107 protein-coding genes, 2 tRNA genes and 14 pseudogenes (1 of these 123 running past the window's edge) are annotated in these 113,021 nt (G+C 61.9%); 71 read left to right on the forward strand and 52 right to left on the reverse strand.

The features are described 5' to 3' along the window. The 6 genes and pseudogenes from V5B44_RS24025 to nifB form a co-directional block, all read right to left on the reverse strand. The coding region (locus V5B44_RS24025) for an ADP-ribosylglycohydrolase family protein (protein ID WP_332361605.1) at window positions 1–897 on the reverse strand (897 nt) is incomplete at its 3' end. 16 nt (window positions 898–913) lie between these two features. Continuing rightward, the gene (locus V5B44_RS24030) at window positions 914–1,288 is read right to left on the reverse strand and encodes a 2Fe-2S iron-sulfur cluster-binding protein (RefSeq protein WP_332361785.1); all 375 of its coding nucleotides are present in this window, start codon (window positions 1,286–1,288) and stop codon (window positions 914–916) included. A 38-nt stretch (window positions 1,289–1,326) separates the two neighbouring features. After that, window positions 1,327–1,614: pseudogene (locus V5B44_RS24035) on the reverse strand (2Fe-2S iron-sulfur cluster-binding protein). A 22-nt stretch (window positions 1,615–1,636) separates the two neighbouring features. Continuing rightward, window positions 1,637–2,910: pseudogene (locus V5B44_RS24040) on the reverse strand (FprA family A-type flavoprotein). Between the two features lie 43 nt (window positions 2,911–2,953). Next, on the reverse strand, window positions 2,954–3,232 hold the full coding sequence (locus tag V5B44_RS24045; RefSeq protein WP_332334521.1) for a ferredoxin: 279 nt from the start codon (window positions 3,230–3,232) through the stop codon (window positions 2,954–2,956). Between the two features lie 11 nt (window positions 3,233–3,243). Beyond that, the gene (gene nifB, locus V5B44_RS24050) at window positions 3,244–4,764 is read right to left on the reverse strand and encodes a nitrogenase cofactor biosynthesis protein NifB (RefSeq protein ID WP_332339237.1); all 1,521 of its coding nucleotides are present in this window, start codon (window positions 4,762–4,764) and stop codon (window positions 3,244–3,246) included. Window positions 4,765–5,030: 266 nt separating this feature from the next. Here nifB and V5B44_RS24055 point away from each other — a divergent pair, with 266 nt between their 5' ends. Continuing rightward, entirely contained in the window at window positions 5,031–6,395 is a 1,365-nt protein-coding gene (locus V5B44_RS24055; RefSeq protein ID WP_332361607.1) for a caspase family protein, read from the forward strand. A 134-nt stretch (window positions 6,396–6,529) separates the two neighbouring features. Here V5B44_RS24055 and V5B44_RS24060 read toward each other — a convergent pair whose 3' ends face one another. The 4 genes and pseudogenes from V5B44_RS24060 to V5B44_RS24080 all read right to left on the reverse strand — a co-directional run bounded on the left by V5B44_RS24060 (window position 6,530) and on the right by V5B44_RS24080 (window position 9,427). After that, the gene (locus tag V5B44_RS24060) at window positions 6,530–7,324 is read right to left on the reverse strand and encodes a hypothetical protein (RefSeq protein WP_332361609.1); all 795 of its coding nucleotides are present in this window, start codon (window positions 7,322–7,324) and stop codon (window positions 6,530–6,532) included. Window position 7,325: 1 nt separating this feature from the next. Beyond that, entirely contained in the window at window positions 7,326–7,757 is a 432-nt protein-coding gene (locus V5B44_RS24065; protein WP_332361611.1) for a hypothetical protein, read from the reverse strand. Next, a pseudogene (locus V5B44_RS24070) lies at window positions 7,751–8,838 on the reverse strand (sigma-54 interaction domain-containing protein). The gene V5B44_RS24065 and the pseudogene V5B44_RS24070 overlap by 7 nt, the downstream one beginning before the upstream one ends. 73 nt (window positions 8,839–8,911) lie before the next feature. After that, window positions 8,912–9,427, reverse strand: a complete 516-nt coding sequence (locus tag V5B44_RS24080; RefSeq protein WP_332361615.1) for a hypothetical protein — start codon at window positions 9,425–9,427, stop codon at window positions 8,912–8,914. A gap of 13 nt (window positions 9,428–9,440) precedes the next feature. Here V5B44_RS24080 and V5B44_RS24085 point away from each other — a divergent pair, with 13 nt between their 5' ends. After that, window positions 9,441–9,788, forward strand: a complete 348-nt coding sequence (locus V5B44_RS24085) for a hypothetical protein (RefSeq protein ID WP_332361617.1) — start codon at window positions 9,441–9,443, stop codon at window positions 9,786–9,788. Window positions 9,789–10,084: 296 nt separating this feature from the next. On the opposite strand, the gene V5B44_RS24090 is transcribed toward V5B44_RS24085, so the two are convergent. Beyond that, complete coding sequence (locus tag V5B44_RS24090) at window positions 10,085–10,948, reverse strand: PAS domain S-box protein (protein ID WP_332361619.1); 864 nt, start codon at window positions 10,946–10,948, stop codon at window positions 10,085–10,087. Window positions 10,949–11,212: 264 nt separating this feature from the next. On the opposite strand from V5B44_RS24090, the gene rsxA reads away from it, so the two are divergent. From rsxA to V5B44_RS24125, 7 genes and pseudogenes are all read left to right on the forward strand, one after another. Beyond that, complete coding sequence (gene rsxA / locus V5B44_RS24095; protein WP_332361621.1) at window positions 11,213–11,794, forward strand: electron transport complex subunit RsxA; 582 nt, start codon at window positions 11,213–11,215, stop codon at window positions 11,792–11,794. Between the two features lie 18 nt (window positions 11,795–11,812). Then, window positions 11,813–12,353: pseudogene (locus tag V5B44_RS24100) on the forward strand (RnfABCDGE type electron transport complex subunit B). 29 nt (window positions 12,354–12,382) lie between these two features. Further along, window positions 12,383–13,909: an electron transport complex subunit RsxC gene (rsxC, locus tag V5B44_RS24105; RefSeq protein ID WP_332361623.1), complete on the forward strand. Its 1,527-nt coding sequence runs from the start codon at window positions 12,383–12,385 to the stop codon at window positions 13,907–13,909. Further along, window positions 13,906–14,988, forward strand: coding sequence for an RnfABCDGE type electron transport complex subunit D (locus V5B44_RS24110; RefSeq protein ID WP_332361625.1), 1,083 nt, complete (start codon window positions 13,906–13,908; stop codon window positions 14,986–14,988). The genes rsxC and V5B44_RS24110 overlap by 4 nt, the downstream gene beginning before the upstream one ends. Then, on the forward strand, window positions 14,985–15,614 hold the full coding sequence (gene rsxG / locus V5B44_RS24115) for an electron transport complex subunit RsxG (RefSeq protein WP_332361627.1): 630 nt from the start codon (window positions 14,985–14,987) through the stop codon (window positions 15,612–15,614). Before V5B44_RS24110 ends, rsxG begins: the two co-directional genes overlap by 4 nt. Further along, complete coding sequence (locus tag V5B44_RS24120) at window positions 15,611–16,285, forward strand: electron transport complex subunit E (protein WP_332361629.1); 675 nt, start codon at window positions 15,611–15,613, stop codon at window positions 16,283–16,285. The genes rsxG and V5B44_RS24120 overlap by 4 nt, the downstream gene beginning before the upstream one ends. 31 nt (window positions 16,286–16,316) lie before the next feature. Beyond that, window positions 16,317–16,595, forward strand: a complete 279-nt coding sequence (locus V5B44_RS24125) for an RnfH family protein (RefSeq protein WP_332361631.1) — start codon at window positions 16,317–16,319, stop codon at window positions 16,593–16,595. 100 nt (window positions 16,596–16,695) lie between these two features. On the opposite strand, the pseudogene V5B44_RS24130 reads toward V5B44_RS24125, so the two are convergent. Both V5B44_RS24130 and V5B44_RS24140 read right to left on the reverse strand, forming a co-directional pair. Then, window positions 16,696–17,026: pseudogene (locus V5B44_RS24130) on the reverse strand (DNA-binding protein). A gap of 375 nt (window positions 17,027–17,401) precedes the next feature. Then, window positions 17,402–18,028: a transposase gene (locus tag V5B44_RS24140; RefSeq protein WP_332361633.1), complete on the reverse strand. Its 627-nt coding sequence runs from the start codon at window positions 18,026–18,028 to the stop codon at window positions 17,402–17,404. Here V5B44_RS24140 and V5B44_RS24145 point away from each other — a divergent pair. The 5 genes and pseudogenes from V5B44_RS24145 to V5B44_RS24165 form a co-directional block, all read left to right on the forward strand. Continuing rightward, a pseudogene (locus tag V5B44_RS24145) lies at window positions 18,022–18,480 on the forward strand (IS630 family transposase); the annotation flags it as partial. The gene V5B44_RS24140 and the pseudogene V5B44_RS24145 overlap by 7 nt on opposite strands. Window positions 18,481–19,370: 890 nt before the next feature. Then, the gene (gene ubiU / locus V5B44_RS24150; protein ID WP_332361636.1) at window positions 19,371–20,384 is read left to right on the forward strand and encodes a ubiquinone anaerobic biosynthesis protein UbiU; all 1,014 of its coding nucleotides are present in this window, start codon (window positions 19,371–19,373) and stop codon (window positions 20,382–20,384) included. Between the two features lie 13 nt (window positions 20,385–20,397). Continuing rightward, window positions 20,398–21,330: a U32 family peptidase gene (locus tag V5B44_RS24155; RefSeq protein ID WP_332361638.1), complete on the forward strand. Its 933-nt coding sequence runs from the start codon at window positions 20,398–20,400 to the stop codon at window positions 21,328–21,330. Next, a complete protein-coding gene (gene ubiT, locus V5B44_RS24160) occupies window positions 21,327–21,779 on the forward strand; it encodes a ubiquinone anaerobic biosynthesis accessory factor UbiT (protein ID WP_332361640.1) in 453 nt (150 codons plus the stop codon). Before V5B44_RS24155 ends, ubiT begins: the two co-directional genes overlap by 4 nt. A gap of 41 nt (window positions 21,780–21,820) precedes the next feature. After that, window positions 21,821–22,774 carry a DMT family transporter gene (locus tag V5B44_RS24165; RefSeq protein WP_332361642.1) on the forward strand — a complete coding sequence of 318 codons (954 nt, stop codon included), beginning with the start codon at window positions 21,821–21,823 and terminating at the stop codon, window positions 22,772–22,774. Window positions 22,775–22,792: 18 nt separating this feature from the next. On the opposite strand, the gene V5B44_RS24170 is transcribed toward V5B44_RS24165, so the two are convergent. Next, window positions 22,793–22,942: a hypothetical protein gene (locus V5B44_RS24170; protein ID WP_332361645.1), complete on the reverse strand. Its 150-nt coding sequence runs from the start codon at window positions 22,940–22,942 to the stop codon at window positions 22,793–22,795. 167 nt (window positions 22,943–23,109) lie between these two features. Here V5B44_RS24170 and V5B44_RS24175 point away from each other — a divergent pair, with 167 nt between their 5' ends. Beyond that, on the forward strand, window positions 23,110–24,102 hold the full coding sequence (locus V5B44_RS24175) for a zinc-dependent alcohol dehydrogenase family protein (RefSeq protein ID WP_332361647.1): 993 nt from the start codon (window positions 23,110–23,112) through the stop codon (window positions 24,100–24,102). A 12-nt stretch (window positions 24,103–24,114) separates the two neighbouring features. On the opposite strand, the gene V5B44_RS24180 is transcribed toward V5B44_RS24175, so the two are convergent. Both V5B44_RS24180 and V5B44_RS24185 read right to left on the reverse strand, forming a co-directional pair. Then, entirely contained in the window at window positions 24,115–25,698 is a 1,584-nt protein-coding gene (locus tag V5B44_RS24180; protein WP_332361650.1) for a DUF1302 family protein, read from the reverse strand. Next, a complete protein-coding gene (locus tag V5B44_RS24185) occupies window positions 25,682–26,494 on the reverse strand; it encodes an ABC transporter ATP-binding protein (RefSeq protein ID WP_332361652.1) in 813 nt (270 codons plus the stop codon). Before V5B44_RS24185 ends, V5B44_RS24180 begins: the two co-directional genes overlap by 17 nt. Before the next feature lie 54 nt (window positions 26,495–26,548). Here V5B44_RS24185 and V5B44_RS24190 point away from each other — a divergent pair, with 54 nt between their 5' ends. The 12 genes from V5B44_RS24190 (at window position 26,549) to V5B44_RS24250 (ending at window position 40,511) form a co-directional block, all read left to right on the forward strand. Beyond that, window positions 26,549–27,346, forward strand: a complete 798-nt coding sequence (locus V5B44_RS24190; RefSeq protein WP_332361654.1) for an outer membrane lipoprotein-sorting protein — start codon at window positions 26,549–26,551, stop codon at window positions 27,344–27,346. Window positions 27,347–27,811: 465 nt separating this feature from the next. Then, window positions 27,812–30,025, forward strand: coding sequence for an HDOD domain-containing protein (locus V5B44_RS24195; RefSeq protein WP_332361656.1), 2,214 nt, complete (start codon window positions 27,812–27,814; stop codon window positions 30,023–30,025). A 2-nt stretch (window positions 30,026–30,027) separates the two neighbouring features. Then, window positions 30,028–32,229: a putative bifunctional diguanylate cyclase/phosphodiesterase gene (locus V5B44_RS24200; protein ID WP_332361658.1), complete on the forward strand. Its 2,202-nt coding sequence runs from the start codon at window positions 30,028–30,030 to the stop codon at window positions 32,227–32,229. A 195-nt stretch (window positions 32,230–32,424) separates the two neighbouring features. Continuing rightward, the gene (tpx, locus tag V5B44_RS24205; RefSeq protein WP_332361660.1) at window positions 32,425–32,928 is read left to right on the forward strand and encodes a thiol peroxidase; all 504 of its coding nucleotides are present in this window, start codon (window positions 32,425–32,427) and stop codon (window positions 32,926–32,928) included. A gap of 17 nt (window positions 32,929–32,945) precedes the next feature. Further along, complete coding sequence (locus V5B44_RS24210; RefSeq protein ID WP_332361662.1) at window positions 32,946–33,827, forward strand: IclR family transcriptional regulator; 882 nt, start codon at window positions 32,946–32,948, stop codon at window positions 33,825–33,827. A gap of 291 nt (window positions 33,828–34,118) precedes the next feature. After that, on the forward strand, window positions 34,119–34,943 hold the full coding sequence (locus tag V5B44_RS24220) for an undecaprenyl-diphosphate phosphatase (RefSeq protein ID WP_332361664.1): 825 nt from the start codon (window positions 34,119–34,121) through the stop codon (window positions 34,941–34,943). 1 nt (window position 34,944) lies between these two features. Beyond that, window positions 34,945–35,517 carry a YqiA/YcfP family alpha/beta fold hydrolase gene (locus V5B44_RS24225; RefSeq protein ID WP_332361666.1) on the forward strand — a complete coding sequence of 191 codons (573 nt, stop codon included), beginning with the start codon at window positions 34,945–34,947 and terminating at the stop codon, window positions 35,515–35,517. A gap of 8 nt (window positions 35,518–35,525) precedes the next feature. Beyond that, complete coding sequence (locus V5B44_RS24230) at window positions 35,526–37,442, forward strand: ribonuclease catalytic domain-containing protein (RefSeq protein WP_332361668.1); 1,917 nt, start codon at window positions 35,526–35,528, stop codon at window positions 37,440–37,442. 1 nt (window position 37,443) lies between these two features. Then, window positions 37,444–38,334 carry an energy transducer TonB gene (locus V5B44_RS24235; protein ID WP_332361670.1) on the forward strand — a complete coding sequence of 297 codons (891 nt, stop codon included), beginning with the start codon at window positions 37,444–37,446 and terminating at the stop codon, window positions 38,332–38,334. After that, window positions 38,331–39,170 carry a shikimate dehydrogenase gene (gene aroE, locus V5B44_RS24240; RefSeq protein ID WP_332361672.1) on the forward strand — a complete coding sequence of 280 codons (840 nt, stop codon included), beginning with the start codon at window positions 38,331–38,333 and terminating at the stop codon, window positions 39,168–39,170. The genes V5B44_RS24235 and aroE overlap by 4 nt, the downstream gene beginning before the upstream one ends. Next, entirely contained in the window at window positions 39,167–39,859 is a 693-nt protein-coding gene (gene mtgA, locus V5B44_RS24245; RefSeq protein ID WP_332361673.1) for a monofunctional biosynthetic peptidoglycan transglycosylase, read from the forward strand. Before aroE ends, mtgA begins: the two co-directional genes overlap by 4 nt. Window positions 39,860–39,989: 130 nt before the next feature. Further along, window positions 39,990–40,511, forward strand: coding sequence for a LapA family protein (locus tag V5B44_RS24250; protein WP_332361675.1), 522 nt, complete (start codon window positions 39,990–39,992; stop codon window positions 40,509–40,511). Between the two features lie 159 nt (window positions 40,512–40,670). On the opposite strand, the gene V5B44_RS24255 is transcribed toward V5B44_RS24250, so the two are convergent. After that, window positions 40,671–42,089, reverse strand: coding sequence for a DEAD/DEAH box helicase (locus V5B44_RS24255; RefSeq protein WP_332361677.1), 1,419 nt, complete (start codon window positions 42,087–42,089; stop codon window positions 40,671–40,673). 620 nt (window positions 42,090–42,709) lie between these two features. Between V5B44_RS24255 and V5B44_RS24260 the strand changes: the two genes are divergently transcribed. From V5B44_RS24260 to V5B44_RS24275, 4 genes are all read left to right on the forward strand, one after another. Further along, a complete protein-coding gene (locus V5B44_RS24260) occupies window positions 42,710–44,128 on the forward strand; it encodes a circularly permuted type 2 ATP-grasp protein (protein WP_332361679.1) in 1,419 nt (472 codons plus the stop codon). Window positions 44,129–44,147: 19 nt separating this feature from the next. Further along, on the forward strand, window positions 44,148–45,083 hold the full coding sequence (locus V5B44_RS24265) for an alpha-E domain-containing protein (RefSeq protein ID WP_332361681.1): 936 nt from the start codon (window positions 44,148–44,150) through the stop codon (window positions 45,081–45,083). Window positions 45,084–45,369: 286 nt separating this feature from the next. Further along, a tRNA-Val gene (locus V5B44_RS24270) sits at window positions 45,370–45,444 on the forward strand. Window positions 45,445–45,800: 356 nt separating this feature from the next. After that, window positions 45,801–46,109: a DUF3579 domain-containing protein gene (locus V5B44_RS24275; protein ID WP_332361683.1), complete on the forward strand. Its 309-nt coding sequence runs from the start codon at window positions 45,801–45,803 to the stop codon at window positions 46,107–46,109. 19 nt (window positions 46,110–46,128) lie between these two features. Here the strand turns inward: V5B44_RS24275 and murA are convergent, their stop codons facing one another. From murA to V5B44_RS24325, 10 genes are read right to left on the reverse strand one after another with little or no spacing between them, the layout of a single operon-like run. Beyond that, window positions 46,129–47,388: a UDP-N-acetylglucosamine 1-carboxyvinyltransferase gene (murA, locus tag V5B44_RS24280; RefSeq protein WP_332361685.1), complete on the reverse strand. Its 1,260-nt coding sequence runs from the start codon at window positions 47,386–47,388 to the stop codon at window positions 46,129–46,131. Continuing rightward, window positions 47,381–47,626 (reverse strand): BolA family protein, encoded by a 246-nt coding sequence (locus V5B44_RS24285; RefSeq protein WP_332361687.1) that lies wholly within the window; start codon window positions 47,624–47,626, stop codon window positions 47,381–47,383. The genes murA and V5B44_RS24285 overlap by 8 nt, the downstream gene beginning before the upstream one ends. Before the next feature lie 3 nt (window positions 47,627–47,629). After that, entirely contained in the window at window positions 47,630–48,382 is a 753-nt protein-coding gene (locus V5B44_RS24290; RefSeq protein WP_332361689.1) for an ABC transporter permease, read from the reverse strand. Beyond that, window positions 48,382–49,305, reverse strand: a complete 924-nt coding sequence (locus V5B44_RS24295; RefSeq protein ID WP_332361691.1) for an ABC transporter ATP-binding protein — start codon at window positions 49,303–49,305, stop codon at window positions 48,382–48,384. Before V5B44_RS24295 ends, V5B44_RS24290 begins: the two co-directional genes overlap by 1 nt. 35 nt (window positions 49,306–49,340) lie before the next feature. Continuing rightward, on the reverse strand, window positions 49,341–49,634 hold the full coding sequence (locus V5B44_RS24300) for an STAS domain-containing protein (RefSeq protein WP_332361693.1): 294 nt from the start codon (window positions 49,632–49,634) through the stop codon (window positions 49,341–49,343). Further along, window positions 49,631–50,245 carry an MlaC/ttg2D family ABC transporter substrate-binding protein gene (locus tag V5B44_RS24305; protein WP_332361695.1) on the reverse strand — a complete coding sequence of 205 codons (615 nt, stop codon included), beginning with the start codon at window positions 50,243–50,245 and terminating at the stop codon, window positions 49,631–49,633. Before V5B44_RS24305 ends, V5B44_RS24300 begins: the two co-directional genes overlap by 4 nt. 57 nt (window positions 50,246–50,302) lie before the next feature. Then, entirely contained in the window at window positions 50,303–51,028 is a 726-nt protein-coding gene (locus tag V5B44_RS24310) for an MlaA family lipoprotein (protein WP_332361697.1), read from the reverse strand. A gap of 15 nt (window positions 51,029–51,043) precedes the next feature. Continuing rightward, window positions 51,044–51,514 carry an outer membrane lipid asymmetry maintenance protein MlaD gene (mlaD, locus tag V5B44_RS24315; RefSeq protein ID WP_332361699.1) on the reverse strand — a complete coding sequence of 157 codons (471 nt, stop codon included), beginning with the start codon at window positions 51,512–51,514 and terminating at the stop codon, window positions 51,044–51,046. After that, window positions 51,514–52,326 carry a lipid asymmetry maintenance ABC transporter permease subunit MlaE gene (gene mlaE / locus V5B44_RS24320; protein ID WP_332361701.1) on the reverse strand — a complete coding sequence of 271 codons (813 nt, stop codon included), beginning with the start codon at window positions 52,324–52,326 and terminating at the stop codon, window positions 51,514–51,516. The genes mlaD and mlaE overlap by 1 nt, the downstream gene beginning before the upstream one ends. After that, a complete protein-coding gene (locus V5B44_RS24325) occupies window positions 52,313–53,131 on the reverse strand; it encodes an ABC transporter ATP-binding protein (RefSeq protein ID WP_332361703.1) in 819 nt (272 codons plus the stop codon). The genes mlaE and V5B44_RS24325 overlap by 14 nt, the downstream gene beginning before the upstream one ends. Before the next feature lie 132 nt (window positions 53,132–53,263). On the opposite strand from V5B44_RS24325, the gene V5B44_RS24330 reads away from it, so the two are divergent. From V5B44_RS24330 to V5B44_RS24395, 15 genes and pseudogenes are all read left to right on the forward strand, one after another. Next, window positions 53,264–54,721: a sigma-54-dependent transcriptional regulator gene (locus V5B44_RS24330; RefSeq protein ID WP_332361704.1), complete on the forward strand. Its 1,458-nt coding sequence runs from the start codon at window positions 53,264–53,266 to the stop codon at window positions 54,719–54,721. Beyond that, on the forward strand, window positions 54,718–56,160 hold the full coding sequence (locus V5B44_RS24335; protein WP_332361706.1) for an AAA family ATPase: 1,443 nt from the start codon (window positions 54,718–54,720) through the stop codon (window positions 56,158–56,160). Before V5B44_RS24330 ends, V5B44_RS24335 begins: the two co-directional genes overlap by 4 nt. 79 nt (window positions 56,161–56,239) lie before the next feature. Further along, a complete protein-coding gene (locus V5B44_RS24340; protein ID WP_332361708.1) occupies window positions 56,240–58,051 on the forward strand; it encodes a type II secretion system protein GspD in 1,812 nt (603 codons plus the stop codon). Further along, window positions 58,048–59,355, forward strand: a complete 1,308-nt coding sequence (locus V5B44_RS24345; RefSeq protein ID WP_332361710.1) for a tetratricopeptide repeat protein — start codon at window positions 58,048–58,050, stop codon at window positions 59,353–59,355. Before V5B44_RS24340 ends, V5B44_RS24345 begins: the two co-directional genes overlap by 4 nt. Further along, on the forward strand, window positions 59,352–59,672 hold the full coding sequence (locus V5B44_RS24350) for a hypothetical protein (RefSeq protein WP_332361712.1): 321 nt from the start codon (window positions 59,352–59,354) through the stop codon (window positions 59,670–59,672). The genes V5B44_RS24345 and V5B44_RS24350 overlap by 4 nt, the downstream gene beginning before the upstream one ends. A 2-nt stretch (window positions 59,673–59,674) precedes the next feature. Beyond that, window positions 59,675–60,274 (forward strand): GspE/PulE family protein, encoded by a 600-nt coding sequence (locus tag V5B44_RS24355; RefSeq protein WP_332361714.1) that lies wholly within the window; start codon window positions 59,675–59,677, stop codon window positions 60,272–60,274. A gap of 13 nt (window positions 60,275–60,287) precedes the next feature. Continuing rightward, window positions 60,288–60,701, forward strand: a pseudogene (locus V5B44_RS24360) (GspE/PulE family protein); the annotation flags it as partial. Then, entirely contained in the window at window positions 60,610–61,062 is a 453-nt protein-coding gene (locus V5B44_RS26920; protein ID WP_434735526.1) for an ATPase, T2SS/T4P/T4SS family, read from the forward strand. The pseudogene V5B44_RS24360 and the gene V5B44_RS26920, both read left to right, overlap by 92 nt. 5 nt (window positions 61,063–61,067) lie before the next feature. Continuing rightward, window positions 61,068–62,269: pseudogene (locus tag V5B44_RS24365) on the forward strand (type II secretion system F family protein). A gap of 4 nt (window positions 62,270–62,273) precedes the next feature. Next, window positions 62,274–62,921: a hypothetical protein gene (locus V5B44_RS24370; protein ID WP_332361716.1), complete on the forward strand. Its 648-nt coding sequence runs from the start codon at window positions 62,274–62,276 to the stop codon at window positions 62,919–62,921. Window positions 62,922–63,041: 120 nt separating this feature from the next. Further along, window positions 63,042–63,815, forward strand: coding sequence for a hypothetical protein (locus tag V5B44_RS24375; RefSeq protein ID WP_332361718.1), 774 nt, complete (start codon window positions 63,042–63,044; stop codon window positions 63,813–63,815). Next, window positions 63,812–64,429, forward strand: a complete 618-nt coding sequence (locus V5B44_RS24380; RefSeq protein ID WP_332332381.1) for a hypothetical protein — start codon at window positions 63,812–63,814, stop codon at window positions 64,427–64,429. Before V5B44_RS24375 ends, V5B44_RS24380 begins: the two co-directional genes overlap by 4 nt. Continuing rightward, the gene (locus V5B44_RS24385) at window positions 64,426–64,887 is read left to right on the forward strand and encodes a hypothetical protein (RefSeq protein WP_332332380.1); all 462 of its coding nucleotides are present in this window, start codon (window positions 64,426–64,428) and stop codon (window positions 64,885–64,887) included. Before V5B44_RS24380 ends, V5B44_RS24385 begins: the two co-directional genes overlap by 4 nt. Window positions 64,888–64,910: 23 nt before the next feature. Further along, window positions 64,911–66,245 carry a hypothetical protein gene (locus V5B44_RS24390; protein WP_332332379.1) on the forward strand — a complete coding sequence of 445 codons (1,335 nt, stop codon included), beginning with the start codon at window positions 64,911–64,913 and terminating at the stop codon, window positions 66,243–66,245. Further along, complete coding sequence (locus V5B44_RS24395) at window positions 66,229–67,026, forward strand: prepilin-type N-terminal cleavage/methylation domain-containing protein (RefSeq protein ID WP_332332378.1); 798 nt, start codon at window positions 66,229–66,231, stop codon at window positions 67,024–67,026. The genes V5B44_RS24390 and V5B44_RS24395 overlap by 17 nt, the downstream gene beginning before the upstream one ends. A 277-nt stretch (window positions 67,027–67,303) precedes the next feature. Here V5B44_RS24395 and V5B44_RS24400 read toward each other — a convergent pair whose 3' ends face one another. Further along, on the reverse strand, window positions 67,304–67,444 hold the full coding sequence (locus tag V5B44_RS24400) for a hypothetical protein (protein ID WP_332361720.1): 141 nt from the start codon (window positions 67,442–67,444) through the stop codon (window positions 67,304–67,306). A 108-nt stretch (window positions 67,445–67,552) separates the two neighbouring features. On the opposite strand from V5B44_RS24400, the gene V5B44_RS24405 reads away from it, so the two are divergent. The 4 genes from V5B44_RS24405 to V5B44_RS24420 all read left to right on the forward strand — a co-directional run bounded on the left by V5B44_RS24405 (window position 67,553) and on the right by V5B44_RS24420 (window position 69,144). Beyond that, window positions 67,553–67,759 (forward strand): hypothetical protein, encoded by a 207-nt coding sequence (locus V5B44_RS24405; RefSeq protein WP_332361722.1) that lies wholly within the window; start codon window positions 67,553–67,555, stop codon window positions 67,757–67,759. Window positions 67,760–67,804: 45 nt separating this feature from the next. Further along, complete coding sequence (locus V5B44_RS24410; RefSeq protein ID WP_332361724.1) at window positions 67,805–68,266, forward strand: adenylate/guanylate cyclase domain-containing protein; 462 nt, start codon at window positions 67,805–67,807, stop codon at window positions 68,264–68,266. A 199-nt stretch (window positions 68,267–68,465) separates the two neighbouring features. Further along, on the forward strand, window positions 68,466–68,714 hold the full coding sequence (locus V5B44_RS24415; protein WP_332361726.1) for a hypothetical protein: 249 nt from the start codon (window positions 68,466–68,468) through the stop codon (window positions 68,712–68,714). Between the two features lie 73 nt (window positions 68,715–68,787). Further along, window positions 68,788–69,144 carry a hypothetical protein gene (locus V5B44_RS24420; RefSeq protein ID WP_332361727.1) on the forward strand — a complete coding sequence of 119 codons (357 nt, stop codon included), beginning with the start codon at window positions 68,788–68,790 and terminating at the stop codon, window positions 69,142–69,144. Here V5B44_RS24420 and V5B44_RS24425 read toward each other — a convergent pair. Together V5B44_RS24425 and V5B44_RS24430 are read right to left on the reverse strand one after the other, a co-directional pair. Next, the gene (locus V5B44_RS24425) at window positions 69,133–69,300 is read right to left on the reverse strand and encodes a hypothetical protein (protein WP_332361729.1); all 168 of its coding nucleotides are present in this window, start codon (window positions 69,298–69,300) and stop codon (window positions 69,133–69,135) included. The two genes, V5B44_RS24420 and V5B44_RS24425, sit on opposite strands and share 12 nt — an antisense overlap. Before the next feature lie 284 nt (window positions 69,301–69,584). Further along, entirely contained in the window at window positions 69,585–69,920 is a 336-nt protein-coding gene (locus V5B44_RS24430; RefSeq protein ID WP_332361731.1) for a hypothetical protein, read from the reverse strand. A gap of 371 nt (window positions 69,921–70,291) precedes the next feature. Between V5B44_RS24430 and V5B44_RS24435 the strand changes: the two genes are divergently transcribed. The 9 genes and pseudogenes from V5B44_RS24435 to V5B44_RS24470 all read left to right on the forward strand — a co-directional run bounded on the left by V5B44_RS24435 (window position 70,292) and on the right by V5B44_RS24470 (window position 75,654). Next, a complete protein-coding gene (locus V5B44_RS24435) occupies window positions 70,292–70,849 on the forward strand; it encodes a prepilin-type N-terminal cleavage/methylation domain-containing protein (RefSeq protein WP_332361733.1) in 558 nt (185 codons plus the stop codon). 355 nt (window positions 70,850–71,204) lie between these two features. Beyond that, window positions 71,205–72,185: pseudogene (locus tag V5B44_RS24440) on the forward strand (KpsF/GutQ family sugar-phosphate isomerase). A 54-nt stretch (window positions 72,186–72,239) separates the two neighbouring features. Next, window positions 72,240–72,739: pseudogene (locus tag V5B44_RS24445) on the forward strand (KdsC family phosphatase). Beyond that, entirely contained in the window at window positions 72,736–72,933 is a 198-nt protein-coding gene (locus tag V5B44_RS24450; protein ID WP_332361735.1) for a hypothetical protein, read from the forward strand. The pseudogene V5B44_RS24445 and the gene V5B44_RS24450 overlap by 4 nt, the downstream one beginning before the upstream one ends. A 108-nt stretch (window positions 72,934–73,041) precedes the next feature. After that, a complete protein-coding gene (lptC, locus tag V5B44_RS24455) occupies window positions 73,042–73,326 on the forward strand; it encodes an LPS export ABC transporter periplasmic protein LptC (RefSeq protein WP_332361737.1) in 285 nt (94 codons plus the stop codon). A gap of 154 nt (window positions 73,327–73,480) precedes the next feature. Further along, window positions 73,481–73,750 carry an LptA/OstA family protein gene (locus V5B44_RS24460; RefSeq protein WP_332361739.1) on the forward strand — a complete coding sequence of 90 codons (270 nt, stop codon included), beginning with the start codon at window positions 73,481–73,483 and terminating at the stop codon, window positions 73,748–73,750. A gap of 568 nt (window positions 73,751–74,318) precedes the next feature. Next, window positions 74,319–74,869, forward strand: a pseudogene (locus tag V5B44_RS24465) (phasin family protein). A gap of 283 nt (window positions 74,870–75,152) precedes the next feature. Next, window positions 75,153–75,479, forward strand: a complete 327-nt coding sequence (locus V5B44_RS26925) for a phasin family protein (protein WP_434735527.1) — start codon at window positions 75,153–75,155, stop codon at window positions 75,477–75,479. Beyond that, the gene (locus V5B44_RS24470; RefSeq protein WP_332361741.1) at window positions 75,373–75,654 is read left to right on the forward strand and encodes a hypothetical protein; all 282 of its coding nucleotides are present in this window, start codon (window positions 75,373–75,375) and stop codon (window positions 75,652–75,654) included. The genes V5B44_RS26925 and V5B44_RS24470 overlap by 107 nt, the downstream gene beginning before the upstream one ends. A gap of 63 nt (window positions 75,655–75,717) precedes the next feature. Here the strand turns inward: V5B44_RS24470 and V5B44_RS24475 are convergent. From V5B44_RS24475 to V5B44_RS24485, 3 genes and pseudogenes are all read right to left on the reverse strand, one after another. After that, window positions 75,718–76,444: pseudogene (locus V5B44_RS24475) on the reverse strand (competence/damage-inducible protein A). Continuing rightward, a complete protein-coding gene (locus V5B44_RS24480) occupies window positions 76,441–76,782 on the reverse strand; it encodes a hypothetical protein (RefSeq protein ID WP_332361743.1) in 342 nt (113 codons plus the stop codon). The pseudogene V5B44_RS24475 and the gene V5B44_RS24480 overlap by 4 nt, the downstream one beginning before the upstream one ends. A gap of 408 nt (window positions 76,783–77,190) precedes the next feature. After that, window positions 77,191–78,516: an IS110 family transposase gene (locus V5B44_RS24485; protein WP_332360870.1), complete on the reverse strand. Its 1,326-nt coding sequence runs from the start codon at window positions 78,514–78,516 to the stop codon at window positions 77,191–77,193. A 743-nt stretch (window positions 78,517–79,259) separates the two neighbouring features. On the opposite strand from V5B44_RS24485, the pseudogene V5B44_RS24490 reads away from it, so the two are divergent. The 6 genes and pseudogenes from V5B44_RS24490 to rpoD all read left to right on the forward strand — a co-directional run. Then, window positions 79,260–80,180 (forward strand): annotated as a pseudogene (locus V5B44_RS24490) (ISAs1 family transposase); the annotation flags it as partial. Between the two features lie 556 nt (window positions 80,181–80,736). After that, window positions 80,737–81,987: a group II intron reverse transcriptase/maturase gene (gene ltrA / locus V5B44_RS24495; protein ID WP_332358461.1), complete on the forward strand. Its 1,251-nt coding sequence runs from the start codon at window positions 80,737–80,739 to the stop codon at window positions 81,985–81,987. An 82-nt stretch (window positions 81,988–82,069) separates the two neighbouring features. Further along, a pseudogene (locus tag V5B44_RS24500) lies at window positions 82,070–82,276 on the forward strand (ISAs1 family transposase); the annotation flags it as partial. Window positions 82,277–82,389: 113 nt separating this feature from the next. Beyond that, entirely contained in the window at window positions 82,390–82,602 is a 213-nt protein-coding gene (rpsU, locus tag V5B44_RS24505; protein WP_012807257.1) for a 30S ribosomal protein S21, read from the forward strand. 267 nt (window positions 82,603–82,869) lie between these two features. After that, on the forward strand, window positions 82,870–84,621 hold the full coding sequence (gene dnaG, locus V5B44_RS24510; protein WP_332361745.1) for a DNA primase: 1,752 nt from the start codon (window positions 82,870–82,872) through the stop codon (window positions 84,619–84,621). A gap of 45 nt (window positions 84,622–84,666) precedes the next feature. Further along, the gene (gene rpoD, locus V5B44_RS24515) at window positions 84,667–86,619 is read left to right on the forward strand and encodes an RNA polymerase sigma factor RpoD (protein ID WP_332361747.1); all 1,953 of its coding nucleotides are present in this window, start codon (window positions 84,667–84,669) and stop codon (window positions 86,617–86,619) included. 162 nt (window positions 86,620–86,781) lie between these two features. Here the strand turns inward: rpoD and tpiA are convergent, their stop codons facing one another. The 9 genes from tpiA to alaC form a co-directional block, all read right to left on the reverse strand. Further along, window positions 86,782–87,549 (reverse strand): triose-phosphate isomerase, encoded by a 768-nt coding sequence (tpiA, locus tag V5B44_RS24520; protein WP_332361751.1) that lies wholly within the window; start codon window positions 87,547–87,549, stop codon window positions 86,782–86,784. 75 nt (window positions 87,550–87,624) lie between these two features. Further along, a complete protein-coding gene (gene pgk, locus V5B44_RS24525; RefSeq protein ID WP_332361753.1) occupies window positions 87,625–88,881 on the reverse strand; it encodes a phosphoglycerate kinase in 1,257 nt (418 codons plus the stop codon). Window positions 88,882–89,103: 222 nt separating this feature from the next. Further along, a complete protein-coding gene (locus tag V5B44_RS24530; protein WP_332361755.1) occupies window positions 89,104–90,699 on the reverse strand; it encodes a phospholipase D-like domain-containing protein in 1,596 nt (531 codons plus the stop codon). A gap of 80 nt (window positions 90,700–90,779) precedes the next feature. Further along, complete coding sequence (locus V5B44_RS24535) at window positions 90,780–92,285, reverse strand: endonuclease/exonuclease/phosphatase family protein (RefSeq protein WP_332361757.1); 1,506 nt, start codon at window positions 92,283–92,285, stop codon at window positions 90,780–90,782. 11 nt (window positions 92,286–92,296) lie between these two features. After that, a complete protein-coding gene (locus tag V5B44_RS24540) occupies window positions 92,297–94,081 on the reverse strand; it encodes a carbamoyltransferase family protein (protein WP_332361759.1) in 1,785 nt (594 codons plus the stop codon). Between the two features lie 146 nt (window positions 94,082–94,227). Further along, entirely contained in the window at window positions 94,228–95,100 is an 873-nt protein-coding gene (locus tag V5B44_RS24545; RefSeq protein WP_332361789.1) for a lipid A biosynthesis acyltransferase, read from the reverse strand. A gap of 218 nt (window positions 95,101–95,318) precedes the next feature. Next, window positions 95,319–96,629, reverse strand: coding sequence for a homoserine dehydrogenase (locus V5B44_RS24550; protein WP_332361761.1), 1,311 nt, complete (start codon window positions 96,627–96,629; stop codon window positions 95,319–95,321). Window positions 96,630–96,695: 66 nt separating this feature from the next. After that, window positions 96,696–97,928 (reverse strand): pyridoxal phosphate-dependent aminotransferase, encoded by a 1,233-nt coding sequence (locus tag V5B44_RS24555; protein ID WP_332361763.1) that lies wholly within the window; start codon window positions 97,926–97,928, stop codon window positions 96,696–96,698. Between the two features lie 9 nt (window positions 97,929–97,937). Next, entirely contained in the window at window positions 97,938–99,122 is a 1,185-nt protein-coding gene (alaC, locus tag V5B44_RS24560) for an alanine transaminase (RefSeq protein ID WP_332361765.1), read from the reverse strand. A 168-nt stretch (window positions 99,123–99,290) separates the two neighbouring features. Here alaC and V5B44_RS24565 point away from each other — a divergent pair, with 168 nt between their 5' ends. Both V5B44_RS24565 and V5B44_RS24570 read left to right on the forward strand, forming a co-directional pair. After that, the gene (locus V5B44_RS24565) at window positions 99,291–99,662 is read left to right on the forward strand and encodes an Mth938-like domain-containing protein (RefSeq protein WP_332361767.1); all 372 of its coding nucleotides are present in this window, start codon (window positions 99,291–99,293) and stop codon (window positions 99,660–99,662) included. A 57-nt stretch (window positions 99,663–99,719) separates the two neighbouring features. Then, window positions 99,720–100,601, forward strand: a complete 882-nt coding sequence (locus V5B44_RS24570; protein ID WP_332361769.1) for a polysaccharide deacetylase family protein — start codon at window positions 99,720–99,722, stop codon at window positions 100,599–100,601. Between the two features lie 64 nt (window positions 100,602–100,665). On the opposite strand, the gene V5B44_RS24575 is transcribed toward V5B44_RS24570, so the two are convergent. Next, window positions 100,666–101,358: a Bax inhibitor-1/YccA family protein gene (locus V5B44_RS24575; protein WP_332361771.1), complete on the reverse strand. Its 693-nt coding sequence runs from the start codon at window positions 101,356–101,358 to the stop codon at window positions 100,666–100,668. 216 nt (window positions 101,359–101,574) lie between these two features. On the opposite strand from V5B44_RS24575, the gene V5B44_RS24580 reads away from it, so the two are divergent. Further along, a tRNA-Ser gene (locus V5B44_RS24580) sits at window positions 101,575–101,662 on the forward strand. A gap of 942 nt (window positions 101,663–102,604) precedes the next feature. Beyond that, window positions 102,605–103,027: a hypothetical protein gene (locus tag V5B44_RS24585; protein ID WP_332361773.1), complete on the forward strand. Its 423-nt coding sequence runs from the start codon at window positions 102,605–102,607 to the stop codon at window positions 103,025–103,027. A gap of 338 nt (window positions 103,028–103,365) precedes the next feature. Here V5B44_RS24585 and V5B44_RS24590 read toward each other — a convergent pair whose 3' ends face one another. From V5B44_RS24590 to V5B44_RS24600, 3 genes are all read right to left on the reverse strand, one after another. Continuing rightward, entirely contained in the window at window positions 103,366–104,040 is a 675-nt protein-coding gene (locus tag V5B44_RS24590) for a hypothetical protein (RefSeq protein WP_287666973.1), read from the reverse strand. A gap of 87 nt (window positions 104,041–104,127) precedes the next feature. Then, a complete protein-coding gene (locus V5B44_RS24595; protein ID WP_287666970.1) occupies window positions 104,128–104,949 on the reverse strand; it encodes a hypothetical protein in 822 nt (273 codons plus the stop codon). A gap of 9 nt (window positions 104,950–104,958) precedes the next feature. Further along, the gene (locus V5B44_RS24600; protein ID WP_287666967.1) at window positions 104,959–105,165 is read right to left on the reverse strand and encodes a hypothetical protein; all 207 of its coding nucleotides are present in this window, start codon (window positions 105,163–105,165) and stop codon (window positions 104,959–104,961) included. Between the two features lie 431 nt (window positions 105,166–105,596). On the opposite strand from V5B44_RS24600, the gene V5B44_RS24605 reads away from it, so the two are divergent. Together V5B44_RS24605 and V5B44_RS24610 are read left to right on the forward strand one after the other, a co-directional pair. Next, window positions 105,597–106,070: a hypothetical protein gene (locus V5B44_RS24605; protein WP_287666966.1), complete on the forward strand. Its 474-nt coding sequence runs from the start codon at window positions 105,597–105,599 to the stop codon at window positions 106,068–106,070. A 33-nt stretch (window positions 106,071–106,103) separates the two neighbouring features. Further along, complete coding sequence (locus V5B44_RS24610) at window positions 106,104–106,967, forward strand: hypothetical protein (RefSeq protein WP_287666964.1); 864 nt, start codon at window positions 106,104–106,106, stop codon at window positions 106,965–106,967. A 67-nt stretch (window positions 106,968–107,034) separates the two neighbouring features. Here V5B44_RS24610 and V5B44_RS24615 read toward each other — a convergent pair whose 3' ends face one another. From V5B44_RS24615 to V5B44_RS24640, 6 genes are all read right to left on the reverse strand, one after another. After that, on the reverse strand, window positions 107,035–107,760 hold the full coding sequence (locus V5B44_RS24615; RefSeq protein ID WP_287666962.1) for an HAD-IB family hydrolase: 726 nt from the start codon (window positions 107,758–107,760) through the stop codon (window positions 107,035–107,037). A gap of 107 nt (window positions 107,761–107,867) precedes the next feature. After that, the gene (locus tag V5B44_RS24620; protein ID WP_287666959.1) at window positions 107,868–109,373 is read right to left on the reverse strand and encodes a helix-hairpin-helix domain-containing protein; all 1,506 of its coding nucleotides are present in this window, start codon (window positions 109,371–109,373) and stop codon (window positions 107,868–107,870) included. A gap of 9 nt (window positions 109,374–109,382) precedes the next feature. Then, complete coding sequence (locus V5B44_RS24625; protein ID WP_287666957.1) at window positions 109,383–109,676, reverse strand: hypothetical protein; 294 nt, start codon at window positions 109,674–109,676, stop codon at window positions 109,383–109,385. Next, a complete protein-coding gene (locus V5B44_RS24630; protein WP_332361778.1) occupies window positions 109,645–111,324 on the reverse strand; it encodes a PP2C family serine/threonine-protein phosphatase in 1,680 nt (559 codons plus the stop codon). The genes V5B44_RS24625 and V5B44_RS24630 overlap by 32 nt, the downstream gene beginning before the upstream one ends. 5 nt (window positions 111,325–111,329) lie before the next feature. Further along, a complete protein-coding gene (locus V5B44_RS24635; protein ID WP_287666952.1) occupies window positions 111,330–112,376 on the reverse strand; it encodes a TerY-C metal binding domain-containing protein in 1,047 nt (348 codons plus the stop codon). Between the two features lie 425 nt (window positions 112,377–112,801). Then, window positions 112,802–113,021, reverse strand: partial view of a vWA domain-containing protein gene (locus V5B44_RS24640; RefSeq protein WP_287666949.1) — the 3' end only. The gene runs 422 nt beyond the window's last position; the window shows 220 of its 642 coding nt (coding positions 423–642); its start codon lies beyond the right edge, outside the window — the gene reads right to left on this strand; the stop codon is at window positions 112,802–112,804.

A 113,021-nucleotide genomic window follows, 5' to 3' on the forward strand; every position in this document is an offset into this window, starting at 1 on the left:
CGCGCCTGCGCGCGGCACCGGCTGGCAACGCCGGGATCGAGCGCGTTGAGCCAGCGTTTCGGAATGGTTCTGCGGCCCGTAGAGGGCGCCGGCGAGCATGCCGACGATGGCGCCGGTGGTGTCGGCGTCACCGCCGCGATTGACGACGTCGATCAGACAGGGCTCGAAACCGTCGACGTCGAGCAGGCCCTGCAGCACCGCCTGCAGTGTCTCGAGGACCCAGCCGCTGGGGTTTTCCCGCCGCGGACGGTCGCCAAACGCGAGTTCCGGATGTTTGGCGAGCAGGGGCGTGATGCGCCGGCCGATCATCTCGGACAGGGAGCGGCCGCAAAGAAAGTCCTGCACGGCGAGGGTGAGGAATTCGCAGACCTGATCCGAGAGGGCGTTGTTGTGGGTGACCTGCGCCTGCGCCCGGACGGCGACGCGCACCGTCGCTTCGGCTGCGCCGAGGGTGGCGAGCGCCACCGGCAGCACACGCATCGCGGCGCCATTGCCTGCGTCATGATCGGACGGCGGCGCGACCGGCAGACCGGTCTGCCGGAAGGTCACCAGGTTGCGGCGAACGGTGTTGCCGATGTCGATCGGTCTGCGCCGCATCCAGGCGTCGAAGGCCTGCGCGCAGGCGAGGGGAAGGACGTGGCCGCCGTTGGCCAGGATGGCGTCGCCGAGGGCCAGCGACATCGTGGTGTCGTCGGTCACCTGGCCGGGCTTCAGCTTGAGCCAGCCGCCGCCGACGATTTCCCGATGAACGCCGAAGTGATGGACGATCTCGCGCGGCGTCATGAACTCGACCGTTGCGCCGAGCGCGTCGCCGAGCGCCAGACCGAGATAAGCGGCCTCGGCGCGCGCGAGCAGCGCCTCGGAGACGCTGACCCGGTCAGCGGGCGCGTCCTGCACCGGGGCGCCACGGCGATCACCGGCTCGGGTACTCGACGAGGATGTCCTCGTCGCGCACGATGTACTGACAGGCCAGCCGCCATTCGGTCGGCGGCAGATCGTCGACGTACATCTGCTCGATCTGCGTTTGCTTGATCATGCCCATCTCCTTCAGGACGGCGACCTCGCGCACGTTGAGCGGACCACCCATGTGACCGTACTTGTTGTGGCTGCTCTTGTCGACGCTGCTGACCTTGACCAGGCAGGTGCCGCACTCGCCATCGCCGCAGGAAAAGTCGATCGGCACATGGTTCGCCTTGGCGAGCTGCAGAATGGTCTGGGTGTGGCTGCCGGCGACGGCGTAGATGGTCTTGTCCTTGTGCAGCGGGCTGGAAAAGGTGATGTTGGGCATGGAAGGCTCCTGGTGAGGTGAAAGGGGGTGGAATGGATTCAGGCCGGCATGACGACGATGCTCGCCGCCGAGGACCTGGGCCTGACAGGCCAGCCGGTGTCGGCGGGGCGCCAGGTTGTCCTTGAGCACCTGCTTTTCGAGCACCGACGGGTGCCGAGGTTTTCGTGGCCGGAAACGATGCTGGTCAGGCAGGTGCAGCACTCACCTTCGCGGCAGCCGTAGGTGATGCCGGCGCCGACTTTCTCCGAGACTTCGATCAGGCGCGTTCCCGCCGGGACGGTGACGGTGACGCCGATATCCTGAAAGGTGATGCTGGCTTTGGGCATTTCATTTCTCCTGTGGTTTGAATCAGGCGAGGTTGGCCATGTCGAGAGTCCGTGGCGTCGCGCGACCGAGCAGGTGGAGCGCGATTGGCGGCCGAGGTCGTGGCAGGCGGAATAGTCTTCGGCGGTCGGCGTCAGACGCGCCTTGACGCCCGGCAGCGGCACGCGCAGCTTCAGGCGACGCAGGCGGTCTTCGATCATCGGCACCGCTTCGCCGCTCCAGCCGTAGGAGCCGAAAGGCGGCGCCGAGCTTGCCCTTGACGTCGACCATGGTCAGCGACGAGAGCAGGTCCCAGACCGGCTTCACCGCGTCGCCGTTGATCGTCGGGCTGCCGAAGACGAGCGCGTCGGCTTCCTCGATCAGGTCGACGAAAGGTTGCGCGTCGCCACCTTCGAGGTCGTAGAGCGAGACGCGCACCTCGCCGGCGGCGGTCGACGCCGACTCGGCGCCGGCGGCGACCGCTTCGGCCATGCGGCGCGTGGCGCCGTAGGCCGAGATATAGAAGACCAGCAGCGTCTTCGTGCCGCGCCGTGCAGGCGGGGCGCCGAGAGGGCACGGTAGCGGGCGACGTAGTCGCGCGGATCGCAGGTGGCGCAGGATCGGCCCGTGCCCGGGGCGATGATCTGCAGCGGCAGCGGTTCGATCAGGTCGAGCGCGCGCGCACGTAGGTCGCGGAAGGGCCGCATGATGTGGGCGTAGTAGTAGTCGAAGGAGAAGCGGAAGTCGCCGACCGCGTCGTTGAACAGGCGGCTGGTCGCAATAGTGGCAGCCGAGGAAGTCGGCCGAGAACAGGACGCCTTCGGCGGCGAGCCAGGTGCATTGGGTGTCCGGCCAGTGCAGGTAGGGCGTGTTGAAGAACGCAGCTGGCGGTCGCCGAGGTCGGCATGGTCGCCGGTGCCGACGAAAGCGATGCGTCCGGCGAGCGCCGCCGGATCGAACAGCCCCTGCAGCATCAGGCGCGCCTGCGGCGAGACCAGCAGCGTCGCCCGCGGCGCGCGCCGCAGCAGCTCGGGCAGGGCGCCGGAGTGGTCGGGTTCGAGGTGATTGAGGACGATGGTGGTGATTTCGTCGTAATCGGCGATCGACTCGAGGCGGCGAAAGAAGGTCTCGGAAAAGTTGAACTTGACCGTGTCGATGATCGCTACGCCAGCGCTGCCGCGCACCGCGTAAGCGTTGTAGCTGGTGCCGTTGGCGGTGCGCAGGATGATGTCGAAGCTGCGCAGGTCGGGGTCGAAAGCGCCGATCCAGTGCACCCCGGGGGCGATCGCCCGCGCGCGCTCAGGGTCTGCCGCGGGCATCGGTCGGCTCGTCAAAAAGGACACTCGCCATCGCCATCGCGCTCTAGCGCGCCGCAATCTCGGCCTGCGCCGCCGCCCAGCGCTCGGGGGCGATGCCGGTCAGGGATCCCGGCGGGTTCAGCGGACAGCCGAGTTCATCGATGATCGCCCCTTCGATCGGGCAGATGCTCGCGCACTGCGCTTCGGCAAAGTCGCCGACGCATTCGCTGCAGCGGTCGGCGTCGATCAGGAAGTGAGGGATCGCGGCGTGGATCGCCCGGCTCGGACAGAGCGGTTCGCAGGCGCAGCAATTGACGCAGCTTTCGATGATTTCGAGGGCCATGTCCGGCGGCCTCAGGCGCGCTTGGCCGCGCTCGGCGCGAGCGCCAGTTTGCCGGCAGCGAGCATCTCGTTCCACACCGCGAGCACCGCTTCTTCGATCGGCTGCAGCGCGTGCTCGCCGTTCGGCTGGATGCCGGCCGCTTCGAGTTGCCCCCAGGGCTCATAGCCGATGCGCGAGCAAAGAACGACTTCGCAATCGGCGAGCGCCGCGATCGTTGCCGCCAGCACCGCTTCGGCATCGCCGCAGGTCTCGTCGCCGGCGCAATACGACTGCGCCTTGCGGTGACCGATCAGGCGGGCACCACTGGCCGAGGCTTCGTAGACCAGGAACTCGCGGGCGTGACCGAAATGAACGCCGACCAGCCCGTTTTTGGCCGCCACCGCCATCAGCACCGGCCGTCCGGGGGCGGTTGGCCGTGGTGCGGCGGGCGCCTGGAAATGAATCACCTGCGGGATCACCGGTGGCGTCGCCGGCGAAGCGTGCGCGCGAGCGCGTTTGGCCGCGAGTTCGCTGCTGACCTGGGCGCGAAACTCTGCGCGCCGGACCATCGCCGCCTCGTAGTCGATCTCCATGGCAGCGATCTTGTCGAGCGTGAACTCGGCGCCCCGGTCTTCGCCGAGCAGACCGACGGCGTCGGCACGACACTGGCGGCAATGGCGCATCATGTTCATGTCGCCTTCGCAGGCATCCTGGAGCGCTTTCAGCTCGGCCGCCTGCGGGCTGCGCTGGCCCATGACACCGTAGAAGGTGCCGTGTTCGGCTGCGGCGATCAGCGGCATGACGTTGTGCAGGAAAGCGCCTTTTGCCTTGACCATGCGGGAGACTTCCGGCAGGTGCGCGTCATTGACGCCGGGAATCAGGACCGAGTTCACCTTGACCAGGATTCCCCGCGCGCTGAGCATCTCCAGCCCTTTCTGCTGCTGTTCGATGAGGATCGCCGCCGCCTCGCGGCCGAAAACGCGTCGGTTCTGCCAGAAGATCCACGGATAGATCCGCTCGCCGACTGCCGGGTCCAAGCAGTTGATGGTGATCGTCACGTGGTCGATGTTGTAGCGGGCGAGTTCATCGACATGTTGCGGCAGCATGAGACCGTTGGTGGACACGCAGAGCTTGATGTCGGGCGCTTTCAATGCCAGCTGCCGGAAGGTCTCGAAGGTCCGCTGCGGATTGGCCAGCGGATCGCCGGGGCCGGCAATGCCGAGCACGGTCATCTGCGGGATGGTCGCCGCCACCGCCAGGGTCTTGCGCACCGCCTGATCCGGAGTCAGCACTTCGGAGACGACGCCGGGCCTTGACTCGTTGGCGCAGTCGTACTTGCGATTGCAGTAGTGACACTGGATGTTGCAGGCCGGTGCCACCGCGACGTGCATGCGGGCGAAGTAATGGTGGGCGTCTTCCGAATAGCAGGGATGGTCCTGCACCCGGGCGCGGAGGGCGTCCGACAGTTCGTCCACCTGCGGGGCCGTTGCACCACAACTTCCGGCGCTGCAGCCCGTGGCGGGCGGCGATGATGCGATGACAGGCAGATCCATGGCGAGCGTCCCTTGTCTGGGGGTTGAAGGCACGAGGTATTGAGCAACTGGCGTGCCAGCCCCCGCGCCTGCCCGGCTGTGGGTGCCGATTCCCGGATCGACGCGGGTGCCTTCATCTGCCGCATCGTGACCATGGGGTGCTGGAACAACCCTGGAGATTGACGCTGCCTGGTGGGCGCTCATATACTCAGTCACGGATGACCGTTGCGCTCGGCCAGCCAGGACCAATTGCAGCAGCGACACGACAAGCATCGCATTCAGACACCATGCCTTCCACCTTTTTTCCGGCCTTATCGTCGCACCTGTGGCGGGCGCTCGTCCTGGCGCTGGCTTGCGCCTTGTTGGCTGCCGCCGCCAACGCCCGGGGACAGCGCATAGCCCTGGTGATCGGCAACGGCAATTACCAGCAGCCTGACCTGCCGAAACTGGCCAACCCGACCAACGACGCCGAAGACATAGCCAAGGCGCTGCGCGGTTTCGGCTTTGACGTCATCGAGCGCAAGAACCAGACGCTCGAAGGGATGAACCAGGCTATCGCCGAGTTCGGCAGCAAGATCGGCGGCAGCGAAGCCGCGCTCTTCTACTATGCCGGGCACGGCATCCAGGTCAAGAACCAGAACTACCTGATACCGGTTAATGCCCGGATTGAAAGCGAAGCCTCGGTACCGTACCAGGGCGTCAACCTCAATCTGGTTCTCGACGAGATGGACAACGGCAAGAGCGGTGCCAACATCGTGATGCTCGACGCCTGCCGCAACAATCCGATCACCGGCAAATTCCGCTCCGGCCAGTCGCGCGGGCTGGCCAGCCCAGGCAGCGCGCCCAAGGGCACCGTGATTGTCTATGCGACCGACCCCGGCAACGTCGCCTCCGACGGCACCGGGCGCAACGGCCTATTCACGGCCGGGTTGCTGACCGCCTTCAAGGGCAAGGATCTGACCCTGGACGGCGTTCTGACGACCGCCAGTGCCGAAGTCGAAAAGGCCAGCGGGCAAACCCAGACCCCCTACGTCAACGGCCCGAAGACGCTGCAAAAGAGCTTCCATTTTCAGGTCACGGTCGAACCCGGTCGAGGAGAAATCGAAAAGACCTTCTGGGCCAGCATCGAGCGCAGCAACGATGCCGCGGACTTCGAAGCCTACCTGCAGAAATACCCGAACGGTAGCTACAAGGCGCTGGCCGAAAACCGGCTGAAAAAGCTCAAGGCCGACCAGCAGGCACCCGCTGCCCCTTCATCCACTGCGCCACCCACCGCATCCGCGACCGGGTCATCCACGGCCTTCGACGGGCGCTGGGCGATCACGCTCATCTGCGAGGATGTTGGCGAGGGCGGCAAGGTAGCCAAGGGCTACACCTTCAACTTCTTCAGCGACGTCAAGGAAGGGCGGCTGACTGGGCAAAAAGGGGAACCCGGGACAGCGGGATCCCTCACCCTGGTCGGCGTCATCAAGGCGGACGGAGCGGCCGAGATCAACGCCAACGGCCTCACCTCAAACCCGGACTATGCGGTGGGCCACGCCCGCCCAAGCTCGCCGTACTCGTACCGCATGCGCGGCACCTTCACGCCGACGAACGGCAAGGCAACGCGGATCGAACTCCGGCCCTGCGAAGCCACTTTCTTCAAGAATTGACGCGTTTTCCTCGACGCACGGACGGGGTTTCTGACCCGAGGAAATTCTTGGGGCCTGCCATGCCAACGGCCACAAGTTGCTGGAAGGGTTCGGCGGCAACAAGGAGACCAACGGTCACCGCAATGCCGCCGGCGTCAGCTGCCGATCACACCTTTCAACCCGGTGTAGACCGACAGCACTGTCGTCGCTGCGGCGGTCAAGGCACCGCCGAGTTCGTTGAATTTCTTGACCACCGCCTGGAACTGCTCCGTATGCTCACCGCCGCTTTTCACGAGGCGCGCCAGAGCCACCGCCATGCCTGCCTCGCGAAACGCAGCGGCGCGTTTCCGCTGGCGGGACATGTCCCCAATCAACATGCCGGTCGTGTAGCTGAGTCCGATGCTGGTCGCGTACTCGATGAATTCCCGCCATTCCCGCGCACCGTGTGGCAGCAAGGGCGTCCCGTCCACCCAGGCCGTCACGCCGCTCATACCGAGGACGGCCAGCAGCGCAAGGGAAACCACAGCACAGGCCTGGATGAGCGAGGAGCGACACGCCCCGGCCGTCATCAGCAGTCCGAAAGGCAGCGGAATGAGTAGCGACACAACCCGCAGATACAGGGTATTCAGGTCGTACACAACGGTAATCAGGCCGTGTGCCGCCAGGAGCAGAACCAGCGGCAGCAGCCAGCGGGACAGCCACTCTCGAGTGTTGGGCAGCACCGGAATCTCTTCCTGTACCGGCGGTGGCTCTACGTGGAAAGCCGATCCCGATGCCACTTCCTCCAATTGCTGCCCGCCCTCGGCCAGCAGGGCACCCTGGGCCGCCACCCGCTGCTCAAGGGATTCAATCCGCTCGAGCAAGGACTTGAACAAATAGAGGTCGCGCCGGCACACGGGGCAGACCAGGGCCTGCTCGGAGATTTTGCTGACGCAGTAGGGGCAGTGCAATTTACCTGACCACGTTCAGGTTGAGCAGGACACTGGTCTGGCGCCCCTCGCTATCCTGCACGGTGAGGCGAACTTGGTGCTCCCCTGGGGGCGCTTCGGCGGCCACGAGGTCGATACCCTTCTCGGTCAGGCTACCACGCACCCGGTCCAGGAGATTGATATTCGGTGTCCGCAGATAGGTCATTGTGACCGATGAGAGGTCAATTCTTGAACCACCCCGCGGCTCGAAAACAACGCGCAACGGGAAGGGCGAGGCAACCGCCCCCTCCGGCGAAACCACCTTGATTCCAGGACCGCGCGTGATGGCGCGGGTCGCCGGGGCGGTCACCGGGGCCGGCGGCAGCTTCGCCTCCGACTCCTTGATCAAGATCTCGGCAGCAACGCTTGTCACCATCAAGAGCCCACACAGCAGCGTTAGTCCGGCTTTCAACATGCCTTTTCCCCATTGGCGAAACAGATGCCGGCAAGAGTATAGAACGCTTCAACGCATGCGCGGCGGGGTGTCACATCTGCTTGACCTCGATGTTGAGGATCTGGACGCGGTAGGCGATCTGCCGCGGCGTCATGCCGAGCAGGCGGGCGGCGCGGGCCTGCACCCAGCCGGCCTGTTCGAGCGCGGCGATCACCCGTTCGCGCTCGCTCTGCTCGCCGCCGGGTCGATGCCATCGCCGGCAGGCGGAGCCGGCGCGGCCGGCGCCTGCGTCGGCGTGCCGCCCGGACGCTGCGCATGCGCTCGCGCGGCTTGTCGATACGGATCAGGTCGGCGTCGATCTCGCCGCTCTCCGACATCACCGCCGCCCGTTCGAGGCAGTTTTCCAGTTCGCGCACGTTGCCCGGCCAGTGGTGCTGCGCGAGGCGCCGCTGGGCGCTGCGGTGAGCGTCAGCGGGCGGCGCTGCATGCCGCCGAGACGGTCGAGCAGATGGCGCGGCGATCTTCGGCAGGTCCTCGATGCGCTCGCGCAGCGGCGGCAGCAGGATCGGCATGACGTTGAGGCGGTAGTAGAGGTCCTCGCGGAAGTCGCCGGTATCGACCGCCGCTTCGAGGTCGCGGTGGGTGGCGGCGATCAGGCGCACGTCGACCTTCAGCGTGCGGCCGCCGCCGACCCGCTCGAGTTCGCCTTCCTGCAGCACGCGCAGCAGCTTGGCCTGAAAGGCCGGCGAGATGTCGCCGATTTCGTCGAGGAAGAGGGTGCCGCCGTCGGCCATTTCGAAGCGCCCCTTGCGCGATTCACGGCGCCGGTGAAGGCGCCCTTTTCGTGGCCGAAGAGTTCCGATTCGAGCAGGTTCTCGGGCAGCGACGCGCAGTTGAGGCGCACGTAGGGGCCGCGCGCGCGCGGCGAGTTGTAGTGGATGGCATTGGCGATCAGTTCCTTGCCGGTGCCCGTCTCGCCGCGGATCAGCACGGTCGTCGGCCACTTCGAGACCATGCGGATCTGGTCGAAGATGCGCAGCATGGCGCCGAATGACCGACCAGGTTGTCGAAGCCGGGGCTTCTGGCGCAGCGTGCGGCGCATCGGGTGTCGCGTTCCCGGCGAGGCGACTTCTGTTCCTGCGCGACTTCGAGCGCCAGGCGCACGCTCTGCCCGATCAGGTTGGCCAGCATTTCGACGAAGCGAGCCGTTCTTCGAGCAGGCCGTCGTCGGGTTCGTCGGGCTGCACCGCCAGCACCCCCTGCAGCGCGCCGCCGACCTGGATCGGCACGGCGATGAACGGCAGGTCGCGCGTCGTAGAGGCCGAGCCGGTCGAGAAAGCGCGGCTCGTCGCCGAGGCGGGCGACCGCGCAGCTGCCGCCGCCTTCGAGGATCGTGCCGAGCAGCCTTCGCCGGGCCGGTAGCGGACCGCCGCAAACTCGTCGCTTTCCAGGCCATGCACGGCGTGCACGGTGAGGTCGCCGGCGTCGGGGTCGACCACGCTGACCATGCCGCGGCTCAGGTGGCCGCTGATTTCGAGCGTGCGCAGCACCTCGCGCAGCGTCTGCTGGAAATCGAGCGAGCGCGCAAGCACCTGCGAGACGCGCTGCAGGGTCTCGAACTGGGATTGCAGCAGCAGGCGGGACGGGCTGAATCGCTCATGGTCGCGAGGCACCGGCAGCAGCACGCGCACGCGGCAGCCGCGGGTGATCGTGCGGCTCGATCTCGATGAAGCCGCCGTGTTCGGCGGCGACCTGCTGCGCCGACGAGAGGCCGGTGCCGAGGTGGCCGCCGCCGCGCTTGGTGGTGTGGAAGGGCTCGAAGACCTTGAGCTGCTGGGCGTCTGTCGATGCCCGGCCCGCTGTCGGCGATCAGTCCACCTCGATGCCGCCGAGGCGCGCCTTGCTGGCCACGGTCAGCTCGCGCTCGCGGCAGCCGCGGGTGTTCATCGCCTCGATGGCATTGTCGATCAGCGCCTTGAACAGCGAGCGCAGCTTGTTCGGCGTAGCCCTGCAGCGTCGGCAGCATGGCCTGCGGTTTCCAGCTCACCGTGATGCCGGCGGCGAGCAGGCGGCCGGTCGACAGGTCGAGCACGTCGCGCAGCAGTTCGTTGAGGTTGACCGCGCCGATCGCTTCGCGCGTCTCGGCGGGAATCATCGCGCGCAGATCGGTGAGCGCCTGCTGGCCGGCGGCGATGGCGTCGGCGAGCGCGACCGACATCGGGTCCGTTTCGCCCTGGCGCCGCGCCAGCATGCCGACCACCGAGGCCATCATGTTGAGCGGCCCTTCGAGCCGGAAGGTGGCGGCGGCGAGGCTCTCGCGCAGGCCGAGACGCGATCCTCCTCGGCCATCACCGCCTGCAGCGCGGCGACGCGGACCTTTTCCTGCTGCGCGCAGGCTGGTGATCTCCTTCGCCACCAGCAGCAGGTAGTCGCGCCCCTGTCCGGCGAGGAAGGCATCGGCGCAGGTGTCGTCCTCGCGAACCCGGCTGCCGGAACAGGAGAACCAGCGCGGCGGCGGCCGCCCGGGCAGGATCGAGCCGCACTTCGCGATCGAGAAAGAGATAGCCGGAGGTGCGCCGGCCCCGTCCCGACTCGAGTTCGAGGCTGGCGCGCACCGCCGACATCAGCATCGGCGCCGGCTCGGCCATGCCGAGGTCGGCCTGCAGCTTCTTGTACTCATGGTTGTCGAGCACCACCCGGTCGTCGACGTCGAGCAGCGCGATGACCATCGGCGCCGCGTCGACCACCGATTCGATCAGCGCCTTCTGGTTGCGGACCTGGTATTCGAGGCGATGGACTTCGGTGATGTCGCGGTGCATGCCGAGGTAGTTGAGCACCTCGCCGCTCGCGCGTTGACCACCGGCGAGATGCTCAGCTCGGCGAGGTACTTGCTGCCGTCCTTGCGCCGGTTGATCAGGCGCCCGCTCCAGGGCTCGCCGTGCGAAATGTGTCTGCCACAGCGCCTGGTAGAACTCGCGCGGCATGGTCCGGTTGGAGAGGATCGACTGGTTCTGGCCGACCGCCTCGTCGCTGGTGTAGCCGGTGACGCGGGTAAAGGCGGGATTGACGTAAAGGATGTTGCCCTGCACGTCGGTGATCGAGATCGCCATGTCGGCCTGATTGACCGTGTGCTGGAAGACCTGCGGATGGATGCTCGGCGAGAGCCCCGTCGCTTCGCCGTCGGCCGCCAGCTTGAGTTGTTCGTTGGCCATCTCGATCGGTCCCCATCAAATGCTTGCCTGGTATGAAGCAATTTTCGCGCCGGGGTTGATTCCGCGACGGTTTCGCGCCGCGGATGTCCTGTTTTGTCGGACTTGCGACATGCGCCGGGCTTGTCGCCGGGGGTGCCGGGCGAGGTCGCGAGCGGCGAAAAAAACGCCATGCTGGTGCGGACTTGGAACGCCGGCACGGCTTTGGGGTGCGTGCACGCATGCTTGGCACGTTCGTGCAGAGAGAAGGCGAGGAGTTTGCCGACCATGACCACCTACCTGCTGCTGCTGCTATCGACCGCCCTGGTGAACAACGTGGTGCTGGTCAAGTTTCTCGGGCTGTGCCCCTTCATGGGCGTCTCCCGGAGCATGGACAGTGCGCTCGGCATGGGGCTCGCCACGACCTTCGTCATCACCCTCGCCTGCGCCGCGACCTGGATGCTCGAGCACTGGCTGCTGCGCCCTTTGACTCTCGGCTATCTGCGCATTCTCACCTTCATCCTGGTGATCGCTGCGACCGTGCAGTTCGTCGAGATGGTGATCAAGAAATCGGCGCCGGCGCTGTATCAGGCGCTCGGCATCTATCTGCCGCTGATCACCACCAACTGCGCGGTGCTCGGGCTGGCGCTGCTGACCGCCCAGGAGAAGATGAGCTTTCTCCGGAGCCTCGCCTACGGCTTTGGTTCTGCCCTCGGCTTCACCCTGGTGCTGCTGATCTTTGCCGGCCTGCGCGAGCGCCTGGCGCTGGCGCGCGTGCCGGCGGCCTTTGCCGGCGCGCCGGTGAGTTTCATCCTGGCCAGCCTGCTGTCGCTCGCCTTCATGGGTTTTGCCGGCCTCAACTTCAAGTAGGAGACTTTGCCATGTGGATTGCCATTCTTCTCTCTGACGCTCCTCGGGACGCTGCTCGGCTTGGCGCTCGGCTTCGCGGCGCGAAATTTCAGGTCGAGGCGACCCGATGGTCGCCGAGATCGAAGCCCTGATGCCGGGCTCCAACTGCGGTCAGTGTGGCTTCGCCGGCTGTCCCGCGGGCGGCGGCGGCGATCGCCGACGGCAGCGCACCGGTGACCCTCTGCCCGCCGGGCGGCAAGGGTCCTGGCGCAGGCGCTGGCCGCGAAACTGGGCATCAGCATCGATCTCACCGCCGTCGCCGATGAGGGGCCGCAGATCGCCATCGTCGCCGAAGAGACATCTGCATCGGCTGCTGCCGTTGCAGCAAAGTCTGCCCGACCGATGCCATCTCGGCGCGGCGAAACAGATCCACAACGTGATTCGCGAAGCCTGCACCGGCTGCGGCAACTGCATCGACCGCTGTCCGACCGAGGCTTTGCTGCTGCAGCCGCTGCCGATCACCGTGCAGCACTGGGTCTGGCCGAAACCGGCCACAGCGCCAGTCGCGCTCGCTGTCTAGCAAGCGACCGATCGACAACGAGGCAGAACATGGGCATCTTCGAGAAGATTTTCCGCCACCACCCGCCCTGGGGTGTACACCCGGACGACCGCAAGCTGCCGGCGGCCAACGCGCCACTGCGCTCGCTGCCGCTGCCGGCGTTGCTCTACGTCCCGATGCAGCAGCATGTTGGCAGCCCGGCGCGGCCAGTAGTGCTGGTCGGGCAGCACGTCCTCAAGGGCCAGTTGATCGCTGAAGCGCAGGGCAACGTCTCGGCGCCGGTGCATGCGCCGACTTCGGGGCGAATCAGCGCGATCGGCGAGGTCACTGCGCCGCATCCTTCCGGTCTCGCGCAACTGGCGATCACGATTGCCGTCGACGGCGCCGATACGTGGTGCGAACGGTTGCCGGTGGACGACCCCTTCGCGCTCGCGCCCGAGGAGATCGCCCGGCGAACGGCGGCTGCCGGCGTCGTCGGCCTCGGCGGTGCAACCTTTCCGGCGGCAGTGAAGTTCAATCTTGGCCGGCGCCTGAAGGTCAATACGCTGATCGTCAACGGCGGCGAGTGCGAACCCTACCTGTCATCCGACGATCGGATCATGCGCGATCGCGCCGCCGAAGTGGTCGATGGCCTGCGCATCGTGATGTACGCCATCGGCGCCCGTGAGGCTCTGGTTGGCATTGAAGACAACAAGCCACAGGCAATCGCCGCCATGCGGGTGGCCGCGGCCGCTTTCGGCAACGTGCAGGTGCGACCGGTGCCGGCGCGCTATCCGATGGGATCGGACAAGCAACTGATCCAGACGCTGACCGGCAAGGAAGTGCCGGCCGACGCGCGCGCCGCCGAGGTTGGTGTGCTGGTGCACAATGTGTCCACCTGCGCCGCCGTGCATCGTGCCCTGCGCCGCGGCGAACCGCTGGTCGAGCGCATCGTGACGCTGAATGGTGGCGCCCTGACGCGGCCGGGCAACCTGCTGGCGCCGATCGGCACACCGGTGGTCGACCTGCTGCGCTTTGCCGGCGTCAGCGGCCGACCGGCACGGCTGGTGCTTGGCGGGCCAATGATGGGCATCGTCTTGCCGCACGCCCGGGTGCCCATTGTCAAGGGTGCGTCAGGCATTCTCGCCTTCGACGCTGCCGAGGCACACGTACCGGAAGCCGGCCCGTGCATTCGCTGTGGCAGTTGCACGCGTGCCTGCCCGATGGGGCTCCTGCCTCTGGAAATGGCCAGCCGCATCGGCGCCGATGATCTCGCGGGCGCCGCCGGTTTCGGGCTGTCGGACTGCATCGGCTGTGGCTGCTGTGCGTATGTGTGCCCATCGCACATCCCGTTGGTGCAGTATTTCAGTTACGCCAAGGGCGAACTGTCGGCGCGCGAGCGCAGCAAGCTACGCAACGACGCGACCCGGCGCCTGGCCGAAGAGCGCGTCGCGCGGCTGGAACGTGAAGCGCTCGAAAAGGCGGCTGCCGCAGCCAGACGCAAGGCCGAGCGCGATGCTGCCAAGGCCGCCGCCGCTGCCGCGGCCCGCCCGTTGCCGGTGCGCGTCGTCAAACCCGCCAGCGAGGCGGCCACATGATCCCGCCGCGCCACGCCGGTCCGGTTGCCGCACCACACGCCGCCAGCGCCAGCAATGTCCCAAGGGTCATGCTGTGGGTGTCTGCCGCCCTGGTGCCGGCGACGCTCTTTGGCTTCTGGTTGTATGGCTGGCCAGCCGTTCATCTGTGGTGGATCACCGCCGGTGCGGCAATCCTCGGCGAGGCGTTCTGCCTGCGCCTGCGGCAAGAACCGGTTGCGCCTGTGCTCCGGGATGGGTCAGCCCTGCTCACCGGCTGGTTGCTGGCGCTGTCGCTGCCACCCTGGGCGCCCTGGTGGGCGGGTGTGGTTGGCGGCCTGTTCGCGACCATCATCGGCAAACAGGTCTTTGGTGGCCTGGGGCAGAATCTCTTCAACCCGGCAATGGTGGCACGGGTCATGCTGTTGATTTCCTTCCCGGTGCCGATGACCCTGTGGACAGCACCGCTGCCAATGCTCTCGGCCAACGCGCCAGGATTTGTCGCTGGGCTGCGGATCACCTTTGGCACGCTGCCGGCAACGTTCGACGCGATGAGCAGCGCCACGCTCTTCGGCTACGCGCGCAGCGAACTGTCGCGCGGCGTCGATCTGTTGCAGTCGCTGGCTGCGACGCAGGCACCGACGATCAGTCTACTTGGCGAGCGCGCCGGCAGCCTGGGTGAAACATCGTCGCTGCTGATTGCTGCCGGTGGCCTGTTGTTGCTCGGCTTGCGCATCATTACCTGGCACATTCCGTTCGCCATGCTGGTGACGATTGCCCTGTTCGCCTCGCTGATGCACGGCATCGACCCCGCTCGTTACCTCTCGGTCGGCATCCACCTGCTGTCCGGCGCCGCCATGCTGGGGGCCTTCTTCATTGCCACCGACTATGTCACCTCGCCGAACACCCCGTTCGGCCAACTGGTGTTTGGCGCCGGCGTCGGCTTTCTGACCTACGTCATTCGTACCTGGGGTGGCTATCCCGAAGGCGTCGCCTTCGCGGTGCTGCTGATGAACGCGCTGACACCGGTGATTGATCGCTACACCCGGCCACGCATCTATGGTCGTGACCGGCGCGGCACGCCGCTGGAGATCGACCCGTGAAGCTCGCGATCGCTGCCCTGCGTGACCGCCTGGCTTACCAGGGTGCCTCTCTCGGGGTGATCGCCTTGCTCGCCAGCACCGCCCTGGTTTTCGCCGTCGGTGGCACGCACGACCGCATCGCCGCCGCCGAGGCCCGGGATCTGCAGGCCTCCCTCTCGCAGGTCCTGCCGGATCACTTCGCCGACAACGATTTGCTGGCGGATACGCTGGAGATCGGCAACGGCGACGGGACCAGCAAGCGGGTTTACCTCGCCCGTCGCCAAGGCAAGATCGCTGCGGTCATCTTCCAGACGTCGGCCCGCGGCTACGCCGGCGACGTGCTGGTGCTGGTTGGCATCGACAGCGCCGGCGTGCTGCTCGGCGCGCGCGTTCTCAAGCACGCCGAAACCCCCGGCCTCGGCGACAAGATCGACTTGGCGAAATCGCCATGGATTCTGTCGTTCAATGGCCTGTCGCTGGCAACGCTACCGGCGGCAAAGTGGGCGGTGAAGAAGGACGGCGGCGTCTTCGACCAAATGGCCGGTGCCACCATCACGCCGCGCGCCGTCGTCAAGGCGGTCAAGGATGGACTCGATTTCTTCGCCGCGCACCGCGCGGAAATCCTGCAGGGAGGCAAAGGCCCATGAAGCAACTCGTTCAGACCCTGAAGGACGGTCTCTGGCTGCAGAACGTCGTCTTCGCCCAGATGCTCGCCCTCTGTCCGGCGATGGCTGTCACCACTACCGGCACCAATGGCCTGGGCATGGGGCTGGCGACCACGGCGGTGCTGGTCGCGTCCAATGTTCTGGTGGCGTCGATCCGTTCGCTGGTAAGTCCGCAGGTGCGCATCCCGATCTTCGTCGTCTTGATCGCGACGCTGGTGACGCTCGTCGATCTCGGACTCAATGCCTGGTTGCACGATCTGTACAAGGTGCTCGGCCTGTTCATCGCCCTGATCGTAGTGAACTGCGCCATCCTGGGTCGGGCCGAGGCTTTTGCCTCGAAGAACAGCGTCGCCGCCTCGGCCGCCGACGGCCTGGCCATGGGCCTGGGCTTTACCGGCGCCCTGACGCTGATCGGCCTGATCCGCGAGCTGCTCGGCAGCGGTACCGTGTTCGCGCAGGCGAGCCTGCTGCTGGGACCGGCATTCCGCGCCATCGAGCTGACGGTGATCCCCGACTACGGCGGCTTCCTGCTAATGATTCTGCCGCCGGGCGGTTTTCTCGTCCTCGGGCTGTTGCTGGCTGGCAAGCGGGCGCTCGAGTTGCGCGCGCGGGAAGCGAGCGATGCCGTCGCGCCGGCTCACGCGCTCGCCTGATCCTGTTGCCTGAAGTGAAGGGGATTTTGCCATGCAGGTAGGTGTCGCCTATTCCGAAGCTGGGCAGCAGATCTGGATGACCATCGAGGTGCCTGACGAGGCGACCGTGCGCCACGCGATTGACCGCTCCGGCATCCTCAGATCGTTCCCCACCATCGACCTGCAAACACAGAAGGTGGGCGTTTTCGGCCGCCTGGTGAAACTCGACACAGCCCTCCAGCCGGGCGACCGGGTCGAGATCTACCGTCCGATCACCTGCGATCCGCAAACCGTCCCGCGCCGCGATGGCGAGGGCGATGATGAGGAGTAGGCAGGTTCTCCCGGTTGCGTGAAGGGTTCCCGAACCGGCGAGTTCCGCCGTTCCTGAAGCCTACTGACCGAAAATTTCAATACGACACGTGCTGAAGACTTCATCCAGTGGCGTGTTTTCCTTGCTCAACCAAAAGCTTCATGCCCACAGCCTTCAACACCGCCATCAGAGTTTTCAGCGTTGGATTGCCCTTGGGCGACAAGGTACGATAAAGCGACTCTCTGCATGCCCGCTTCGACAGCCACCGCCGCCAGCCCGCCGTAAGCCTCCTCGAATATTCGTAACGCAAGAAGACCGGCAGCACGGTCATCGGGATCGTCCAGTGACTACATTGCCGCCTTTAGATACGCCACCGCCAGTTCACGGTGCGCTCGAAGCTCGGCTACCTCGCGGTCATGATGCGAAACTGCTGCTGCCACCTTCTTGTTCATGTTTGCCTCCGTTTCCAATCAGCCCAGTAATCCTTGGCCGTCTTGATATCCGTCGCCCGAGTCCTTTTCGACCGACCCGACAGCAAAATGACGATCGACTGGCCTTGCCAGCCCAAATGGACTGATAACCGGCACCGAGGTGTTCCCTCAGTTCCAAGACACCAATCGCCCACAGACTCGCAATCGCCAAGATTGCCGGCTTCGATCTGCTTCAGGCGGATCCGTATCCTGGCTTGTACTTGCTTGTAGCGCAGCGACTGAAGCCACTCGGTGACCAATGCTCCCAAGCTTACACGCCATAGTCATACCCGGTTTTTGTAAGCGTCTGATAAATGGGGTTCTTGGGTAAACTTTCTGGGGCAGGATCGGTTTGGTTTAATCTGGACGAGGTTTTTGATCAGTTCGTTGAAGACGGAGGCGACATTGTCGAGAGCGTCTAGGCCCTGAAGGAGCCAGCGTCCGAGGGTGCGCTTGATGCGGGAGAAGGGGTCGCCCCGGTTCATGAAGCAGCGCGCTAATGTTGGGGTCGAGGAATTCACTGGCAGCATGGACGGCCAGGGCATTGAGGTTGTCGCAGAGGATTCTTGCGCCGAAGTCTTGTTGTGTGGCCAGCCAGGACAGGCCCGACAACTGCTCCAGGGCCAAACGGTGCTTGATCCTCGTCAATGCCTCCTCAATTCTCCACCGGGAGTGATAGAGCGCCCCGAAGTCGCCGGCGGGGTAGGCGTCAAGGTTGAGGAGCGAGGTCACGAGGACACGCACCTTGTGGCCGAACACGTGGCGAATGAGGCGAACTTCGCAAGGCGTCGCGGCAATTTCGTAATCGAGCGCATCCTGTTTACAGGGAGTTGGCAGCGTGACGACTTGCTCGGCGCGGTCGGATCGGCGGAAAGCTTGAATGGCAATGAAATTGAGGCTGTCCGCGCGCATGCAGAAGTGGCGTCCTCTTTGCAACAAGGCGGCGAAGAGCCAGCCCTCTGGGAGAGGAAGACATAACAACATACAAGCGCCATGGCACCGTTAACCTGTTCGCCGCCCTTGAAGTGGCCACCGGCGTCCTCCGCGGGAAGACCACGCAAACCAAGAAGCGCGCCGACTTCCAGGCCTTCATGGAGGAGGTCGTCGCCGACGAACCCGCCGACCGCGAGATCCACGTCATCCTGGACAACCTCAATACACACAAGAAGAATGACGAGTGGCTCGCCGCTCACCCGAACGTTACCTTCCACTTCACACCCACCAGCGCCAGTTGGCTCAACCAAGTGGAGATCTGGTTCGGCATCTTCCCGCGTAAGACGCTGCGAAATGCCAGCTTTTCAAGTGTCGATCAACTCGTGGAGGCCATTCAGAAATTCACCGCCGCTTACAACCAGAACGCCGCTCCCTTTGTTTGGCGGAAGCGGGAAGTCAAGGGCGCGCCGCTACGAAATACTATTGTTAACCTATGCAATTAGACACTAGCACTCGCGGGGTCGTTGCCTGCAAGCCGGGTGAAAAATGCACCAAACCGCTAACCCCCAAAGATTGAGACGAAGTCGCTGCGCGGAGGAAATGCAAGCCAAGTCAATGGTCTGGCTCCAAAGGCAGCATCTCCCCTGAAATACAGCCAAGTGCGAAGGCCATTGCGGCGCGCACTGTCCACTGGGACGACGCCTGACCATGTACTCGCTTCCTCCGTCCTCGACGACCGACCGGAGAGTGGTGTTCGCAAGCCAGCGGAACGGTTTGCCTCAAAGCCAACAAGGGATTCCGACGGCCGCAAGAGCATCGACGAAGGCCCCGGCCGGAAGTTTTCTCCCGTCAGGTTTCTTGACTGGGGATACCCAAAAAAATACAACTGCGATGGCCTGGCCCAGCTCTTCCCCAACCGAGCTCGTCCAACTGGGCCATTCTTCTCCCGAACTCGGCACACTGGAGCACCTTGAAAGACGCCGTCCGGAAGGCTTTGCGTCATGCGACTGGTCCTTCCATACGGTATCCAATAGCCGTGAAAGCAATGTTTCGGGATACAGGGCGGCAGCATACACCGAGAGCACATCACTGCTTCTCGTTTGTTCAGTGACCAAGGATAGCCGGCGGCACCTGTTGAGCACGGCTTCCGCAACGCGGTGGGTACGCGTTTGTCCTGTTCCACAGGCTTTTCGCCATCATCCCACCCAACACGGCGTCGAGTCGGGAAGACTCCTCTCCGGTGGTATCACCTCGCGAGAGATCGCAACATCGCCCCGCCACCAGGCGCCTTCCCCGTTTCTTTTTCCACGGCAATCACTCGCGAATTGACCAGAATCAAGCGCGGCAAGGCAGGCTTGACTATACTCCCCGGCTTCGCTTGACGAGATCCACCATGGCGCGCCGAAAAGTCCCCCACCTGATCTGTCCCGCTGGCAGTTTGCCGGCGCTCAAGGCGGCAATCGACCATGGCGCCGATGCGGTCTATCTTGGCTACCGCAACGACACCAATGCACGCAATTTCGCCGGCCTGAATTTCGACCACAAGGCGATGGTCGAAGGTATTCGCTACGCCCAGTCGCGCCACCGCCAGGTTTTGATGGCGATCAATACCTTCGCCCAGCCGGGAAGAGCGGCCGACTGGCAGCGCGCCGTCGATGGCGCGGCGGAGCTTGGCGTCGATGCGGTGATCCTCGCCGACGTCGGCCTGCTCGACTACGCCAGCAGCCGTCACCCGGACCTGCGTCTGCATCTCTCGGTGCAGGGCTCGGCAACCAGCTACGAAGCGGTCAATTTTGCCCACCGCGAGTTCGGCATCCGACGCGCGGTGTTGCCGCGCGTGCTGACGCTGGCGCAGGTCGAAACGGTGATTCGCAATACGCCGGTCGAGATCGAGGTGTTCGGATTCGGTAGCCTGTGCGTGATGAACGAGGGTCGCTGCTGGCTGTCGTCGTACGCCACCGGCGAATCGCCGAATACGGTCGGCGCCTGTTCGCCGGCGAAGTACGTGCAATGGGAAAAATCGCCCGGACAGATGACGACCCGTCTGAACGGCATCCTGATCGACTGTTTCGGCGACGACCAGCCGGCAGGGTACCCGACACTGTGCAAGGGACGCTTCGAGGTGCAGGGCGAAACCTATTACGCACTCGAAGAGCCGACCAGCCTCAATGTGCTCGAAATCCTGCCCGAGATCGCCCGAATCGGCGTCGCGGCGATCAAGGTCGAGGGGCGCCAGCGCAGCCCGACCTACGTCGCCCAGGTCACCCGCACCTTGCGCGCTGCGCTTGACGAACTGGCCAGCGACGATCAGTGGTTCCACGTCAGGCCGGCATGGCTGGCCGAGCTGGCGCGACTGTCCGAAGGCAGCCAGGTCACTCTCGGCGCCTACAACCGGCCGTGGCGCTAGTGCGGGAGCAGGCATGAAACTGTCTCTTGGACCGCTGCTCTACTTCTGGCCGAAGCACGAGGTCTTCGATTTCTATGCCGAGATGGCGCAGAATCCGGCGATCGACATCCTCTACGTTGGCGAGGTGGTTTGCTCGCGTCGCCAGCAGATTCGCGCGGCCGACTGGCTGGGGCTGGTGCGCGACCTGAGCGCCACCGGCAAGCAGGTCGTCGTTTCGGCCCAGGCGCTGCTCGAGTCGGAAAGTGACCTCAAGTCGCTGCGGCGCCTGGCTGACGAAATCGGCGAAATCCCCGGCTGCCTGCTCGAAGCGAACGACCTCGGTGCGGTGAACATTGCTGCCAGCCGCCCTGACGCAGCCTTCGTTGCCGGACCGCATCTCAACATCTACAACGAGGCGACACTGGCCACCTTTGCCCGCTACGGCATGCGCCGCTGGCTACCGCCACTCGAAGGCGACCGCCGGCTGATCGAAACGCTGCACCGCAGTCGCCCGGCCGGCGTCGAGACTGAGATCTTCGTCTTCGGCAAGCTGCCGCTAGCCTTTTCGGCGCGCTGTTTCACCGCGCGGCACTACAATCTCAACAAGGACGACTGCCAGTTCAAGTGTCTCGATCACCCCGAGGGAATGACGCTGCGCACCCGCGAAGGGCAGCCGTTCCTGACCATCAACGGCATCCAGACGATGTCGGCGCAGACCTGCAACCTGTTGGCGCAGGTTCCGGAACTGCTGGCGATGGGCGTCGAGGTCATCCGTATCAGTCCGCAACCGCGGGCGATGGCTGCGATCATCGCCGCTTTCGACGCCGCACGCCGAGGTCAGCCAAGCGAGCCCGACACTTCCGACTGGGCCAGCGAGGGGCTGGTCGATGGCTACTGGTTCGGCGAGGCCGGCATCGTGAGCCATCAGCGATCCACACTCACACCCATGGGAGGAACCTGTTCATGAGCCAGGGTTTTTTGATTCGCCGTTTCAGACTGCCGAGCCTGGTCTCGGCAGTCGGCGCCTATCTGCCACAATGGCCACACGCGCTGGCCCTGGCGACGGCGCTCAACGCCGCAGCCAAACTCGGACTGCTCCCCGAGGACAGCCTGGCGCTGCTCGAAGGGCGAAGCTTTGTCGTCGAGGTGATCGACGCTGGCGGACAGGCCCGCTTCTGCTATCGGGGCGGCCTCTTCCGGCCGCTGTTCACCGCCCCACAGGCGCCGGACCTCTGCTTCCGGGCCAATCTGTCGGCTTTCCTGCAGCTGCTGGCACGCCAGGAAGATCCGGACACGCTGTTCTTCAACCGTGAATTGTCGATCGTCGGCGACACCGAGCTTGGGCTGGTGATCAAGAACATGCTCGACGCCGTCGAGTGGCCACCATTGCCGACGCTGCCGATCTTTCGCCACTGAAAGCCGACGCAAACCGCGGCCCGGGAATGCCGGTGCGGGCCATGCGGCCCCAACTGCCGGCTGGTCGCGCCCTCGTCGAAGGTGTCGCCTGCGCGCTGGGCGCCGGCCTGCTGTGGGGACTGGTCTTCGTCGTTCCCCTGATGTTGCCCGACTACCCACCGGCGATGCTCTCGTTCGGCCGCTACCTCGGCTTCGGCGTCATCGCGCTGTTGCTGGCCTGGGGCGACCTGCCGCGCCTGCAGCAACTGCGCTGGCCGGACTGGCAAAGGGCTTTCGAACTGGCACTGGTCGGCAACATCCTTTATTACCTCTTCCTCTCGGCGGCGATCCAGCTGGCGGATGCCCCCTTGCCGACGATGCTCATCGGCACACTGCCGATCGTCATTGCCATCGTCTCGAACTTCGGCAGCGAAGCCTTGCCGTGGCGCCGCCTACTGCCATCGCTGGTGGTGATCACGATCGGTATCGCGCTGGTAAACAGCCATGAGATGGCCTTGCTCGGTGAGCAGCGCGAGGCACACGACCACTTCCTGGGGGCTTTGCTGGCACTGGCAGCGGTCGCGGCCTGGACCTGGTACCCGGTACGCAATTCCCGTTGGCTGCGGCAACGGCCAGCACTGGCTTCCGGCACCTGGGCCGTCGCCCAGGGCCTGGCGACGCTGCCGCTGGCGGCTGTCGGCATGGCGGTTGCCGGACTTTTCTTTCGACAGGCCGACAGCTTTGACTATCCGCTCGGGCCGTACCCGCTGCGCTACGTCGGACTGATGCTGACCCTCGGCCTGTGTGCTTCGTGGCTGGGCACGCTGCTCTGGAACCGGGCCAGCAAGCTGTTGCCGACCGCGCTCGCCGGCCAGTTGATCGTCTTTGAAACGCTGGCGGCCTTTGCCTACGCCTTCATCTGGCGAGGCGCGCTGCCCGGCAGTACGGCGCTGCTCGGCATCGCGCTGCTGGTCGGTGGAGTGATCCTCGGCGTGCGCGCGTTCCGGGCGGGCTGAGCGCCTGCCCCAAACATTTCAGCGGACCTTGATCTCGGTCCACATGCAGGACAACAGCCGGCGGGTTTTCGCGTCGAAGCGGCGCAGCATTTCGAGCAGTGGCAAATCGGCAGGCGGTGGAAAGATGCCCGGGTTACCGGCGATTTCGGGAAGAATGTACGGCGTCACGGCGGCATTCGGGTTGCCGGCCCCGATCAGGTTGGAGATATCGGCGGCGTTCGCCTAGAATCTGCCTATGCCTGCTTGCGCGCGCTCTGCTGGGGACAGCAAGGCCCTGGCCCGAATACGTGCAGGAAACGGGTTTCGCCTGTAGGAAGTGACCGCGGGGGATGCACATGAAGGCCATGATTCTGAATGCCCAGGGCGATCCGTTGCGGCTCGCCGACCTGCCCCGACCAAGCCCAGACGCCGAACAGATCCTGCTCGAAGTGCGTGCCTGCGGCGTTTGCCGGACTGATCTGCACGTCATGGATGGCGATCTGAAACAACCCAAGCTGCCGCTCATTCTCGGCCATGAAATCGTTGGCATCGTGGTCGAAAAGGGTGCCAGGGTGGAGCGCTTTGCCCTCGGCCAGCGCGTCGGGGTACCCTGGCTGGGACGCACCTGCGGCTATTGCCGCCACTGCACGAGCGCGGCCGAGAACCTTTGTGACGCGGCCGAGTTCACCGGCTACACGCTGGATGGCGGCTATGCGGAGTTCGCGCTGGCGGATCAGCGTTACTGCTTCTCGCTGCCGGATGAATACTCCGACGCCGAGGCAGCACCGCTGCTTTGCGCCGGACTGATCGGGTATCGCTCGCTCGTCGCCGCCGGCGATGCGCGGTGCCTGGGCATCTACGGTTTCGGCGCCGCCGCGCACATCATCGCGCAGGTCGCTTGCTGGCAGAAACGCCAGGTATTCGCCTTCACCAAGCCCGGCGACATCAATGGGCAGGATTTTGCCCGTCAGCTCGGCGCTGCCTGGGCCGGCGGTGCCGACGCGGCGCCCCCGGAAGAACTTGATGCGGCAATCATCTTCGCACCGGTCGGCGATCTGGTCCCGCTGGCGCTTCGACACACGCGCAAGGGCGGAACGGTCGTCTGTGCCGGCATCCACATGAGCGACATTCCCGCGTTCCCGTATTCCATCCTCTGGGGAGAGCGCTGCCTTCGCTCCATCGCCAACCTGACCCGGCGCGACGGCGAGGAATTTTTCGCTGTCGCCCCACGGGCCGGCGTCAGGACCGAAGTGGAAACGTTTCCCCTGGCATCGGCCAACGAGGCCCTCGAGCGACTGCGCAGCGGTCAGCTGCGGGGTGCCGCGGTTCTGGTCACCGGCAATGGATAGAGGCACGGCGACTCAAAAGCTGTAGCGCAGCTCTGTATAGACGCGGTCCCTGTTGTCGTAGCGACCGAAGTAACCCAATGGCGGTCCATTGAAAAGGTCAACGCCAAACGCCAGACGCCAGTTTTTCTCGAAGTTCCAGCTCACTCTTGGTCTGAGCATCCAGTCGGTGCGATTGAGGCTGGAGACCCACAGAGCCTGCGCCTCGACCTTGTCGCCGAACTTGTGGTTGACCAGCAGACTGTAGCCATTCTCGTTGGCCGACGGGACGATATCCGGGTCGCGGTCAAAGACGTGGCTCTGGAAGATCTGGAAATTGATCCGCGTATCGGCCAACTCGGTATAGTCCAGACCGATGACCCAGGTGAGATTGTTCTGGAAAACGACCCCATCAGGGTCGGTCAGGTTGGTCACCTCATAGCCGCGACCACGCGTATAGACGGCCTCCGCCTTCAGGACCAGCGAACCGAGATCTTTGGCCAGGGTGGTACCGAACTGATCGATCCGGTCATGCCTGGCCTGATAGATCACCGTCGGCTGCAAGCCGGCACGGATCTCGCGGTAGAAGGTCGGCGCAACGCTCATGCTGCTGTAGGCAAAAGCCGCCACATCCCATCCGTCTCGCAGCACCGACAGGCGCAAACCGTAGTTCGTATTGGAAAGACTGCGCGAGGGGAATTTCTCGTTTTCGATGACCTCGCTAAAACCCGGCGGCGGCGGCAGCGTGTATGCATAGAACTCCGAGCCCGGCTTGCCTATGTTGTCGTAGCTGGCAACCGGGATCCAGAGCAACTCAAGGTGGAAATCGTCCTTGAAGTATTCAGCCCTGGCGGCCCATTGCGGAATGCGCAGGATCTCGAATTCCGGCAGGATGAACTGCCGCATGTCTTTGGCGGAAACCACGTCGCCAAAGAGCAGGCCGACCATCTCACCCCAGACGATCTGCTGGCGACCGAAGCGGAAATCCCAGTCGCCGGCGCCAATGTCGAGGTAATTCTCGCGTAGCAGCACATTGAAGCGCTGGTCATCGGCCACGGCCTGCGGATAGAAATCGGTCAGGGTATAAGTTGCGTCGTAGTCGACGCGGGCGCCCAGCTTCCACTTGATGTTGCTGCCGAGATCACCCTGCGCACTCAGATCGACGCGGGTCATCATCTCCGACCAGTGGGCCGGCTTCGCATAGGTATAGGCCATCACATTCTGCACGAAGCCCTTGAAGCCAGCAGCACCCAGCGACGACGAACCGGCCGAGGCGGTCCCGGGCTTCTGCGGCTGGTCGTCACCGAACAGCAAGTCCCGGCTGGCCGGCGGCTCCGCAGCCTGCGGCTGGCCCGGCTCGTCGTTGCCGAAGAGCGATTCCCGACTTTCTGCCGGCGGCGATTCCGTTGCCGGTTCGTCGTCGGCAAACAGGGCATCCCTGCTCCTGGGCAGGGTATCGGCGGCGGCAAGCAGGAGACCAGCTGACCGCAGGGAATGTGGGGTAGCGACATCGTGGCCTGCCTGGTCAGCGCCGCCGACGCCCTCATCCGCCGCTGACACGGTTGCGCTCGCAAGCACCAGGACAAGACAGGCGGAACGCTGGTTAATTCTGATCTGCATTGCTGTTCCCCCCGCCTGCAGCCGACATCTCGGAGGCCTGGCTGCTGGTATCATGGTTGCTGGTGCCGGCTTCGGACGGACGATGGCGAGCGACCGACCACTTAGTATGCGAGCGCATGCCAAGCAAGGCGATTTCGCCGTCCTCAACGCGAACCAGGCGGTCAGCCTTGGCAATCACCCGCTTGTCGTGGGTGGAAAAAATGAACGTCGTCTTGAACTTGCGGTTGATCCGCTTCATGAGGAGCAGGATTTCCTCGCCGGTCTTGTGATCGAGGTTGGCCGTCGGTTCATCCGCCAGCACGATCGCCGGCCGAATGGCCAGCGCCCTGGCGATGGCGACCCGCTGACGCTGCCCACCACTCAACTGATTCGGGCGATGACTGGCGTATTTCGACAAGCCAACGATATCAAGGAAGTAGGCTACTCGCCGCTGACGCTCCTCGCGCGAAACATCCCGGCGGTGAAGCAGCGGATACTCGACGTTTTCGGCGGCTGACAACACCGGCAGCAGATTGAAGGTCTGGAAAATGAACCCGATCGTCCGGGCGCGAAGATCGGCGAGCTGATCGGGCGTCCGACCACTCACATCCTGGTCGTTGATGTAGATCTTGCCGCTGGTTGGGGTATCGATACAACCAATCAGGTTCAGGAGGGTCGTCTTGCCGCTACCCGAAGGGCCTGCGATGGCCAGGAAGACGCCCGGGTCGAACGACAGCGTAATGTCCTTGAGGGCTTGGACTTTCTGTTCGCCGAGCTGATAATCTTTGTATACATGTTCTATGCGGACAACCTTCATGCGGTGGCACTTCCTGCCAACCGCGTCAACGGTCAGCACAATAGGGTGAAAACTATGGAAATCATGACTATCCGTCATTCTGCTGTCAACAGCGCCTTGGCTCTTCTCGCCGCGGCAATCCTGGCCTGGGGGGCGCCAGCACCAGCGGCGGAGACGGTGCAGCCAACGACAGGCGACGACACCGAGGCCCGGCTGATCGTCGAAAAAGCCGACCAGGTTCGTTTCCCGGCAGAGGGCTTTCAGGTGGACGTCAGCATCACCACCATCGGTAGCGAACAGACCAGCGATGTACGCAAGTACCGCGTTCTTGCAAAAGGCAGCAGCAACAGCGTCGTCATGGTCACTGAACCCGCTTCCGAACGTGGTCAGATCATGCTGATGAAGGGACGCGACCTGTGGGTTTTCATGCCGGATGTTTCGCAACCGATCCGGCTCGCCCTCTCTCAGCGGCTGACCGGCCAGGTCGCCAACGGCGACCTGGCACGAGCCAACTTCGCTGCCGATTACCACCCGAAACTGCTACGGAGTGAAAAGATCGGCAGCGACGACTTTCACGTGCTGGAACTGACGGGTGTTGACCGCAGCGTGACCTACCAACGAGTGCTCTACTGGGTCCGGGAGAAGGACTACTGGCCCTACAAGGCGGAGTTCTATTCGCTCTCCAATCGTCTGCTGAAGACGTGCAAGTACGAGAACTTCAAGACCATGGAGGGCAGAAAGCGTCCCACGCGACTGGTCATGGAAGACGCGCTGCGTGGTGGCGAACAGTCCGTGCTCGAGTACGCCGGGATGAAGCTGCGCGATCTGCCGGACAAGATATTCACCAAGGATTATCTCAAGAAGCTCGACTAGGAGCGCACCGGTACCGACGCTGCCCGCGCGCTGACGGCAAGCTGCAGGACGGGCACGCTCAGGGGACGGTGCCCGGACTGGCGGCTGACCACCCTGGCGCCGCCGGGCGCGCGATGTGAGCGCTGACTTCGTAGTACTATGCAAATCTTTGCGCCCGTTAATCGCTGGCGGACTGGTGACTGGCGCTGCGAATGGGTGTTTCTCTCTAATCTGACAGAACTGACGATGAACCAGGACTATCGAAGGAGCTTCACGGTCTTGCCGGCACTCAGTCTGGACCGACCAATTTCGGTTCCGATTCTCCTCGACCGATCCCGGATCATCGGGATTTTGCGCAGCGCTCCCGGACAACAGACAGCTCGCGCCAACGGCCTCCCGCTTGGCTAGGGAAACCAGCAGACATGCACGGATATTCCCTCTCGCCCGCTGCTACGAGGACCGCGTACAGCCCCTTCCGCCAGCGCGATGTATAGCCTGCCGGAGCCCGTCCGCCACGCGATAGAGTCCGGACGCGCGCCATCGCCACCGCAGATACTGCTGCGACTGCTGCAACTGGTTGACGATGATGGTACGACCATGGCCGAGCTCGCCAAGCTGGTTGAGCAAGACCCCGGCTTGTGTACCAGGGTCCTCACCGCCGCCAATTCATCCGCAATCCGACGTGGCAACCAGTTCCGCAGTATCGAGAGCTGCCTCACTGCGCTCGGTACCCGTCTGGTTCGATCGATTGCTACCTGCCTATCGGTTCAGAGCCTGTTCGATGAGCGCTCAGCCACGCGGGCAGTTGATCTTTCAGGGTTCTGGACCCACTCGCTGCTGGTCGCCGAGCTGTCCCGAAGCCTGGCTACAGCAATCGGCTATCAGCGACCGGACGAAGCCTATCTGGCCGGCCTTTTGCATGATGTCGGCGAACTGATTCTGCTCTCCGCCCTGGGCGAGCCATATCTGAAGTTGCTCGCCACCTGTAGCAGCGAAACCACGCTATCGGAACTGGAAGTGGCGCAACTGGGCGTTCACCATGGCGAGATTGGTACCTGGCTGGCGGATCAGTGGCAACTTGACTCGCCGTTTGCTGACGGCATCCTTTTCCACCACCTGCCGGCCGAGCAGATCGTGACCGCCGCCCAACTCGCACAGGTGGTATGGATGGCGCACGCGCTCGCCGGTTGCGACGAGGTGCCCGAGGAGTTGGGAAGGCTCGCCGACCAGATGTTTGGTGACTCCGGTAGCAGTCGGCTGCGTGGGCTGAGCAACCAGGCCGGACAGCGCATGTGCATGGTTGCCGACGCCATCGGCATTGCCCCCCAGGAGAAGACAGCCTGTGGCAGCGCTGCCGGCCTGCCGCGGGTACTCAACGTGCGAACCCGCTCGCAGCCCGATGCCACCGGCCAGATCGCCAGCCTGATCGGTCACAAAGCCCTGCTGCAACCCTTGCAGGATGAACTTCTGGCGCTCGAGACCAATGCCGAGGTGCTGCTGGCCCTGCGTGAATCAGCACGCATCCTGTTTGAGCTGAACCGCCTCGCCTTTCTGCTCTGCGATCCGGTCGATGGCCGACTGACCGGCAAGGGCCTCACCGGGCAGGCAGCCATTTTTGGCCAGGTCAGCATCCTTCCCGAGGCGCATCGAAGCCTGGCCACGGCGGCAGCGATCAGCAAGCAGATCTGCTCTTCCTATGACCACGAGCCAGCCCTCGCGAAGTCCCTCATGGACATCCAGTTTGCCAGAGCCTTTGCCAGCAACGGCCTGCTGTGTATCCCGATGATCGCCCACGGACAAGCGGTCGGCGTCATTGTCGTCGGGCTGAGTGCCAGCCAGTACGCGCACCTTTCCCGCCGCCTGCCATGCCTGGCCAACTTCGGACGGATTGCGGGCCTGAGCCTGGACAACTGGCGCGAAGCCCGGGAGTCTCGCGTACAGACTGCCGAGGCGGCATCAGCGCGCTTTACGCGCCAGGCAAGGCGAATGGTTCACGAAGCGGGAAACCCGCTGACAATCATCAAAGGCTATCTTCGAATACTGGACAGCAAGCTGCCGCAGGAAGCCGATGTTCGCCACGAACTGAACGTGCTTACGGAAGAGATCGAACGTGTTGCGAGCATTGTCCGGCGCATGAGCGATATGCCCGCGCATGCGGTTGATGAGCAGATCGTCGACATCTCAGACCTGGTGCGCGAACTGTTGCTGCTCTATCGCGAGACGCTCTTCGATTCGAAGGGCATAGCCGTGGAAGTAATCCTGCCCAGGGAAGCGATCGGAATTGCCTGCGATCGCGACAGCACCAAGCAGATCCTCCTCAACCTGTGGAAGAACGCCTCTGAAGCGCTTGCCGGCGGACAACACTTCCGACTCACCCTGACCGACGGCATCCGCCACCAAGGGCGGCATTTCGCCGAACTGAGAATCGACGACAACGGGCCAGGCATGAACGAAGCTGCGATAAGCGCCTTGTATCGACCGGTCCATGGTCGCATTGGCAGCACCCGCGGCATCGGCCTGTCAGTCGTCGGCGCACTGGCACAACGACTGGGAATTCCGGTCACTTGTCGGAGCAAACCAGGCGTGGGAACAATGATTTCCTTACTGTTGCCGACAGCGAACCAGACAGAGCCCCGGGGCAGCAACGAAAAAATACTACGCTCAGAGACGATGTCGTCATCGGACACCTGCCAGGAGTAGCGATGAAAGCCATAGCCGACGTTGATTTTTCGCCGCAGATTCCGGACATCCAGCAGACCAGCAGCAGCATCCTGATCGTCGACGACGAGGAGCGAATCAGGGCCGTCTATCGGCAACTTCTCACTGCCGAAGGCCGGCGTATCGAAGAATGCGGTACCGGTTGCGAAGCCCAGCGTCGCCTTGACCGCCGCGATGTGGACGTCCTCATCCTTGATCTCAATCTACCCGACATCAATGGGCTTGAAGTCATGCAATGGATGGTTGACAAGCATGTGCCGACGGCCGTCGTCGTATTCAGCGGAGACGAATCCATCGACTCTGCAATCCGCGCCCTTCGTCACGGCGCCTTCGAATTCATCCGCAAACATGGCGACCCTGGAGAACTGATCGATACCGTGGCCCGCGTGCTGCGCCGTCGGCAGATCGAGCGGGAGCATGCACTGATGACGGTCCGACTCGAACACTCTGAACGCTTGCATCGCTTCCTGGTGGAGCGGTCCCCGGACATCATCTACACGCTGGACCGGAACGGCTCCTTCATTTTCGTCAACGGCCGCGTTGAGGCGCTGCTTGGCTACACGCCGGCCGAACTCCTCGGCAAGCACTACTCGGTCGTCGTTCATCCAGATGACCTGGAGCACGCTCGTTTTGCCTTCAACGAGCGCCGTATCGGCGATCGGGCAAGCACCAACGTTGAAGTGCGCCTGCAGACGAAAACCCAGGGCGTTCGCCACTTTGAGAACCGGACGATCGTCACCATCCTCAGTGCCCAAGGCCTGTATACCGCAGAGGAAGGGCCCGCCAACCTGCATTTCATGGGCACTTCCGGCGTCGCGCGAGACATCACCGACCGGAAGAAAGCCGAGGAAACAATTGCTTTTCAGGCCTTTCATGACCTGCTCACCGGTCTCCCCAACCGCATCCTGTTCAAGGATCGCCTGGGAGTTGCCCTGACACAGGCGAAGAGGAAAGGCAAGCGGGTCGGCGTCATGTTCATCGACATCGATCGCTTCAAGCTGGTCAATGACACCTATGGCCATCACGAAGGTGATGAGTTGCTCAAGTGCTTTGCCCAGCGGGCCCGCAGTTGCCTGCGTTCCGGCGACACGCTCGCGCGCCAGGGCGGTGACGAGTTCACCGTCCTGTTGCCCGATCTGGGCGCTGGCGAAGATGCCGGGGTAATCGCTGCCAAGATGCTGGCTGAACTCAAGAGGCCCTTCAAGATCGCCGGCCTCGACTTCTTTACCACCGTCAGCATCGGGATCTCGCTCTACCCGGACAACGGCAAGACCCCGGAGGTTCTCCTGCGCAACGCGGATATCGCCATGTACCAGATCAAGGGTCAGGGAAAGAACGGCTATCTCCAGTACATGCCGGAGATGCATAGCGGCCACAGCATGCGCATCACGCTAGAGAGCGATCTGCGTAACGCGTTGAAACGTGGCGATCAGTTTGAACTGTATTATCAGCCGCAGATTGACTTCAGCCAGCGGCGGACGATAGGCATGGAAGCACTGATCCGCTGGCATCACCCAATACATGGGTTGATGACGCCGGACGCCTTCATTCCACTGGCCGAAGAAACCGGAATGATCGTCGACCTGGGCGAATGGGTGGTTGACCAGGCTCTGCGTCAGTTGGCATGCTGGCGGCACCAGGGATTCACCGGTCTGCAACTGGCCATCAACCTCTCACCGAAAGAATTTGAACGCGAAGACCTGCCCGAACGAATCCTTCAGCGAATAAGCGCTTACGCCATCCCGGCAGCCGCCGTCGATATCGAAATTACCGAAAGCCTGCTGATGAAGGATGCCGAGAAGAACATAAGCATAGTCAAGCAACTGCGCAACTGCGGGCTGCGGGTCTCAATCGACGATTTCGGAACGCGCTATTCTTCGCTCAACTATCTGCGCCGTTTCCCGATCACCAGCATCAAGATCGACCAGTCCTTCGTTCGCGATCTGAACCCCACGAACTACAGTTCGACCTCGATCATTCACGCCATTTCCTGTATCGCCCGCAGCTTCGGTTTGCGCATCCTGGCCGAGGGCGTGGAAACCGAAGCCCAGAGGAAGTTGCTGAGCGACCTTGCCTGTAACGACATGCAGGGTTTCCTGTTCAGCCAGCCACTCCCCGCTGCCGAGTTCGAGCATTTTCTGAACGCTAGCGCTTTCCCGTGCCGCGCTCAACTGCCGGCCTGCTAGCCGCGCAAGAGGTTCAGGAGGCTCTGCATTAGTTGATCGGCCAGCGCCGAGTCCTCCCGCCAACTCGTACGGCAGACTTGAGAACGGCTGTCCCTGCTGAACTTAGGACGTGTAATAGTGACCAAGAGACACTGACGAAAGCAACCGACGCTTCTCGACAGATCGCTCCCATTTTAATCGTGATAAGGAATCGACATGACAGGCACAGTAACGCTCGGTGGCAAACCTTTTCAGCTCAGTGGCAGCTTCCCGCAGCAAGGCCAGACAGCGCCGGCCTTCGTGCTAGTCGGGAAGGATCTTGCCGACGTTCCCCTCAGCAGCTTTGCCGGCCAGAACAAGATCCTGAACATCTTTCCGAGCATCGACACGCCAACCTGTGCCACCTCGGTGCGCAAGTTCAATCAGAAGGCGAGCGAGTTGCCCAATACCGTGGTGCTCTGCATATCCGCCGACCTGCCTTTCGCGCAGAGCCGCTTCTGCGGTGCCGAGGGCCTGGACAAGGTGATCACGCTGTCCACCATGCGCGGAAATGATTTTCTCGAAGCCTACGGCGTTGCGCTGAGAAATGGTCCGCTGGCCGGCCTGGCCGCACGCGCAGTGGTCGTGCTTGACCGTGACGATCGGGTGCTGCACAGCCAACTGGTTGCGGAAATCAAGGACGAGCCCGACTACGACGCCGCGCTGCAGGCGATCGCCTGAGCGCATGAAGGAGGCGAATGTCCGAGTCCACCGGTACGGAAGCGACCAACCAGCGCCAAGGCATCCAGTCGATCGAGGTTGGCAACAGGCTGCTGCGGGCCTTGGCGACGAACGGACGCTCGATGGTATTGCGTGACCTTGCCCGCAACGCCGGCATGCCGGCCGCCAAGGCTCGTCGTTACCTGGTCAGCTTCATGCGCATGGGACTCGTCGAACAGGATGCAAATACCGGGCGCTACGATCTCGGCGAGTTTGCGCTCGAACTGGGGCTGGCGAGTCTGGCACGACTGGATCCGGTGCGGCTGGCGGGGCCGGTGCTCGACGATCTCTGTGAACACATCGGCGAGACCGTAGCGCTCGCTATGTGGGGAAATCACGGCGCAACCTGTGTGCGTTGGGTCGAGGCCGGCGGCCCCGTGACCGTCACATTGCGCACCGGTGTGGTCCTGCCGCTGACTTCCTCGGCCACTGGTCTGGCCTTCGCCGCTTTCTACCGCTCGCCCTATCTCAGGAAAATGCTCGACGCCGAAGTGCAGGCAACGGCTGCGGCAAGGAATAGCACGCCTGTGGCGGTGCTCTCGGCGCTTGCGGTGCAACTCGACGAAATTCGTCGCCATGGCATTGCCCGCGCTTCGGGTAGCGTGACACCAGGGATCAATGGTTTCAGTGCCCCGGTCTTCGATCATACCGGTCGGATGGTCGCCGCCATCACCTCGCTGGGCATCATCGGCAGCTTCAACCTGGATTGGGACAGTCCAATGGCACTGAGCACCAAGGATGCCGCGGCGAAACTTTCCAGGCGACTGGGACATGGCGGCGCCGAGGCCATTGCCGTCGATGAGCCATCTCCCGCCGCGACTGCGAGTCCCGAAACCGCTGTCGATGTTGCCGCTGCCTGACTGCCGCCCAGCTTGCGGCGCCTGCTGCATAGCACCCTCGATCACCACACCGATGCCTGGCCACCCCCAGGGCAAGCTGGCTGGACAACGCTGCGCCAATCTGACCGACGACCAGAGCTGCCGCCTGTGGGGATGCCCCGAGCGGCCCGCATGCTGCGACGGGCTGCAGCCGTCGGGTGAAATGTGCGGTCAGGATCGGGACCAGGTCCGATCGCCTGGCTATCGGCGTCTGGAGCAGGCAGGCAACCCGAGCCTGAGTGGTAGAATGCCGCTTTTTGCGGAAAGCCTGCCGTGGACCTGCTGCTCTTGCTGAAAGCTCTGATTCTCGGCATCGTTGAAGGCGTCACCGAGTTCCTGCCGGTGTCTTCCACCGGCCACCTGATCCTGGCCGGCGATTTGCTCGATTTCAACGACGAGCGCGGCAAGCTGTTCGAGATCGTCATCCAGTCGGGCGCGATGCTCGCCGTCTGCTGGGAATATCGGGCGAAAATCACTCAGGTGCTGCTTGGCCTGCCGAACGATCGCGCCGCGCAGCGCTTTGCGCTCAACGTGCTGGTCGCCTTCCTGCCGCTGGCGATCATCGGACTCCTGTTCGGCAAGGCGATCAAGGCCTACCTGTTCAACGCACCGGTAGTGGCGACGGCCTTTATCGTGGGGGGCCTGATCATTCTGTGGGCCGAACGCCGTGAGCATCGCATCCGTGTCGAGTCGATCGACGACCTGTCGCTGACGGACGCCATCAAGCTCGGTTTTGCCCAGGCGCTGGCCCTGATTCCGGGCACCTCGCGCTCGGGAGCAACGATCATCGGCGGCCTGCTTTTCGGGCTGTCGCGTCGTGCGGCAACCGAGTTTTCCTTCTTTCTGGCCATGCCGACGCTGATCGGCGCCAGCATATATCAGCTCTACAAGGAACGTGCACTGCTTTCTTTCGACGACGTCGGGATGTGGGTGATTGGTTTCGCCGCCTCGTTTATCTCGGCTTTCTGGGCGGTGCGCGGGCTGCTGCGTTACATCAGCACGCACGACTTCTCGATTTTTGCCTGGTATCGCATCGCTTTCGGCATCGTCGTGCTGGTGACCTGGCATCTCGACGTGATTTCCTGGAGCAGTGGCTGAAGTGGCAGCTCCGCGGATTCTCTACTTGCACGGTTTCTGCTCGTCACCGGCATCCTGGAAGGCGCGGCTGCTCGGCGAGCACTTGGGCACCGCCGGCCTTGGCGACCGCTTCGCATGCCCACTCTTGTCACCCGTGCCCCTGGCAGCCATCGCCACCGCCGAAGCTCTGCTGGCCAGCAGGGAGGCGCCGACAACACTGGTCGGCAGCTCGCTCGGCGGCTATTATGCCAGTTGGCTGGCCGAGAAACACGACCTGCGTGCCGTCCTGATCAACCCGGCGGTAATGGCGCCAGTCCTGCTTGCTGGACTCGTCGGGACCCACACCAACTTCCACACCGGCGAGACCTTCGAGTTCACTCGCGAGCACGTCGAACAGCTGTGCGCGCTCGAGACGCCCGCCGTCACGCCCTCGCGCTACCTGCTGCTCGTCGAGACCGGCGACGAAGTGCTTGACTATCGTCAGGCCGTCGCGCGCTATGCCGGCAGCCGCCAAAGCATCCTCCAGGGCGGCGATCACAGCTTCACGCGCTTCCCTGATCTGATACCGCAAATCATTGAATTCTGTGGGTTATAATCGGCGCGATGCATGTTCTATTCGAAGAAGACGGGGCTTTCAAGGCGGCCACCATTGTTACCGACAACGACAGCTCGCTGCAGGTCGAGACGGTCTCCGGCAAGCGCAGCAAAATCAAGGCAACGAACGTACTGCTGCGCTACAGCGAACCGGTACCGACGGCGTTGCTCGATCAGGCCGAAGTTCTGGCCAGCGAAATCGAGCCCGACTTTCTCTGGGAGTGTCTGGGTGACGACGAGTTTTCCTTTTCCGATTTCGCCAGCGAGTATTTCGGTCACACCGGTACCGCGGTCGAGACTGCGGCGCTACTCCTGGCCCTGCACTCGGCGCCAATCTATTTCCACCGCAAGGGCAAGGGACGTTTCCGCAAGGCTCCAGCCGAAATTCTCCAGGCGGCCCTCACCGGTCTTGAAAAAAAACGCCAGCAAGCTCTGAGCATAGAGCGCATGGTCGGTCAGCTCACGGCTTTCTCGCTGCCGCCCGAGTTCCCGCCAATTCTCGGCCAACTGCTTTACAGGCCCGACCGGAACCGGGGTGAAACCAAGGCACTGGAAGCGGCGTGCAGCGAAACCGGCCTGACGGCCGCCCACCTCCTTGAAAAATGCGGTGCCATCCGCTCGGCGTACGACTATCACCTGCAGCGCTTTCTGCTCGAACAATTCCCGCGTGGCACTGCCTTCCCGGCAACCGAAGCGCCGCAGTTCCCGAAGGGCCTGCCACGTGCCGACGTCCAGGCCTTTTCGATTGATGACGCGACGACCACCGAAATCGACGACGCTTTTTCACTCCAGACACTGCCCGGCCTGGGCTGGCGAGTCGGTATCCACATTGCCGCCCCATCACTGGGGATTGCGCCGGGATCGCCACTTGACGAGATCGCGCGCGCAAGGCTATCGACCGTTTACATGCCGGGCAGCAAGATCACCATGCTGCCGAATACGGCTGTCGAACGGTTCACGCTCTCGAGCGGCCGCGAGGTTCCGACTGTTTCACTCTACCTCACGGTGACGCCGGAACTCGAGATAACTGCCTGTGAGTCGCGCCTGGAGATCGTTCCGGTCGTAGCCAACCTGCGCCATCACGACGTTGAGCCGCAGTTCAATGAGCAAACGATTGCCAATGGGCTGCCCGAGTTCCCCTTTCGCGACGAGTTGCTGACACTCTGGCATCTCGCCAATGCCTGCGAAGGCCGGCGAGGCAAGCCGTCGGCGATGCAGGGGAATCACGACTACAACTTTCGCATCGACGGTGATCTTGTCGATGCCGAGGCCTGCCGGGTCGAGATCTCTGCGCGCCGGCGCGGCAGCCCACTCGACAAACTGGTCGCCGAACTGATGATCGTCGCCAACAGCACCTGGGGTGGCCTGCTTGCCCACAAGGGAGTGCCCGCCATCTACCGCGTGCAGACCGGTGGCAAGGTGCGAATGAGCACCTCACCACAGGCGCACGAAGGGCTGGGAGTAAAGCAGTATGCCTGGTCATCGTCGCCGCTGCGCCGCTACGTTGACCTGCTCAATCAGTGGCAGTTGATCGCCTGCCTGACTGGTGAGACACCACCCTTCGCCGCCCGCTCGGACGCGTTGTTCGCGGCCTTGCGCGATTTCGAGCTGACCTACAGTGCCTACGCCGAATTCCAGCGCGCCATGGAACGTTACTGGTGTCTGCGCTGGCTGCGTCAGCAAGGAATGGACACCATTGCGGCGACGATTGTCGGCCGCGAAAACCTGGCCAGACTCGACCACCTTCCTCTCACCCAGCGCGTCCCTTCGGCGCCGGATCTCAAGCCCGGCGAACGAATTCGGTTGCGGATCGAGTCGATTGACTACCTGACGCTTGCTCTCGGCTGCCGATACGTGGAAACGCTTGCGCCTGCAGGAACTGCCGAGGACGGGGCCGAGGACGAAACGGTGGAGGCGATGGGTTGAAGTGAACGCCGGCTCGCGTGATTCGGTCATGCAATGGATTTCCGAACACAGGCTGTGGCTGGCGCTCGGTGTATCGCTCCTGCTACACGGCCTGGTGCTGTCACTCCACTTCAAATTCCCCGACGCGTCGCGGACTTTCAAGGACCGCGCACTCGATGTCATTCTGGTGAACAGCCGTTCGGCCCGCCCCCCTGCCGAAGCCCACGCGCAGGCACAGGCCAACCTGGACAATGGCGGCAACACCGAACACGATCGGCGCGCGAAGACACCCCTGCCTCCTGCACCCAGGCATCAGGAAGGCGACGACCTCGAGCATTCGCGAAAGCGAATCCAGGCGCTTGAAGCCCATCAGCAAAGACTCGCGACGCCGGTTGAGAGCAAGAGCATGGTCGCTCCGACTGCCGACCGGGAAGCGCAACCGGAGCCCGTACCCCATGCCAGCGGTCGCGACCTCGCGCAGAGCGCACTCGCGATGGCGCGCCTTGAAGGCGAGATCGCCAAGGAACTCGATGACTACAATAGGCGGCCACGCAAGAAGTTCATCGGGACCAGTGCGATGGAATACCGCTTCGCACAATACTTCGAGGAGTGGCGGATCAAGGTCGAACGCGTCGGCACCCTCAACTATCCGGAAGCGGCCCGGGGCAAACTCTATGGCAGCCTGGTCCTGACGGTGACGATCCAGAGCGACGGCACGGTCGTCGGAATCGAAATCAACCGTTCGTCAGGCCACAAGATCCTTGACGATGCCGCTCGCCGGATCGTCGCCATGGCGTCGCCCTTCGCCGCTTTCCCGCCCGCCATCCGGCACGATACCGACGTCCTGGAGATTACCCGCACCTGGAACTTTACCCAGCGTGACAGCCTCGAGACCAAGGCCGCCAGACGATGAGCGACCGTTACTGTGTCTTCGGCAACCCGATTGGCCATAGCCTGTCGCCGGCCATCCACGCGGCCTTCGCTGCCCAATGCCGCCAGGACCTCATTTACGAAGCGATCCTGGCGCCAAGGGATGGCTTTGTCGATGCTGTGCGTAGTTTTGTCGCTGGCAGCGGTCGTGGTGCCAACGTCACGGTGCCGTTCAAAGAGGAAGCCTGCCTGCTGGCAAATCGGCTGACCGACAGGGCCAAGGTTGCCGGCGCGGTCAACACGCTGGTTTTCGACGGGGCAGGCATGCTCGGCGACAACACCGATGGCTATGGGCTGCTGCGTGACCTGACACTCAATCTGGGCTACCAGGTGGCTGGCAAGCGCGTCCTCCTGCTTGGCGCGGGCGGCGCGGCGCGTGGCGTCATCGGGCCCTTGCTCGACACTCGACCGGCAGCGCTGGTGGTCGCCAACCGCACCGCCGATCGGGCCCGCGATCTCGCACAACGCTTGCCCCTGACCGCTTCGCTACGTGGCTGTGATTACGCGGAGCTCGCCGGCCAATCCTTCGATCTGGTGATCAACGCCACTTCGGCCAGCCTTAGCGGCCAACTCCCGCCCTTGCCCGAGGGGATTTTTGCGGCCGAGAGCCTAGCTTACGACATGATGTATGGCCAAGGCCAGACGCCTTTTCTGGTTTTCGCCGGGAGCCAGGGCGTGGCGCGCCTGGCTGATGGTCTTGGCATGCTTGTCGAGCAGGCGGCCGAAGCATTCCGCGTCTGGCGCGGGATTCGGCCTGACACGGCGCCAGTAATGGCCATGCTGCGCGTCGCCGAGGCCGCCACTTCGGCGACGCGATGAGTGTCACCCGGTGGCTGAAGCGCCTGCTGCTTGCCTGCATCGCCCTGCTGCTTCTCTATCAGTTCTGGCTGTTTGGCTGGGTTCTGTGGTGGAACTGGTTCAACCCGGACAGCACTCGTTTCATGAGCCTTCGCCTCGCGGAGTTGCAGCTCAAGGATCCACAGGCACAACTGAAAAAGCAATGGGTCGGTTACGACCGCATCTCAGCCAACCTGAAGCGTGCAATCATTGCCGCAGAAGACGCCAAGTTCGTCGATCACGAGGGATTCGACTGGGAAGGTATCCAGCACGCAATCGAGAAGAACCAAAGGAAGGGGCGCATCGTCGCCGGTGGCTCGACGATTTCGCAGCAACTCGCCAAGAACCTTTTCCTGACCCCTGCGAAGACGACCTGGCGAAAGGCTGAAGAGGCGATTGTCACGCTGATGCTGGAAACCATCTGGAGCAAGCAGCGCATCTTCGAGGTTTACCTCAACGTCATCGAGTGGGGTAACGGTGTGTTTGGCGCCGAGGCCGCGGCCCGTCACTATTACGGCGTGACTGCCGCACAGCTCACGCCCGAGCAGGCCGCGCGACTTGCGGGGATGGTCCCCAGCCCTCGCTTCTACGATCGCAACCGCAACGCACCGGGTCTGGCCAGGAAAACGACGATCATCCTCGCCCGCATGCGGTCTGCTGATCTCCCCTGACGCTGCAACCAGAGGTGTCGGCCAAGTCGGCGACAAGCTGGCGAGTGATCGCCAAGCCTGAGATACTGTCGCAATTTCCTCGGCGCCTTGGCGGCCTTTTCCTGACCACAAATGCTGGAGTAATCCCCTCATGAAGCTTCGCACCGTCTTTCTGCTGCTCGTCCTTGGCGTCATTGCTGCTTTTTCAGCGCTCAACTGGAGCGCCTTCATCACTCCAACCACGCTCTCCCTGGGTCTGGCTGAAGTGCAGGCGCCACTCGGAGTCATCATGCTCGGCGTAGTGGGTTTTCTCACCGCGTTCTTCCTGGTCTTTGTCGTTTACGTGCAGGCTTCTGCACTCTTCGACTCCCGGCGTCATGCACAGGAACTGCAGGTCAACCGGGAACTGGCCGACAAGGCCGAGGCCTCACGCTTCACCGAGCTGCGCAGCTTCCTTGAGGCGGAGTTGCAGAAGCTGGCCGGCCGCGGCACCGGATCGACGGTTGCCAGCAATCCGGCCATCCTGGCCAGACTGGACCAGCTGGAAGAGAAGCTTCTGACCGCGGTGGAGCAGTCAGGCAACAGTCTCGCCGCCTGCATCGGTGAACTCGAAGACCGACTCGAAAGGAAGGAGGAGCAGCTTCCTTCACAGGGGCAAAGGAGCGCCTCCTGAGCAGTTCATCGCGCAACCCACGGGCCCCCGCCGGCTTCGGATAACCCACCCGGTCCGAGGACGCATTCGTCGAAAGGCGATACCATCGTGATCAAACGAGCAAACGATGGCGAAGAAAAACCCGCACCAGACGGGTTTTTCAGTCAAGTACCGGGGCTATCAGCGATCGCCGTAGGTGCGGCGGCCGCCGCCGTGAGTGGCTTTCGCGGACTCATGGTAGGGCGCGCGAGGCGGCGGGCCATCGCGTCGGGGAGCGGATGGCTTGCTGAAGCGGCTATCGGCTTGTCCGACCGGCTGGCCATAGCTGCGCTTCTCGCCGCCCTTCCAGGCTGGCTTGCCAGCCGGGCGGGGAGTGGCCGACGGCCGGCGAGTCGGCTCATGGCCGACCACGACCTCGACCGGTATCATCTGCTTGGTAAAGCGCTCGATCTTCCTCACGTTGAATTGCTCGGCGTGATGGACCAGCGAAATCGCCAGACCACTACGGCCGGCACGACCGGTGCGACCAATCCGGTGCACGTAGTCTTCGGCGGCCTTCGGCAGATCATAGTTGAAAACGTGCGTGATTGTGGGGACGTCTATACCACGGGCGGCGACGTCGGTAGCGACCAGGATTCTCACCTGACCGCGACGCATCGCCGCGAGGGTACGGTTACGGGCACCCTGATGCATATCGCCATGCAGCGCCGCAGCGTTGAGCCCAGCGACGTTCAGGCGATCGCTGACGGTGTCGGCATCGCGCTTGGTAGCGGTGAAAACCAGCGCCTGATCGATCGACGCATCACGCAGCAGGTGGTCGAGCAGGCGGTTCTTGTGCGCCAGATCGTCGACAAAATGCATCCGCTGCTCGATATGGTCGTGTCTGGCCGAAACCGCATCGACCTGGATCCGTAGTGCAGCGCGCGTCATGCGCTGAGCCAGTTCTCCGACGGTGCCGTCGAGCGTCGCCGAAAACAGCATTGTCTGGCGCGAGGCAGGCGTCGCCGCAACGATCCTTTCGATGTCTTCGATGAAACCCATGTCCAGCATGCGATCGGCTTCGTCAAGGACCAGCACCTGCAACTGCGAGAAATCGATCTTCCCCGAACCCATGTGATCAATCAGGCGACCTGGCGTGGCGACCAGGATTTCCGGATTGCGACCGAGGAGCTCCATCTGCTTCGGGTAAGGCATACCTCCCAGGATGGCCACTGCCCGCACCTGATTGAGCTGGCGGCCGTACTTCTCGGTTGCCGCTGTCACCTGCAGGGCAAGTTCGCGGGTGGGCGTCAGCACCAGCATTCTTGGCTGCGCCGCCTGAAAGCGGTGGCGATCATGACCGCGCCCCGGTGCTGGGCGACGCTCCTGGACCGCCGTCCGAGCGGCAGCAGGCAGGCGCTGCTCCGAGGCAAAGCGATGCAGCGCCGGCAGCATGAAGGCAGCGGTCTTGCCGGAGCCGGTCTGCGAGGAAACCAGTAGGTCGCGGCCGGTCAGGGCAGCGGGAATGGCTTGAGTCTGAACCGGCGTTGGTTCGCTGTAGCCGGAGTCGGTCAGTGCTTTGAGGATGGCCGGGTGAAGGCCGATTTCTGCAAAAGTCATGTTCTCTTTCGTGTCGATGTGCCGTGCGCAGGCACAAGGGCGTGGCGCACTGCTGAAGCAATAAAGGCAACGCCAACCAACGAAAAGCTGAGAGACAGACGCTGTTCGATCAACAGAAGTCAGCACCAATCAGCACAAAAGCTTTGTGCCAGAACGGCGCTGATTGAATCGACACCAGAAGGCAGGAGGGCTTGAGAGTTACGGCAAGGTTCGCGATGCTCGCTGCACGCCGCAGGGACCCTGCATTGTGCGGCGCGCATTATAGCACCTGGTCGCTTGCCGTCCAGCTTTCTTTACAGATTGGGTGACAGCGGCGGTGGCGTTGGTACCGCACCGCCGTCCATGCAGACGGAGGGGGCAATGCTACGCTCGGTTCGTGCGCGGTTGCTGGCTTGGGAGCGCCTCGTCAAGGCTTGTGGTGTGCCTTGCCTGCCAGAGCCCGGCGAAGCAGCCGAATTTCCGCCAAAGACGCACCATCAGGGTGCGCCACAGTCAGTCTGCGCACCGGTTTCTGGCATCAATTCATGCTGCCGACCTTCGCTTTCCTGACTTTTTGACGCGTCGATCATGTGGCATGTTTTATGCTTTGATTGGATAAACCTACACAGGCGGTGAGCATCATGAGCGCAGATTTCTACAACGAGATGTACGATCCGGCCGGGACGCTGCGGCCCCACTACAGCGCCTTTGCCGATTGGCTGGCAACCATGCCGGCCGAGCGTCTTGAGCGGAAGCGCGCGGAAGCCGATACAGCGTTTCACCGCGTCGGTATCACCTTCGCGGTCTACGGAGAGGAGGCTGGCACCGAGCGCCTGATCCCCTTCGACATCATCCCACGTATCATTCCCGCGGCGGAGTGGCAGGCCCTGCAGACTGGTCTGTGGCAAAGGGTGAAGGCGCTTAACGCCTTCCTCCACGATATCTATCATGAGCAGGCGATCCTCAGGACGGGTTGCATCCCGCCTGAGCAGGTGCTTAACAACACGCAGTTTCGCCACGAGATGATGGGCGTCGACGTGCCGTCCGGCATCTACGCACATATCGCTGGCGTCGACATCGTTCGCGCCGGTGCAGGTGAGTCCTACGTCCTGGAGGACAATCTGCGCGTGCCAAGTGGCGTCTCCTACATGATCGAAGACCGCAAGATGATGATGCGGCTCTTCCCCGAACTCTTCTCACGGCACATGATTGCCCCGGTGCAGCATTATCCGGACATGCTGCTTGAAAACCTGCGCACGGTGGCGCCGAAAGGAGTCACCAACCCGACGGTTGTACTGCTCACCCCTGGTGCCTACAACAGCGCTTACTTCGAACATACCTTCCTGGCGCAGCAAATGGGCGTCGAACTGGTCGAGGGACGAGATCTGTTCGTCAAGGACGAGACCGTGTTTATGCGCACGACGCAGGGACCACAACGGATCGATGTGATCTACCGCCGGCTTGATGACGATTTTCTCGACCCGCTGGTTTTCAACAAAGACTCGATGCTGGGTGTCCCGGGACTACTGTCCGCCTACCGTGCCGGCCACGTCACGCTGGCCAACGCGATTGGCACCGGTGTCGCCGATGACAAGTCGATCTATCCCTATGTGCCGGAGATGATCCGCTTCTACCTCGGTGAAGAGCCGAAGCTGAACAACGTGCCCACCTGGATGCTGCGCAAGCCGGACGATCTCAAGTACGTACTGGCACACCTCTCAGAACTGGTGGTCAAGGAAGTTCACGGGGCCGGCGGCTACGGAATGCTCGTCGGACCTGCGTCGACCAGGGCCGAGATAGAGAATTTTCGCGCCCGTATTGTCACTGCACCCGAAAAGTACATTGCGCAGCCAACTCTGGCGCTGTCCAACTGCCCGACCTTCGTCGAATCAGGCATTGCCCCGCGGCACCTTGACCTACGCCCCTTCGTTCTATCCGGTAAACGCGGAATCGGTATGGTGCCGGGCGGCCTGACACGGGTGGCGCTGCGTGAGGGTTCGCTGGTCGTAAACTCATCGCAGGGCGGGGGCACCAAGGATACCTGGGTGCTGGAAGATTGAGAGCCACGGAGAACCCGACATGTTAAGCCGCACTGCTGATCACCTGTACTGGATGGCGCGCTATACCGAGCGCGCAGAGAACCTGGCACGACTGCTCGATGTGTCCTACCAGATGTCCCTGGTGCCGCAATCCCTTGCTTCGCAGAACGAGAACTGGCGCGCGATACTCGCACTGAACAGTCTGGAGGACGCTTTTGCACGGGTCTACAGCGAAGTCAATGTCGAGAATGTCCTGCGCTTCATGGTTTCCGACGCGGCCAACCCATCGTCGATCTACAGTTGCCTGCGTGCCGCGCGCGAGAATGCGCACGCGGTGCGTGGCACTTTGACTGCCGAGATGTGGGAGTCCGTCAACGGCACCTGGATCGAACTGCGTCAGCAGAACTTCGAGCACATTCTCGCCCGCGGCGTCAGCGAGTTTTTCGACTGGGTAAAGCTGCGAGCGGCAGTGACGCGTGGCGTCACTTTCGGGACCATGCTCAAGGACGATGCCCTGCATTTCATCCGCCTCGGCGGATTACTCGAGCGTGGCGACAACACGGCCCGCATTCTCGACATGCAATATCACATCCTTCGCCAGAATGATGACGAGGGGGCGAGCGATTTCTATCGCTGGGGCGCACTTCTGCGCTCGCTGTCAGCGTTTCAGGTCTACCGCAAGGTGTATCGCGACGCGATCACCCCGGCCCGTGTCGCCGAGTTGCTGATCCTGCGCATGGATCTGCCAAGATCGCTGCATGCCTGCGCCGACGGCATCGTGCGCATGCTGCAGTTGATCGCCAACGGCGCTTCGGCAGAAACTGAACGGCAGGCTGGCGTCCTCCATGCCCGACTGCATTTCGCGCGCATCGACGACGTACTGGCTGGAGGGCTGCACGAGTACCTGACCGATTTTATGGATCGCATCTACGAACTCGGTGATGGCATCAGCCAGGACTTCCTGATTCCGGCCTGAGCCGGCGAGACAGGCTCCGCTGCGTGCCGCCAGGCCGTGGTCCTGCCAACCCTTCCAGGCCGCGGGACCTGGGCCGAGACAATCTGGTCGCGATGTCCTCGGATTGACCGCACGCCCGACCTGTGATGTAATTCTGCCTTCTGTCGGTCTGGTCGCACGGACAGCGCCTTGGTCGAACGACCTTCTGGTGCACCGCCGGCGTGAACCTCAATCGCACAGATGTCCCGCGCGTGACATCATGCCTGCTTGCGTCCCTGGACGCGGCGTAGCGAGGCGACTGGAACTTGGGCGATTAACTCAGTGGTAGAGTGCCACCTTCACACGGTGGAAGTCAGTGGTTCGAACCCACTATCGCCCACCATCCGACCTACTAGGCACTTCGAAGCGCCATCTGCCTCGACGCCCAGGACTCCCGACGTATTTCGGCATCTCCCGAACATCACAATGCAGAAACACCGCCTTGCGCGAAGATGCCCGACAGGCGCAAGCAAAAGAGAATGGCCCGCAGCAAGGGGCTGCGGTCATACCGACGCCGCCCGAAACAAGGGTAACATCCATCGGTGCGTCATCTTCCCGACAGGTCCGAGAAGGCGCTGCAAGACCCGGCAAAGCCGCCACCTTTCTGGTAAAATGGGCCCGTCGGCCAGTTTGACAAGACCTTCAAGGACATCCCAAGAGAGTAATTCGCGGTTCACCTCGCTACGACATCACCGAGATATGACCACTACGCCACACTCCTCTTTCATCATCGTCGGCCTAACCATCGCAGGCAGGAAGTTCCGCCCGAGCGACTGGGCCGAGAGACTATGTGGTGTGCTGTCGGCTTTTGGCGCCGAGAAGAGAATGCGCTATTCACCCTACGTCGGTCCGAGGAACTACAAGGGTGAAAAAGCAGTTTTCGTGGATGGTCGACTCTACGACGTGGAGCCGATGGCCTATCGGTTTGTGCTTCACTTCGCGCAAGACAACGACCTGCAACTGATCCAGGATGTTGCCCCGCCAGCCAGCCCGAGCAAGTCAGCCTAGCTGTTGCCTGACGGGTTCGTCAACGGATCCGTCTGAGCTGCGCCCCGAGTTGTCCGAGCTTCTCCTCGATCCGTTCGTAACCCCGGTCGAGATGGTAAATGCGCTCTATCAGCGTCTCCCCCTGCGCTACCAGGCCAGCGATGACCAGACTGGCTGAAGCGCGCAGATCTGTGGCCATGACCGTTGCGCCATCTAGACGATCAACGCCGGTAACCATGGCGTTGCTTGCATCGATCTTGATATCTGCCCCCAGTCGAATCAGCTCAACCGCGTGCATGAAACGGTTTTCGAAGATGGTTTCGCGAATCACGGCTGAGCCCTCGGCCACACAATTGACCGCCATAAACTGCGCCTGCATGTCGGTCGGAAAAGCCGGATAGGGCGAGGTGCGCACGCTGACGGCCTTGAGCCTGGATGGCGCCTTGAGCCTGATCGCCTCGCGCTCGGCGACGATGTCGCAGCCGGCGTCGAGCAGTTTGTCGACTACCGCGTCGAGATAGGCCGCCGACGTCCTGGTCAGACGAACATTGCCGGCGGTTGCTGCCGCAGCACAGAGGTACGTCCCGGTCTCGATACGGTCGGCCATGACCGCGTGGGATGCACCGTGCAGGCGCTGTACGCCGCGGATGCGAATCTTGTCGGTCCCTGCCCCGGAAACTTGCGCGCCCATCGAAACAAGACAATTGGCCAGATCGACCACTTCCGGCTCACGAGCGGCATTCTCGATGATCGTCTCGCCCTCGGCGAGTACAGCCGCCATCATCAGATTTTCGGTACCGGTCACGGTGACCATGTCGGTCACCATGCGGGCCCCCTTGAGTCCGCCAGCCCCCACCCTGGCATGGATGTAACCCTGCTCGACGTGAATCTCTGCACCCATCGCCTGCAGCCCTCTGAGATGCTGTTCGACCGGTCGTGCGCCGATTGCGCAGCCCCCTGGAAGTGACACCCGCGCTTCACCATGACGCGCGAGCAAAGGGCCCAGGACGAGGATCGAGGCGCGCATGGTCTTGACCAGGTCGTAGGGGGCAAGTGGGTTGTTGAGGCCCCGGCTGTTCAACACCACGCCGTCAGCGCCTTCGTGGGTAACCGCGACGCCCATCTGCTCGATCAGGCGCAGCATCGTCGACACATCCTTGAGCCGCGGCACGTTGCTCAGCTGCAGGGAGTCGGACGACAGCAGGCTGGCACAAAGGATTGGCAGGGCTGCGTTCTTGGCACCGGAAATGGCGATTTCGCCACAGAGCGGCGTGCCGCCCTGAATCAACAGCTTATCCACGCGCTGCACTCCACTCTTCAGGGGTTTGGGTTTTCATCGACAGGGCATGCAACTCGCCGCTATTGAAATGTTGGCGCAGGACTTCGTTTACCCGTTGCTGCCGTTGCACGCGATTCTTGCCGGCAAATTCGGCGCTGACAATCAGCGCCTCAAAGTGGTGGCCGTCGCCTGCTACCTGCAGGTGCTCGCAGGACAAGCCTGCAGCGATGATTTTCTCGACTTGTTCAGGCTGCATCATGATTCAGGACCTCAGTTTGTAACCACTCCGGAGCAGCGCCAGTGTTGCCGCCGATACCAGCACGAAGCTCATGGCGACGACTGCCAGACTGGTTTCCGGCGCCACGTCGGAAACACCGAAGAAGCCGAAACGAAAGCCGTCGATCATATAGAACACGGGATTGAAACGCGATACCTGCTGCCAGAATTCCGGTAGCGAATGAATCGAGTAAAAGACGCCGGAGAGCATGGTCAATGGCATGATCAGAAAGTTCTGAAAGCCCGCCAGTTGGTCGAACTTGTCGGCCCAGATGCCCGCCACCATTCCCAGCGCTCCCATAATGGCGCCACCGAGAACGATGAACGTCAGAACCCATAGTGGGGCCTGCAGGTCCGGTACGGCAAACCAGATGGTGCCCAGCACCACCCCCGTCCCGACCATCAGGCCGCGCAACATCGCTGCCATGACGTAGGCGAGAAAGAACTCGACGTAAGAGATCGGCGGCAGGAGCACAAAAACCACGCTACCCGTCACCTTCGACTGGATCAGACTTGAAGAGCTGTTGGCAAAGGCATTCTGCAGTGCCGACATCATCACCAGCCCGGGGATCAGAAACGCGGGGTAGGGAACACCGTGCACCTGCACATGCGCCTCCAGGACATGCGAAAAGATCATCAGGTAGAGCATTGCCGTCAGCACCGGCGCCGCGACGGTCTGAAAGCTCACCTTCCAGAAACGCAATACCTCCTTGTAGAGCAGCGTTCGGAAACCAAGCATCACACTGCGGCCTTGTTCGGGCTGACGGTACTCTGCATGACGCCGAGAAAAACGTCCTCAAGATCGGTCTGCGTCAGTCGCAAATCCTCTATGCTACAGCCCGCCTCGCGCAGCGTGCTCAGCAAGGGCTCGATCTCTCCGAGGTCAGCGAGTGGCAAGGTCCACCGCCCGCCACTTTCCGTTGCGCGGGCGCGCAGCGCCTCCGGCAGGGTGCCTGGCGACGCCAAGCGCAGATTCAGAGTCTGGCCGGCGAAGCGTGCCAACAGGTTGCTGGTCGAATCGAGGGCCACCACCCGTCCCTGCTTGAGCATTGCAATCCGCCCGCACAAGGCTTCGGCCTCCTCAAGATAGTGCGTGGTCAGGATCACCGTGTGCCCGTCACGATTGAGGCGCTGGACGAACTGCCACAAGCCCTGTCTCAATTCGACGTCGACCCCGGCAGTCGGCTCGTCGAGGACAATCACCGGCGGCTTGTGCACCAGGGCCTGGGCCACAAGCACCCGGCGCTTCATGCCGCCGGACAGGCGTCGCATGTTGGTGTCGGCCTTGGCCGTTAGATCCAGGTTGGCAAGAATCTCGTCGATCCAGTCTCCATTGTTGCGAATTCCAAAGTAGCCCGATTGTATGCGCAGGGTCTCACGCACCGAGAAGAATGGGTCAAAGACCAGTTCCTGCGGTACCACGCCAAGCAGACGGCGGGCAGCGCGGTAGTCGGTGACGACATCGTGACCCATCACGACGAGCTTGCCGGTATTCGGACGGGCGAGGCCTGCCAGGCATGAGATCAGAGTCGTCTTGCCGGCACCATTGGGTCCAAGCAGACCAAAGAACTCGCCCTCGCCGATCTGCAGTGAAACGCCGGCAAGCGCCGAGACGGAGCCAAAGCGCTTTTCGACGCGATCGATCGCAACGGCGACGCTCATGGGATGTACGCTGGCGTGCGAGGCTGCGGGCGCAGTCAGGCGATCGGGAGTAGTTCGCAAACGCCGTAAAGCGTCGCCAGGCTGATCAGGCTTGCCGGCGGGCTAACGATGCGCAAAGCCACGCCGCGCTCACCGGCGGTACGCAGCCAGGCCAGAATGACACTCAAGGCCGAAGAATCGATCTCGTGGACGGCCGCAAGATCGAGCAGTGTCAGCTCTTGCCGAGCGCCCGAAAGCAGAAAACTCCGCCCGGCCTCAAGCAGGGCACGGGCGTTGGCAATGACCATCGGCACCGTCACGCGCAGGCTGGCGTCCCCGTGTTCAATCATTTCTTGCCGGCTTCGAGCTGTCTGTTGCGATCGGCCAGCATCGCGATCAGGCCATCAATGCCCTTGTTGCTCACTTCCTGCCTGAAGGTGTCACGGTAATTGGTGACCAGGCTGACACCGCCAACGATCACGTCGTAAACCTTCCAGCTGTCACCCTGTTTCTCGAGTGTGTAATCGAGGTTGACCGGCTTGCTGCCCGGCTGGACCACCTCGGTCTTGACCACCACAGAGGTGTCGCCCCCATCCATCCGGCTCGGCTTGTAGACCACCGTCTGGTTCCGGTAGGAAGTCAGCGCATTGGAATAAGTCCGAACCAGCAGCGCCTTGAACTCCTCCGACAAGCGCTTCTTCTGTTCCGGCGTCGCCTTGTTCCAGTCGCGCCCTACGGCCAACGCCGTCATGCGCTGGAAATTGAAATACGGCAGCACCTTGGTTTCGACCAAGGCGATCGCTTTCTTGGTATTACCGTTCTGGATGTCCTTATCCTGGCGGACGACGGTCAACACATCCTCGGTGACCTGCCGGACCATGGCATCTGGCGCAAGCTCCTGCGCAACTGCGGGAGTCGACGCGATCAACAGACCAAACAACAGAGAAAATAGAGACTTCATGAACATTTCCTGGTGGCAAGCATTCCCTGACTGGCGCCGCGAAGCGCGTAAGCGCATCTACTTCGAGGACTCATCGTCAAGGAGCTCATGTGGCACTGCCCCGTCGAAAATCTCGCTGCGACGATGCTGCAGGTAGGCGTCCCGGATGTAGTTGTACCTGTCGAAGGCGGCCTCATCGACTACCTTGTCGGAGGGCAGGAGGCTGGCGCGCACATCAATATAGCGTATGCCGACCAGGGTGTTACGCAGCGATATGTCGTCGACGCGCCACACCGGGTCGAAATAGACGTCGACCATCCAGCCGAAGGTATCGCGCGTTGTCCGTGGCCCGATCAGCGGCCAGTAGAAGAAGGGACCATCAGCGACTCCCCACTTGCCGAGGGTTTGGCCAAAGTCCTCGGAATGCTTGGTCAAACCCATTTCGCCGGCGACGTCGAAGGCACCGCCAATGCCAACCGTGCTGTTGATCAACACCCGACCGACATCGGAGACAGCCTGCTGGCCCTTGCCCTGCAGAAGGTTGTTCACCGCGGTCCAGAGATCCCAGATATTGCCGAAAAAGTTGCCGATGACCACCTTCACTGGTAGCGGAGCGGCGGCATCATAGCCCCGCGCCACCGGCTTGACGACGACGTCGAGGCCTTCATTGACGGCGAACATCGCACGGTTGAAACCCTCGAAGGGGTCCTTCGGATTGTTTGCCGTCGTCGCACAACCGCTGGCAGCAAGCATCGCTGTGACGCAGGCCAAGTACGAGACACGAGTTGAAAAGTTTGCATTCACCGCTTGTCCTCCCTTTTATTTTTCGCTTGATCCTTCAGAGGCCTTGTTGAACATGAACTGACTGATCAGCTTTTCCAGTACCACCGCAGACTGCGTCTTGGCAATCGACTCGCCGGCCTTCAGCATCGCCTCGTCGCCGCCAGGGTCCAGCCCGACGTACTGCTCGCCGAGCAGACCCGAGGTAAGAATCAGGGCGAAGGTATCCTTCGGGAAGCGATAGCGGCCGTCGATGTTGAACGTCACCACCGCCTCATAGGTCTCCGGGTCGAAACGGATATCGCCCACCCGACCGACCACCACACCGGCGCTCTTTACCGGGGCGCGCACTTTCAGGCCGCCGATGTTAACAAAGTTGGCGGTTAGTGGGTAAGTCTCCGAAAAATTGGCAGTCGCCAGATTTCCGACCTTCAGCGCCAGGAACAGCAACGAAGCCACACCCAGGGCAACAAACACACCGACCCACAGGTCGAGCAACTTGCGACTCATCAAGCCTCCCGGAACATGAACGAGGTCAACACAAAGTCAAGCGCCAGGATCGCCAAAGCCGACTTGACGACGGTGCCCTTGATCGAGCTTGAAACGCCTTCCGCAGTAGGTACCGCATCGTAACCCTCGAAGACGGCAATCAGGGAAACGGCAATGCCGAAGACAAAACTCTTGACGATACCGCTCCAGATGTCGTACCTGAAGTCGACCGAGGCCTGCATCTGAGACCAGAACGCCCCTTCATCGACGCCGATGAAGACGACACCGATCAGGTAGCCACCAAACACGCCGGTGGCGGAAAACAGTGCCGCCAGCAAAGGCATCGAAATCACGCCCCCCCAGAAACGTGGCGCCACGACGCGGGCAATCGGATTCACCGCCATCATGTCCATCGCGGTCAGTTGTTCGGTGGCCTTCATCAGGCCGATTTCAGCCGTGATCGACGAACCCGCGCGCGAGGCGAAAAGCAGGGCAGCGACCACCGGCCCGAGTTCCCGCACCAGCGACAGCGCGACCAGAACGCCCAGCGCATCGGCAGATCCATAGCGCTGCAGTGTTTCGTAGCCCTGCATGCCCAGCACCATGCCGATGAACAGTCCGGAAACCATGATGATCAGCAGGGACTGGAAACCCGAAAAATAAACCTCCCGAATTGTCAGGTTAAAGCGCCGGAACGACTGCCCCGACCAGATCAGCAGCATCAGGAAAAAACGGGTGGCAAAACCCAGTCGCAGCAACGCCTCGTTGACCCGGTGGCCCAGACTGGCGACCGCCGCCACGATCGCCCCCGAATCCTGCCTATCGTCGGCCATGCGCGCCTTTCCCCAGCAGTTCCTGCGCGAGAGGAATAGCCGGATAGTGGAAAGGGACCGGGCCGTCAGCTTCGGCAAACACGAACTGATGGACAAAGGGATGCTTCGAAGCGCGGATTTCATCCGGCGTTCCGAGCGCGACGATCTTCCCGTCCGACATGAAATAAATGAAATCGACGATCAGCAGAGACTCCTGAATATCGTGAGTAACCATGATCGTCGTCGCGCCCAGCGCATCATTGAGCTTGCGAATCAGCTGACCAATGACGCCCAGCGAAATCGGATCGAGACCGGCAAAGGGTTCATCATACATGATCAACATCGGGTCGAGCGCGATCGCCCGCGCCAGAGCCACTCGTCGTGCCATGCCGCCCGAAAGCTCAGCCGGCATCAGTTGATGCGCACCGCGCAGGCCAACGGCATTGAGTTTCATGAGCACCATGTCGCGAATCAGTTCTTCCGTCAGATCAGTGTGCTCGCGCATCTGATAGGCGACGTTGTCAAACACCGAAATGTCAGTAAACAAGGCACCAAACTGGAACAGCATGCCCATGCGCCGGCGCAGCGCGTACAACTCGTCATTCGCCAACTGCGGCACCGACTGGCCATCGACCAGCACGTCGCCACGGCTCGGCCTGAGTTGCCCACCGATCAGCCGCAACAGGGTGGTCTTGCCGCAGCCGGAACCGCCCATGATTGCCACAACCTTTCCGCGCGGGATCTCCAGGCTGATGCCGTCGAGGATCGGTCGATCCTCGTAGGCAAAATCAAGCTCCTTGATTTCGACAAGATTACCGGCAGGCACGGCAGTATCCCAGGACAAAAGCGAGCGCGAATTATACCCGACCGACTCCCCGGTCGCTGTGAATTACTTGGCGTTAATATAATTGTGGAATAATGCCGGGAAGACCCTCTCCCGAGAGACGACAAGCTTTTCATGCTCACCCTGCCCGGACCCTCCCTGCCCGAAAAGCCGCTTCTGCTCATCGTTGACGACGACGCTCTGATCTGTGACAGCCTGAGTTTTTCGATGACGCCGCTATTCGAAGTGGTTACCAGCCATTCTCGCCCGCACTGCCTGCAACTGCTTCGACAATTGCGCAGAGCGCCGGAACTGGCGCTGGTTGACCTCGGATTGCCACCTGCGCCGCATCGCCCCGATGAGGGTTTTGCGCTGATTTCCGACCTGCTGAAAGTGGCGCCAGAGATTCGCATCGTTGTCCTTTCCGGCCAGAGCGATGACGGTAATGCGCGCCATGCCCGCACGCTCGGCGCCGCCGACTTTGTCGCCAAGCCCTGCGATCCCGGCGACCTGCAGCAGGTCCTCAAGGGCGCACTGGCCTTTCGTGCGCTGGACGAAAGGCACCGGGAAGGCGCTTCGCCCCTGATCGGCAACAGCCCGGCGATGCAGAAGCTCCGCGTGCAACTACGACAATATGCCGATTTGCCATTCCCGGTCCTGATCGAGGGCGAGTCAGGCAGCGGCAAGGAGATCATTGCCTCCGGTTGTCTGCATTACGAAACCCGACGCCGACTGCGGCCATTTCTGGCACTCAATTGTGCCGCGATATCGCCCAATCTGGTTGAAGCCACCTTGTTTGGCTATGGCAGGGGCGCGTTCACCGGCGCCATCACGACCAAAGCCGGCTACTTCGAAGATGCCGCTGACGGCACGCTTTTTCTCGACGAGATTGGCGAACTCGCCCTGGACCTGCAGGCGAAGCTGCTGCGAGTGCTGGAAAACGGCGAGTACCAGCGGGTAGGCGAAACCCAGAAGCGGGTCAGCCAGGCACGCATCATCGCCGCCACCAACCGCGACCTGCGCAAGGAGGTCAGGTCCGGCAACTTCCGCGCCGACCTCTATCACCGCCTGTCGGTCTGTTCGATTGCGGCCCCGTCCTTGCGCGAGATGGGCGACGACAGGCTGATCCTGCTCGACCACTTCCGGCGACACTATGCGGCACAGACGCAGCAGCAGCCGTTCCGGCTGTCCCCGGCAGCGGAAGCCCTTTTTCTCGGCTACGCTTTTCCCGGCAATGTTCGTGAGTTGCGCAACATCGTCATCCGCCTGACCACCAGGCACTCGGGCCAGCTGGTCGATAGCACAGCGCTCGAGGCAGAACTCGATCTGCCTGATGACCTGCCGGGCGTCTCATCCAATTCAGCCACAGCCGACGAAGAGGCAAGCGGCGAGGCGATCATCGCTGCGGCCACTCATCGCCTGCGGCAACGAGAACCCTTCAGCCTCGATCGGCTGCTCGACGCCACCGAACGTGGCTACATCGAGGCCGCACTGAAACTGGCGCATGGCAACGTCAGTCAGGCAGCACGCCTGCTCGGCATCCACCGGACGACGCTCTACAACCGCATGGAAGCCACGGCACGCGAGCCATGATGTATCTCGATCATTTCGGCCTGCAGCAAGCGCCATTCCGCATCACGCCGCACACCGAGTTCTTCTTTGCCGGTGCCAACCGCGGCGCCACGCTCGAAGCACTGATCTACGCGATCACCCACGATGAGGGCATCGTCAAGGTCAGCGGCGAGGTCGGAAGCGGCAAGACCATGCTCTGCCGCATGCTGCTCGAAAGGCTCCCGGACAACGTTGAAACGGTCTATCTGGCCAACCCCATGCTCTCGCGGGACGAGATCCTGTTGGCCATCGCCGCCGAACTGCGGCTGCCTCTGCCGGAAGAGCACGGGCATCTTCTGCTGCGCGCCTTGCAGGCACGTTTGCTCGAAATCTATGCTGCCGGCCGCCAGGTTGTCGCCCTGATCGACGAGGCGCACGCCATGCCCGCTGAGGCGCTGGAAGAGATCCGCCTGCTTTCGAACCTTGAATCGAGCCAGCACAAGCTGCTGCAGATCGTGCTATTCGGCCAGCCTGAACTCGACCAGCGTCTGGGTGAAAACGCCATGCGCCAGCTCAATGACCGCATCACGCACAATTTCAGGCTGGAGCCGCTGCACCGCCGGGACGTCGCGGTATACCTGATGTTCCGGCTGCGCGCGGCCGGCTACCGAGGGCCCGACCTGTTCAGCAGGCAGGCGATCGAGCTGATCAGCAAGGCCTCCGAAGGGCTTACCCGACGAATCAACATCCTCGCCGACAAGGCGCTGCTCGCCGCGTTCTCCGAAGGCGTGCACCAGGTCGACGGCAAGCAGGTTCGGGCGGCGATACGGGATGCGCAGTTCAGGCGAATCGATGGTCCCGCCGGAATCAGGTGGTGGATCGGAGCAGGCGCGGCCGTGACCCTCGCTACGATCGCCGTTCTGGCCTACCTTGCTGGCAGCTACAGCGCGGCCCGCCAGACCAGGCCGGAGTCGACCATCGACGCCGCGCAGACCACCACGGCGCCGGTGGTGACGGTGCCGCAGCCGCCAACGCCATCCGTCCCTGAGCCGTCAGCGCCGTCTGCAGCCTCCGGGCCTTCTGCGGCACCGAACAAGGTGTCTTCGCCGGAAGTGCCGACGCCCAGCGCGGCAGAACCCTTCAGCCTTGACGCGCGAATCGCCGCCACCGAACGGTGGTTGAAGCAGACTCCGGACAGCCACCATTTCATCCAGTTGCTCGTGACGGATGCTGCCAGCCACGAGCAAGTGACTGCTTTCATTGCCAATAACGCGGGAACGCTCGACTTGCGGCAGGTCCGGGTCTATCGTTCCAGTATTGGCGGCAGGATGCGATTGGGCGTCATCTACGGTGACTACCCTTCCCGCGACCAGGCGAACGCCGCGCTGGCGACGCTTGGCGAGATCAGCCCGTCGAGCAGGCCTTACGTGCGAGCAGTCGCCAGGCTGCGCTCGCCAGGGGCTGCCAAAGGAAGCTCGTAACACAATTAAAATCATGTACTTGTATCGACATCCTGGCGTGATATGATGACTTCTGCCTTTGACCGGATCGAGCCTGAGCGTGTCTCCGAGAACCCTTGACAGCATCCTCCTTGTGCTGCTGCTTGCCGGCTGCACACCGACCACCCTGAGCACCGGACCGTCTGCCGGACACCTGCAGGCAGACAATGTTGCCCGCCCGCAGGGGGCGATTCCCCAGCCCGTTCAACAGAGCGTCTCGCTACCCCGGCCGAGAACGGCCGCCAGGACCGAGACCTACAGCGTCGTTGTCAATAACGTCGAAGTTCACAATCTGCTGTTCGCACTGGCGCGGGACGCCAAACTCAACGTGGACATCCACCCCGGAATAACAGGCCTGGTGACCCTCAACGCCATTGACCAGACGCTGCCACAACTGCTTACCCGTATCGCCAAACAGGTGGACATGCGCTTCGAGATGGACGGCCCGAACCTCGTCGTGATGCCCGACTCACCCTATCTCAAGAACTACAAGGTCGATTACGTCAATATCGCCCGCGAGGTTACCGGCACCGTATCAACCAACACGCAAATCTCGACCAGCAGCCTGGGTACGAGCGGGGCCGGGGGTTCCGGCAGCGCAAATACGTCGCGGCTACAGATCGAGAACAAGTCAAACAACCGCTTCTGGGGATCTCTCGAAAAGAATCTGAAGGATCTGCTACACGAAACGGACAAGGTTTTCCCGGAAGGATCGACGGAAACGGTCACCGAGCAAAGCGCTTCACAAACCACGACCGGCACCGGTGCCCCAGCCCCGACGGGGACCCCTTCGCGCGCCAACCAGATGGTCCAGACGCTGGCCGGCAGCCCCAATCCTGCGACGCTGCAGAACACCGGTGCTACCGTCGTCAAGCGAATGACCTTCCGCGAAGCTGCGTCGGTCATTGCCAACCCCGAAGCCGGTGTAATCACCGTGAGGGCCACCTCACGACAACACGAAAAAGTCCAGGAGTTCCTGGATAGGGTGATGAGCAGCGCCCGGCGACAAGTGTTGATCGAAGCGACGATCGTCGAAGTCACACTATCCGACGGCTATCAGCAGGGAATCGAATGGAGTCGCCTGACGAGTGGTACCGACTACAGTGTGACCCGGCCAACATTAACGACGAACGTGCCCAACCCCGTCTCCCCTTACGTATTGAAGTACCGCGACATCAACCCGCTGAATCTGGTGGTAACACTGGAACTGCTGCGCTCCTTCGGTAGCGTCAAGGTGCTATCCAGCCCAAAGCTCGCCGTACTGAACAATCAGACGGCCACACTGAAGGTTTCCGAGGACTTCGTGTATTTCAACGTCTCCTCCAACACGACCACAACGGCCAACGTCGGCACAACGGTCGGCATTACGACCACCCCACAGTCGGTTTCCGTCGGCTTTTTCATGAGCTTGACCGCACAGATCAGCGATAGCGGCACGGTGACGCTCAACGTTCGCCCATCGATTTCGAGCATCTCGGAACTCAAGCGTGACCCTAACCCGATCATTCCAAACAACATTCCAAACTATGTACCGCAGATAAAAACTCGCGAAATTGAGTCATTGATGCGGATTGAGAGTGGCGACATCGCAGTCCTCGGCGGCCTCATGGTGGACACTGTCGACAACAAGGCAGGGCGATTCCCAGGCTTGGGCGACATTCCATTCCTCGGCGAAGTATTGAATACGCGGGCGAACTCGTCTGCAAAGACGGAACTTGTCGTTCTCCTGCGGCCGACAGTGATCAGGGATGGTTCGATCGAGGGCGACTTCAGCAGCTTCAGGGAGTCTCTGCCCGGCAAGGATTTCTTCCGGGCCGACCAGGTCTTCCAGCCTTTCTCGCTTCCCGAACGGCGTCCGGAGCCGCTGCAGTGAGCCTGCTGATGGATGCCCTGCGGCGGGCGGAGGAGGCCAAGCGGCTGGCCAACCCGAGCAGCCAGCCAGATCCCGTCACCTCGCCCGGCGACCTGACCCTGGCCCCGCTGGAAACCCCTCCGAGGCCACAAGGCCGGTCGCTGCCGCCGCTCGCCAAGCACCTCGATTCTGCCGACGCGGACCTGGCATCCGCAGCCACGACAGCGCCGCCTGGCCGGAGCGCGGCCAGGCCGGGAGCACCGCCAACAGATCCCGGCATGCGCGAAGCTGCCGAACGAACTGCGGCGAGAAATGTGTTTGCCGTCAAGCAGCCGCCCCGGTCGCGCACTGCGCTGTGGCTTTTCCTGGGACTGGGAGGCCTGTCGACGCTGGCGATCGGAGGCTACTTCTGGTGGCAGTTGCAGTCGCTCTCGAACGGCGCGCTGGTCGTGGCGCCGCCGCCGATGCTGCCAACAAGCCCGTCGCCTGCCCCGGCATTGGCTGCCAACGTGGCTGCCACGCGTGTGCCGACGACGCCAACCACGCCGCAGCCCCTTCCGACATCCCCGCCAGAGTCGCCGCAACTCCCGCCCCCGCCCAGGGCAGCGGCCCCCGTCTGGTCCCCTGCGCAGGCACGAAAGGAAACTCCCAGCACCCTGCCGCGGCAGGAGGCCGCCTTGTTCCGGGCGAGCAACAGCCGGGCTAGACCGGACCAGACGCTCAACCAGGCCTACGAAGCCTGGCAGGCAAACCGGCTGGACGACGCGCGTCGCGGCTACGAACAGGTTCTGCGCAGCGACCCCCTGGAATGCCGACGCGCTCCTCGGCCTGGCAGCGATCGCCGCTCGCCAGGGCAAGGCCGAGCGGGCGCAGGATCTGTACCTGCGGGTGCTCGAAGCCGACCCTGGCGACTCACTGCGCAGGCGGCGCTGATCAACCTGCGTAGCCAAAGCGACACGGGCCCGTCCGAAAGCCGCCTGAAGACCTTGCTCGCCAGCCAGCCGGACGCTTCTGCACTGCATTTCGCGCTGGGCAACCTGTACGCCCGGCAGGGTCGCTGGAGCGAGGCGCAGCAGGCCTATTTTCAGGCCTATGCCCTGGAGCCGGACAACGCCGATTACCTGTTCAACGTCGCCGTCAGCCTCGATCACCTGCGCCAGAACAAGCTGGCGGCGCAGTATTACCGGATGGCCTTGAGCGCAGCCGAGACTCGGCGCAGCGCCTTCGACCGAATGCCGCCGGGCAGCGCATTCTTGAACTGCAGCCGTGATGCAGTCAGCGTGCAGCGATCCGGCGACCTGAGTTGCCTGCCAAACCAATCATGAACGCTCCTGCCCTGCATCCCCATCTGCGACTGCTGGGTCAGATCCTGATCACCAAGGGCATCCTCAGCGAGGATCAGCTGCGCATCGCCCTGCTCGAGCAGATGAAGTCCAACCAGCCGATCGGCAAACTGCTGGTCTCGCTCGGCTTCGTCTCCGAGGCGACCCTGCGCGACGCCCTGTCGGAAAGTCTGGGCAAGCAGAGTGTCGATCTGTCGAATGCGATCATCGACCCGTCGGCGCTGAAGCTCGTGCCGCGCGATCTCGCCAAGCGCCACCACCTGCTGCCGCTCGACTACGATGCCGAACCACGTGCCTGACGGTGGCCATTGCCGACATCAACGACATCGTCGCCCTCGACCGAATCCGGGCGCTGGCCGGCGACGAGATCGAGATCGACACCCTGCTCGCCGGCGAGACCGAAATCGATCGCGCCATCGACCAGTGCTACGGCTACGAGCTGTCGATCGACGGCATCCTGCACGAAATCGAAACCGGCGAGATCGACTTCCGCGGCCTGCAATCGTCCTCCGACGAGTACAGCCAGCCGGTCGTCCGCCTGATCGACTCGATCCTGACCGATGCCGTCAAGCGCGACTCTTCCGACATCCACTTCGAGCCGGAAGCGAGCTTCCTGCGCATCCGCTACCGCATCGACGGCATGCTGCGGCAGATTCGCTCGCTGCACAAGACCTACTGGCCGGCGATGGCGGTGCGCATCAAGGTGCTCTGCGGCATGAACATCGCCGAAACCCGCGCGCCCCAGGACGGCCGCATCTCGCTCAACATGCGCGGCCGGCAGGTCGATTTCCGGGTTTCGGCGCAGCCGACGATTCACGGCGAGAACATCGTCCTGCGCATTCTCGACCGGCAGAAGGGATCGTGCCGCTCGAGGGACTGGGTCTTGCCGAGAAGCAGCTGACCAGCTCAAACTGATGATTGCCCGTCCGGAAGGCATCATTTTCGTCACCGGGCCGACCGGCAGCGGCAAGACGACGACGCTCTACTCGGTGCTCAACCACATCAACTCCGAGGGGTCAACATCATGACCCTCGAAGACCCGGTCGAGTACCCGATGACCCTGGTCCGCCAGACTTCCGCCGGCCGAATCGGTCAAGCTCGATTTCGCCAACGGCATCCGCTCGATGATGCGCCAGGACCCGGACATCATCCTGGTCGGCGAAGTGCGCGACGCCGAAACCGCCGAAATGGCGCTGCGCGCGGCGATGACCGGCCACCAGGTGTATTCGACGCTGCATACCAACTCGGCGATCGGCGCCATTCCGCGCCTGCTCGACATCGGCATCCTGCCCGACATCATGGCCGGCAACATCATCGGCATCATCGCCCAGCGGCTGGTGCGGCGCCTGTGCGTGCACTGCAAGGTGCCCTACCAGGCCGAAGCGCACGAGACGCGCCTGCTCGGCAACCTGGCCGAGGGACCGCGACCGGTCATCTACCGCCCCGGCGGCTGCGAGCGCTGCGAGTTCCAGGGCTATCGCGGGCCGCCTGGCGATCATGGAGTTGCTGCGCATCAACGGCGACATGGACGAGCTGATCGCCCGCCGCAGCACGGTCCGCGAAATGCGCCAGCTGGCCAGCCGCCAGGGCTTCACCACCCTCGCCGACGACGGCCTGCGCCGCGTTCTCGACGGATCGACCTCGCTCGAGGAAGTCGGCCGCGTCGTCGACCTGACCGACCGGATGTAACGCCGGTGCCGCTCTACACCTACAAGGCGGTCAGTCCCGAGGGACGCATGGTTTTCGGCCGGATCGACGCCATCAACCTGGTCGACCTCGAGATGCGCCTGCGGCGCATGGAACTCGACCTGGTCAGCGGCGAGCCGGTCAGCAACCGCAGCCTGCTGCGCAGTGGCGGCGTGCCGCGCCGGGAGATCATTCACTTCTGCTTCCATCTGCAGCAACTGGTGCGTGCCGGCGTGCCCATCCTCGAAGGCTTGACCGACCTGCGCGACAGCCTCGAGCACCCGCGCTTCCGCGAGGTGGTGGCCAGCCTGATCGAGTCGATCGAGGGCGGGCAGACGCTCTCGCAGGCCATGGAGAGTCACCGCCGCGTCTTCGACCAGGTCTTCGTCAGCCTGATCCGGGCCGGCGAAACGACCGGCCGCCTGCCGGAAGTCCTGCACAGCCTGAACGAATCACTGAAATGGGAGGACGAACTCGCCTCGCAAACGAAGAAGATGATCGCCTACCCGGCCTTCGTCGGCACGATCGTCTTGGCGCCACCTTTTTCCTGATGGTCTACATGGTGCCGCAGCTCAAGCTGTTCGTGAAGAACATGGGGCAGGTGCTGCCGATGCAGACGCAGATCCTGTTCTTCGTCTCCGACCTGATGGTCGCCTACTGGTACCTGCTGCTCCTGCTGCCGCTGCTGGCGTCTCGGCCTGCGGAATCCTGCTGCACAGCAATCCGCTGGCGCGTTTGCGCTTCGACGGCATCAAGCTGAGGCTGCCGGTGCTCGGCAGCATCCTGCGCAAGATCGTCCTCTCCCGCTTCGCCAACACCTTCGCCCTGCTCTACGCTTCCGGTATCCCGATTCTCGAGTCGATCCGCACGACGCAGGACGTCGTCGGCAACCTGGTCATTCGCCAGGGGCTGGAGCGCGTCGAACAGCTGATCGGCGAGGGACAGAACGTCACCGCGGCCTTTCACAGCACCGGCTTCTTTCCCGCCGCTGGTGATCCGCATGCTGCGCGTCGGCGAGAACACCGGCGCGCTCGATGCGGCGCTGCTCAACGTCAGTTACTTCTATACCCGTGACGTCCGGGAGTCGGTGCAGAAGATGCAGCAATTGATCGAACCGCTGCTCACCGTCGTCATGGGCGGCCTGCTCGGCTGGATCATGCTCTCGGTGCTCGGACCGGTGTACGACGTGATCAGCAAGATCAAGACCTGACGCGATGTCCTCCCACCGCCTCATCTACCTCAGCGCGCATCAGATGACGGCCTTCAGCTGGCAAGCCGGCGTGCTCACCGCCGAGGGCGTCTTCGAGGCCAGCGAAGGGGGCAAGCAGCGCTTTGCCGCCTATCTCGCGCAACACGCGAAGAGCATCTTCTCGATCCTCGCCAACGTCGCCGAAGAAGGCTTCCATATCGAGATGATCCCCTTCCTGCGGGGTGCCGATCGCCGGGCGATCATCACGCGCAAGCTCGGACAGATCTTCTTCAACGCCACCCTGACGACTTCGATCTCCCTCGGACACGAAAAATCGCAGCGCAAGGACGAGCGCATCATGCTCGCCGCGCTGACCAACAACGAGCTTTTCGCTCCCTGGCTCGCCGCCTTCGCACGCGCCGAAGTGGCCCTCGCCGGCATCTACTCGCTGCCCTTGCTCGGCCCGGCGCTGCTTGGCAAGCTCGGCATCGCCGACGAGCGCTGTCTGTTGCTGACCATTCAGGACCAGAGCATCCGCCAGAGCTACCTGGAAAAGGGCGAACTGCACTTCAGCCGCCTCACCCGCTGCAGAACAGCAGCATCGACGGCATCGCGCAGACCTTCGCCGGCGAAGCGCGCCGGCTGCAGCAGTACCTCGTCAGCCAGCGCCTGATCGGCCGCCAGCAAGCGATCATGGCTTACCTCCTCGCGCGCCGCCGATGCGCCTGGCGGCGATCGAGAGCAGTTGTGTCGACAGCGAAACCCTGTCTTTCACCCTTTTCGACCTCGACGCGTGCGCGCGGCGCTGCGGGCTCAAGACTTGCCGGCGGACACCCGCTGCGAGTCGGCTCTTTCTGCACCTGCTGGCGACCGATCCCGCCCGCGCAGTCAGTTCGCCAGCGAGCGTCAGCGCCACGACTACCGCCTCTGGCTGCTGCGCTCGGCCCTCCAGGGAACCGGCGCCGTGGTCATGAGCGGCTGCCTGCTATGGGCCGGCAGACAGCTCTACGAAGCGCACCAGATCAACCAGGAAGTGGCGCTCATCGGCGCTGAAACCCGGCTCGCGAACCGTCGTTACGAGGCCATCGCGAAGACCTTCCCAGCGATCCCGACCAGCCACGACAACCTGCGTCAGGTCATCAACCGCTACCTCGAGCTCGAAAAAGCCAGCACGTCGCCGGTCTCGCTGTGGCGTGCCATCAGTGCCGCGCTGCAGTCCGCGGCGGCGGTCGAGATCGACGGTATCGACTGGCAGGTGAGCGCCACGCCGGCGACCCGGCCCGCCGGCAACGGCGCAGCGCCGGGCAGCGAGCCGCCGCCGGTGAGCAGCGAAACCGCCCTCGTGCGCGGGACGCTGCGCCTCGGCCAGGACAGCAACCCGCGGCAGGTGCTTGCGGTCTTCAACCGATTGCTGGAAGCGCTGCGGCGCCAGCCGGGACTGCAGGTCGAAGTCCTTCAGCAACCTTTCGATGTCGAGTCCGGCAAGTCGCTCAAGGGGGGCGATGCGGCGCTCGACGGGCAGCAGCAACGCTCGTTCACGGTTGAGATCCGCAGGCTGATCGAATGATCCGACTGAGCGCGGCGGATTTTCGCAAGCTGCGGTCGAGCATCTTGACGGCCACCCTGATGATCGGCATCGGCGCCGCTGCCGTTCATGTCGCCCGCCTGACAACGGCCAACGCGCAACGGGCGAAACTTGCCGTCACGGCAGAGCGCAACGCGACCGACGGCAAGCTCAAGCAGGTCCGTGCCGAAGAAAGCGAGATCAAGCAGAAATCGATTCTGTTCAATACCCTGCACGAGCGTGGCATCATTGGCGAAGAGCAACGACTGGAATGGGTGGAGTTGCTCAAGGACATCCGCGTCCAGCGTCGACTGCTCGACCTGCGCTACGAACTCGCACCACAACGTCTGCTCGACAGCGGCCCGCCAGGCGATTTCGCTTTCTACGCGAGCACCATGAAACTGGAACTGAAACTGTTGCACGAAGAAGACCTGACACGCCTGCTGGGCGACCTGCAGCAGCAGGCGAAAGCGCTGATCCGGGTCAACCGGTGCCGCGTCGAACGTCTGCCGCCCAGTGTCGACGAGCGTGCCGGCGGGCACGCGAACCTCGTCGCCGCTTGTGAAATCGACTGGCTGACGGTCCGTGACGTGAGCCAGAAGGCCAGCCAGCCATGACCGACGACTCGCGCCGGCGACGCCTTGCCCTCGCCGCCGGCATCGGCCTGCTGATTCTGGCGCCATCGCCGGTAACGGCTGCAGCGGAAGCGCTCGATCGCCTCTTCTTCACCCCCGAGCGCCGCTCACAGCTCGACCGGCAACGGGAAATGAACCTGCTCGACAACCAACCGGCGCAGAGCGATCCGACGCTGACCATAGACGGCATCGTCAGTCGCAGCAGCGGCAAGCGAACGGCCTGGATCAACGGCCAGCCGCAGCATGAATCCGATCTCGGCAGCGGCCTGACCGTCACCAGCCGCCGCGGCGACCCCGGCCAGGTCCTGCTCGAGGCCAAAGATTCGCCGACCGCACGGGCGCGCGTCGGCGAGACGGTGAACCGGACCACCGGCGCGGCACAGGACCTGCTGCAAGGCGGTGAGCTGCGCATTCACCGCCGACCGCAGGGGGCGAGATAAGCCATGTCAGCGGATCGCCTGCGGTGAGCGGCAAACGCCCGGCAGGCTTCCCGCAGCGCCAGAGCGGCCTCGCCCTGCTCGCACTGCTGGCCGTGTTCACCCTCGGTGGGCTCTATTTTTTCCTCGCCCAACTCAATGCAATGCCTTTGCCGGCCGCGCGCCAGCAGAATGCCGCAGCGCTATTGGCGGAAGCCAGGCAGGCACTGATCGGCGATGCGATCGCACGGCTGCCCGTCGGCGATGCGGGATACCTGCGCTACCCCGACCTGGGAAGCACTGAGGGACAGTCTTCAGGGACCTTTCCCGGTGACGGGATCGGGCGCTCGGTGATCGGGAAGTTTCCCTGGAAGACCCTCGACACCCTGATCGCGCGTACGATGCAAGGAGAATGCCTGTGGTACGTCGTCTCGGGTTACCTCAAGCACGCTGCATGGAAGACCACATCATTCAACTGGGATAGCCAGGGCCAGATCGACATCATCGATGGCAGTGGCAGGGTCATCGCGGCCAATCTCGCGGCGCTGCTGGTTGCCCCCGGAGCAGCGCTGGAGGGTCAGCAGCGGGCACTGGCTGCCGCGACCTATACCGAGTGCGGAGGCAATTACGACGCCCGCAATTACCTGGACCCCTTCGATAGCGCGAACGCCGTCGGTGGTCAAGTGAACTACTTTGCCGGCAGCACCAACAGCCGGGTCGCTCCGGGCACCGGCAACAAGACCTTCGTGGTGGCCGCAAACGATCATTACAATGATCGCTTTACCTTCATCACGGTCAATGAGATTTTCGATCCCCTGCTGCGCCGCAGTGATTTTGCCGGAGCGATCGGCAGCCTGCTCGATGACCCCACCTTTCAGGAACACCTGCAAGCCATCGCCGTCGCCGGCAGCAAGGGCACGGATCATCTCGACTGTCATTGCAACCAGGTGAAGGTGACGATTGATGAGAACAATATTGAAACCAGGACCTGTGAAGAGGTGACGCAGAAGAACGTCGATGACGAGAAGGACGGCGCGAAGAAGTCAGCTCTGGCACAGGCCTACGCCTTTCAGCTGTTCTGCAGGAACTGGCAGGAAATGCTCTTCCTGAGCGAACTGTCCGCCCCGGCGCAGATCACCGTTGAGGGGCTTGCAGCGTTCGGCTTTGCCTGCAAACGCGTGCTGATCTTCGCCGGTCGCAAGGCCAACGGACAAGCGCGCAGCGCTGCCGAAAAGGCCGACAGGAACAGCTACCTGGAGGGCGACAACCGATCAGCATTTGGCGATCCGGCGGCCCGGGCTTTCAGTGGCAGCCCGGGCGCTTTTGACACTGCCCACCCCGCGACCGATCTGGTCAGATGTCTTCGTGAAGCGATCCTCTAGCCCGCATCCCTGGCAGCGGGGATTCACCCTCACCGAACTGGCGGTCGTGCTGGTCATCGTCGCTCTCCTGCTGGGCGGGCTGCTGCTGCCTTTGTCCGCCCAGATCGAGCTGCGCAACATCAATGACAACCGCAAAGCCATGGCCGAAATCCGCGAAGCGCTGCTGGGTTATGCGGTGGTTCACGGTCGCCTCCCCTGCGCCGCAAAACCTGATCTGGCAAGTCAGGCGACCGGCGCCGGAGTGGAAATGACGCAAGGCGCTGGCGGCCCCTGCGACCCGCGGGTCCTGGCCGGCGTGTTGCCGTGGGTGACGCTGGGAGTGAGCGAAAGCGACGCCTGGGGAAGGCGTTACAGCTATCGCGTGAGCAGCACCTTCGCGCGCAGCGTTCCGCCGCCGACCGACGCGGTCAGCGGCTGCGACCCGGTGCCACCGATCCCCGTGAATGCCGCCTTCCCCCTCTGTGCCAGGGGCGACATCAGCATCCGGTCAGCCAAAGCGGGCGTGCTGGTGGCCACTGAGGTCCCGGCGGTGATCATTTCCCACGGCAACAACGGCCATGGCGCCTATACCCCGGAGGGAAGCCGCCTGCCATCCGGCGCGGACGCCGATGAACTCGAGAATCAGATTCTGGTGGGCCCGGCCCCGGACTGGACAGATCATCCCGAGGAAAAGGCGTTTGTCAGACGATCGGCGCCGACCGCGACCTACGACGACGAAGTCGTCTGGATTCCGCCAGGTCTTCTCTTCAACCGCATGATCACTGCCGGCAAATTGCCCTGACCATGCCTTGCTTCTTCTCCCGTCTGCCGGCGCCTCGATGAGCACCGTGCACCCCTTCGTCGAGCGGCTGCGCAACGCCGGCATCGTCGAGAGCGACGGCGAAGAACTGCGCTGCAGAAGTCGCTGCTTTTCTTTGCCACCGGTCTGATCTGCCTGGCCTCGGTCGTCTGGCTGCTGATCTACTGGCAACTCGGACCGCGCTTTTCGTCCAACCTGCCCTTTGCCCTGCAACTGCTGCTGGTCGGCAATCTGCTGGTCTACCTGAAGACGCTCAACTTCAACTGTCTTCCGCCAGATCCAGCTGGCGCTGTTCCTGTTCACGCCCTTTCGTGGCGCAGTGGAGCATCGGCAGCTTCATCACCGCCAGCGGCATCAGCCTCTGGGCCTTGCTGGCACCGATCGGCGCGGTGCTGTTCATCGGCCCGCGCGAGTCGGGGGCCTGGTTCTTCGCCTATGTTTTTCTCACCCTGCTCTCCGGCGGCTTCGACTACTACCTCGCCGACTCGCTCGAGCCCGCGCACCCAAGGTGCCGCCGCAGACCTCGGCCTTCTTCTTCGCCCTCAACTTCGCCGCCGTATCGACCATCGTCTATCTGCTGCTGCGCTACTCGGATGCGGCAAAAGCACCAGGCGCAGCAACGTCTGCAGGAAGCTCACCGCTGCTGCAAAGCGAACAGGAGCGTTCCGAACGCCTGCTGCTCAACATCCTGCCGGCACCGATCGCCAGCGCCTGAAGAACAGCGCAGACGATCGCCGACGGCTTTGCCGAAGTTTCGGTGATGTTCGCCGACATCGTGAACTTCACCCGGGTTGCCGAAGGGCTGACGCCGCAGCAGGTGTTCGCCATGCTCAACAAGATCTTCTCCTGCTTCGACGAACTCGCCGAAAAGTATGGCCTCGAGAAGATCAAGACCATCGGCGACGCCTACATGGTCGCTGCCGGCCTGGACGACGCCTGCCGGCATCCGGCCGAGTCGCTGGCCGACATGGCGCTGGAAATGTGCGCCCTGCTGCAGCAGGATTTCAGCATCAACGAGATGCGCCTCGAACTGCGCATCGGCATCGGCACCGGACCGGTGGTGGCCGGGGTGGTGGGCAAGAAGAAGTTCATCTACGACCTCTGGGGCGACACCGTGAACATCGCCAGCCGGGTCACCAGCGAAGGCGTTCCCGGCCTCGTGCAGGTCGATGAGCGCACCTACCGTCGCCTGCCGACGGCTTCGACTTTCAGGAACCGCTGACGATTCATCTGAAAGGCAAGGGCAACATGGTCGTCCATCGCCTGATCGGCCGCCGGGCCGCCCGCGTCGCTCGCGCCTAGCGGCTGGCGCCGTCCGGCGGCCGCCGCCGCAACTCGAAGCAGACCCGGCCGGCAGCGTTGCTGCCAGGCGCAATTCGTAGCCGCAGCACTCCGCCTGACGCGCCGCGTGATAGAGGCCGATGCCGAGACCCGCTCTCGGAGGCCACCGGCGTTCGCAGCAGATCGCCGAGGACCTCGTCGCCGACGCGCTGCCGGTATCGCAGACGCGCAAGCACGAAGCGTCGGCGGCGATCGCGAGCTCGATCTGCGACGCCGCCTTGCGCCTGCGCCTTGAGCAGCGCGTTCTGCAACAGGTTGTCGGCGACGCTGTCGAACAGCGCCGTCGGCAGCAGCACATCGGGGTCGAGGTCCACGGCGGCGAAATGTGACCGGCGAAGTGGCGTAGCGCTGCTGCTGGACTCGCCACCACATCTCGGCCGGCAGCAGCCCGCCGGTCTCGCTTTGCGGCTTCTGCAGCTTGGCCAGCGTCTGCTGCAGGCGTTGGGTGATCTGCGGCAACTGGCGCTGCAGCAGCAGGTCGAGCCGCTCGCCGTCCTTGCCGTTCATCGTCTGCGCCAGATAACACAGGTTGTTCAGCGATTGCAGCAGGTTCTTCACGTCATGCGTCAGGCGAGCGCCGGTTTCGTGGATCGCCCGCAGATAGCTCACCTGCTGCAACTCGCGAGCGCGCAGCTTGGCGATGTAGTGTTCGTTGGCGAGTTGCGCCAGCAGATGGAAATGCCAGACCAGCGCCGGGCTCAGCTTGTGGCGGGTGTGCAGGGTGAGCAGCAGGGGTTGCCCGGAAAATCATGCCGATGAAAACGCGACTCGCTGCCAAAGGTGCCGCTGGCGCGTGCCGGCAACCCAGCTGCCGCCTTCGACCCAGGGCAGATCGAGCATTTCCGCGAGGGCCTGCGACAGGAACTTTCCGGCATCACTTTCGCTGCCGCCAGCGTCGTCAGGCGATGCAGCCATTGCTCGAACGGCAGGCCGATGGTCAGCAGATAGCGCGAGAAGAAGACGTCGATGCCGGTGTAGCCGGGGCGCGTGTTCCACGTCCAGCCAATCAGCAGCAGCAGCACGGCAATCGAGATCAGCGCGTTGAGTACGGCTTCGAAGTACCCGACTGGCGCAGCAGCATGAAAGCCAGGCTGCCGAGGACCAGGACGGCAATCAGCAGAAAGATGAACAGGCTGTAGAACAGATCGACCATCGCGCCGCCGGGCCGTCGCTTTCGTGCGAGAGCGGCAGCAGCAGCATCACCAGCAGGAACGAGGGCATTCCCCAGGCGAATTCGCGATCCAGCGACCGGGCCGCAGAGCGGCATCGGGTACCACCTGGGGCACCAGCCAGAACAGCAGCGCCGCCAGCAGGTAGGCAAAGGCGATCAGGTAGAAGATCCGCGTCGGCCGATGATCGATGAACATCACCCGCCCGCCGACCAGGGCGGCCAGCATCACCACCCAGACGATCAGCAACCACCAGCCGTACCAGGCGACACCGCAGCCGAGCAGCAGGGCAATCACCGCCAGCCCGCTGAATCGACTTTCGTTCGGCGTAAATGAAGGGTTGCCAGAGAATGAACAGACCGACATTGACCAGCCAGCAGAGCAGACCGATCGTCGTACCGGCACCCGGCCACCAGCGCCAGGTGCAGAACGAGCAGAAGGAGATCAACAGCCAGCGCTGGCGCTCGCGCAGGGCGCGCCCAGGCGCTGGAGCACGCTCACGCCCCGCTCCGGCCGCCCCGAGCCGGCAGCGGCCGGCACCCAAGCGCGCCGCGCCGCTCTCCGACAGGCCCGCCAGCCGCTGAAGGGGCAGCGGTCCGTCTCCGGGTCAGGCGCGCTCGTGTCGAAAAATCGACAGTGTCCCTCGCAGCGGCAAACGGATCACCGGAATTGGCGGAATTTCCTGGCACGAAACATGCTTATGCCCATATCATTGTCGACACGGACTGGAGGACGGAATGAACCAGCTCAAGAAGCAACAGTCAGGCTTTACCCTGGTCGAGATCGCCATTGTACTCGTCATCATCGGCCTGCTGCTTGGCGGGGTGCTGAAGGGACAGGAACTGATCAACAGCGCCAAGGTGAAGAACATGATCGGTGATTTCCGCACCGTTTCGAGCCTGGTCTATGGTTACCAGGATCGCTTCAAGGCCTTCCCCGGCGACCAGAATCAGAACCAGCTGGATGATGCTTTTGGTGCGGCGTGGCAGCGGCCTGCGACCCTGCCGCTGCCGGCTTGTGCGCGCAGAACAACGGCCGCATCGACGGCGCCTGGAATGCCGGCAACGCTGACGGCACCGGTGTCGCCACGGACGAAAGCGTCGGTCTTCTGGCAGCACGTCCGGCTCGCCAACCTGGCGACCGGCCCCACTGCCCTGACCGATACCGACTACCGGCCGCGCAATGCCGATGGCGGTTTCATCGGCATCGAGATGTCTGGAACGGAGCGCCCTTCATCGCGGCGATGCGGGGCTCGTTCTTTGTCTGCTCGGCCGGCATTCTCGGCCGCTACGTGAAGCAGATCGACACCACGATGGACGACGGCAACACCGCCGGCGGTTCACTGCAGGCGGTAGCGAGCGGGTGCCGCCCGTGGAGCTGCTGCGGTGGCGACAACCGCCATTGTGGACGGCACGCAGTACACGGTCTGCGCCTTCTTACTGAGCCGGTCTTCGCTGCCCCCTCACGGTCGACCGCAAAGCGCTCGCTCGCCCTGCCGGCGGGCCCGGATATTTCGACCATCGTCGCTTCAGCGCCGTGCCAGGGACCCGCGGCGCAGCAGCGCCTTTGATCGGCTTTTCATGGGGCTATGGACTGCGAGAGCACGTGGGGCTTCTGCTATACTCGCCGCATGATCACCGTTGCCTCCTCATGAGCAAAATACAGCCCTCAGCGAAAGCGCTCGACCTTGCCCGCCAGGTGCTGCGCATCGAAGCCGATGCCGTACTGGCACTGGCCGCGCGTATCGACGGCGACTTCCTGCAAGCGCTGGTGCTGATTCTCAATTGCCGGGGCCGCGTGATCGTCAGTGGCATGGGCAAGTCCGGCCATGTCGGCGCAAGATCGCTTCGACGCTGGCCAGCACCGGCACCCCCGCCTATTTCGTTCATCCGGCCGAGGCCAGCCATGGCGACCTCGGGATGATCACCCGCGACGATGTGCTGATTGCGCTTTCCAATTCGGGCGAGAGTGCCGAGTTGCTGACCATCGTGCCGATCATCAAGCGCCAGGGCGCCAAGCTGATCAGCATGACCGGCAATCCGCAGTCGTCGCTGGCCATCGAGTCCGACGTGCACCTCGACGCCGCGGTGGCGCAGGAAGCGTGCCCGCTCAATCTGGCGCCGACCGCCAGTACCACCGCCGCGCTGGCACTCGGTGACGCGCTGGCGGTCGCCCTGCTCGATTCGCGCGGCTTTGGCCCCGAAGATTTTGCCCGTTCCCACCCTGGCGGTTCGCTCGGCCGTCGCCTGCTGACCCATGTTCGCGACGTGATGCGAGTCGGACCGGCGATTCCGCAGTCTTCGCCGCCACCAGCCTGCCGACGCCATCCTCGAGATGTCGCGCGGAGGCATCGGCATGACCGCCGTGGTGACCCCGAGCGTCGGGTGATCGGGTATCGTCACCGACGGCGACCTGCGGCGGGCCTTCGCCCGCAACCTCGACCTGCGGACGCTGTCGGTCAGCGACATCATGGGGCGACAGCCGCGCTCGATCGGCCCCGACCGGCTCGCCGTCGAAGCGGTCGAGATGATGGAGCAGCACAAGATCAACCAGTTGCCGGTGGTCGACGACGCCGGCATTCTGGTCGGCGCGCTCAACATGCACGACCTCTTCCAGGCCAAGGTGATCTGATGTCAGACGTTCTCGAAAAAGATCACGCGAGCGCGCGCACGCCGGATCAGGCTGATGGCATTTGACGTCGACGGGGTGCTCACCGATGGCTCGCTTTACTACACCGATCAGGGGATCGAGATCAAGGCCTTCAATACCCTTGATGGCCAGGGTCTGAAGATGCTTCAGCAGGCCGGAATCACGGTTGCCATCATCACCGGCAGAAAATCCCGCTCCGTCGAATTGCGAGCGCAGAACCTGGGTATCCGCCATCTCTTTCAGGCGGTCGACAACAAACTCGAGGTAATGAATTCGCTGCTCGCCGAGCTCAATCTTGAACCCGATGATGCAGGTTACATGGGCGACGACGTGCCCGATCTGCCGCTGATGACGGCCTGCGGCTTTTCGGCGACACCGCAAGCGACAGCCATTCGCTGGCACAGCGCCACGCTTTGCTCACCAGCAGACGCTGCGGCGGCCGCGGAGCGGTACGCGAAGCCTGCGAGTTCATTCTTGAGGCCCAAGGCAAGCTCGCCGGGACACTTGCCCCGTACCTGACGATGGCCGGGCGATGAAGAAGTGGAGTAGCGCGCTGCTGCCGCTGAGCATTCTGCTGGTTCTGGTGGCCCTGACGGCCTGGCTGCGCTACGCGACCGAGTTCCCCGGAACCGACAGAGAGATGGCAAGAATCGTCATGATCCGGACATCATCATCAGCGATACCCGGGGACAGCAAGCTCGATGCATCGGGAAGCTGCTCTACACGCTGACTGCGGCGGAGATTCGTCACTACCCCGACGACGATACACCGAGCTGCTCAAGCCGAAGCTGGTCTACCTGCATCCAACGCGGCCACCGGTCACCATCAGTTCAGGATCATGGACGGCAACTCGCAAAGGCGAGCGGGTCGATCTCGGGGCAGGTCGAGATACACGCGTGCCGCGCCGGCAGGACGAGCAACTCTCGCCGAGATGTCCGAGCTGACCGTGCTGACCGATGAAGAAAAGGCTTTCACCAAGAGCCAGGTGCTGATCACCCAGGGCAAGTCCTGGGTACAGGGTGTCGGCATGCAGGTCGACAACAGGTTCCAGACCTACGTCCTGGAATCCAAGGTTACCGGACAAATCGAGAGCCATTTCGCCAGGAAGCAACCCAAGACATGAAGAAGACCTTTTGCCGCGCCGGCATGGCCTCTGCTGCTCGCCCTGTCGATGCCGGCGCAAGCCGAGCGGCGGATCGCGACAAGCCGATCAATCTCGAAGGGACCGCCTGAGCATCGATGACCTCAAGAAAGTTCAGATTCTCGAGGGTAACGCAGTGCTGATCCAGGGCACGATGGAACTTCGCACCAGTCGCCTGGTGGTTACGCAGGATGCCGATGGCTTCCAGACGGCGGTCGCCACTGGCGGTGCGAACGGCCTGGCACGTTTCAGGCAGAAGCGGGAAGGCGTCGACGAATACATGGAAGGCGAGGCCGAGCGCATCGAGCACGATGCGCGCAGCGAAACACCCAGTTCTTCAATCGCGCCTGGGTCCGCAACGGCCTTGACGAGGTCAAGGGACAGTACATTTCCTATGATGCATTGAACGAGAAGTTCCTGGTCACCACGGGGACTGGGAACGAGCAAGAGCGCCACGGGCGCAACCCAGGCGCGCGTGCGCGCGATCATCCAGCCAAAGTCCAGGAACGACGATACCGCTGACAAGAACGGGGAGCTCCTGACCCTCAAGCCGGCGGCGAAGATCACGCCCGCGAGTCGACTGAAACCGACCTTACTGGCGCGCGCCATGCGCGCTGCTGTCGCGGTGGCTTCACCGGCAGACGCCCTTGAGCCTGCGCCGAATTGATTGGCACTATCCTCGGCTACCCACTCCCCGGTGGCAGCAGCCTCGTTCGGCTTGCTGGACGATGCCGCAGGGCAGCAACCGCTCCCCCCGTTGGCAGCCAGAACAAGGGACAAATCGTCGTAAAACCATAGCGTTAGTTACTTTGGTGCGATGCAGCAAAAAACGCTTGACAAGACCTGCCGTAAGGCTTATAATGCAGCCATGGTGCAGTGCAACAAAAGATCTGGCCGCCGAAAGGTGCGCCGGTCGGTGAGTTAAACATTGCACATGTTGTGTTGTGCCCATATTTTTCTTGAGGAGATTGACCATGTTCAATACCCCCGAACAATTCGCCGCCGCCAACAAGGCTTCCGTTGATGCGATGCTGACCCTCGCCAACACCGCTCTGGCCAGCGCCGAGCGCATCGCTGCGCTCAACCTGAATACTGCCCGCTCGATGCTGGAAGACGGTGTTGCCAACGCCAAGGCGATGCTCGGTGCCAAGGACCCGCAAGAGTTCTTCGCCGTACAGGCTTCCCTTGCCCAGCCTGGCTCGAAAAGGCCGTGGCCTACACCCGCAGCGTCTATGAAATCTCGGCCCAGTCGAAGGAAGAGATCTCCAAGCTGCTCGAAGCACAGTTCAACGACTTCCAGAAGCAGGTTCTCTCCCTGCTCGAAAAGGCCACCAAGAACGCGCCAGCCGGTTCCGACGTGGCGGTTTCCGCCGTCAAGTCGGCAATCGCCGCCGCCACCTCCGCCTTCGACAGCATGAACAAGGCTGCCAAGCAGGTTGCCGACATCGCCGAAGCCAACGTGGCAGCCGCCACCAACGCCACCGTCAAGGCCGTTGGTGCGACGGCGGCAACAGCCAAGAAGTAGGCTTGCTTCAAGCGACGGGGCGCGCTTCAACGGACTGAAACAGACGCGGCTGAAGAGCCCCCGAGACGGTTCGGGGGCCTCTTTGTTCCCTGCTCTGTAGCCCGCGTCAAGTACAACCTGAAGTCTGTACGCCCCACCAGAGCCGCACGAGCGTCTGCCCCAATAGCACTTACGGTTCTTCACGCATTCGAGAACGTCTTGCCACTGCCATTCACGGAGGTACCATGAACACCATCGATCTCGAACAACTCGCCCAGAGCCAGAAGCCAACGCTCAAGTCATGATGACCCTGGTCCGCACCGCTTTCCACGGTCTCGAACAGTTATCCGCCCTCAACCTCGCCGCCAGCCGCGAATTGTTCAACACCAGTGCCAACGGCGCGCAACAACTGCTGGGCGTCAAGGATCCGAAAGAGCTGGGAAGCGTTGCCGGGGCGATGGCCCGACCCAACGTCGACAAAGCTTATGGAATATTCCCGCAGCCTCTACGATCTGTCAGCCAACATGCAGCGCGAAATTACCTCGGTGATGGAAGAGCAGTACAGCAACATGCGGCACAACGCTGCTGGCCTGATCGACAAAACGGGCATTGCTTCCCCGATCGCCGGTGATGTGTTCGGCTCGGCAATGAAGCAGATGATGAACGCTTCGACCACGGCCTTCGAGAACATTTCGCAGATGGCCAAGCAGATGACGGACATCGTCGACACCAATGTCAAGGCTGCTTCCAACGCCACCGCGCAGGCTGCTGCCGCGCTGACCCGAAGAAGTGATCCGCGCGACTGACGCCTGATCTGCCCTCCAGGAAACCCCGGCCACAGCCGGGGTTTGCGCGTCTACTCAGGCGGTTCACGGCCGCCATTGCCAGTCGATTGCGCGCCGCTCGACCTCCTCGCGTATCGCCGCCATCGCCTGATCGACAAGTGCCGGCTCACCTTCGACCCCGAGTTCAAGGTGGCGCCGCTGTCCTTCGTCGGACATCGACGGCAGGCTGAACAGCCGCAGACTCGGAAAATCGGCGACGATTCGTTCCATCAGATCAAGCAGCGCACTCTCGTAGCAATTCGCGCCGGTCAGCAGGAAGGCCTTTTCCACCATGGCCCGCGGTGGAACAGGTGGGCGTAGAAGGTGTCGAGTGCCCATTCGGCCATCGGGTGCGCCATTTGCGGAAAGCCCGGCAGGAAGTGATGATCGCCACGCGAAAACCGGGAATGCGGTTGAAGGGATTGGGGATGATGTCCACGCCACGCGGAAAGGTGCCGAGCAGCAGGCGAACATCGGTGATCTCGGCACCAAAGCGGGCGCGGATCTCACGTTCGGCATCCGGATGCAGGACCAGGTCGACGCCAAGAGCTACCGCCGCCGCCTGTCGCGTGTGGTCGTCGGGTGTGTTGCCGATGCCACCGAAGCTGAAAACGATGTCCCCGGCAGCCAGACTTCGGCGCAGCGTTGCCGCAATACGCGACCGTTCGTCGCCGAGGTACTCGACCCACGCCAAGCGCACTGGACCAGCGGCTACTTTCGCAAAATGCCGGTCGAGCAGATCTCGGCCGATGATGATCGCTCCGAAACTCATATGGCTTCCTTTACTGTTGGCAGCTCGCCAATCACCGTCACCACCGCCCCCTGCCGCAAGCCACGCAGCGCTTCCAGGCAATAATGGACATAGGCCAGTGCGGCCAGGCTCGGCGTTAGCAGCCCAAGAACCGGAACATGTGTCAGCAGCGCCAGGGTGACGCCGAGCAGCAGCAAAGACTGTGCCGGTCGACGCGTCAGAGCGTTTCCCGACAGGATCTCGTCACCGATGATGATCGCCCCGAAACCGCCCCGCTCATGCTCGACACCTGCATCGGCGTCCGCAGCTCCTGTGCGAACCAGTGGACTCGCGACAGTTCTTCGAGCAATCAGCGACACTCTGCTTGGCCAGCATACTGGCGCGTCGGTCGCAGCTTGTCCATCATAGTGTTCTGGACAGCTTCCGCAAGGCTCAACGCGCCGCGCTGAACAGCTGCCAGATTGGCGAAGCGCTGGGGCGCGAAAGGGCGTGGAGCGTTCCACCGTCATGAGCGAGCGCACGCGAAAGAACGCCATTGAGGTTCGGCATCGCCTGGCGCGAACCGGGACCGTGATCCCTGCCGGCCGTGATGGGCACGGCGCCGCTTGCGCGTTCGCGTGACACCTTCACACCGCCAGGTTGTCCTCTGGCCGGTGGTTGCCGTGCCCGTACCAGTCCCGACTCACCAGGGCACGTGCGCACGTGCCGGCGATGTCCTGGAAGATGTCTCCATGGCTCCTAAGAAACAGAACGAGTTCAGATTGTTTTCATGCTGGCGCGGGCGTCGGATTGATGTCGAAGCCCAGGGCGGCGGCGCGACGCTTGAGGGTGGCGATGCTCCGCTGGCGCTGCTGTTCTTCGTAGCGCTGCTGTCCCCGGTCGACGAAGTCTTCACCGCGGGTCAGCATGAAATACACCATGCGTGCGAGCTTGTGCGCCGCGGCGGTGTTGGCGCGGGGCTTGTCCATGCGGCTGCACAGGCGGCGATAGAATGCGCCGAGCGCGGAGTCGCTGTGTGACAGGCTCATCGCCGCCATTTTCAGCGCCTGGCGTACCCGGTTGGCCGAGTGCTTGGTTTTGGCGCAGAGGACCTTGCCACCGCTGATCTTGGTACCAGGGCACAGTCCAAGCCACGAGCAGAAGTGCTTGACGGTGGCGAAGCGACTGAGGTCGGGACCTAGCTCAGAGAGGATCTTCATGACCGCAGTCAAGCCCAGCCCATTGATGCGCGTGAGATCCACGCCAGCCCAGTTGGCGAGTATCTGGCGGGCGTCGAATTGCTCGCGCAGCTTGCTGCCCGTGCGAGGGGCCTTCCCAAGATCGACGTTGCACTGACCGAGAGCGCGCAGCAGTGCCTGCAGCTTCGAGTCACACTCGGTCAGGTGCCGGGCGATGTCGTCGTACATGGCCAGCGCCTGGCAGAGCACGAACAGGTGCTCGTCACGCCAGTTGCCGGTCAGCGCCTTGGCAATCTCCTCAGCGCTGGCCTTGACGCGGCGGTTGCGGTGCTTGGCCAGCGCCTTGGGATCGCGTTCGCCAGCCACGATGGCGCGGATGATCGCCTGGCCGGTCGTACCCATGACGTCGGTGAGCACCTCGGTGAGTTGGATGTTCATCTGCACGAGCGACTTCTGCATACGCTGAACCCAACTGGCCTGCTCGGCGAGTAGGATTTCGCGCTGGCGGGCCACCGCGCGCACGACGCACACATCGCCTTCAGGGCGCCAGGCCGCGCGCAGGAACCCCAGGCTCATCAGCTTTTGCAGCCACTGGCAATCCTGTATGTCGCTTTTACGCCCAGGAACGTACTTCATCTGCCGAGCGTCCACCAGCCAGACCTTCAGACCGCGCTGTTCGAGCACCTCAAACACCGGGATCCAGTACACGCCGGTGGACTCAAGTGCCACCGTGTCTACACCACTCGCGACCAACCAGTCGGCCATGGCGTTCAGGTCGTCGGTCATTGGGCCAAACTCGCGTACCGGGTCTTCCGTCGCGTCTCGGGGTACGGCCACCCAGTGGCTTGAAGCCCCGACGTCAATCCCCGCCGCGTGGGGAAACACTACCTCTTCATCTCGCCTGCGCATGGCCATGATGTGCTCCACGATGGTTAATGAATGGCAGCACCAGGGGAAACGTCGAAATTCGACTCGATCTCCTAAACGGGATGCCCATCGCTGCGCTCGCCACTGTCGCCGACGATTCCCAGACCATGCTCACAAACGGGCTCGCTTGAGCTCACACCAATGGTAGGTCGGTCATATCGCTGCTGCCGCTAACCATGTGGGGCAACTACCATGGAGCGCAAGTGGGCAACACAAACCCTGTTTCTTCGCGAACGCCTGGCCCGCGGGCGGGGTTGGGAGGCTCACAAGGCGGACGTCGTGCCCGTGCGCCATGCGGCACAGTGCGGGCAGACAACTTCCTTCCCTTCGCCCCAGCGCATATGGCGGGACAGGGCAAAAACGTCATCGTCACCCATGGCCAGGAGCCGAAGCGCGGACAGGGTGCGGGTTTCGGCTTTCAGCCAGAAATGCAACCATCGCACTGGCTCATGAGGGTGAATCATGAGGATCAGTGCAGGGCACTGTACGCTCGCAGAGTGAGCCTGTCAGAAGACCCGCGATCTGACTGCCGCAGCGGCGAAAGCGCGGGCTTCTGGCAAGCGGGTCCGATTCCGCACGGTCATGCGTCAGGGCTGGGAAAATCTCCAGGGCAATCGCATGAATGCCATCGTCGTGAACCCTCCGAAATAATCTTTTACGCTCAACGAGTTACAAAGGGGCTGTTCACAGCCCCTTGATTTGTGTAGTTTTCTGTCTTTTTGGGGTTTTCCATGAGGGCAGAAAGCAAGTTCCGGTTGGTCGACGTCTGGGTGGGCGTGCGCGATCCGAGGCAGAGTACGAAGGTCGAGCACGACCTGATCGAGTTGCTGGTGGTTGCAGTCAGTGCGGTCCTGTCAGGGGCCGACACCTTTGTCGAAATCGAGGCTTGGGCGAAAGAGAAGCTGGAGTGGTTGCGGGAGTATCTGAAACTCGAACAGGGCATCCCCTCGCACGACACCTTTGGCCGGGTCTTTGCGGCGATTGATCCCGACGAATTCGGGGCGGCCTTCGTGCGCTGGGTGGGCCAGGTGTTGCCCGTGCTGGCAAACGGCGACGTGGTGGCCATCGACGGCAAGACCAGTCGTCGGTCGGGAAAGGTGGGCGCCACACCCCTTCACCTGGTCAGCGCCTTTGCGGCCCAAGCGGGTGTGGTGCTGGGGCAGCGCGCGACCGCCGAGAAGTCGAACGAGAAGACCGCCATCCCTGAACTGCTGGCGACCTTGGCACTGCAAGGCAGCATCGTCACCATCGATGCGATGGGCACCCAGCCCAACATTGCGCAGGCCATTCGGGACCGCGGCGCGGACTACCTCCTGGCCGTCAAGGACAATCAGCCCAAGCTGGCCGAATCGATCGACGACTTCTTCATCGCCTTCGAGGCGGCACCAGCCAAGACGCCCCACCAGTTTCACGAAGTCATCGAGAAGGATCATGGCCGGATCGAAGTGCGTCGCTGCTACGTCTTCAACCAGCTGGACTGTCCGCACGCCCCCGAGCGCTGGCCAGACCTGAAATCGTTTGTGGTGATCACCACCGAACGGACGATCAGAGGAAAAGCGACTTCGACTGAACGGCGCGTGTATCTCAGTAGCTTGCCACCTGACGCTCAGCGCATGAATCAGAGCGTCCGCCAGCACTGGCGTGTCGAGAGTGTGCCGCAGGCACACAGAAAGGAAGTTCGTAATGGACTGACGAACTGTGTAGAAGCTACACGGAAGATGAGGGTAGGTCCCTCGGGGTCGGCTTTCAGGAGCGGGCCTCAAACCACCCCAAGCTGCTGCGGTCAAGAGCCGTGGTGGTGAGCGTTGGGGTCAAAGCGTCGAGGACGTACCTCGAGCAGGTAAGGATCAGAGAGACGAACGAAAGTGAACCTTCGCTGACGCGTCGTAATCCAGAGACTTGTCGTCAAAACCAGGGGCGTTTCTATCTTCTGGGACAAGCTTGCCGGGCACCTGACTACTGGGCAAGCGGCGGCCGGCGTATAGGAGGCGTGAAGCTGATCCAGGCTTTTGTGTGGAACTGCGGGAACCAGTCGTTCCGATGTCAAGGGAGAAGCACAAGTGGCAGAAACCACGAGGCGAGAGTACCGATGCGGAGCACTGGGACGGACCGACCCGTACGAGCGATGAAGGCTGGTAATGCGGCTGGAGCAAAGGGGTCGGATCAAGCGGTTGCACTTGGCGTTCAACTGGCAACAGGAGGAAACGGATGAGTGCAACAAAACCATTTGCCATTGACAAATGGCTGGTGTACGAAGCGTATCAAGCGGTCAAAGCCAATGCGGGATCGGCAGGGGTGGATAAGGAATCGATCGGCGACTTCGAGAAGGATCTGAAGGGTAACCTGTACAAGATCTGGAACCGGATGTCGTCGGGAAGCTACTTTCCGCCGCCGGTCAAAGCGGTTGCCATTCCCAAGAAGAATGGCGGGGAGCGCATATTGGGTGTTCCAACGGTGGCAGATCGTGTGGCGCAGACGGTTGTCAAGCGGGTGATAGAGCCCGGGATTGAAGCCAAGTTTCTACCGGATTCCTACGGTTATCGGCCCGGAAGGTCGGCGCTGGATGCCGTGGGGGTAACGCGGGAACGATGCTGGAAGTATTCTTGGGTTCTAGAGTTTGATATCAAAGGCCTGTTTGACAACATCGACCATGCATTGCTGGAGAAGGCGCTCGAGAAGCACGTGGAGTGTGAATGGGCCATGCTGTATATCAGGCGCTGGCTAACTGCGCCGCTGCAACAGGCGGACGGAACCCGGGTAGAACGTACCCGGGGGACACCGCAAGGCGGCGTCGTCAGTCCGGTGTTGGCCAACCTGTTCCTTCACTACACGTTTGACGTCTGGATGACGAAACACTATCCGGACAACCCCTGGTGCCGGTATGCGGATGATGGGTTGGTCCATTGTCGGACCGAGCAGGAGGCGCAGGCCCTGATGGCGGCGCTCGATGCAAGGTTTGCGCAATGCGCCCTGCAGATGCATCCGGACAAGACCAAGATCGTGTACTGCAAAGACGGTAGTCGCAAGGGGAGGTATCCGGTCACGCAGTTTGATTTCCTCGGATATACCTTCCGGCCAAGGGTGGTGAAGAACAGCAAGCGCAACAGCCTGTTTGTGAGCTTCACCCCGGCGGTCAGCAACAAAGCGATTACGGCGATGCGGGCAACGACACGCAAACTGAGCTACCGAAATCGGACGGAGCTGAGCCTAGCCGACATTTCCCGACTGCACAATCCAGTCCTGAGGGGCTGGCTCGCGTATTACGGAAGATTCTATCGGTCGGCAATGTACCCCGTCTTCAGGCACTTCAACAAGACGTTGGTGGCTTGGGCGATGAGGAAGTACAGACGGCTGAAGGGCCACAAGATACGGGCGAGCAGGTTTCTCGAACAGCTTTCCGAGACGCAGCCGTATCTCTTCGTGCATTGGCAGAAAGGAATGGTCGGTGCGTTTGCTTGATGGGAGCGGTGTGAATCGAGAGGTTCACGCACCGTTCTGTGAGAGGCCGGGGGTGCAACTCCTCCGGCCGACTTGCCACAGTCTGCATTGGTGCATGGACGTGGTCTTTGGCGACGACCAGATGCGGGCCCGTACCGATCATGCCGCTCACAACCTCGCCGTCGTGCGCCAATTCGTCTTGAACCTCATCCGCCTCTCCCCGGTCAAGCGCAAGGGCGGTCTCAAGGTTCAGCGCCTCATCGCCGCTACCTCCGATACCTTCCGCGCGGAACTGCTCGGTCTTGTATAAGATTCATGCAATTGCCCTGGGAAAATCTCGTCCCCCCTTGGAAATCGATCGAGACTATGGTTATAATGCGCGGCTAAACTGTATCTCGATATTTTTGAACCTGGGAAGAGTCAATGCCTGCTATTCGCGTGAAGGAAAATGAGCCGTTCGAAGTTGCGATTCGCCGTTTCAAACGCACCGTTGAGAAGACCGGTCTGCTGACCGAGCTGAGAGCTCGCGAGTTCTATGAAAAGCCCACCGCCGAGCGCAAGCGCAAGTTGGCAGCTGCGGTCAAGCGTCATCACAAGCGGATGCGCAGTCAGACCTTGCCACCAAAGCTTTACTAGAACGGGATTCCCTTTGTGTCTGCAGCCGCCCGTCTCCAGACAGGCGGCTTTTTCTGTTTGCGGAAACTGAACCTCGCGGTACCGTGTAGAGCAGCCTGACGCAGGAGGTGCGTGAATGGGGAAGGAGCCTCGCGATGACCCTCAAGCTCCCGTGAGGACCAGTGGACCGCTCCGGGATGCGCCGGGCTTTGCACAGGGGATGGAGGTACCTGCCGGGCACCTAAGCGCCTGCGAACGGAAGCCGGCCGAAAGTCCGAGGGACTCGAGTTGATTCCGGAGGCTTTCATCCAGGAGCTGCTGTACCGCATCGACCTGGTGGCACTGATTGACAGCCATGTGCCACTGAAGAAGACGGGTGCCAACTTTGCCGCCTGCTGCCCATTCCACAGCGAGAAGTCGCCGTCCTTCACGGTAAGCCCGAGCAAGCAGTTCTATCACTGCTTCGGCTGCGGTGTTCATGGGAACGCCATCGGTTTTCTCATGGAGTACTCTGGCATCGGCTTCGTTGACGCGATCAAGGAACTGGCGGGCAGGGTTGGAATGAAGGTGCCTGACGATCAAGAGCATGCGCCGCAGCAAGGCCCAAAATTGCAGGCACTATCCGAAATAATGGCGCAGGCAGCAAAGTTCTACTACGACCAACTCAAGTGCTCGCCAAAGGCAGTCACCTACCTCAAGGAGCGGGGCGTCAGCGGTGAGATCGCCCGCAGGTTTGGCCTCGGTTATGCGCCCGATGGTGGCCACGCACTCGGTGCGGCCTTCGACGATTATGGCAGTCCCGAACTGCAAGTCGCGGGCCTGGTCATCAAGCACGAGCAAGGACGTCTCTATGACCGCTTTCGTGATCGGGTGATGTTCCCCATTGTCAATCACAAGGGTGAAGTGATTGCCTTTGGCGGCCGCGTGCTTGGGCAGGGCGAGCCAAAGTATCTGAACTCACCCGAAACGCCGCTCTTCGAAAAAGGGCGCGAGGTCTTCGGTTTGCCGCAGGCGCGCGCGGCCATCCGCCAGAGCAATGCTGTGATCGTCGTCGAGGGTTATCTCGATGTCGTGGCTCTGTCGCAGCACGGTCTCGGCAATGTCGTCGCCACCCTAGGCACGGCTACGACGGTCATGCACGTACAGAAGCTCTTGCGTCAGGCCGAGCGCATCGTCTTCTGCTTTGACGGTGACTCCGCCGGACGCAAGGCGGCGTGGCGGGCTCTGGAGAACAGCCTCGATGCACTCACTGAACAGAAGAGCATTGCCTTTGCTTTTCTCCCAGATGGCGATGACCCTGACAGCTTCGTGCGCAAACATGGTGGCGAGGCGTTTCAGCGCATGATCATCGAGGCGACACCGCTCTCCGATTTCCTGCTGAGGGAACTGTCGGCGCGCTGTGATCTGGCCAGCGCCGAAGGAAGGGCCAGGTTGGTCGCCGATGCCAAGCCGCTGCTTGGGCGTCTGCAATCGCCACTGCTGCGACTGCAACTTGTCAAGCGACTGGCCCAGATCAGCGGCTTTTCGCAAGCGGAGGTTGAACGTCTGTGCGATTTGAAAGCAACTGTCCGGCCCGCCCCGGCGCTGGTACCGCGACAGGCGCCTTCCCTTTTACGGCCCCTGTTGCGCCTGTTGCTACAGAAGCCGCAGTTGGCGCCACGCCTCCCGCTCGACTTGCTCCCTGACAGTTCGACAGAAGCCCGGGCGGTCCGGCTGTTATGCGAAACCATAGCCGCTGGTGGACAACAGGAGCTGGCCTATCCCGCTCTCATCGAACGGTTGAGGGGCAACGAATGCGAGCACATCCTGCGTACAGCAGCGGCTGAACTAATGCACCAGCCTTTTGCCGAAGAAGGCATCGACGCAGAGTTCGAGGGCGCCGTCAGACAGTTGCTTGAGGTCGACCACAAACGGGCTTTTGCCGTACTGCAGGAGAAAGTCCAGAAACTCGGGGTCAGTGGATTATCAGCTGACGAAAAACGGCAATACCTGGCGGCGCTTGGCACCCGCGGTCTGCCGTCGGCAGCTCGCGAGGCGTGATACAATCAAGAGTTTTTCCAGTCTAACGCTATTCGGGAAATGGTCATGGTAAGGGAAAAGGCGGTAACTACGAAGGCGGCAAAAGCCAAGGCAGCGGCAGACCTACTGGCACAGGCTGGAAGCCAACCGGCACCGGTAGATGACGAGACGCGCAAGATGCGTCTGAAGACGCTGATTAAGCTTGGCAAGGAACGGGGCTTTCTGACCTACGCCGAAATCAACGATCACCTGCCTGACGATGTGGTTGATGCCGAGCAGATAGAAAGCATCATCAGCACCTTCAACGACATGGGGATCCAGGTTTACGACGAAGCTCCCGATGCGGAAACGTTGTTGATGTCGGATGCAACGCCCGCTGCTGGCGCAGACGATGCTGACGTTGAAGAACAGGCTGAACAGGCACTGTCGACCGTGGACTCCGAGTTTGGCCGCACCACTGACCCGGTGCGGATGTATATGCGCGAAATGGGTTCAGTTGAGTTGCTGACGCGCGAGGGCGAGATCGAGATTGCCAAGCGTATCGAAGACGGTCTCAAGCACATGATCCAGGCGATTTCTGCCTGTCCGACAACGATCGCCGAGATACTCGGTTGCGCAGACAAGATCGCACGCGATGAGATGCGTATCGATGAGTTGATCGACGGGTTGATCGACCCCGAGATCGACGGCTCACTCGAGCAGTTGGCAGCCGAGGTGAGCGTAGACGAAGAGGACGAGGAGGACGAGGAGGAGAGCGCGGAAGCGGTAGAGGGCGCGGCCGCTGCTGCTTCGCTGCTAAAGCTCAAGACGGACGGACTCGATCGTCTCGAGTTGATCAGGTCTCACTACAGCAAGGCGCATGCGCTATTGCCGAGGAGAGGCTCCCAGGACAAGGCTTACCTCAAGCTGCAGCAGCAGATCTCGGAAGAGATGATGGGCATTCGTTTTACGTCCAAGACCATTGAGCGTCTGTGCGACTCGGTGCGCGCGATGGTCGAGGAAGCTCGCGCCTGCGAGCGGAAAATCCAGAGAATCTGTGTAGACACCGTACGCATGCCGCGCGTGCACTTCATCAAGGTGTTCCCGGGCAACGAGCTCAACATCGACTGGGTTGACGCCGAGATCGCATCTGCCGGCAAGACCTATGCCGCGATCCTGTCGCGCAACGCTCCGAACATCAAGGAGGAGCAGAGGAAACTGCTCGCCCTGCAGGACCGTATTGGTATTCCGCTGCGCGAATTGAAGGACATCAACAAGCAGATGTCTACCGGTGAGGCCAAGGCCCGTCGAGCCAAGCGGGAGATGACCGAAGCCAACCTGCGACTGGTGATTTCGATTGCCAAGAAGTACACCAATCGGGGACTGCAATTCCTGGATTTGATCCAGGAGGGCAACATCGGCCTGATGAAAGCTGTGGACAAATTCGAGTATCGGCGCGGCTACAAGTTCTCAACTTACGCTACGTGGTGGATCCGCCAGGCGATCACCCGTTCGATCGCCGACCAGGCCCGTACCATCCGCATTCCGGTGCACATGATCGAGACGATCAACAAGATGAACCGCATTTCCCGGCAGATCCTGCAGGAAACCGGCCTCGAGGCAGATCCAGCAACACTGGCGAAGAAGATGGAGATGCCGGAGGAGAAGATCCGGAAAATCCTGAAGATCAGCAAGGAGCCCATCTCGATGGAGACGCCGATTGGTGATGACGACGACTCCCATCTCGGTGACTTCATTGAGGATCAGGCGACTCTCGCACCGACCGAAGCCGCCCTTTACTCCAGCCTGCGCTTCATCACCAAGGATGTTCTGGACACGCTGACCCCGCGCGAAGCCAAGGTGCTGCGGATGCGTTTCGGCATAGAAATGAACACCGACCATACCCTGGAAGAAGTCGGCAAACAGTTTGATGTAACCCGTGAGCGTATTCGTCAAATCGAGGCCAAGGCTCTTCGCAAACTACGGCACCCTTCGCGCTCCGACAAGCTGCGCAGCTTCCTGGACAATGGCAACAGCTGACCCACGCCGACACTGAGGTATCGCCCCCTCGCCCGGTATCTACACTCGGTCGGGCAGCGGAAGTCGGCTTTTTTGGCACGTGAGGCCGTTTTCTTGGGGCGCCTTCCCCGCCAAAAAAAGCGGCGCCGGTTTTAGCTGGCGCCGCACCTGAAAACGCGGGTTCTACTTGCTGATCGACTCGCCCGGCGTCACTATACCCAAGAAGCTGTCGGCCTTAAGTGCCGCGCCGCCGATCAGGCCGCCGTCGATATCCTTCTGAGCCAGAAGGCCAGCAGCGTTCTCCGGTTTCATCGAGCCGCCGTACTGGATGCTGATCGACTGCGCGACGTTGTCACCATAAAGCTTGGTCAGCAGGCTACGCACGAAAGCATGCGCCTGTTGAGCTTCGTCGTCGCTGGCGGTAACGCCGGTGCCGATGGCCCAGACCGGTTCGTAGGCGATGACAGTGCGTAGGGCCTCATCGGCGGACAGCCCGGCATAGGCGCCGTCGACCTGGGTCGTCAGCACCGCTTCCAGTCGGCCACCCTTGCGTTCAGCCAGGGTCTCGCCGATGCAGATGATCGGTGTCATGTCGAGCGACTGGACCTTCTTGACCTTCTTGTTGACCGTTTCGTCGGTTTCGCCAAAGTACGTCCGTTGCTCGGAGTGGCCGATGATGACGAAATCAACGCCGATCTCCTTCAACATATCGGCGCTGACCTTGCCGGTGAATGCGCCCTGGTTTTCCCAGTGCACGTCCTGCGCTGCCAGCTTGACGTTGCTGCCCTTGAGCACTTCGGCAACCTTGGCGAGAGCGAGGTAGGTCGGTGCGATGGCAACGACCACTTGCTTGATGTCCTTCGCGGCCGCGACCACGTCGGCTGCTAGCTTCACTGACTCGGCAACCGTCTTGTTCATTTTCCAGTTGCCGGCGATAACGATTTTGCGCATGGTATTCCTCGAGGTTGTATTGCGGGGATGACTTGGCAAGCGGGTTGGCCCCGGCATCGCCGGGGCCGCGGGAGTTTACTTCTCGGAAAGAGCGGCGACGCCGGGCAGGATCTTCCCTTCGAGGTACTCGAGGGACGCGCCTCCGCCGGTCGAACTATGCGTGACCTTCTTGTCGGCGCCGTATTTCTTCGCGGCGGTGGCTGTGTCACCGCCGCCGATGACGGTGATGGCACCCGCAGCGGTGGCCTGGACAACCGCATCGGCCATCGCCCTGGTGCCGGCTTCGAATTTTTCGAACTCGAAGACGCCGGCCGGGCCGTTCCAGATAATGGTCCTGGCCTTCAGAATCGCTTCGGTGAATATCCTGGTCGATTCGGGACCGCAGTCGAGCCCCAGCCAGCCATCGGGAACGCCATCGATATCGTTGGCGCTGCCGGTGCTGGCGTTGGCGTCGAACTTGTCGGCGATGATGAAGTCGACGGGAAGCAGGATCTGCTTGCCTTTTTCCTTGGCCTTCTTCATCAGGTCCGGTACGAGCTTGGCGCCTTCTTCGTCGAACAGGGAGTTGCCGATCGGCATGTCAGAGAGCACTTTCTTGAAAGTGAAGGCCATGCCGCCACCAATGATGATCTGGTCGGCCTTGTCGAGCAGATTGTTGATCAACTGGATCTTGTCAGCCACCTTGGCGCCACCGAGGATCGCCAGCAGCGGCCGTTGCGGCGATTCGAGCACGGCCGAGAAGGCGTCCAGCTCCTTGTTCATCAGGTAACCGGCAGCACGCTGGGGTAACTGGACGCCGGTCATCGACGAATGGTCGCGGTGGGCAGTACCGAAGGCATCGTTGATGTAGACGTCGGCAAGCCTGGTCAGCGAGGCGCGGAAGGCCTTCACGTCATCGGGGTTGGCCTTGAGCTTGGTGACCGTACCGTCGGCATTGGTTACGCTGGCTTTGCCTTCTTCCTCGATATGGAAGCGGAGATTTTCGAGCAGGATGACCTCGCCTGGCTTGATCTGGGCGCAGGCGGATTCGACTTCCGGGCCGACACAATCGCCAACAAACTTCACTGGTTGCCCGAGAAGCCCGGCGAGGGCGGTGGCAACCGGCGCAAGACTGTATTGCGGCATGGTCTTGCCGTCGGGACGGCCAAGATGAGACATGAGAATGACTGCGGCACCCTTTTCCAGAGCATACTTGATCGTCGGCAGCGCGGCCTCGATACGCTTGGTGTTGGTGATGGCGCCGGTCACCTTGTCCTGGGGGACGTTGAAGTCAACGCGAATCAGGGCGCGCTTGCCTTCGAGGGCGAGATCTTCGATGAACAGTTTGGACATGATTTCCTCGAGAGTGAGTTGGTGTTGAAAAAGGCTGGAATCAGGATCGAAAATGGCATGGTGTCTCCGTATTGGCTGCAAAACGACTCCTCAACAGAGCACTTTTCAGCCACTGCGTTGAGAAAATGAAACATGAGGGAAGGCGTTTCAACCACGCAGACGAAGTATCGTTGGCGCCGCTTCCCGAGTCAATTGTCTCTTGTCAAGTGGCAGGTTCAGACTTCAGTAATAGATTCTGAAAGCACGCTGTATCTGCTCAAACTCGTGCAGATACGCTTTCGCTACCTCGCGATTGGTGGCCAGCACCGTCAGGTCATGGGAAAAAACCGATGTGTTGTACCAGTTGAAACTGCCTTCGATGACTGTCGCGTCGTCGATGATGCAGTACTTGGAATGGATCGGCGAATAGGGTACCAGGTGATCCGTCTGCCCGTAAACTAGTCCGACCGGAATCCCGGCTGTTCTCAATCCCTGCACCGCCGGAAGCAATGGGCGGTTGAGTTCATCGGCCATCGATCGTTCTATGCCAACCCTACCTTGCCTGGCCAGATGACCGTTGAGCAGGATGTGGACATGGACCCCGCGGTGCTTGGCGTGTATCAAGGCGTCGATCACGCTGTCGCCGTGCTCGCCGAGGAGGTTGCCAATCAGGAACAGCGTCAGCTTGATTGAATGCCTTGCGCGGTGAATCTCGGCCAGGATGGCGTGGTGCGGAAGGTAGTGCCGGCCGTCGAGCAGCGAATGTCGGCCGTAGGTATAGAGCAGGTTGAAGGGACTGAGCGGGTCGATGCCATACTTCTGATTCACCCCGCCGCGCTCGCTCTGGAATACGTTGTCCAGCAGACGGCAAACGCCCTTCGAATGAAAGGTCATGCCCGATTCCCAATTCGCCCACCAGCGGTCGAAGGTGATGTTGAACGAGCCGAGTATGCAGTCCTCATCGTTGAAGATGATGAACTTGGTGTGCATGTCCGGATCGACCTCGATGAGGTGATGATGTGGCGTACAGAAAACGCCCACCAGTTCGATGCCGGCGCGCTTCAGTCGCGCATAGTTTTCACTGTTGGTGAGGGTCATCTTACGCCAGTCGACAATGCACTGCACCCAGACCCCGTGATGACTGGCATGGACCAGATGGCGCGTAAAGTCATGGTCATCAATGCAGTCCACGCTCACCTTGATCGTGCAAAAGCGCGCGGGATGCTCGTGCTTGGAGCGAATGACCTTGTCGATGTGGTCGTGAATGAAACGCTTGGGATGATACGGATGATACTGCTGCCCCTTGGTAAACTTGGGAATCAGATGCAGGGAATCGAAATGATGGTTGTACCAGTCGACGTCGCTTTGCAATTGCCAGGCGTTGCACTCATGTGTGTGATAACCGTTGTGCGTGGCCCACTCCGAGGCGATTCTTCGGTATTGCGGGTGCTCGTCGCGCAACTGCGACCAATCCATGAAGATGTACTCGAGCTGCGAGGACACGGAGTGCTCGTCGCGGTGCACGACGAAAGCGAACTTGACACAATTGATGGGCCCGAAACTGCGTGACGAGGGATGGATGTAGAAATCCCGCGTGCGCCGCTTGTGATGGTTCCACTGAATATCGTAGGGGTCGGTGTCAACAATGTAGGTTTCGCAAATATTGTTGTCCCGATAGACCCGGAGGACAACCTTTACGTTCACCTGTACGCCGAACGATACATCGAAGATGATCTTGCCCCAGCGCAGATAGAATTTCTCGTTGAACTCGTTGGTCCGCACGAAAGAACCGCCAAGGTTTCCGTGCACCGGGACCGCGTATTTTTCTGCTGTATCCATGTAAAAGAAAGAACACCTATGTTATTTGGCGCGGACGCGGCACCGCGGGGGCCGCGTCCGCGATGAAACTCGCCCGCCACTCATGTTGGCTCGAAGGTCATCAGATAGCCGAAATGGTCGGACACTCTTCCATAATCCTGCTCAGTAAACACCGCTCGGCCGGCGGTGGCCGCCAGTCCACTTCCCTTGCGGAGGAAAACATAATCAATACGATGATCCTCGTCGAGGTAGCGCTCCCAATGCGCGTCCTTTGCCGTGAAGATCCGGCGAAAAACCTGCGGCGAGTTTGCCGAAAGATACTGATCATCATATTCGCTGGAATCAACCACGAACTGGTAACCCCTTGAACCCGCCTTGATGTTGAAGTCGCCACACAGCATGGTCGTGGTGACCTGAGGGGTATGCTCATCAGCCGCCCATTGACGCAGATTCTCGAATTGCTCGGCGAACCCATCCTCCCACCAGCTCAAGTGTGAAGAGAAGACATTGATCAGGCCGATATAAGGAACCCTCACCTGAGCCATCACCACCTTGCGCGAGTGGATGCTGTAGGGGTCGCGGCTGCTTGAGACATATCTTCCCTGATGCCTCTCTATCGGGTATCTGCTCAGCACCGCGACCCCCTCGCGATAGCGGTCAAAACCCAGATGCGACCAATCAGTCACCAGATGATAGGGGGATTTAAGCCTTTCATTGATGATCCGCGCTGTATTGGTCTGCCAGTCGCCCTTGCCATTGTTCCATAGCTCGGCCACTTCCTGCAGGCAGACGATATCGACATCCTGCGCGTCAATTGCCCTCGCGATCCGCGATAGCTTGTCATCTTGGTTCTCTTCCTGACAGCAGTGCAGATTCAGGATCATCACCGTCAACGGCCGACGCTGAACCGAGTAGTTCTGGCCGAAGTTGTCATCCCATAGGACTTCCCGCCGGGTTTCACAAGAGATCCTGTATTGAACCCGACAGGCCGCGTCCACCTTCAGCACGGTATTCCAGATCTGACAACCGTAGTGATTGGGGTTTCTCGCGTTGCTGAGAAACTCGCTGTCCCAGTAGTTGCGCCCGTAGTGGCAGGCCGACTTGCGCGAGCTCCTCCAGTCGTCTCGCGTCCAGTGAATCGTGACTCTGCGCGCCTGCAAGGCAGTATCTACTGCCACCACAACCGGCAGAAGGGTTTGGCCATCCGCCAGACGGCGCCCGAACTCGACGTTCAGAAGCGGACGCTTGTCAGCCAGAATGATCCCCGAATCTGCCTGCAACGAATGATTCTCACCCTGCTGGTTATCCCAGTACTCCGCCCCGGATACCCGGTAGCGCAAGGCGAACTGGACGCTGCCAGGAAGTGATTGATCCGTCGCGGCAGCAAAGGCGATCCGGGCGAACCAGTATTCCTGGTTCCGGCCGGCCTTGCCATGATAGGCAGCGGCCAGGGTATGCCACACGCCATCTTCGCCGGCCCACGCGACATCAACGCTCTTGTCGAAGGCAAGATCGTCCACCAGAACAAGAAACGACAGGTCCTGCTCGGGCACCGTTGCTTTTCGGGTGATTACATTCTTTGCGTAGAGTAGATTGATCTTGTTCATTGTTCCCCACGTCAAGGGGCAAATGCAGAGGTTGGAGATTGGTCTGAATCGGTCTTCGTCGCTGCTGGCGCTTTCACCACCAGTACATCTTCCATGACCAGATACTGCAGGTCGGACCCGAAGAACATGTTCAGGGCATCGGTCGGTGAGCAGATCATCGGCTCGCCGCGGCGGTTGAGCGAAGTGTTGAGAACGACACCATTACCGGTCAGCTTCTCGAGTTCTACCATCAGATCATAATAGCGTGGGTTGAACTCGCGCTGCAGCACCTGCGCGCGCGATGTCCCGTCCTCGTGCACCACTTCGGGAACGCGTTCCTTCCAGCCTTTGGCTACCTTGAAGGTGAAGGTCATGAAGGGCGCCGGATGTTCGCTGCCCAGCATCTGTGGTCCGACAGTGTCGAGCATGCTGGGGCAGAAGGGGCGCCAGCGTTCGCGGAACTTGATCTGGGCATTGATTCGGTCGGCGACGCCGGGGGCACTCGGGCAACCGAGGATCGAACGTCCGCCAAGGGCCCGCGGGCCAAACTCCATTCGCCCCTGAAACCAGGCCACCGGCTGCCCGTCGGCGAGCAGTCGGGCAATGTGCTGCGGCACGTCGCTCAACCGTTGCCATGCAGGCCGCGCCGGATGGCGAGCACAGGCGGCGACGACGTCTTCGTTGCTGTACGCGGGGCCCAGGTAGACATGCTCCATCTTCTCAACTGCAACGCCCCGCTGTACGGACACATAGGCCGCGGCACCGACAGCGGTGCCGGCGTCGCCCGAGGCAGGCTGAACGAAGAGTTCGCGGACGTCCGAACGGGCAATGATCTTCTGGTTGAGCTTGACGTTCAATGCGCCGCCACCCGAAAAGGCAAGTCGGCCGGTCTCCCGCAGAATCTCTCCCAGGTAATGCTCGATCATCCGAAGGGAGAGGTCCTCGAAGAGCTTCTGCATGCTTGCTGCGTAGTGGATGTAGGGGTCGTCGGCGATGTCTCCCGAACGTTTGGGACCCAGCCATTCGACCAGCTTGGGCGAAAAGTAGTAGCCCTTGCCGTTCTCCTTGTAACGACGGAAGCCGATCACGTTGGCATAGGCGGTGTTGACCGTCAGCTCGCCATCCTCGAACTTCGCCAGGCGCGAGAAATCGTATCGGTCAGGATCGCCGTAAGGCGCCATGCCCATTACCTTGTACTCGCCGTCGAGCATCTCGAAACCGAGATACTCGGTCAGAGCGCCATACAGGCCGCCCAACGAATCGGGATCGTAGAATTCCTTGAGCTTGTGGATCCTGCCGTTCTCGCCGTAGCCGAAGAAGGTGGTCGCGTATTCGCCCTTGCCGTCGATGCCGAGAATCGCCGTCTTTTCCTTGAAACCGGCGCAATGGTAAGCACTGGCGGCATGTGCGAGGTGATGCTCGACCGGCACGATGTCCGTCTTCTTCAGGTCGAAGCCAAGTTGCAGGAGGCACCACTCGATACGCTTACGGTAGCGATGGAAGCGCCGGTTGCCGGTCAGGATCGCGTCCAGTCCGCGGTCGGGAGCATACCAGTAGCGTTTCGCATAGTGCCAGCGCGCCGGTTCCGAAAGGCTGATCGGGGCAAAGGGGATAGCCACCGCGTCTACGTCCTGCGGCCTGAGGCCGGCAAACTCCAGGCAGAACTTCGCGGCCTCGTAGGGCATACGGTTCTTGGCGTGCTTGTCGCGAACGAAACGCTCCTCCTCTGCCGCTGCGACGAGCTTGCCGTCGATATAGAGCGCTGCCGAAGGATCGTGGGTCAATGCGCCGGACAGGCCGAGTAGGGTCAGTGCCAAAGTGTCGAGGTCTCAGAGGATCACATTTTCGGCCCACGGCGCGTGAAAGCGGCCGCTGACCGACGAATTCGCCAAGTATACCCGTGGCGGACCCTCTTCGGTTCCACTGCCGGAGGAAGCTGCCCGGCGATCGGCCCGGGGGAGGATCAATAGGGGCGTGGCTCGCCCGCTGGCCGGGTCTTGAAACGACGATGGACCCAGTAGTACTGCTCAGGCAGGGTGCGCACGGCCGCTTCGATCCAGGCGTTCATGCGGCGGGTGTCGGCCTCGACGTCGTCGGTCGGAAAATCCTGCCATGGCTCGCCAACCGTCACGACATAGCCCTCGCCGCCGGGCAGGATGCGCGTCACGCAGGGGACGACGGTAGCTCCGGCCAGGTGTGCCAGTCGCGACAGACCGGGAACGGTTGCCGCCAGGACACCAAAAAAAGGGACAAAAATCGAATCCTTGCGCCCGAAATCCATGTCCGGCAGGTAGTACAGCGGGCGCCCTGCCTTCATCGCCCGGATACTGGCGCGCACGCTTGCGTCACGCGACAGCAGCAGCTGATCGCCAAAACGACGACGGCCGCGTAGCAGCAGACGGTCAAAGACGGGGTTCGACTGTTCAGCGTAGATGCTCGCGCTGTCGAAGCGCATGGCAATCCCGGCGCCGCCGGCGTCGAGTCCGACGAAGTGCGGCGTCAGCATCAGCACCGGCCGGCCCGCCGCGAGCAGCGTCCGCATTCGCTCTTCGCCCTCCACCCGGATCAGCCGCGACAGCCTCTCCTGACTGGCCCAGAGCAGCAGGCTGCGCTCGAGCACACTGCGACCGAGTACCCTGAAATGTGCTTTCGCCAGCAGTCGACGCTGTTCATCATCGAGTTCCGGGAAGCACAGGCCGAGATTGACCAGGACGATGTGCTGGCGCCGACGGGCAAGCACGAAAAAGGCGCTGCCGAGCGCACTACCGCAGGCCGCCAGAACGGACAACGGCAGGAAATGCAGCAGCCAGAGCACTGCGACGAGGAGTCGACTCAGCACCGCTTCAGGTGGCAGCAGTCAGTCTTGCCTCGATACAGGTTGTTCATGCCATGCAGCCTCATGCCACGGTTGGTTGGTCGGACGTTCAGGCGTCGTTGGCGCGGTATTGTACTTTCATCGAGGCGACGCCGACGCGCTTTTCCGCTTGCCCCGTAGCCGCAAACGGATCTGGCACCATGAAGCCGATTAACGATCCCTGAACTGCCGGTCTCCCACTACAGGAGCTCTTCCAGCCGCAGGCGAATGATCCTGCCCCTGACCGCTGCCAGCGCCTCGATGCCGGCAATCGCGGTGTCGATATTCCGTTCACGCGTCTTGTGGGTGAGCATGATGATGTCGGTCTGCTCTTCACCCTCGCCCGGCTCGCGCTGGATCATCGCGACGATCGAGATGCCATCGTCGGCGAGAATTCGCGTCACGTCGGCGAGCACGCCTGGCCGGTCTTCGACGCGCAGGCGCAGGTAGTAGCTGCTGACGACGTCGGCGATCGGCAGAATGGCCAGATCGAGCATTGCGTCGGGCTGAAAGGCCAGATGCGGGACGCGGTGCTCGGGATCGGCGGTGTGCATGCGCGTCACATCGACCAGATCGGCGATCACCGCCGAGGCGGTGGGCTCGGCGCCGGCGCCCTTGCCGTAGTACAGCGTGGCGCCGACCGCGTCGCCCTTGACCAGCACCGCGTTCATCGCCCCCTCGACGTTGGCGATCAGCCGTTTGGCGGGAATCAGCGTCGGATGCACGCGCAACTCGACGCCCTCGGGGGTGCGCTTGGTGATGCCGAGCAGCTTGATGCGATAACCGAGTTGTTCGGCGTACTTGATGTCAGCGGCGTCGAGCTGGCTGATGCCCTCGATGTACGCCTGGTCGAAACTCATCGAGTTGCCAAAAGCGATTGCCGACATGATCGAGAGCTTGTGCGCGGCGTCCACCCCTTCGATATCGAAGGTCGGATCGGCCTCCGCGTATCCGAGCCGTTGCGCTTCCTTGAGCACCGCCGCGAAAGACAGCCCCTTGTCCCGCATCTCGGAGAGGATGAAGTTGGTCGTGCCGTTGATGATGCCGGCAATCCATTCGATACGGTTGGCGGTGAGGCCCTCGCGCAGCGCCTTGATGATCGGAATGCCGCCGGCGACGGCGGCTTCGAAAGCGACCATCACGCCTTTTTCCTGCGCGGCGGCAAAAATCTCGTTGCCATGCTTGGCCAGCAAGGCCTTGTTGGCGGTCACCACGTGCTTGCCATTGGCAATCGCTTGCAGCACTAGCTCCCTGGCGACGCCATAGCCGCCGATCAGTTCGACGACGATGTCGACTTCCGGGTCGCTGACCACGGCAAAGGCATCGTCGGTAACCCGACAGCTACCCCCAGTCAGTTGGCGCGTCCGTTCGAGGTCCCGGTCGGCAACGATGCTGACCTGAATGGGACGACCAGCGCGGCGGGTGATTTCTTCGGCATTGCGCTTGAGTACGGCGTAGGTGCCGCCACCGACGGTGCCGATACCAAGCAGTCCAACGTTGATGGGTTTCATAGAGCAGTCAGGGAGGGTGGGTAGAGAAAACAACCGCAGAGCAGGCGAGTGGCGAACTCGCCGCAGCTACGCCGAGGTTCCGGCGCGCCTGCGATAAGCGGCAAGAAAGCGCGCGATGCGGGCAATGGCGTCGCGCAGATCGTCCTCGTAGGGCAGGAAGACGAGGCGGAAATGATCCGGTGCCGGCCAGTTGAAGCCGCTGCCCTGGACCAGCAGTACGCGCTCTTCCTGCAGCAGTTCGGCAATGAAGTCCTGGTCATTGTCGATCGGATAGACCTGCGGATCGAGCCGCGGAAACATGTAAAGCGCCGCCTTCGGCTTGACGCAGCTGACCCCGGGGATGGCGGTAATCAGGGCATGTGCCAGGTCGCGCTGGCGGCACATGCGGCCACCCGGCGCGACCAGGTCGTCGATGCTCTGATAGCCGCCGAGCGCGGTCTGGATGGCATGCTGTGCGGGCACGTTGGCGCACAGTCGCATCGAGGCGAGCATGTCGAGGCCCTCGATGTAATCACGGGCCTCGCGGAGGTCGCCGGAAACGACCATCCAGCCGGCGCGATAGCCGCACGAGCGGTAGTTCTTCGACAGACCGTTGAAGGTCACCGTCAGCACGTCCTCCGACAGGGAGGCGATCGCCGTGTGTGTGGCACCGTCGTAGAGCACCTTGTCGTACACCTCGTCGGCGTAGATGATCAGGTTGTGTTGGCGCGCGATGGCGACTATCTCGCGCAGCACGCTCTCTGGATACAGCGCACCGGTCGGGTTGTTCGGGTTGATCACCACCAGCGCGCGGGTTTTTGGCGTAATCCTGGCACGCAGGTCGTCGAGGTCAGGCAGCCACTCGTTCCCTTCGTCACAGAGGTAGTGACAGGGCGTGCCGCTCGACAGACTCACGGCAGCCGTCCATAAAGGATAGTCGGGCGCCGGTACCAGCACTTCGTCGCCGGTATTGAGGAGGGCGTTCATCGCCATCACGATCAGCTCGGAGACGCCATTGCCGATGTAGATGTCTTCTAGCGTCACCCCCTTGATGTGCTTCTGCTGCGTGTAATGCATCACCGCCTTGCGCGCCGAGAAGATGCCCTTCGAATCCGAATAACCTGCTGCATTCGGCAGGTTGCGGATCATGTCGAGCTGGATTTCCTCGGGCGCCTCGAAGCCAAAAGCGGCGAGGTTGCCGATGTTCAGCTTGATGATGTGGTGACCGTCGTCCTCCATCTGCCTGGCTTTCTGCAGCACGGCGCCGCGGATGTCGTAGCAGACGTTGTCGAGCTTGTTCGATTTGAGTACCGGTTTCATCGTCCTGGCCTAGAGCAGGCCGTCCTTCCTGAACATGTCCTTGATGCCGCGAACGGCCTGGCGTGTGCGCTCCTCGTTTTCGATCAGCGCGAAACGAACGTGATCGTCGCCATACTCGCCGAAACCGACGCCGGGCGACACGGCAACCTTTGCCTCGCCGAGCAGCTTCTTGGCGAATTCGAGCGAGCCCATCTGCTGGTAAGCCGCGGGGATTTTCGCCCAGATGTACATCGAGGCCCTGGGTATTTCGACCATCCAGCCGGCTTCGTGCAACCCCTTGGCGAGCACGTTGCGACGGCCCTGATAGAGCTGGCGCACTTCCTCGACGCAGTCCTGCGGACCGTCGAGGGCGATCACGGAAGCGACCTGGATCGGCGTGAAGGTGCCGTAGTCGTGATAGCTCTTGATGCGCACCAGCGCGTTGCACAATTCCTGGTTGCCAACCATGTAGCCGACCCGCCAACCGGCCATGCTGTAGCTCTTCGACATGGTGAAGAACTCCACGGCGATCTCGCGCGCGCCGGGAACCTGCATGATCGAAGGTGCCTGGTAGCCATCGAAGACGATATCGGCGTAAGCGAGATCATGGACCACGAGGATGTCGTGCTGCCGGGCCAAGGCGATGATGCGCTCGAAAAACTCGAGGTCTACACAGCGCGCGGTCGGATTGCTCGGAAAACCGAGAATCATCATTTTTGGCTTCGGAATCGACTCGCGGATGGCCCGCTGAACCTCCTCGATAAAGTCGACATCCGGCGTCATGCGTACCGAGCGAATGTCGGCGCCGGCGATGATCGCTCCATAGATATGGATCGGGTACGACGGGTTGGGCACCAGAACCGTATCACCACGGTCCAGCGTGGCGAGCATCAGATGCGCGAGACCTTCCTTCGAGCCGATGGTCACCACCGCCTCGCTCTCCGGGTCGAAGCTGACGTCATAGCGTCGCCGATACCAGTCGCAAATCGCCCGGCGGAGGCGCGGAATACCTTTGGAGATCGAATAGCCATGCGTGTTCTCACGCAGCGCCGCCTCGACCAGCTTGTCGGTGATGTGCTGCGGCGTCGGACCATCGGGGTTGCCCATGCTCATGTCGATGATGTCCTCGCCGCGCCGGCGTGCGGCCATCTTCAGCTCGGCGGTGATGCTGAAGACGTAGGGTGGCAAACGTTCGATGCGGGGAAAGTCTCTCATGATCCAGGCTCGGGAAATGGTCAACGCTACTCGCCGCGATCGACCGTAGTTGGCACAACGCATCGATCGACACCCGTCGCAGCGGAGCCAGCAGTCGCTGTCACCCTCTGAACGCGATCGGCAAAAAAGCTATAATCGTACTTCAACGCAATGTGCACCGCAATTTTCATGAAACTGCAGCTCGACAAGACCGATGGTTTGAACACCTTCACCGCTTACGGCGAGGGCTACGTCTGCGTCAATGGTGTCCGTCACAACTGCAATCTGGCCGTGTTGCCCGATCGCCTGCTGCCGAACTGGACAGAGGCGACCTTCGAAACGCTGAGCGTTGCCGACCTCGAACTGCTCGCCGCACTCGATGCCGAGATCATCCTGCTCGGCACCGGCAACCGCCTGCGCTTCCCGGCCCCGGACCTTTTGCGACCGCTGGTGCGCGCGCGGAAGGGGCTCGAAGTGATGGATCTGCCGGCCGCCTGCCGCACCTACAACGTCCTGATGGGTGAAGGCCGCAAGGTCGCCGTTGGCCTCCTCCTTGTCTGACTGCTCGCCGCAGTCGGCGGCTTCTTCCGCCCCTGCTCAGCCACGGTTTCCCCTCCGATGAAGCGCATCGCCCTCAAGATCGACGTCGACACCTGCCGTGGCACACTTTTTGGTGTGCCGACGCTGATCGAACTGCTGCAGCGGCATGAAGCATCGGGCACTTTCTTCTTCTCGCTCGGTCCCGACACCAGCGGTCGGGAAGCACGCCATCTTTCACCAAGCCGCTACTACGATCTCGTCACGCGCCTCTACGGGCTGCTCCTGCCGGCACCGGATATCGGGATTCGCGGCGCCGGCTGTATGCGGCAGGCGCGCGATGCCGGTCTTGAAGTCGGCATCCATGCCTGGAACCGTGTGCGCTGGGAAAAATTTGTCCCGACGGCCGACAACGCCTGGATTGAAGCCGAAATGGAACAGGCCAGCCGGCGTTTTGCTGCCGTTTTCGGTGAGCAGGCACTAGCCCATGCTGCATCTGGCTGGCGGATGAATCGTCATGCCCTGCGCCTGACGCAACGCCTCGGCTTCTGCTATGCCAGTGATTGCCGGGGAAATTTCCCGTTCATTCCGGTCGTTGATGGGGAACTCGTCCACTGTCCACAGCTGCCGACAACGCTGCCCACGCTTGACGAACTCCTCGTCACCGCAACGACTTCTGCCGCCCAGGCCGCCGAGCGGATCCTCGCCGAGTCCGCCAGCATCGACGGCGACCACGTGTTCACCTTGCGCGCCGAGCTTGAGGGAATGAAGTACAAGGCTGCGTTCGAGGAACTGCTCGTCGGTTGGACGAGCAGGGGTTATCGACTGGTCGCCTTGCGCGATCTGCTCACATCGCAAAACATCGCCACCCTGCCGCGCCACACCGTCGTTTTTGCCGAGGTGCCGGGTCGCTTCGGCCAGCGAATGACACAGGGGCCCGCTTTCCTCGATACTTGTATATGAACAACGGTGTTGAATGAACAAGGGCGGCCGCAGCCGCCCTTGCCTGCCAGAGCACCGGATTCGATCAGTCGCGATCGCCGCTGAAGACCATAAGCAGGTTGAGCAGGCTGACGAAAACGTTGTAGATGTCGAGATAGACCGCCAGCGTTGCCGAAATGTAGTTGTCCTCGCCGCCGTTAACGATCCGGCTGATGTCATAGAGGATGTAGGCCGAGAAGATCATCACGGCAATCGCCGAGATGGTCAGCGACAAAGCCGGAATCTGGAAGAAGATATTGGCCAGCGCTGCCAGCAGAACGACGATCATGCCGATGAACAGGAACTTGCCCATGAAGCTGAAGTCTTTCCTGGTCACGGTCGCCACGCCTGCGAGCGAGAAGAAGATCACCCCGGTACCGCCGGCAGCCATGGCGATCAGCGAACCGCCGTTGCTGAAGCCGAGCGCCACCTGCAGAATGCGTGACAGCATCAGGCCCATGAAGAAGGTGAAGGCCAGCAACAGCACCACCCCCATGCCACTGTTCTTGGTCCGCTCGATGCCCCACATGAAGCCGAAGGCGATACCGAGGAAGAGCAGGAACGACATGAACGGGCTGCCGGACATGAACGAGAATTGCATCTGTACGCCGACCAGTGCGCCGAGAACGGTCGGCACCATGGTCAGGGCGAGCATCATGAAGGTATTGCGCAGGACGCGGTTCTGTTGCAGCGCTAGCTCGCCGCTGGCCTGGCCTGTCATCTGAAACTGGGGTTGCATCGTGTTCCTCCTGTGTATGGAAATGCGACTACGGCCCTAAGACTAGCCAAATAGGAAAAAAGTTTCAATGCTGGCGGTTCCTTGGCGAGCAAGGCCGTAGGGTGTCAGCGGGTCGCTGGTGGCTCTGGAACATCAGTGGCCATGCTATCATTCGCGCCGCACCGACGCGTGGCAGTGGCCTGAACGGGCTGCGAGTCGAGTCAGTGGGGATTTGCAGGAAGCGTGGCAGAGTGGTCGATTGCACCGGTCTTGAAAACCGGCAACGGGCAACCGTTCGTGAGTTCGAATCTCACCGCTTCCGCCAGTTATTGTCTGCAAAGCCAGACGCAGCAAGGGTTTCAGGTTTATGCATATGGGAATACCATCATAGGACCCATCACTCCGGTTGCGCTTGCATGGCATGTCGTGAGACAACGCGCCTTTGCCGCCAGCCTTCTGTGACTGTCACGGAAAGCCCGGCAGCGTTATCTGGTCAGCGATCAGACCACCGCCATCAACATCGTGTTGCCCGTGGTCACTAGCTCGCCGTTACGCAGTAACGCCCGGCGCCGGGTGTCCGCGCCTTGACCCCAGCCGCGGGACGTTTACACTTCCACAGGTACCGCCGTCGAGGCGCTTCAGTCCAACGAGGTTTCTCTGCCGCGGATACGTCGACGGCAAGGCCGGACGCTTTCGGCGCGGCACATAAACGCTATTCCTTAGGCATCTGGAGGGAGACTCATGACGACCCGCGGTGTTGCACTCAAGCTCCTCCAGTGTGCCGTCTTCCTTGCGGTGATGTTCGTCGCAATCCAAGTTGCTATCGTCATTGGCGTCGAGCGCAAGTCGTGGCTTCAGCTTTCGTGGGAGTTCCTAGTCGGCGGGTCAGGAGTTGTCTTCTTTGTCATCTTCGGAGCGATCGGCTGGGTCTGCGGAGCACTCTACGGCGGTCTTGGTCTCTTGTCGCTCATGGTCGGCGGCGCCCTTGGCGGTCTTGGCCTTGGCGCTGTCGCAAACATCGCACGCAGTCCTCGTTGTCGGGTTCTTTGTGGCCCAGTTCCTGTCTTCAATGGCGCTACGTGCCGCAGTTCGCTCAACTGCCGCGCAAAAGGCAGTCAACCATATGGCGACAGATGCCTAAGCGAGTAGCCGGAGCTTTTCCCTCCCCCGGACCCCCACGCAACCCACCGTGCGGGTCCATAGTGGCGAGGAAGCAGGCGCCGGAGTTGACCGAATGACCACTCGTAGTTGCGTACCAAACCCCGAGATGATTGCTAGCGTCCAGGCGGCTTTGGGCAGGTGCGTGCTTCTGTACCAGGCGACCGAGCAGGTGCTGAAGCTCTTTCTCCCTCATGTGCGCGCGACGGAGAATGCAGCACGTCAAAATCTCGACGTCGATTGGCGAGAACTTCTTGACTCAAAGAAGACCCTGGGACAGTTGGCAGGAGTCTTGATGGAAAGGACATCTGGCTCCAACAGAGAAGGCCTAGCCTTGTGGCTTCAGACGGTGGTCTCTCAGCGGAACGACGTTGTTCATCACTTTTACGACCAAGCCTTTGCCTCGCTTCGCACCGAGACAGAAGTCGAAGAAGCTTTGACTTACCTTCAGGTTCGCCAAGCTGCAGCGTCGCAACTGCTCAGCGTCATCAAGACGCTCGCAATGATCACCCTGACGGACGATGCGGTCTAACGAATAACGATCGATGGTGCGAAGCCACGCGCCAGCAGTCCGTCAAGGGCGAGCAGAATTGACGCTGGCGGAGCGATCACCCGCGCGGGGATAGCTCCCGCTTGCTTACTGTGCACCGAAACCTGCCTGATCGTCGCCGTTGCGTGTTGCCGAAGGCATTGCGCACTGCAACACTAGCACTTTTCGCGCCAGAAATGATTACTACCACGTTAACGCCAAACGCTTAGATTAGAGGCACGGTTCGTGCGGTGCATTCCGCTTGGCATTGTGCGGTGCGCTTTTCACCGCGCTGTCAACGTACCAACGAACGCCGATTTCGACCGTTTTGCGAAACAAATTCAGCGCCAGCCGTCTGCATCATCGCGCACACCGCACTGCCGCTTCTTCATCGACTCCAGCCATCTCGCTAGCCCCGCCAACGATGTCCCGACAAAAGCATCATGCTCCGCTTTCAGCTGTTCAAAGGTGCGCAAGTGCATGCCCGCCGGTTTGCCGCCTTCGCGGTTGATGATGCCCGCCGGCCAGCCCAGACGCCGCCTGATCTTCTCGGCCTGCCCCCGCGCACGATCGTCCTGCGCTTCCCGCTGGCTTGCATAGACCAAACGGTAGCAGTGGCGACAGGCAAACAGTCTGCCGGGACCGTAGACAACGGCGACGCGCCGACCGCAGGACGGACAGATCCACCAGCGCCTTGTCCCCCCGTAGGTGCAGGGCGTGTGATCGAAGCGAACCGGCTGCTCGACATCCTGCCAACTTTCATCATCACCACTGCGGTGCCGGTAGAGAAGAATGACGCGATCAACTTCCACCCGACCGTGAATATTGGCCACCGCACGGCCACCGACGGTCCACTCCCACCCGAAGAATTGCCCTTGGATCAGGACACCGGCCCGTTGCAGCCTGCGTATGTCGAGTGGCGTCGAGTCTTCAGTGGTGCGCTTCGCGCCGTAGTGCCAGCGTCGCCCGCTGCCGATTCCGCCCATTTTCTTGCTCCCGGATTTTACCGAAATCATCAGGCAATTCTGCTGGAGCATTGTTGCCTGGACCTGCTGAAACCCTCGCCAAGCCCAGCATTGCGCCGGTTTTGATGGTGTTGCACTTCATGCAACGCGCAGGTCTTTCAGCTTCAGAATCATGGCCAGTGTTCGCTCGAATTTCCGATCCAGGTGCGTTTCGTAGCGGTTAAGTTGCTCCAACAGGTGCGGCCGCAGCCCTTCGCCCAGAGCTTGCGCCTTGATCGCCGCGGCATGTCGGACTTGCTGCACGATACCGGCGCACACGGGTTCCAGCGATTCACGGATGAACCCCGCCAGCCCTTCAGCGGTCGCCGGGTACTCCTCCTCGTCGACCTGTGTATCCCACCAATCGCGCGAGTCTGGAATCAACGCCCGACGAGCCTTATCGTAGGCATTCGGGCCACCCTTGGCCAGAATCGCTGCCGCTTTTCGGGTCGCAGCCAGATCAACGTCTGCCTCCTGCCGCCGTTCGGCAATCCGCTCCGTTGTCGCGTTCAGCAAGTTGGGCAAGTCGCCATGTTCTCCGGACAGGTCAGATTGGAAAGGTGCAGCCGCAGGTATCACTGTCTTCGGGCTGCGCAAGGTGCTTTTTAGCCCCTCGTTAATCTTCGCGCCTTCGGCCAGCAATACCCGCCGCTTGCGCCAAATGATCGTGGCAAGCTCCTCTATCAGATGCCGCTCGGTAATGCCTGCCGGCTTGTGCTCATCGATCAGAGCCGCGAGCAGGTCGTCAAACTCGGCATGGTCTTCGTGAGCCAAGACAGCCAGCGTGGACAAAATGCCGTGTTTCATGGCGTTGAAGCGCACGGCTTGATAGCCGCCATTTGCGTCGGGTACCGGCTTCTCTGCTGCCGAGAAGGGGATGACCGCGGAATTGCTTAACGCCTTGCCTTCAACTGTTTCCATAGCCTTGCCTCATTTCGTGATGGTCACGAATTCGTACCGCCGGCCGATTTCTGCCCAAGCTCGCTGTGCACACATCCGGGCGGCCTCCGAAGCATCAACGCGCCCTAGGATCGCCAGCAGCGCCCGTAGCGGCGCGTTTTGTTCATCGCGGATGCCGTCTGTGATCGCCCGGCTGTCACGCTGCCGCTGCGCGCGTTTGCGTTCGGCAGCAGTCATCGGTTGGTCGCCTTTGGGCGGTCGGCCTCGTTTCGTGACAGTCACAGAGCTGTCAGCCATCGCTTCCTCTTATATTTCGTGAGGGTCACAATAATACCACGTCCATGGCGATCTAGGCGAGGCTCCGGTCACTTGCGGGAGCGCAGTTTGGTACCAGCGGGGGATCAGTGGTGGAGAAAGAAACCTGACGGCTGACTCTGCGGTGCATAAGCCTGCTGTATCCGGGGGCGCCGCTCATCGCTAGAATGTCTGCATGTCGCGGCAAATTCCTCCGCCAACCCCGGAAATCAATCGTCTCAGAGCCGCCGCAGCCCTGATCCCGATCATTGAGTCTGGCTTGTTGGAGTCAAAGGTCTCCGTCGATGCCACTTGGCTATGGTAATATATCAGATAGTTTTCTCAGTTCATTCTAAACACGACTGTAGCGAAACATGTCCATCAGCCTGTCCAAAACGTCACACCAGGCGACACTGTCACAGACCGCCTCCGGTGGGGCTGTGGGGGGCGACCCCGTGGAGGCGCTCCGCCAGAGGGTCGCCCAGCGCGTGGTCGAGGCCTACTGCGACTCCGCACTGCGGTTCGAGTTGATCCGCTACGGAGTAAACGATCTCGCCCTCGACTCGTCGACGGCTGGCCACGTAACCGACATGGAACTCGATTCCCTTGGATGCGCAAACGAGACGAAGCTTCTAGAGGAGCTTGACGGCCTGTTAAGAAGATTCACCGACAACGACAAGAAGCTCGACCAGAAGGAATGCGCTGACGCCATTCAAATCGTTTGCCGACCGAAGTCTGGCTACTCGAAGGGACTTGTATTCGACACCGCCGAAAGGCGTGTTGTCGAGTTCTGTAGGGCAAACCGTGTCAAGGTTAAGGTCGGGTTCCTGCGCTGGGAAATCCCCTGACGGGGCGAATCACTCGATGAAACGGGAGAACAAATGAATCCGAACGACCAAGCATGGCTGAAGAACCGCGTTCACGCTGCGGTGGACGACGACTTTTATCTCGACCGTGACGAGGAAAAGCGTATCAAGGAAGAGGCGGCTGCCCGGAGCATTGCGGTCAAAGACACCGAATTAGTCCTTCGCTCCGAGCTCGATCAGGTCGGCGCCGTTTGTGAGCGCGTCCTGCTTGATGAACTCGACCGTCTCTTGCACCAATTCACCGACAACGACAAGCGGCTTGACGGCAAGGAGGAGCGGGACGCTCTGGACAAGGTGCTGACGCCCGCCTCCCAGAAACGCAAGGGGCTCGATCCTCGCGTGGCCGAGGAGTATGTGAATTCATTCTGCAAGGTGAACGGTGTTCGCCGCGACACCGAGACCAGACGCTGGCTCGTACCGCTCGTCGCCATTGCCGTCGTGGCTGCCCTAGCGGTTTTCGGCTTTGTGGCTACACGCGGCGAGAAGACTGTCGTCCAGACGAAGGTGGAAACTAAGGTCGTTGACTCCGCCGCTGTCATCCTCACCGACAAAGACAAGGGGGAGATCGACGACCAACTCCGCCGCGCCGCACAGTTCGTCGAGAAGGCGCAATACACCGATCCTCCTGAGAAATCGGCGAAGGCGTGTCTGGACGCCATCCGTCAAATCGACCCCAAGGGCCAGTACCGCGGCGAGGATGTACGATCTGTTTCCAACAAGATCGTAGACCATTATCTCGCCCTTGCCGACAAGAGCCACGCAGCCAAGGATGTCGCTGGCATGACCCGTTGGCTTGAGCGGGCTAAGCTCATGGGGGCGGGGAGCGAAGTCATCCGCGAGAAGGAACGGGCCCTGGGAATTATCGGTACGGAGCGCTGAGAAGGGGCGGGATGGGCAGTCGCACAGTCCGCCAAGCTCACCGCCCGCCTGCCTTGGACGATGGGCCTCAACGGGGCTCAAATACTCTCAAATTCGGGTGGTCCGCTGCGCTAAGCATCTCACGATCTCCTGCAGAGTCTCCGTACGCGTGAAGCTCGCATTCCGAGAGATCGCCGAGCAGTCCGATCAACTGCCTAACCTTCTCGGGACCGCGGCAGTTGTATCCTTTAAGCCGGCCGTCAAAGACTAAGTGATTCACCGAAGGACGTGTGCACAGCAAGTCGTCGAAACCAAGTTCTCGGCAGACGGGTTCAAGGTATAGATCGAGAGACGCGCTCACCATTACCAGTCGGTGCCCTTGCGTCTTGTGCCACTCCGCTTTCGCGCGTGCGGCAGGCCTTATCCATTCGAGAATTTCGGCGGCGTGCCTCCTCCCCTCCTCGCGAAGCCTTGCGACGCACTCGCCCGAAAACAGCTCGCTGACCAGCAGTTCCTTGAATTTGTCTCTATCCGAGACCCCAACGACAATCTTGCATGCTTCTGGAACCAAACGTAGGAACGCGCTGCTGACCCTCGCCCTACCGAAGGCCCTGTTCAGGAAGGGAAGGAAGGTGTCTCGTGTCGTCATCGTGACATCGAAGTCGAAAGCGGCGACGATGGGGCGATCGCTCCTTGCAGAAGCATCGACGTAGGTGTCTGGGACGACTGGTTGCATGCAGCGCACTATGTCGAAGCCGGCGGATGAGTCGGCGTTACGTTCCCACTTCGCCACATGGCCGCACTTGTACCGCATTTAGATGAGATCCCGAAGTTGCTGTGATCCGGCGAATTGGCAAGATTGGGGCGCACCACTCCTTGACCGATCGAACGCGACCCAACCCGATGGCGTCGAGCCAACTGTCAACTCTCAACCATCTGAACGACCACCAAGCGCCCCCCTTCACCCTTGGCAAGGAGAAGTTGCTGCCCGTCCTTGAGTTCGACCTTGTTTCCGATCGGGACAGTTGTCTTGCTTGCGCCGTTGATCTCCGTCAAGTCAGGTAACCCCTCGTTGACCAGCCACCAGATGTCATTGTGCAGGACGAAGTAGCCCACCCGTTTTTTCTGAGAGTCCGTCAGCCTCTCGTTTGGAGCGATAAGGTTGTTCGCATGCCACAAGAACAAGGACTGCCCCGTCCAAACCATCAGTCTGTGGTTATCCGGACGGAATTGTCCTTCCTTCCGTGACGAGTACAGATTGAGAATCGGCAACTTGCCCTTGTGAGGCGTCCCGCAGAACGGGCAGCGTGGTTTTGTAGAATTGTCAAACACATACCATTTCTGGGTGCAGCTCGGATTCTGGCAAGGCTGGATCAGATCGACCGTCTTGACCAACGCTGTCTCCCAGTCGTTGGCCGAGGGGCGCATACCGGGCTCGTGGAGGCCTGTCACAAACGCCTGCAGGAACAGCGGTGCCAAGTAGGGCCCCGTTATTGTGTATGGCATCCTCTCAGTGTCTGCCCAAGGCAGCTCTGTGGGCTTGGCATCCGCGACCCTAATGCGGTTGCTCCTGTCCGTCGGATGTTCGACGAAGAGAGCCTTCTCTCCCATCGTCAGGGACTCGTCGCGCTGCTCATCGTCGACGTCGTGAACCTTGCCGCCACGCAACGGATGACGGTAGAGAAGATACATGTAGATGAGTACGGCGAGCGCGTGCTGGTCGGTTTCCCGCCGCGGAAGTTTCCTGTTCGGGTCGCCTTTCGCCAGGTGATTGGTCATCACGACCTCGGGAGCAATGAAGTCTGGCGTGCCCACGACGTCCGGTGGATATTTCCCCGGAACAACCAGGCCGTCAACGTCGATCACGCAGGCGAAGCCTTTGGATGGGTCGACAAGCACGTTCTTGTAGGAGAGGTCCGAGTGGGCCAGACCCATCATGTGCATTTTCTTCACCGCCCTCGACAAGAGTACACACATTCTGATGTGATTCAACCAATCCCCGAGCTCTCGGGGATCCATGAAACGATTGCGCAGACTCGATGCCGCAAACCACTTGCCTTCCTTTTCCTTCCCCTTGATGCCGAGAACATCGTTGTTCTTAGATCCGTGTTCGAAAAAGAAGTGACTAGGATATGTAGGCGCTACCAGACCAAGCTTGCCTTCATGCTCAAGCGCGGCCGTCGGCCAGCAGAACAACGTCTTCCAGTAGTCGCCACCGACTTGACTAAAAAGCGCCTCCCGGTATCTCCCTGTGATCATTTGCAGGCGGTCCCGAGCCTGGAAGTCCTGCTTCTCCTTGTAAAACGCAACCACGTAGGACTTGTCTGGAGCGAAATGCACATCCTTCATTGCACCCGATCCGATGACGTCCTCTACGAACTCGATGCTCTGTCCGTCGAGGGTCTTGCATTTCACAACCTTCGCCATCAAGATCTCCTAGGCAACGCGGGCAACGACCACCAAGGCCGCCAGCCAAAGGGTAACTGTCTCTGCCGTTTCCACCGCGTCCATCGGCGACCAGCCTTCGGGACGGGCGGCTGCGAACAAACCGAACAGGGCAAACAGAGACAAGGATGCAATAGCCGCCGCCAAGCCTAAGGCGTCAGCCAAGGGGTCGGGCTTGGTGCCAGCGAATGGGAGTGCGATCAGCAGAGCGGCGACCGGCGCAACCTTTGCCTTCAAAGCCACGAATTCCTCCTCAGAAGAGAACAGCGATCGTTCGGTCGTCATGGTCTCCTGGAGAGAAGAACTCAAGCCAGTCCGTCAAGACCCTGTCTTTGGCTGCGCCCCCCCCAGACCCATCAACTAGTGGGCAAATCTCATCCCAAAATGCATCCCACTTCGCGGCGTCGGCCAGGTTGTTGTCGGTCCCAAACTTCGGATCCGAAACACCGTCTGTCATTAGGATCAGCGCCGTAACATCTTCGAAACGCCCAATACTTACGCGCTTCCCAAAATCCGGATCGAAAACGAAAGCTTTGTCAAGGAAACGCGTCTCTCCGGAGAACTCGCCGCTATCAGGCGTCCCCATAAGCCTCACTTGGCCACGAGGGCCATACGCAGCAATGGCTCCATCACCCCTCCAGAAAGTGGCCACGAATAGTTCTCCATGGTCGTACCTTGCCACCGCGGCGAGTAACGTGGTGGAGTACTCCTTCGCCGCCACCCCGTTCGCTTGAGCCTCAGCCTCAATCGCCTCAACGGCGAGTTTCGCTGCTCGGTGGAAGAGGTAGTGGAAGTCCGTTCCAAGCTTCGTGCGGGCGGCATCGGGATCCGATGACCACACGGCAAGGGCGGATGTCATGCCAGCACCACAGTCGCCGCACAGTTCGGCCCTGAGGTGATCACCGAAAGCCTCGACCGCCAATTTCGATCCCCATCGGGAACTCTTTGCACTTCCCGCTCCATCCGCTACCACGAGCAAGCTCCAACCCGATGTCGGGTCATGGCTAACAAGAAAATCGTCGTCACGGCAGGTTCCAGAATGCTCGTGGGAACGACCGCGTCGGCTGGCGGCAACGATGCAGTGTCCGGAGAGTTCCAAGACCGCACCGTCCGTGTTCGGTTTGTAGTAGGGATCATCAGGGGAAGGATCCCTCTTCTGCCAGAGGCTCCTCGGATCTGGGTTGACGATCAAAAGGCACTCATCGGACGACCACGAGACACCATCCACTGACCATTGCAGAAAAATTCTGTGTTCTCCTGCAACGACCGGCTTGCCACGCAGATCTCCAGACCCTTCGTCGAAGTCAAGCCCTAACCCCTCTGGAACCCTTACGTTTCTGACGCGAACCTGTGCACCAGCCGCATCTGCTCCCCTAATCTTGTCAGCATAATCCTGCCCCACTTTTGCGTTCGGCACCCGGAATCTTGGCCTACTTTCGGCCGATCGTCCCGGATCCGCGTTCTGCGCTGGAGTCTGACCTGGCTTCGCTGCGACGTTCAAAGCGGCCGAACCGGCGGCTGCGGCGTCGTCCTGGGTCTGCGTCATTTCTTGGTTCCTATCGTCGTTGATCACGGTCGGCCCCGCCGGTGATGGTAGGGTAGGCAAATCGTCCGAATGCGAAAAACCGGTGAAGTCTTCCAGTGCATCGGGCTCAACAGACGTGGTGGATGCGGTCGATACCTGTATTCGGAGAGGTTTCAACTTTTTGCCGGGGTAGCGTGTATTCCAGAGCTTCATCACGGCGATCGCAAACGCATGCGCCTCGTCAACGACCTCGTCGCTCGCTATGAACTCATCGAGAAGCGGCAGTGCCACCGCGCCCACGTCAAAGAAAGGCTGTTTGCTGCGTCCGAAAAGCCCCAGCATCAGGTTTTCGATCTGCGGTCCATGGCTCGCTCTTTCTGCATCGGAAAGTTTTCGCGTCGTGTGCATGGATTTCAGCCCCGTCCACGACCCACGTCGAACCCGCCTTCTTCCATAGGAGCCGGGGCGAAAGCGACGGCTTTCTCGCACCATGGGCAAACTGCCTCCTGCGGGCCGTTGATGCACATGAGTTTGCCGCACCCGCAAACTGCGAAGGCGCAGATGTTGCCGCAATGCGGACACCCTGGCGAGCCCACCAATTCGGTAGTGTTAACCGTCAGGTTGGCCGAACGTGGATCTGACCAAGCGAAGTAGTCCTCGTCTAGTGGATAGCAACCTGAAATCTCGTAACGTGCCACCTGTAGCTTGAAGTCCCTGGTGGCCACGTCCTGCATTGCTCGTTCGTACTTGATAATGTAAGGCTTGCGGGTTTTCTGGCAGCGCCCTACCAGCGTTACACAAGCCTCGTCCGCCATCGGCGGACTCTCCTTTACAAGGCTCAAGATACTCTCGTCGAGTTTCGGCAAGGCTTGTGCTTCGGCTCCCTCGCCGACACTCTTGCTCTGCGCAACGACGGAGGCCGTAACCCAGTTGACGAACTTCCTGAAGTCTCCCTCCTGCGAGTCCTCGAAGACGAGCACATGCTGCGTGAGACTGCGAAGCGACGAAAAACCGGCGGACTTGCCTAGCCCGATCGCGACCATGGTGGCCTTTTTTGCATACTTTGCATTCCACTCGTCGATAGCCGGCTTCGGATCGTCAGTCGGCCGTCCGTCCGTCAGGAGGTACACGACAGGCTTCCAGTCCCCCTTGTGCTCGGCCGTCGTGCGCATGACAGACTTGTCGATTTCACGCATCAAAGCACCAAGAGCGGCTCCCAGGTTCGTCCCCCCGCCGAGAGGAAGTTTAGGCGGATAGAAGGAGACCAGTTCTACCAGTGGGGCGATGGTCCTGGCGACGCCTGCAAAAGCGACGACCGAGACGTAAACTGTCTCCAGTGCATGTGGGTCGGCCCGTAAGGCACGCACTATGGCCTGCAGGCCATCCTCCATCTTCTTGAGATTGTCGCCAACCATGGACTCCGAGCAGTCCAAGACAAAAAACAGTGGTAGTCTGCGCATTGCATCTCCTGTGGTTATGGGTCAGTGTCCGCTGACCGCAAGGGTATCAGTCACCAGTCGCGTCGCCTACGACGAGGCAATCGCAATCAACCGCGGTGTTGTACAGGTCCAAAGGACGTGGCGTGCACGTACCTGTTGGGATGTCGATCCCCGAGGATGTCCATACAAAACCCTTTGGGTGTGGATCTTTTCGGCCACGAAGGATCTTAGATAGATCAAATGGTTAACATATCAATGACTTGGAAAAGTTGCTCGGGCGCGGGACGTAACGAACGGGGATGGCGTTACCGAGCCCGCGGGTGCCCCATCCCTCTAGCGGCGAACGGATAATGAGTCAAAATCTGCCGGTTGAGGGCCGCGAAAGCGTGGTCGAAAAGAGCCGCACCCAAACCCTTTCAAAGCGCACTCACTTGCCACCCGGCACATCAGAGCACTAACTGAACCTCGGGTGGCGGAGGCGGAAGCGACGCCTGCCCGGTCACCCCAGCACTGCTGCTTCCCGCCGCCACGCTTGCAGAAACCATTTGGAAGAAACGTAAGAAAGATGCCTCGTCCATCGTGGCCATTGTTTCAACACTGTCCGTCAATTCCCGAAGGTATTCCTCCTTCGCAAACGGCCCGACCGCGCACGCGACAATACAGCCA

It is taken from the genome of Candidatus Accumulibacter necessarius (assembly GCF_036625085.1).

Bases quoted from the DNA above. Each gene is read 5' to 3' on its own strand.
- V5B44_RS24600 (WP_287666967.1), bottom strand. From the start codon at position 105,165: ATGACTGCTGCCGAACGCAAACGCGCGCAGCGGCAGCGTGACAGCCGG.
- V5B44_RS24285 (WP_332361687.1), bottom strand. From the start codon at position 47,626: ATGATGCAGCCTGAACAAGTCGAGAAAATCATCGCTGCAGGCTTGTCC.
- V5B44_RS24425 (WP_332361729.1), bottom strand. From the start codon at position 69,300: ATGGCTGCATCGCCTGACGACGCTGGCGGCAGCGAAAGTGATGCCGGA.
- V5B44_RS24550 (WP_332361761.1), bottom strand. From the start codon at position 96,629: ATGAAACCCATCAACGTTGGACTGCTTGGTATCGGCACCGTCGGTGGC.
- V5B44_RS24415 (WP_332361726.1), top strand. From the start codon at position 68,466: ATGCCGAGACCCGCTCTCGGAGGCCACCGGCGTTCGCAGCAGATCGCC.
- rsxA (WP_332361621.1), top strand. From the start codon at position 11,213: ATGACCACCTACCTGCTGCTGCTGCTATCGACCGCCCTGGTGAACAAC.
- mlaE (WP_332361701.1), bottom strand. From the start codon at position 52,326: ATGGCCGACGATAGGCAGGATTCGGGGGCGATCGTGGCGGCGGTCGCC.
- V5B44_RS24530 (WP_332361755.1), bottom strand. From the start codon at position 90,699: ATGGATACAGCAGAAAAATACGCGGTCCCGGTGCACGGAAACCTTGGC.
- V5B44_RS24605 (WP_287666966.1), top strand. From the start codon at position 105,597: ATGTCCATCAGCCTGTCCAAAACGTCACACCAGGCGACACTGTCACAG.
- aroE (WP_332361672.1), top strand. From the start codon at position 38,331: ATGAGCGACCGTTACTGTGTCTTCGGCAACCCGATTGGCCATAGCCTG.
- nifB (WP_332339237.1), bottom strand. From the start codon at position 4,764: ATGGATCTGCCTGTCATCGCATCATCGCCGCCCGCCACGGGCTGCAGC.
- V5B44_RS24045 (WP_332334521.1), bottom strand. From the start codon at position 3,232: ATGGCCCTCGAAATCATCGAAAGCTGCGTCAATTGCTGCGCCTGCGAA.
- V5B44_RS24055 (WP_332361607.1), top strand. From the start codon at position 5,031: ATGCCTTCCACCTTTTTTCCGGCCTTATCGTCGCACCTGTGGCGGGCG.
- lptC (WP_332361737.1), top strand. From the start codon at position 73,042: ATGGACGGCAACTCGCAAAGGCGAGCGGGTCGATCTCGGGGCAGGTCG.
- alaC (WP_332361765.1), bottom strand. From the start codon at position 99,122: ATGAGAGACTTTCCCCGCATCGAACGTTTGCCACCCTACGTCTTCAGC.
- V5B44_RS24635 (WP_287666952.1), bottom strand. From the start codon at position 112,376: ATGCGCAGACTACCACTGTTTTTTGTCTTGGACTGCTCGGAGTCCATG.
- tpiA (WP_332361751.1), bottom strand. From the start codon at position 87,549: ATGCGCAAAATCGTTATCGCCGGCAACTGGAAAATGAACAAGACGGTT.
- V5B44_RS24400 (WP_332361720.1), bottom strand. From the start codon at position 67,444: ATGAACAGCACCGCGCCGATCGGTGCCAGCAAGGCCCAGAGGCTGATG.
- V5B44_RS24330 (WP_332361704.1), top strand. From the start codon at position 53,264: ATGCTCACCCTGCCCGGACCCTCCCTGCCCGAAAAGCCGCTTCTGCTC.
- V5B44_RS24175 (WP_332361647.1), top strand. From the start codon at position 23,110: ATGAAGGCCATGATTCTGAATGCCCAGGGCGATCCGTTGCGGCTCGCC.
- rsxC (WP_332361623.1), top strand. From the start codon at position 12,383: ATGGGCATCTTCGAGAAGATTTTCCGCCACCACCCGCCCTGGGGTGTA.
- V5B44_RS24090 (WP_332361619.1), bottom strand. From the start codon at position 10,948: ATGGCCAACGAACAACTCAAGCTGGCGGCCGACGGCGAAGCGACGGGG.
- V5B44_RS24165 (WP_332361642.1), top strand. From the start codon at position 21,821: ATGCGGCCCCAACTGCCGGCTGGTCGCGCCCTCGTCGAAGGTGTCGCC.
- V5B44_RS24535 (WP_332361757.1), bottom strand. From the start codon at position 92,285: ATGAACAAGATCAATCTACTCTACGCAAAGAATGTAATCACCCGAAAA.
- V5B44_RS24140 (WP_332361633.1), bottom strand. From the start codon at position 18,028: ATGTTGTTATGTCTTCCTCTCCCAGAGGGCTGGCTCTTCGCCGCCTTG.
- V5B44_RS24625 (WP_287666957.1), bottom strand. From the start codon at position 109,676: ATGACGACCGAACGATCGCTGTTCTCTTCTGAGGAGGAATTCGTGGCT.
- V5B44_RS24470 (WP_332361741.1), top strand. From the start codon at position 75,373: ATGCAGCGCGAAATTACCTCGGTGATGGAAGAGCAGTACAGCAACATG.
- V5B44_RS24575 (WP_332361771.1), bottom strand. From the start codon at position 101,358: ATGCAACCCCAGTTTCAGATGACAGGCCAGGCCAGCGGCGAGCTAGCG.
- V5B44_RS24155 (WP_332361638.1), top strand. From the start codon at position 20,398: ATGAAACTGTCTCTTGGACCGCTGCTCTACTTCTGGCCGAAGCACGAG.
- V5B44_RS24210 (WP_332361662.1), top strand. From the start codon at position 32,946: ATGTCCGAGTCCACCGGTACGGAAGCGACCAACCAGCGCCAAGGCATC.
- V5B44_RS24570 (WP_332361769.1), top strand. From the start codon at position 99,720: ATGAAGCGCATCGCCCTCAAGATCGACGTCGACACCTGCCGTGGCACA.
- V5B44_RS24255 (WP_332361677.1), bottom strand. From the start codon at position 42,089: ATGACTTTTGCAGAAATCGGCCTTCACCCGGCCATCCTCAAAGCACTG.
- V5B44_RS24275 (WP_332361683.1), top strand. From the start codon at position 45,801: ATGACCACTACGCCACACTCCTCTTTCATCATCGTCGGCCTAACCATC.
- V5B44_RS24230 (WP_332361668.1), top strand. From the start codon at position 35,526: ATGCATGTTCTATTCGAAGAAGACGGGGCTTTCAAGGCGGCCACCATT.
- tpx (WP_332361660.1), top strand. From the start codon at position 32,425: ATGACAGGCACAGTAACGCTCGGTGGCAAACCTTTTCAGCTCAGTGGC.
- V5B44_RS24185 (WP_332361652.1), bottom strand. From the start codon at position 26,494: ATGAAGGTTGTCCGCATAGAACATGTATACAAAGATTATCAGCTCGGC.
- V5B44_RS24485 (WP_332360870.1), bottom strand. From the start codon at position 78,516: ATGGCCATGCGCAGGCGAGATGAAGAGGTAGTGTTTCCCCACGCGGCG.
- V5B44_RS26925 (WP_434735527.1), top strand. From the start codon at position 75,153: ATGACCCTGGTCCGCACCGCTTTCCACGGTCTCGAACAGTTATCCGCC.
- V5B44_RS24030 (WP_332361785.1), bottom strand. From the start codon at position 1,288: ATGCCCAACATCACCTTTTCCAGCCCGCTGCACAAGGACAAGACCATC.
- V5B44_RS24125 (WP_332361631.1), top strand. From the start codon at position 16,317: ATGCAGGTAGGTGTCGCCTATTCCGAAGCTGGGCAGCAGATCTGGATG.
- ubiT (WP_332361640.1), top strand. From the start codon at position 21,327: ATGAGCCAGGGTTTTTTGATTCGCCGTTTCAGACTGCCGAGCCTGGTC.
- V5B44_RS24200 (WP_332361658.1), top strand. From the start codon at position 30,028: ATGAAAGCCATAGCCGACGTTGATTTTTCGCCGCAGATTCCGGACATC.
- V5B44_RS24290 (WP_332361689.1), bottom strand. From the start codon at position 48,382: ATGCTTGGTTTCCGAACGCTGCTCTACAAGGAGGTATTGCGTTTCTGG.
- V5B44_RS24370 (WP_332361716.1), top strand. From the start codon at position 62,274: ATGTCCTCCCACCGCCTCATCTACCTCAGCGCGCATCAGATGACGGCC.
- V5B44_RS24610 (WP_287666964.1), top strand. From the start codon at position 106,104: ATGAATCCGAACGACCAAGCATGGCTGAAGAACCGCGTTCACGCTGCG.
- V5B44_RS24435 (WP_332361733.1), top strand. From the start codon at position 70,292: ATGAACCAGCTCAAGAAGCAACAGTCAGGCTTTACCCTGGTCGAGATC.
- V5B44_RS24065 (WP_332361611.1), bottom strand. From the start codon at position 7,757: ATGTTGAAAGCCGGACTAACGCTGCTGTGTGGGCTCTTGATGGTGACA.
- V5B44_RS24300 (WP_332361693.1), bottom strand. From the start codon at position 49,634: ATGATTGAACACGGGGACGCCAGCCTGCGCGTGACGGTGCCGATGGTC.
- V5B44_RS24450 (WP_332361735.1), top strand. From the start codon at position 72,736: ATGAAGAAGTGGAGTAGCGCGCTGCTGCCGCTGAGCATTCTGCTGGTT.
- V5B44_RS24295 (WP_332361691.1), bottom strand. From the start codon at position 49,305: ATGAGCGTCGCCGTTGCGATCGATCGCGTCGAAAAGCGCTTTGGCTCC.
- V5B44_RS24595 (WP_287666970.1), bottom strand. From the start codon at position 104,949: ATGGAAACAGTTGAAGGCAAGGCGTTAAGCAATTCCGCGGTCATCCCC.
- V5B44_RS24620 (WP_287666959.1), bottom strand. From the start codon at position 109,373: ATGGCGAAGGTTGTGAAATGCAAGACCCTCGACGGACAGAGCATCGAG.
- V5B44_RS24565 (WP_332361767.1), top strand. From the start codon at position 99,291: ATGAAACTGCAGCTCGACAAGACCGATGGTTTGAACACCTTCACCGCT.
- V5B44_RS24410 (WP_332361724.1), top strand. From the start codon at position 67,805: ATGTTCGCCGACATCGTGAACTTCACCCGGGTTGCCGAAGGGCTGACG.
- V5B44_RS24350 (WP_332361712.1), top strand. From the start codon at position 59,352: ATGAACGCTCCTGCCCTGCATCCCCATCTGCGACTGCTGGGTCAGATC.
- pgk (WP_332361753.1), bottom strand. From the start codon at position 88,881: ATGTCCAAACTGTTCATCGAAGATCTCGCCCTCGAAGGCAAGCGCGCC.
- V5B44_RS24250 (WP_332361675.1), top strand. From the start codon at position 39,990: ATGAAGCTTCGCACCGTCTTTCTGCTGCTCGTCCTTGGCGTCATTGCT.
- V5B44_RS24110 (WP_332361625.1), top strand. From the start codon at position 13,906: ATGATCCCGCCGCGCCACGCCGGTCCGGTTGCCGCACCACACGCCGCC.
- V5B44_RS24615 (WP_287666962.1), bottom strand. From the start codon at position 107,760: ATGCGGTACAAGTGCGGCCATGTGGCGAAGTGGGAACGTAACGCCGAC.
- V5B44_RS24630 (WP_332361778.1), bottom strand. From the start codon at position 111,324: ATGCACACGACGCGAAAACTTTCCGATGCAGAAAGAGCGAGCCATGGA.
- mlaD (WP_332361699.1), bottom strand. From the start codon at position 51,514: ATGAGTCGCAAGTTGCTCGACCTGTGGGTCGGTGTGTTTGTTGCCCTG.
- V5B44_RS24190 (WP_332361654.1), top strand. From the start codon at position 26,549: ATGGAAATCATGACTATCCGTCATTCTGCTGTCAACAGCGCCTTGGCT.
- V5B44_RS24380 (WP_332332381.1), top strand. From the start codon at position 63,812: ATGATCCGACTGAGCGCGGCGGATTTTCGCAAGCTGCGGTCGAGCATC.
- rpsU (WP_012807257.1), top strand. From the start codon at position 82,390: ATGCCTGCTATTCGCGTGAAGGAAAATGAGCCGTTCGAAGTTGCGATT.
- V5B44_RS24265 (WP_332361681.1), top strand. From the start codon at position 44,148: ATGTTAAGCCGCACTGCTGATCACCTGTACTGGATGGCGCGCTATACC.
- V5B44_RS24195 (WP_332361656.1), top strand. From the start codon at position 27,812: ATGTATAGCCTGCCGGAGCCCGTCCGCCACGCGATAGAGTCCGGACGC.
- ubiU (WP_332361636.1), top strand. From the start codon at position 19,371: ATGGCGCGCCGAAAAGTCCCCCACCTGATCTGTCCCGCTGGCAGTTTG.
- ltrA (WP_332358461.1), top strand. From the start codon at position 80,737: ATGAGTGCAACAAAACCATTTGCCATTGACAAATGGCTGGTGTACGAA.
- V5B44_RS24585 (WP_332361773.1), top strand. From the start codon at position 102,605: ATGATTGCTAGCGTCCAGGCGGCTTTGGGCAGGTGCGTGCTTCTGTAC.
- V5B44_RS24430 (WP_332361731.1), bottom strand. From the start codon at position 69,920: ATGTCGGTCTGTTCATTCTCTGGCAACCCTTCATTTACGCCGAACGAA.
- V5B44_RS24305 (WP_332361695.1), bottom strand. From the start codon at position 50,245: ATGAAGTCTCTATTTTCTCTGTTGTTTGGTCTGTTGATCGCGTCGACT.
- rpoD (WP_332361747.1), top strand. From the start codon at position 84,667: ATGGTAAGGGAAAAGGCGGTAACTACGAAGGCGGCAAAAGCCAAGGCA.
- V5B44_RS24180 (WP_332361650.1), bottom strand. From the start codon at position 25,698: ATGCAGATCAGAATTAACCAGCGTTCCGCCTGTCTTGTCCTGGTGCTT.
- V5B44_RS24385 (WP_332332380.1), top strand. From the start codon at position 64,426: ATGACCGACGACTCGCGCCGGCGACGCCTTGCCCTCGCCGCCGGCATC.
- V5B44_RS24260 (WP_332361679.1), top strand. From the start codon at position 42,710: ATGAGCGCAGATTTCTACAACGAGATGTACGATCCGGCCGGGACGCTG.
- mtgA (WP_332361673.1), top strand. From the start codon at position 39,167: ATGAGTGTCACCCGGTGGCTGAAGCGCCTGCTGCTTGCCTGCATCGCC.
- V5B44_RS24590 (WP_287666973.1), bottom strand. From the start codon at position 104,040: ATGATTTCGGTAAAATCCGGGAGCAAGAAAATGGGCGGAATCGGCAGC.
- V5B44_RS24555 (WP_332361763.1), bottom strand. From the start codon at position 97,928: ATGAAACCGGTACTCAAATCGAACAAGCTCGACAACGTCTGCTACGAC.
- V5B44_RS24120 (WP_332361629.1), top strand. From the start codon at position 15,611: ATGAAGCAACTCGTTCAGACCCTGAAGGACGGTCTCTGGCTGCAGAAC.
- V5B44_RS24335 (WP_332361706.1), top strand. From the start codon at position 54,718: ATGATGTATCTCGATCATTTCGGCCTGCAGCAAGCGCCATTCCGCATC.